Source organism: Rahnella sp. PAMC25617, from assembly GCF_050606005.1.
Lineage (GTDB): Bacteria > Pseudomonadota > Gammaproteobacteria > Enterobacterales > Enterobacteriaceae > Rahnella > Rahnella variigena.
Genome location: NZ_JBOCUM010000017.1, coordinates 115,344 through 230,686 on the forward strand (window position 1 = coordinate 115,344; position 115,343 = coordinate 230,686).

Here is a 115,343-nt window from a genome sequence, read left to right on the forward strand (position 1 = left end):
ACTCCTGTCAGCCTTCTGGCTTTGCTTATCGGCGCGGTTCTTGCGCCGGTCTCACAGGCTGCACTTCCCGGAAAGCCAAGTCTCGGCGCGGATGAGACGACGTTTTCTATTATTGATATTAACCAGTCAGCCACCGCCTATAACCAGCTGGTCACAGTGAAGAATGCGGCAGATGTCACCGTAACCTGGAATTTATGGACGGGCGACGCGGGCCAGACGGCCAAAGTGTTACTGAACGGTGCGCAGGTATGGAGCGGTCCGTCCGGGGCGACGGGGAGCGCCACTTTTGCTGTCAGTAAAGGCGGGCGTTATCAGTTACAGGTCGCGTTATGTAACAGCGAAGGTTGTACCACCAGTGACGCCAAACAAATTGTGGTGGCAGATACCGACGGCAGTCATCTGCTACCGTTAACCAGCACGCTGAAGGAAAATAACCAGCCTTATAACAACAAGTCTGGCAAGGTCGTTGGCGCATATTTTGTTGAGTGGGGCGTGTATGGTCGCGGATTCTCCGTGGATAAAATCCCTGCGCAGAACCTGACACATATCTTGTACGGCTTCACGCCGATTTGCGGCGGGGACGGGATTAACGACAGTTTAAAAAGCATTGAGGGCAGTTTTCAGGCCTTGCAACGCGCCTGTGCGGGGCGTCAGGATTTTAAAGTTGCGATACACGATCCCTGGGCTGCGGTGCAGATGCCTCAGCAAGGCGTCAGTGAATATTCAGCACCTTATAAAGGTAATTTTGGTCAGCTGATGGCGCTGAAAAAAGCCTATCCAAACCTGAAAATTGTCCCTTCCATCGGTGGCTGGACGTTGTCAGACCCGTTCTATTTCATGAAGGATAAGGCGAAGCGGGACGTCTTCGTGGCCTCGGTAAAAGAATTCCTGCAAACCTGGAAGTTCTTTGACGGTGTGGATATTGACTGGGAATTTCCGGGCGGTGGCGGTGAAAACCCGGCGCTGGGCAGCACGGCGGATGGTGATACCTATGTGCAGCTGATGAAAGATCTGCGGGCGATGCTTAATGAATTGTCAGCCCAGACAGGAAAAACCTACGAACTGAGTTCGGCGATCAGTGCAGGCAGGGACAAAATTGATAACGTGGATTACAGCGCCGTGCAGCAATATATGGATCACATATTCCTGATGAGCTACGACTTCTATGGGGCTTTCTCACTGACGACGCTGGGTCATCAAACCGCCTTATACGGTTCCGCCTCGAAGCCCGATACCGATTACACCACCGATCATGGCGTGCAGGCATTACTGTCACAGGGCGTGACGCCGGGCAAAATCGTGGTGGGTGCCGCTATGTACGGGCGCGGCTGGACAGGGGTGAAGAATTTCCAGAATAACGATCCTTTCACCGGCACCGCGACGGGCCCGACCGCAGGGACCTGGGAGAATGGCATTCTCGATTACCGTCAGGTGGCGAAGCTTAAAGCCAGCAGTGACTGGCAGTACAACTATGATCCGGCGGCTGAAGCCCCGTATTTGTGGAAGCCTTCCACCGGTGATTTGATCACTTACGATGACAACCGTTCAGTGATTGCCAAAGGTAAATACGTTCTGGCTAATCAGCTTGGCGGCCTGTTCGCATGGGAAATCGACGCAGATAACGGCGATATTTTGAATGCCATGCATGAAGGGTTAGGGGATGGCAGCGGCGGCGGCACTACAAATCTTGCGCCGCTGGCCAGTGCGGGAACGAATCAGAACGTGACCGGTCCGGTGACCGTGGTACTTGATGGTTCTGCCTCCCGTGACCCGGAAAATAGTGCGCTGACGTATCTGTGGACCAAAATCTCCGGCCCGGCAGTGACGCTGACCAATGCAGACAAAGCCAAAGCGCAGTTTAACGTACTGACTACCACACAAGATCAGGTGTGGGTATTCCAGCTCAAGGTGACCGACCCGCAAGGGCTGAGCACTACCGCGCAGGTTCAGGTGACAAACTCGGCGGTTCAGGCGAACCAGCCGCCGGTGGTGACGTTGCCTGCGACCATGACCGTGACGGCAGGTAATACCTTCGCGCTGGTGGCACAGGCGACGGATGCTAACAGCGATCCGCTAACCTATCAGTGGACGTTGCCCGCCGGTCTGAGCGCCAGCTCACTGACTACCAGCGCCATCAACGTTACCGCTCCGGCGGTCACCACCAGCACGGTTTATCAGGTCAGTGTTGTGGTCAGCGACGGAAAATCATCCGGCACGGCCAGCTTACAGCTGACAGTAAACCCGGCGACCTCGGGCGGATGTGGCGTGACAACGGATCCTGCAGCGGCACAAGTGCCAGCCTGGGACAGCAGTAAAATCTATAATACCGGTGATGCTGTAAGCTACAACCAGCTGATATGGAAGGCGAAATATTGGACTCAAAACAATCCGCCATTACGCAGCAGCGATCAGTGGCAACTCGTCAGCAATATCACTTTGCCTTACGACAATGCGGCCACCTATCTTCAGGGTGAAATGGCCACTTACGGCGGCCATAACTGGAAAGCGAAAGTCTGGACACAGGGTGTGACGCCGGTTGCAGGTGACAACTGGCTGGATCTCGGGGCAGTCAGTTGTCCGTAAATCCTTTCATCTAAAGCAACAGGGCCTGAGGGCCCTGTTTTTCATCGTATTTACGGCAGTTAATAAATGTTAAAAATACTTTATGATGAATGTATATTTTGTCGATATGAGTTCACTGATGATTTTAATAATTTACGCCCATCCTTATCCGCGCCATTCAAGAGCCAATCAGGGGTTGCTGTCAGCCGTCAGTGATTTGCCCAATGTTGAAGTGCGCTCGCTTTACGACCTCTATCCCGATTTTAATATCGACATCGCCGCTGAACAGAAAGCGGTTGAACGCGCGGATTTGGTGGTTTTTCAGCATCCCATCCAATGGTACAGCCTGCCGCCGCTGATGAAACTGTGGATCGACAAAGTGCTTGAGCACGGCTGGGCCTACGGTCATGAAGGCAATGCGCTGAACGGAAAACATTGCCTGTGGGCGGTGACGACCGGTGGCAACGAGCATCATTTCGAACTGGGTGATCACCCTGATTTCGACGTGCTGGCGCAGCCGTTACAGGCGACAGCCATTTATTGCGGCATGCACTGGCTGCCGTATTTTGCCGTCCACAACACCTTTATTTGTGACGAAGTGGCGCTGAAGGCGGCGGGCGAAGAATATCGCCGGCGTTTAACGGCTTGTCTGAGTCTGAAAGAAGGCTGTCCGCCGGAGGTGAGTCTTGGATAACCATAACCTGATGATCGAAGGCCTGATTTATCTCGGCTCGGCGGCGCTGTTTGTGCCGATTGCGGTACGCCTGGGGCTGGGTTCCGTGCTCGGTTATCTGATCGCCGGCTGCATTATCGGTCCGTGGGGGCTGAAGCTGGTGTCAGATGCGGAGTCAATTCTGACCTTTGCGGAAATCGGCGTGGTGCTGATGCTGTTTGTCATCGGTCTGGAGCTGGATCCCAAACGGTTATGGACCATGCGTGCCTCGGTATTCGGCGGCGGCAGTATTCAGATGGTCGGCTGCGGCGTGGTGCTCAGCGCGTTCTGTTACTTCCTCGGGCTGGACTGGAAAATTGCCCTGCTGATTGGCCTGACGCTGGCGCTGTCCTCAACGGCCATTGCCATGCAGGCGATGAGTGAGCGCAGCCTGACCGCTTCACCAATCGGGCGCAGCGCGTTTGCGGTATTGCTGTTTCAGGATATCGCGGCGATCCCGCTGGTGGCGATGATCCCGTTACTGGCAAGTACCGGCGAAGCTACCACGCTGATGAGTTTTGGTTTGTCCGCGGCAAAAGTGGCCGGTGCGCTGGTGCTGGTTATTCTGCTCGGACGCTATGTCACGCGGCCATTACTGCACTTCGTGGCACGTTCCGGCATGCGTGAAGTGTTCAGTGCCGTTGCGCTGTTTCTGGTCTTCGGTTTCGGCATTTTGCTGGAAATGGCCGGGATGTCGATGGCGATGGGCGCGTTTCTGGCAGGTGTATTGCTGGCGAGTTCTGAATACCGTCACGCGCTGGAAAGCGATATTCAGCCGTTCAAAGGCCTGTTGCTCGGCCTGTTTTTTATCGGCGTCGGGATGTCTATCGACTTCGGCACGCTGGTCCATCAGCCGTTGCTGATCGCCACATTGCTGGTTGGATTTATGGCGCTGAAAGCCGCTTTGCTGTGGCTGATTGCGCCGTGGCTGGGTGTGCCGAAAAAGCAGCGCGGCCTGTTTGCCATCTTAATCGGGCAGGGCAGTGAATTCGCATTCGTGATTTTCAGTACGGCGCAGATGGCTGGTGTGTTGCCGGTGGAATGGTCAAAGGCGCTGACGCTGGCCGTTGCACTTTCCATGGCGGTGACGCCATTACTGCTGGTATTGTCGGCGCGTCTTGAACGCAATGCGCCAAAAGATGACCGTCCGCAAGACACCATCGATGAAGAAAATGCGCAGGTCATTATCGCAGGGTTCGGTCGTTTTGGTCAGATTGCCGGTCGTCTGTTACTGGCCAATAACGTTCATACCGTGGTTCTTGACCACGATCCTGACCATATTGAAACGCTGCGCAAATTTGGTACCAAAGTATTTTACGGCGATGCCACGCGCGTGGATTTGCTGGAGTCGGCAGGCGCGGCGCAGGCTAAAGTCCTGATTAACGCCATTGATGATGTGGAGGCCAACCTTCAGCTGACCGCGCTGGCGAAAGAGCATTTCCCGAACCTGAAAGTGATTGCCCGTGCGCGTGACGTTGATCACTGGTATCAGCTGCGCCAGTTAGGTGTGGAAGCGCCGGAGCGTGAACTGTTTGAAGGTTCACTGCGCGTCGGTCGTGATGTGCTGGAAGCGCTGGGGCTGGATGCCTATGAAGCCCGCGAGAAAGCCGATTTGTTCCGCCGCTATAACCTGAAAATGCTGGAAGCGACTATCGAGAATTACGAAGATACCGAATTCCGCATCGCCAGTATGCAGCGTGCGAAAGATATGCTGACGGCAGCGATTGAACAGGATCAGGAGCGTCTGGCCTCCGGTCAGCAACAGGGCTGGCGCGGCAGTATTGACGGGAAAGCCCCGGAGAATGAGGTGATTGAAGCGAAGGGGTAAACAGATTCAAAACTGAAAACCGGTGCCTGATGCACCGGTTTTTTTTCTTTACTGATTCAGTACAAATCAGCTCAGTGCGACTTTGATACCTAAACCAATCAGCACGCCACCCAACAGCTTATCGATAATTTTTTGTGCTTTTGCCAGACCGCGACGTACCGGCGGGCTCTGGATCAGCAAGGCCAGTGACGGCCACCAGATAGCAGACAAACCCACGATTATCGAGGCGTACCACAGCTTTTCACCGACGGTGGAGTTGATCTGCAAAACCTGAGTAAACATCGCCAGGAAGAACAGCGTCGCTTTAGGATTCAGCAGATTACACAGATAACCCTGCACGAACGCCGTGCGTAATTTCACTTGCTGCGGCTCGAGCCCGTCGAGGTTCATTTTGCTGTTGCTGCGGGAGAATAACGCCTGAATACCCACCCAGATCAGATATGCGGCGCCGACGTATTTCAGCAAATTGAATAACCACGGCGTAGTGGTGATCACCACCGCCAGACCCGCCACACAGTAAGACATGTGCGTAATCACGCCACAAATCACACCCAGCGACGTCATGAGTGCAGCAATGCGCGGATAGCGGGCCGCATTTTTGATCACCAGAAAGAAATCAGGGCCGGGCGAAAGCATGCCGAGGAAGGCAATACTGGCAACAAAAAGGGTGGTTTCAAGCATGAAAATAACCGTCGTCAATGTTCAGAGCAAAAGAAGGCGGCATGATACGCCAATCCTCAGTAAGTTAAATCACTCTTATTGCTTTTTTGCGGACGGTGAATGGTATGCAGGATCCGGTCATAGAACACCCGGTGCGTGAAAGCCCCGAGGCGCATCATCAGCGTGAAATTACCCGGTTATGCATCGAATGTGCCCTGATGCTGTTGCAGCATGGCGCGGAAAGTATGCTGGTCGAACAGCTGTCGGCAAGACTCGGTGTCGCGCTGGGCATGGACCGGGTGGAAAGCTCAATCTCCGCCAATGCCATTGTGCTCAGCACGCTCAGCGGCGGTTACTGCCTGACCTCAACGCGTAAGAATGTCGATCGCGGGATCAACATGCAGGTGGTGACCGAAGTCCAGCATACGGTGATCCTGGCTGAGCATAAACTGCTCGACAGCGCGCTGGTGGCAAAACGTCTGCAAAAAATCAAACCGCTGCGCTATCCGCGCTGGCTGATGGTGCTGATGGTGGCGCTCTCCTGCGGGTGTTTCAGCAAACTTAACGGCGGCGGATGGGATGCGTTCACCGTCACTTTTTTAGCCAGTGGCGTCGCTATGGCCGTTCGCCAAAGTCTGACTGCACAGCACATGAATCCGCTGATCAACTTTTGCTGCACTGCATTTGTGGCGACGTCCATTTCAGGCCTGTTGTTGCGGCTGGGCATTTTTGATCAGTCGTCAAACGTCGCCATGGCCGCCAGCGTGTTATTGCTGGTGCCGGGTTTTCCGCTGATTAACGCTGTGGCGGATATGTTCAAGGGGCATGTGAATACCGGGCTGGCACGCTGGACGATGGCAAGTCTGCTGACGCTGGCAACCTGTATCGGTGTGGTCATGGCCATGGCGCTGTGGGATTTGCGGGGGTGGTCATGAGTCTTTTATGGGCGCTGATCGAGGACATGATTTTTGCTGCGGTGCCTGCCCTGGGCTTTGCGATGGTGTTTAATGTCCCACGCCGGGCATTACCCTATTGCGCACTGCTTGGCGGGCTCGGCCACGGCACCCGGATGTTACTTATTCATGGCGGGATCAACATTGAGTGGGCGTCCCTGCTGGCAGCTATACTGATTGGCATTATGGGCATTCGCTGGTCACGCTGGTTGCTGGCGCATCCTAAAGTTTTCACCGTTGCCGCCGTTATACCGATGTTCCCCGGTATATCAGCCTACACGGCGATGATTTCCGTGGTGGAGATTTCGCACCTTGGCTACAGCGAGGTATTGCTGTCGACGGCGCTTACCAATTTTCTAAAAGCCAGTTTTATCGTCGGGGCTTTATCTATCGGATTATCATTACCGGGATTGTGGCTGTACCGTAAACGCCCCGGTGTGTAAGGGTTGTTGTACAGCACGAATATACAGGACGAAATGCAGATCAACGGTTCAGCATTTTCGACTGAATTACGGCGAAAGCTTCCGGCTTTTGACCACACTTCAGGGGCTGAGATGGCACGTTTGACGGGGAATATCCCGGCAGGGGTAAAGCTCTCTTATATCTTTGTAAAGCGCAGGTCTTCCTATCGACGGCTGATAGGGCTTTCCGTATAGTGTCAGCTCTTTTTTCGGGTCACGCTCCAATTCCTTCTCTACACAGGGCTTCACAATGATTATTAGCCTGATCGCCGCACTGGCGACCGATCGCGTTATTGGCATGGAAAACGCTATGCCTTGGCATTTACCCGGTGATCTGGCCTGGTTTAAGCGTAATACGCTGAACAAACCTGTCATCATGGGACGCAAGACGTTTGAGTCAATCGGACACCCATTGCCTGGCAGGCTGAATATCGTCATCAGCTCTAAACCTGGCGAACATGAAGGCGTGACCTGGGTAACGTCCCTTGACGCTGCACTGGCGGCGGCCGGTGATGTGGAAGAAGTCATGGTGATGGGCGGAGGCCGCGTTTACGAACAGTTGCTGCCAAAAGCTAACCGTTTATACCTGACTCACATCGATGCAGAAGTGGAAGGCGACACGCATTTCCCTGATTACGAGCCGGATGACTGGGAAAGCACCTTCAGCGAATTCCATGATGCGGATGAGCAGAACTCTCACGGTTATTGCTTCGAAATTCTCGACCGCCGCGCCTGATACCTGATCAGTCTGAAATGAAAAAGGCACCTTTTGAAGGTGCCTTTTTGCTGTCTGAATGTCTGCGGTTTATTAAATCACTTTTGGGATCTCAGACTGCTCTTTTTCGCTGTGGCGGTTGGACGGCTGCGTGAAGTAGGTTTTATCTTCCCAACGTAGCATCGTCAGATCTCCGCCCCAGCAACACCCGGTATCGAGTGCGTAAATACCTTCCGGCGCGCCTTTTCCTTCCAGAGACGCCCAGTGACCAAACGCAATGCTGTAACCCGCTTCCCGGACAGGACCCGGAATATCAAACCAGGGTTTGAGCGGTTTTGGCGCGCTTTCCGGCACATCTTTGCAAATCATGTCCAGCTGACCGTTTGGGAAACAATAGCGCATACGGGTAAATGCGTTGGTACTGAAACGCAGGCGTGCCAGGCCCGAAAGCTCCGGGTGCCAGTTGTTTGGCATATCGCCATACATCGCATCCAGAAATAGCGGATAGGTGTCGCTGCTCAGCACGGATTCCACTTCACGGGCGCACATCTGCGCCGTTTCGAGATCCCACTGCGGCGTGATCCCGGCGTGTGCCATGACCAGCTTCAGCTCATCGTCTACCTGCAATACCGGCTGACGTCGCAGCCAGTTGATCAGCTCATCAGCATCTTCGGCTTCAAGCAGAGGCGTGATGCGATCTTTCGGTTTGTTAAAGCTGATACCGGCGTAAACCGCCAGCAGATGCAGATCATGGTTACCGAGTACCATGCGAACCGAATCGCCCAAACCGCTGACAAAACGCAGCACGTCGAGAGAGGACGGACCGCGGGCAACCAGATCACCGGTCAGCCACAGGACATCATTTTGCGGATCAAAATCCACCTGCGCCAATAGCGCCTTGAGTTCATCGATGCAGCCGTGAACATCACCAATAAGATATGTCGACATAAGGATTAATTTATCAGCGTAGGGATGGCGAGGCGGAAGACCGGAACAGGCACACGGAAGGCTTCACCGTCTTGTGCGACCATTTCATAATGGCCTTCCATCGTGCCCAGCGGCGTTTCTAAAATCGCGCCGCTGGTGTAGTGAAATTCATTGCCAGGCAGGATCAGCGGTTGTTCACCGATGACCCCTTCGCCCTGAACTTCTGTCTGGCGGCCATTACTGTTGGTAATCAGCCAGTAACGGCGAAGCAGTTGGACATTAAAACGCCCCAGGTTGCGGATGGTGATGGTGTAAGCGAAGACAAAACGTTCTTCTTCCGGTATCGACTGTGACTCAACGTAGATACTTTGCACCTGAACACAAACGCGGGGCGAATTAAGCATAACGCTACTCCTGAGGTTCCGGGGTTTTAGGTCGTGTGGACAACCAGTTAGCCAGTTTACAGAATTGCTCTACAGAAATATTTTCAGCACGCATGCTGAGATCTAAGCCCAGCTCGGTCATTTGTTCTGGTGTGAACAGATGGCCGAGGCTGTTGCGTATTGTTTTACGACGCTGGTTGAACGCATCGGTAGTCAGACGGCTCAGAATGCGAATATCCGGGACCGGATACGGGATCACTTCATGCGGCACTAAACGCACCACAGCGGATTCCACTTTCGGCGCCGGTGTGAAGGATTCTGGTGGAACTTCCAGAACCGGGATCACGTTGCAATAATATTGCGCCATCACCGTTAAACGACCATACGCTTTGCTGTTCGGACCTGCAACCAGACGGTTTACCACTTCCTTCTGCAACATAAAATGCATGTCTTTGATGGCGTTGGTATAGGTGAACAAATGAAACATCAGTGGCGTAGAAATGTTGTACGGCAGGTTACCAAAGACGCGCAGTGGCTGACCGAGTTCTTCAGACAGCTCGCCGAAATTGATTTTCATTGCGTCAGACTGGATGACCCGCAATTTGCCCTGAAACTTAGGGTTATTTTCCAGACGCGTCGCCAGATCACGGTCGAGTTCGATCACCGTCATGCTGTCCAGACGTGAAGCGACAGGCTCAGTTAATGCTGCCAGACCCGGACCGATTTCAACGACAGCTTCACCCGGCATAGGGTGAATGGCCGACACGATGCTATCGATAACAAACTGATCGGTTAAGAAGTTTTGCCCAAAACGTTTACGGGCAAAGTGACCTTGGTGGACTCTACTATTCATTGTTGTTATTTATCGTTGCTGTTATTTGCCATGTGAATGGCGAGATTTATTGCTGTCTTGAAACTGCCCGCATCGGCGGTGCCGGTGGCGGCGAGTTCAAGGGCGGTACCGTGATCAACGGAAGTCCGGATAAAAGGCAGGCCAAGCGTGATATTCACTGCGCGACCGAATCCCTGATATTTTAGCACCGGAAGGCCCTGATCGTGATACATCGATAAAACAGCATCGGCATGTTGCAGATATTTAGGCTGGAATAACGTATCAGCGGGCAGCGGGCCGATGAGATCCATCCCTTGCTGGCGCAGTTCGTCCAGTGCAGGAATGATAATGTCGATCTCTTCGTGCCCCATGTGGCCACCTTCGCCGGCATGTGGATTCAGACCACACACATAAATTTTCGGCGCGGTAATACCAAATTTGGTTTTCAGATCATGATGCAAAATGGTGATGACTTCATGCAGGCATTCACGGGTAATGGCTCCTGGCACCGCCAGCAAAGGCAAGTGCGTAGTCGCCAGCGCAACGCGCAATTCTTCAGTCGCCAGCATCATCACAACACGGTTGCAATGGCTGCGGTCGGCGAAGAATTCGGTATGACCGATGAAGGGGATACCGGCATCGTTGATAATGCTTTTCTGAACCGGACCGGTGATCAGTGCGGAAAATTCGCCGCTGATAGCACCGTCGCAGGCACGCGCCAGCGTTTCTACCACGTAAGGCGCATTAGCAACATCCAGTTTTCCGGCTGCCACAGGCGCGGCGAGGTTAACGGGTAAAACGGTCAGTGTGCCTGCCGCCTGAGGCTCAGGCGGACGGCCTTGCTGATAATCACGCAACTGAATACTCAGACCCAGTTTCTCAGCACGTTCAAGCAGTAAGGCCGGATCGGCACATGCCACTAACTCAACAGGCCATGCCTGCTGAGCCAGAGCGAGTACCAGATCCGGCCCAACCCCGGCTGGCTCGCCGGGGGTGATGACCACAGATTTTGTCACGGAAGTATTATTTTCCATTACCATCCATAATTTTCACATACGCTTCAGCACGTTGTTCCTGCATCCACGTCTGAGCTTCTTCCGCAAATTTGCGGTTGAACAGCATGCGGTAAGCACGTTCTTTCTGTGCTGCATCTGTTTTATCGACCTGACGGGTGTCGATCAGTTGGATCAAATGCCAGCCGAACGAGGAGTGAACCGGTGCGCTCATTTCACCTTTTTTCAGGTTCATCAGGGCATCACGGAACGCCGGATCGTACATGTCAGGTGAAGCCCAACCTAAATCGCCGCCCTGATTGGCAGAGCCCGGATCCTGAGAAAGCTGTTTAGCTTCATCAGCGAAGGTCGCTTTGCCACTCTTAATATCCGCAGCCACTTGTTCCAGTTTTGCACGCGCCTGCGCATCGGTCATCACCACTGAAGGTTTCAGCAGGATGTGGCGGGCGTGTACTTCGGTGACGGAAACGGTTTTGTTATCGCCACGGATATCGTTCACTTTCAGGATATGGAAGCCAACACCTGAACGAATCGGACCGATAACCTGACCTTTCTGCGCGGTGCTCAACGCCTGTGCAAACAGGGAAGGCAGTTCCTGCAATTTGCCCCAGCCCATGTTGCCGCCTTTCAGCGCCTGGGAGTCAGCAGAGTAGGTGATCGCCAGTTTGCCGAAATCCGCACCATTGTTCAGATCAGAGACGATTTTCTTCGCCAGCTGTTCTGCAGAATCAACCTGATCCTGCGTCGGGTTTTCCGGTAATGGCAACAGGATGTGGCTGAGGTTGAATTCAGCACCGCTGCCATTTTGCGCAGCGACCTGTTTAGCCAGCTGATCCACTTCCTGAGGCAGGATCGTAACGCGACGACGTACTTCGCTGTTACGCACTTCGGTGATGATCATTTCTTTGCGGATCTGGGCACGGTAGGTGCTGTAGTTCAGGCCGTCATACGCCAGACGGCTGCGAAGCTGATCAACGGAAATGTTGTTCTGCTGGGCAATACCGGCGATGGCTTTATCGACATCCTGATCGGTAGGCGTGATCCCCATGCGGGTCGCCATCTGCAACTGGATCTGATCCATGATCAGACGATCGAGGATCTGGTGACGTAACGTTGCGTCATCCGGCAGCTGTTGTTTAGCCTGCTGTGCCTGCTGTTTAACGGAATTAAACAAACCATCTACGTCACTTTGCAATACGACGCCGTTGTTCACGACGGCAGCAACTTTATCAACTTCCTGAGGGGCAGCAAACGCAGTGCTGGCACAAAGCGTCACGCCGAGGAGAAGTGTTCTCCAGTTCTTCATACTTTTTCCATTTGTCTAATCCGCAAGCGCGGGTTTCAAGTTCACTGAGTTTGTAGTGTCTTCACTAAATCAGCCCTGTCTGCACGAAATGACATGCAGACAGGAAATCAAGAGCGTCGTCGGGCTTAGAAAGCTCGCTGATATGGCAGTATGCCGGTGGCCAACATTTCTTTTGTTCCGAGGGTTTGATTGTTACCCAGGCCTCTAAGTTCAATATTGAAACCAATCTTATTGTCATACTTACTTTCGGACTTGGTCGTGTCGTAGTTGGTGATCTTACGTTCGTAACCGACATTGATTGCCCAGCAGCAGGTATTGTATTGCAGGCCGATTAACTGATCGGCGCTTTGCTGTGCTTTGGTATCGTAATAATACGCACCGACGATGGACCAGCGGTCGGCAATCGGCCAGCTGGCGATACCGCCGACCTGAGAAATACCGTCCTGATACCCCGGGTTGGTGACCTGAGGTAATGTCGCCTGAATATATTCCGGGCTGGCATAACGGTAGCTCAACTGAATCATTTTCTCTGAGTCAGCACGATACTCAAGCACTGCATCGCCCAGCGCCAGTGCATCAAGACGGGTGTCATATTGCACACCGCCGCGAACGCCCCAGAAGTTATTGATTTTGTAATAAGTGTCACCTGCCCACACCAGGCTGCCGGTATCATCATTTTTATCCAGCACGCTGTTCTGATCGCCAGTACGCGGTGGCTGGAAGTAATAAATCTGTCCGGCAGAGGCGTTAAAACGCTCTTCCAGATTTTCATCGTAAATACGGGTAGTTAAACCACTCGCCACCTGATTGGCAGAAGCGATGCGGTCAAGGCCACTGTAACTTTTATCGCGGAACAGACCGGTGTAGTCGGACTGCAACAACGTGGAGTCATAGGTATTGATCGAACTCTGGTTACGATACGGAATGTACAGGTACTGCACTCGCGGCTCGAGGGTCTGGGTGTAATCACTGTTCCAGTCCATCGTGCGGTCAAACACCATTTTGCCGTCGGTTTTAAATTCAGGCATAACGCGGTTCACGGATGAACGCAGTTTGGTGTCCGGGTTCGCATCATAATAGGCATCTGGAATATCCTGCTGATAGTGGGTAGCCATCAGCTTGATTTCGTTATCCAGACTGCCCCAGCCATTACTGAGCGGCAGGCTTAACGTAGGTTCGAAGTGCGTACGTATCGCTTCCGGGTTATCCGGGTTCACGCTGGTGAATTTCACCGCCTGACCGTACAGGTGCAGGTCGAACGGACCTACATCGTTTTTATAGTAGTTAATGTCCAGCTGTGGCTGGGCACGGTAAGCATTCTGGTTACCGTAATCACTGAAGACCTGGAACTGTTTACTCGCCAGCGTGACGTCCCAGTTCTGATTCGCATACCCTACACTGAATTTCTGCGTGGAATAGCCATCGGTACTGGAGCCGTATTTCGAATCGAAATCGGTGAAGTAGTAAGGGTCACTGACTTTGGTGTAATCGACGTTGAAACGCCACACCTGATCGTAAACACCTGAATGACGCCAGTAGTACATCCAGCGTTTGGTGGTGTTATCACTGGTACGGCCTTCGTCCTTCAGGAACTGATCGTCGATCTTCTTATCATTGCCAAGATAATCGAACTCCATCAGACCCGCACCGGCGACGGTAAGGTAACGGAATTCGTTCTGCAGCTGCAGACCACGATCGCTCATGTAATTTGGCGTGATCGTGGCGTCGTAGTTTGGCGCAATGTTCCAGTAATAAGGAACTGTCAGGCCGAAACCATTGTTGGTGCTGTATTTGGCGTTAGGAATAAGGAAACCGGAACGGCGCTTATCGCCAATCGGTAACTGCATATAAGGGCTGTAGAACACCGGAACCGGGCCGATATGGAAACGTGCGTTCCAGATCTCAGCGACTTCTTCCTGACGGTCCTGAATCACTTCTGAACCGACGACGCTCCAGCTGTTATCACCGGGCAGACAAGTGGTGAACGTGCCGTTATCCATGATGGTGTAGCGGTTATTGTCACGCTGCTTCATCTTATCAGCCTGGCCACGACCCTGACGGCCAACCATCTGATAATCACCATCCTGAACATCAGTGTCTTTCGTGGTCAGGTTTGCAAAGCCTTTCGGGCCTTTCAGCTTGATTTGATTATCGTTATAACGCACGTTGCCGGTCGCTGTAGCGGTTCGGGTCGGCGTTGGCTGATTAGGATTCGCGATTTGATTGAGCTGAACCTGATCAGCGTCCAGTGTGCTGTTTCCCTGAACAACGTTAACGTTGCCGCTAAACAACGCGCTGTCGGGATAATTGCCTGTCGCCTTATCGGCATTAATAGTGACAGGCAGTGAGTTAGGATCACCCTGCACCAAAGGTTTGTCATAGGTCGGAACGCCGAGCATACATTGTTCTGCGAGATCGGCCATTGCGCCGTGACTGTACAATACTGACCAGATTGTGGCGGCCAGCATTGTCGGTAAGCGTGTTTTCAGACGTCTGTTTTTCATACGTAAAATGGTGTTCCGTCATCAGAGGCATCATGCCGGCAAACGGTCAGAGACTATCTCACTCATCATGGTTGCGCTAGTGTTAAATCCCACCTGTTACGTTGCCGCCGTTAGGCACAACGATAAATGCCGGTTATGATAAAGCAATTTTTAAGCGACGGCATGGCGAATTGAGGAGTATATGCAGTATTGGGGAAAACTGCTCGGACTTATCCTTGGCTTATGGTCAGGTTTAGGCTTCTGGGGAATTGTTGCAGGGCTGGTGATAGGGCATATGTTTGATACCGCGCGTTCCGCGAAACGCCGGGGATATTTTGCCGATCAGCAGACACGTCAAACCATCTTTTTCCGCACCACCTTTGAGGTGATGGGGAATCTGACTAAATCAAAAGGCAGAGTTACCGAAGCAGATATTCAGATCGCCAGTCTTTACATGGAACGTATGCAACTGCATGGCGAGCAACGTGAAGCCGCGCAACGCGCCTTCCGCGATGGCAAAGAAGCCAATTATCCTTTGCGGGAAAAAATGCGTGAACTGCGCAGTGCGTGTTTTGGTCGTTTTGACCTGATACGGACTTTTCTGGAAATCCAGATCCAGGCGGCCTACGCCGACGGTTCATTGCATCCTAACGAACGCGAAGTGCTGTATGTGATTGCTGAAGAACTGGGTATTTCACGGATGCAGTTCGATCAGTTCCTGCGCATGATGGAAGGCGGCCAGCAGTTTGGCGGCCATCAGCAGGGCGGACGTTCCTATGGCGGCGGTTATCACCAGACGCAGCAAGGCCCGACGCTGGCGGATGCCTGTAAAGTGCTGGGCGTGAATGCCACCGATGACGCGACGACAATCAAGCGTGCCTACCGCAAACTGATGGGCGAGCATCATCCTGACAAACTGGTGGCGAAAGGTTTGCCACCTGAAATGATGGAAATGGCCAAGGAAAAAGCGCAGGCGATTCAGGCTGCGTATGACCTGATCAAACGCGAAAAAGGCTTTAAATAACGTCATCATAAAAAAGGCGTCCATTCCAGGACGCCTTTTGCTTTTCGTTTCATATGCGGTCAGGGATCAGAAACTCACCTTCACGCCTGCAATCGCCTGCCAGTAATCAACCCCTTCATCTTCAATTCTGTGCTGATACTGCACACCGGTGTTCAGTGACACATTCGGTGTCGGGTTACTGATAATCCCCAGATCGATCATACCAGAGCTACCTGTTGCCCCACTGCGGAAGCTGTTGCTGACGTCGCTGTAGGTGTCCCCGATGTCCATTGACGCATCGTCACTGAGATCTTTAATGAACAGGGTATTGGCGGTCACCGCCCATTTACCTGCATTCGCGGTATCCCAGTCGTAGCGGTAACGCATCCCTAAACGGGCAGTCGGACGGGTGATATCGTCATAATGCACCTTAGTGTTATCAACATCCGTAAAATCATCGACTTGCAGTCGCTGAATGCCAAATCCAACTAATGGCGTCAGCACATGATTGCCCGCCTGGATTTTATATCCCACATCGACAGAGCCGCCGAAGGATTTCGCACTGATATCCGCCACGTCACTGCCGCGCAGGTCAGTCGACACATTGCCATCATAGATGGCGACATCCGAAGCCACATCCACCGTTAATCCGCTGACATACTGATACGACAGCAGTGAAGAGAGTCCCCAGGTGGTGTATTGCGTTTTGCTGTTGCCATCAGCGGCATCCGGCGTGACATCCAGATTAGCGCTGGAAAGGCCAAGGCTCAGTCCCAGTGCGTGAGTATCATTACCCAGTTGCAGAACTTTACCGCCAAACAACCAGCCTTCTTCTTTCTGGGTGTAGTCATAGCCATAATTCATAAAGCCCAACGAAGAATGATATTTATCTTCCCCATTGAGGTACTGGAAGAACATGTGCAGTTTTTTATCATCCTGCGCCAGTGTCTGGTTACGGAATGTCTCATTCACCCGGCTGTTATAGCTCAGCAGGGCGGAAGGTAATGAAATATAGGAAGGCACCTGCGGTGTGACAGCCGGGCGTGTATTTTTCCCGTTGTCATCCTCATCGGGTGTCGGAGCAGGAGGAACAGGTATGTCGCCGTCATCCGGAGTTGGATCGGGAATCGGTGTCTCATCGCCGCCGTCATCCGGTGTCGGATCGGGAACCGGCGTATCGTCGCCGCCGTCATCCGGCGTGGGATCCGGAACCGGCGTGTTATCGACAGGCACCGTGTTATCGCCTTCAGTCAGCATATTGTTTTGCAGACGATAGTCCCAGAACTGATCGCCGCTTCCTTCAACATCACGCTGCTCCTCGGAGCTGCGTCCCGGCGCGAAAGCGTAAAGGTTGTAGGCATAAGCGCCACGCGCGACGTATTCCCCCGCCAGTTTGAAGCTGTTTTTTGTGGCGTTACCCGCTACCTGAATCAGAGAGATCCCTTCCTGATTATCCGCTGCACCGTCATTATCCGTGTCGGTGAAGAAGCCAGCACCCGAAGGCGTGACCTGAACGGTAACAGGTGCTGAAGAAACCACGTCGCCATTGATCAGTAACTTGTCGGTTTGCGCAAAACTCGGGTCGAAATGTGTGCGCAAGCTGAGCAGATTATTGTTACCTGCAGCGAGTGTGCCGTTAACGGTTTGTGTTGCCGGCATAAAGGCATCGCTTTCGCTCTCTGCTGGCCATTGAGGAAGAAGCTGAACATCATCTTTCAGAATAAGATCTGTGACGGTGCTGTTTCCCGCCAGCACGGTGTTTTGTTCCATCGTCACGGTCGAGGTAAGGGAACCGTTGAGGATCAATGCGCCGCTGTAAATATGGGTTGAGCCGGTGAAGGTATTATCGCTGTTGATATATAACGCACCGGGCGCCATTTTTTTCAGCGTCCCGTTACCGGAAATGGCGGCATCTATGATCACATCATTATTGCCGTCAGTGCTGGTGGTTTTACTGTCTGTCTGATCAACGGAAATCACACTGCCGGAGGCTAATTCAACCTGACCGCTCAGATGCGACTTGCTGTTCAGCATCATGTTTGCCTGCTCGTTGAGCTTAACGTTGGCATTCAGCGTGGCATGTTCATTCACCCGCAGGGTGGCATGGCTGGCGACATCAACCTGGTTAACATTATAGGTTTCATCAATCCAGTCATCACTGAAAACAGTGCCGCCGGCATGCGGTGTCGGGCGTCCGACAAGTCTTAGAATGCCGTTTTGCACGGAAAGCTGATTCAGATCGGCACCGCCCGCCAGGTCCCAGATGCCCGCAGAAGAATCAGGAGCATAATCGACGTTTAAATTTGATGCCGTTTCCTGACTGCCGAGATGGCCTACGAAGGTCTGGTTACTGCTGTTGTTCAGCGTCAGGGTGCTGATCTGGTCTGCATTGCTGTTAATAATCGCGGCACCGGAATCACTGTGATTGATGGTGCTGAAAGCCATGTCATAGCCATTCAGATCCAGGTTGCCGCCACGGTAACCAAAATAAATATCGCTGCTTTCAATCTGATTTTCACCGCCGATCTGCACCGTCGGACGGCCGCTGACAATGGTGACTTTGGAGAAGGCTTTTTGCTCACCCGCCTCATTGGCTTGCTGTGCCAGAACCACCAGACCGTCGCCAACATTCAGCGCGCCGCCATTATTGCCCACAGCATTGACGTACAGTGTGCCTTCACCGATTTTATGCAGTGTATCTCCATCTAAACCGTTCACTTCCCAGTCAACGGTTTTATCCGCATCCACTTCAATACCACCGCCTACCCAGGTACTGTCTGCACCTTCCGCCGACACGACCCGGTAATCGTTAGAGAACTGCAGCTTTGCAGCACCGTGATTGACGGCGCTGTCGAGTACGATCAGGCCGCCATCACCGGCAAAGCGCAGGTCTTTCGAGGCATTGAGTTCATCATTCGTGGCCTGCGAAGGCAGTGCCGTGTTAACACCGTGCCACTGCCAGCTGTTTTCGCCCTGGGTAATATTGGCCGCAGTCCAGTGAATGTCGCCATCGGCGGCGATATCAGTCACATCCGGATCGGTATTTTCAGCAATAACGCCATTGAGGAAATTCAACTGCATATCCAGGGTGTAACTTAAATAATCGTAACCCGTTTTTCCGGTACCTCCCCAGGGTGAAACACCATAGATTTTCCACTCTTTTTCAAGGTTATCATAAACGTAAAGTGGACTGCCGCTGTCGCCCGCTTGTATGGCAGAGCTGAATGGCTGAGCGCGTGAGTCTGGTGGCCCGTAGTTAACCCAGCGTAAACGTGAAGGTTCAAAAGTGGGATTAACCATCGTGCCGCCACTTTTCCAGTTGTAAGCACCGGTGAGATAAACGGGTTTCTTGGTGACCGGATCGACCTGATACTGTGTTCCTGAGCCAACCCGTGCATAGTAAACATAACGCTCAGGGTTATTACGTACTTGCTGCGTATCCACCATTGGCACGGGTGCGGCATCGGTCACGACTTTATTCAGGCGGGGAACATGAAAATCTTTCCCCCATGTTTCATAAGCTGGATGAATATTTCGGCTGATTAATTTATAGGTGGTTCTGTATTTTGCGTGATTCCCAAAGTCAACGGAAGTATACCCACCGTTATGGGCCACGCTGACAATATAAGAGGGAGAAATTAATGTCGCGATACCCAGACTGCTGACAGCGCCAAAATCAGGCATAGGAAAGTTCAGCACACCGGCTGATGTGCCATCCATTTTAAAGACTTCGATATTCTCTTCGCCAGCCTCGTATTTTCCCAGATTCTCGGCAAAGTCGCGATAGTCCTGCACAGAAACATCTTCACGCATTATCCCGGCATCGGCGTCAAACAGCGCCAATGCAATTAAGCTACTGAGCAGCTTAGGCTTCCATTTCATTATTATCTTCCCTGAGGATGAAATTATTAAAAAGGAGGGGATGTTAACAGTTGCAGGAAGAGTAATGACAGCTAAGGGAATAACAGGCTAAGGGGAGGTACTATTTTACGGGTAGTTAAAATCTAATAAATCAAGGTGATGGGAATATAATGCATATTGCTTAAAAATGACTTAAGAAATATGCATTATATGAATAATTAAAAATCCGGTTCGCAATTAAACACCAGTGGCGCATCCGTTATCGGATGGTAGAACGATAATTCCTGGGCGTGCAGTTGCAAACGATCTGCTGCCGCCAGTGCCTGCGGATGCGCATAGAATTTATCGCCCAGAATCGGATGACCAAGCGCCAGAAGGTGTACGCGCAACTGATGCGAACGTCCGGTGATTGGCCGCAGTTTCACCCGCGTGGTGCCGTCATCATCCCATGACATCACTTCGTATTGCGTCAGCGCCTTTTTGCCGGTTTCATGGCAGACCTTCTGTTTTGGCCGGTTGGGATAATCGCAAATTAGCGGTAAATCGATAATGCCGTAATCTTCTTCAACCCGTCCCCAGACCCGTGCGATATACACTTTCTTGGTTTCGCGCTCGCGGAACTGACGTTTCAGCTCACGCTCAGCCTCTTTGGTCAGCGCCACGACGATCACGCCGCTGGTCGACATATCCAGACGATGGACGGATTCAGCCTCGGGAAATTGCTGCTGAATACGCGTCATCAGGCTGTCCTGATGCTCCGCCAGTTTGCCGGGTACTGAAAGCAGCCCGCTGGGTTTATTGACCACCATGATGTGCTCATCCTGAAAAATCACCTGTAACCAGGGATCGGTCGGCGGATTGTAATTCTCCAGCGGCCGGGTTTTTGACGGTTCAGGGATTATGGGTTGATGTTCGCTCATAGCGGTTTCAGTCTGCATTCGGGGTGAAATAAAGAAGGGATGCAGACCGGCTGCATCCCGTCGGGCTTACTGGTGGCTGACCACCACCAGGCGGATCGCATCCAGACGCCAGCTGGCATCGTTCAGATTAGCCAGCACCTGCTTACGGTTAGAGTCTACTGATTCCAGTTCGTCATCGCGAATGTTCGGATTCACTTCCTTCAGTGCTTTCAGGCGATCCAGCTCTTGGGTCAGCTGCTCGTCGGCTTCTACTTTGGCCGCTTCAATCAGCGCGCGTGCCTGCTCAGCGATTTCCGCTTCTGCCTGTTGCAGCATCGCGTGAACGTCCTGCTGCACCGCATTCACCAGCTTGCTGGAGTTATGACGGTTGATGGCGTTCAGCTGGCGGTTAAAGCTCTCAAATTCGACCTGCGCCGCCAGATTGGTGCCTTTACGATCCATCAGCATACGCACCGGCGTCGGAGGCAGGAAACGGGTCAGTTGCAGATGTTTCGGCGCCTGACATTCCACCACGTAAACCAGCTCAGCCAGCAGGGTACCCACCGGCAGCGCTTTGTTTTTCAGGATCGATACCGCACAGCTGCCGGTATCGCCGGACAGGATCAGATCCAGCCCGTTACGCACGATCGGATGTTCCCAGCTGATGAACTGCGCATCTTCACGGGACAGCGCCTGTTCACGATCGAAGGTGACGGTACAACCGTCTTCCGGCAGCCCCGGGAAGTCCGGCACCAGCATGTGATCGGAAGGCGTCAGTACGATCAGATTGTCGCTGCGATCTTCCTGATTGATGCCGACGATATCGAACAGATTCAGCGCAAAGTTGACCAGGTTAACGTCGTTATCCTGCTCGCCGATTTCCTTCGCCAGTTGCTGCGCACGTTCGCCGCCGTTGGAATGCATCTCCAGCAGACGGTCGCGGCCATTTTCCAGCTTCTCTTTCAGCGCATCATGTTCGGCGCGACATGTGAGAATAAACTCGTCCAGACCAGCCTGCTCGGCAGGCGTGGCCAGGAAGGCAATCAGTTGCTCATATGCGCTGTCATAAATGGTACGGCCGGTCGGACAGGTATGTTCGAACGCATCCAGACCTTCATGGAACCAGCGAACCAGCACCGACTGCGCGGTCTGTTCGAGATAAGGCACCATGATGTCGATATTATTTTGCTGGCCGATACGATCCAGACGCCCGATACGCTGCTCCAGCAGATCCGGGTTAAACGGCAGATCGAACATCACCATTTTGCTGGCGAACTGGAAGTTACGGCCTTCGGAGCCGATTTCGGAACACAGCAGCACCTGTGCGCCTTCTTCCTGAGAAGCAAAGTAAGCGGCAGCGCGGTCACGTTCAATGATCGACAACCCTTCGTGGAACACCGCGGCACGGATTGCTTCACGTTCACGCAGAACCTGCTCCAGCTGCAATGCGGTGGCGGCTTTGGCGCAGATCACCAGCACTTTCTCGTCACGGTTAGCGGTCAGATAACCGAGCAGCCATTCGACGCGCGGATCAAAGTTCCACCAGGTGGCGTTCTCGCCTTCGAACTCCTGATAAATCTGCTCCGGGTACAGCATGTCGTGCGCACGGGCTTCGGCGGTTTTCTTCGCGCCCATAATGCCTGAGACTTTAATCGCGGTCTGATACTGCGTCGGCAGCGGCAGTTTCACCGCGTGCAGATGACGCTCAGGGAAACCTTTCACGCCGTTACGGGTGTTACGGAACAGCACGCGGCTGGTGCCGTGACGATCCATCAGCATGGAAACCAGCTGTTTCGCTGCCGTTTCATCGCCTTTGTTGGCGGCGGTCAGCAGGGCATCGGTATCGGCGTTGCCGACACTTTCGCCCAGCAATGTCAGCGCTTCCGGCGTCAGAGGTTCTTTGTTGAGTAACAGCGTGACGGCATCGGCCACCGGCTGATACTGCTGTTGTTCTTCAATGAATTCTTCGTAATCGTGGAAACGATCCGGATCCAGCAGGCGCAGACGCGCAAAGTGACTTTCCTGACCCAGTTGTTCCGGCGTCGCCGTCAGCAGCAGAACGCTCGGGATTTGCTGGGAAAGTTGCTCGATAACCTGATATTCGCGGCTTGGCGCGTCTTCGCTCCACACCAGATGGTGCGCTTCATCGACCACCAGCATGTCCCACGCTGCATCAGAAAGCTGCTCAAGGCGGGATTTATTGCGGCGCACGAAATCAAGAGAACAGATCACCAGCTGTTCAGTTTCAAACGGATTAGTCGCCTCATGTACGGATTCAGCGTAGCGGTCGTCATCAAACAGAGAGAAACGCAGGTTGAAGCGGCGCAGCATTTCTACCAGCCACTGGTGTTGCAGGGTTTCCGGCACCACGATCAATACGCGCTCAGCTCGGCCAGACAGCAGTTGCTGATGAATAATCATACCGGCTTCAATGGTTTTACCCAGACCCACTTCATCGGCCAGTAAAACGCGTGGCGCGTGACGCTGACCGACTTCGTAAGCAATGTGCAGCTGATGCGGGATCAGGCTGGCGCGCATACCGCGCAGGCCGCCGAATTCCAGACGGAACTGCTCGCGCTGATATTTACGGGCGCGGAAACGCAGGGCGAAGCGATCCATACGGTCAATCTGACCGGCAAACAGACGGTCCTGCGGCTTACTGAACGTCAGCTTGCTGTCGAGCAGCACTTCACGCATCGCGACGCCGGTTTCTTCGGTGTCCAGACGGGTGCCGATGTAAGTCAGCAGGCCTTTATCTTCCAGGACTTCTTCGACCTGTAACTGCCAGCCTTCATGACTGCTGATGGTGTCACCGGGATTGAACATCACGCGGGTGATCGGGGAATCATTTCGGGCATACAAACGGTTTTCACCGGTGGCGGGGAAAAGCAGAGTAACCATGCGCACGTCCAGCGCTACTACGGTCCCTAATCCTAATTCGCTTTCCGTATCGCTTATCCAGCGTTGACCCAATGTAAACGGCATAATCTCTCTCTGTGTTGTTTGCTCGGTATACGACGACTGCGCAATGCGTGTTCAGCCCGTGAACTTTCTCGGGCAATAGTTTTCTTTCCCCGCCATAAGGCGCGGAGTAGTTCGCTGTGTGAGGATGTTTCAGAAATGGGAAAGGGCGCTATGGTAATGGAAGGTAAGCCTTTCGTCACCTGCGAATCAAAGAGCAATCCTTTTTTTGCTCAGAATAATCCCATCTGACCTGTAATCAGTGTAGCAAAGTCGTCATGGAGGAAAGGTAAAATACCGTCGGCAACCGGCTCCAGCTGACGTTCGATGTAATGATCGTAATCGATGGGGGACTGGCGGTTCTCCAGAGGTTCAGGCCCGGACGTGGTCATCACGTAACTTATCCAGCCGCCGTTCTGATACTGTTTTGCGCGCCCGTGCTGAACGTTATAATCATCCGCCAGCCTTGCGGCGCGAACATGCGGCGGGACGTTTTTTTCGTAATCACTCAGCTTGCGGCGAAGACGTTTGCGGTACACCAGCTTGTCATCAAATTCGCCGTCGAGCGTGCGCGCCACATAATCGCGGACGTAATCCTGATAAGGCTGCCGGTGGAAAATACGCTGATACAGTTCCTGCTGAAACTCCTGCGCCAGTTTCGTCCAGTCGGTGCGCACGGTTTCCAGCCCTTTATAAACGATGTGCTCGCCGTCGGCGTCATTCACCAGGCCGGCATAGCGTTTTTTGCTGCCGGTTTCCGAACCGCGGATGGTCGGCATCAGGAAGCGCTGATAGTGCGTTTCGAATTCCAGTTCCAGCGCGCTTTCCAGCCCGTATTCCTGTTGCAGGTGCGCTTTCCACCAGACATTGACCTGTTCCACCAGATGACGACCTATGACGTTAGCGTCTTCCTGCGAATGGGCTTTATTGAGCCAGACAAAGGTGGAATCGGTGTCCCCGTAAATCACCTGATAGCCTTCGGCCTCAATCAGTTCACGGGTCTGGCGCATAATGTCGTGCCCGCGCAGCGTAATAGAAGATGCGAGGCGTGGATCAAAGAACCGGCAGCCGCTGGAGCCGAGCACGCCGTAAAAGGCGTTCATGATGATTTTCAGTGCCTGTGAGAGTGGTTTGTTTTTCTGCTTTTTAGCTTCCTCGCGGCCCATCCAGATCTGGCGGACGATCTCCGGCAAACAATGTTTTTCCCGCGAGAAGCGGGCGTTGCGGTAACCCGGCACCGAGTGTTCGTCGTCAGGCTGTTGCAGTCCGGCAACCAGCCCGACCGGGTCGATCAGAAAGGTGCGGATAATCGACGGATACAGGCTTTTATAATCGAGCACTAATACGGAATCGTACAAACCGGGGCGCGAATCCATTACAAAGCCACCAGGGCTCATTTCGCCCTCTAATTCGCCCAGATTTGGCGCGACATAACCGGCGCGGTGCATTCGCGGTAAATAAAGATGGGTGAACGCCGCCACCGAACCGCCGCTGCGATCTACCGTCAGACCAGTCACCGAAGCACGTTCCAGCAAAAACGGCATCAGCTCTGTTTTGGCGAAAATACGCGTCACCAGTTCGCAGTCTTTCAGGTTATAGCGTGCCAGCGCCGGTTTATCTTCGCGAAAACGCTGTTCGATTTCGGCCAGCCGCTGATAGGGATTGTCACTGGCTTTACCTTCGCCCAATAAACTTTGCGAGACGAATTCCAGACTGAACGAGTTGAAGTTCCAGAATGCGGATTTCAGTGCTTCAATGCCGTCGATAATCAGGCGGCCAGCGGCAGCAGCAAAAAAGTGCCCCTGTTTGAAGCCATGTTCACGCCATTCAAGATCACCGCCACCGCGCCCGAATTTCAGCGGGATTTTGTAGCGGTCTGCATGTTTCTGTAAAACCCGCAGGTCGAACTGCACAACGCTCCAGCCGATTATCGCGTCGGGATCGTAAGTCTCCAGCCACTCATTGAGTTTTTCCAGCAACTGCGGGCGGCTGTCGACGTAAACCATGTTGAAATCGAACTGAGCATCCGGATCGCCGTTGGGCGGACCGAGCATATAAACGTGGCGCTGCCCGCAGCCTTCCAGCCCGATGCAATACAACTCGCCGTTGCCGCTGGTTTCGATATCCAGCGAACACAGTTTCAGCGGCGGCCGGTAGTCCTCCGCCGGTTTCATTTTGGTGTCCAGCAACAGCTTGTCCGGCCCGGGTTTGCCGCTGAACCAGACCGGAGCGGTGATATAGCGTTCCATCAGGAAGCGTTCCGGCGGGCGGATATCCGCTTCGAAAACATTGACGCCATTTTCTTTCAGCAGTTTTTCAATCCGCATTAACTGCCGGTGTTGCGGGCAATAAAGCCCAAGAACGGCGCGGGAATGGAAATCCTGCAACGGCAACGGACGCAGACTGATATTTTTTTCATCAATGAGAATACGCTCCGCCGCCGCACGCTGTTCAGCGGGAATAAACGCCACCGATTCCTGCAAGGGCAGGCGCACTTTTTGCGGGCCGTCGTCTGTCGCCAGCCATAAATCCACCTCCGTACCCTGCGGCGTGTCGCGCCAGTGGCGGGTCAGCACAAATCCCTGACGCGGCGCCGTGTCAGGGTAACGGGCAGATGAGGGGACGGAATTTGCGTTAATAAGCGCCTCGGAACAGATGAAATAAAAGATGAACTGCAAAGACAGAGTATGGTTATTTATACAGTCTTTGTCTATGGCTCAGGTTTCTGCCAAATACGCATACAATTACGCGGTTGACTGTGATAGTTCATGCGCTGACAATTCAGCCGCTTGATGTATTTACTACAATGAGAATGCAGAAAACTCACACTTGTCTCATTTATCTGCGCAATTGGCGCAGACGTAACTGAATTCTGGGAATTTATGGAAGCCTATCTACAACATCTGGTCGCTCAGTCGGTGGGCTTCGCATTAATTATTGTCGCTGTGGTGGCTTTCTTCGAGTCGCTGGCGCTGGTCGGGCTGATTTTGCCCGGCACCGTGATGATGGCGACGCTCGGCACGCTGATCGGCAGCGGTCAGGTCGGGTTGTACGAAGCCTGGCTGGCGGCGGGTCTGGGCTGTTTCTTTGGCGACTGGGCCTCGTATTTCATTGGCCGCGGCTTCAAGGAACCGTTACACCGCTGGCGCTTCCTTAAGCGTTACCAGTCATTACTGGATAAAACCGGATATGCGCTGGATCGGCACAGTTTTGCCACCGTCATTATCGGGCGTTTCATCGGACCAACACGCCCGCTGGTGCCGATGGTGGCCGGTATGCTGAACCTGCCGCCTTATAAATTTGCACCGCCGAATATCATCGGCTGCATCACCTGGCCGCCGGTGTATTTCCTGCCGGGGATTCTGGCGGGCGTTGCGATTGATATTCCGGCCAGCCACAACAGTTCAGTGTTCAAATGGATGCTGTTTGCCGCCGTGGTGCTGATCTGGCTGAGTGCCTGGTTGCTGTGGCGCTGGTTCCGGTCGGGCAAAGCTTCACCTGATGCGATGACCAAATGGTTGCCCCTGCCGCGTCTGCGCGTCGTTTGTGTGCTGAGTCTGATCGCAACCGCAGTGAGTCTGGTGATGCTGAGCAAACAGCCGATGATGCCGGTCTACGGTCATCTGCTGTGGAAAGTGATCACCCGCTGATGTCAGGCGAATGTCCTAAACGTCCGCTCCTGAAACATCTATCCCCAATACTCTGGCTTCCGGCGCACTGCCGTCGGCCAGTGCCTGCGTCGGTCCGTCGTAGAAAATCCGGCCATCGACAACCAGCAGTGTGCGGGGGGCAATCCGCGCCGCGTCATCCAGATTATGCGACACCATCAGCAATGTGAGATGGCGTTGCCCGCACACTTTATCCAGCAAACTCAGCATCTCACTGCGCAGCGCCGGATCGAGTGCCGAAAACGGTTCGTCGAGCAATAAGATTGGCTGGCTGCGTAACAGGCAGCGCGCCAGTGCGACACGCTGACGCTGCCCGCCGGAAAGCTGCGACGGTAAGCGATCCAGGCACTCTTCCAGCCCGACCTGTCGGGCGATATCTTCCAGTTCGCGCTTCTGCTGTGCGGTGAGTTTCAGCCCCGGATGTAACCCCAGCCCCATGTTCTGACGCACCGTCAGATGCGAGAACAGATTGTTTTCCTGAAACAGCATCGACACCGGACGTTTTGCCGGTGGTGTCGCGCTGTGATCTGCACCGTTAAGCAGGATCTGCCCGCTGACCGGTGCCAGGAAACCAGCGACCAGGCTGAGCAGGGTACTTTTTCCCGCGCCGCTCGGCCCGAGAATGGCCACGCGCTCACCGGCCTCGATCTGTAAATCGAAGCGCATCGGCAGGTGTTCGTACAGGTACGTCAGTTTATTCAGCGTCAGCATGGCGGCCCGGTAATTTCTCAATCAGGGTGAATAACAGAAAACATAACAGCAGCAATAACAGTGCCGTCACCGCGCCGTCCTGGCTGCGATAGGCGCCGATCTGCTGATACAGATAAAACGGCAGGGTGCGGAAGTTCTCATTGCCGAATAAGGCGATCACGCCGAAATCCCCCAGCGACAGCACGCAGGCAAACGCCAGCGCCTGCGCAATCGGGCGCCTCAGCGCGCTCAGTTCCACCCAGCGCAGGCGCTGCCAGCCGTGCATATCCAGTGAAAGGCACAGCGGCGTGTAACGTTCGGCCACGTCGCGCATCGGGTTATCCAGCACTTTTAGCGCATAAGGCACCGCCATCAGCGCATTGGTCATGATCACCAGCGGCCACGGCGATTGCGGCAAACCTGTCGTATCGCCAAGCAGCAGGAAAAAGCCGGTTGCCAGCACAATGCCCGGCATCGCAAGGATCAGCATCCCGCTGAGATCCATCGCCTGCGCCCAGCCATTTCTCTGCCGTAATCGCAGTTCGCGACTGCTCCACAACAGCATCATAGTCAGCAGAACACACACTATTCCGCTGCCCAGCGCGATACGCACGGATGTCCATAATGCCAGCCACAGTGCAGGTTGTTGTAAAACACCGACTGCTGCACGGTTGATACCGTCGGTAATCACGGCGAGTAGCGGCGGCAGGATCAGCATTAACGCCAGGCCGATCAGCACGGCATCTGCGATGCGCCGCAGCCTGGAATCGTCCGGGTTACGCCAGCGCTGAGAATGCGTTTGTCCGACCGGCAACGCCTGACTGAGTTTCTGGCTGAGCAAGACCAGCGCCAGACAACAAAACAGCTGGATCAGCGCCAGCGTGGCCGCGCGGCTTAAATCGTAGTCGTAACTTAACGCCTGAAAAATCGCCAGTTCAATGGTGGTCGCCTGCGGACCGCCGCCCAGCGACAGCACCGTGGCGAAGCTGGCGAAGCACAACATAAAAATCAATGCAGCGGCGGGGAAAATCTGCCGACGAATGGCAGGCCATTCAACAAAGCGAAATTGCTGCCAGGCGTTCATCCCAAGCTGCGCAGCCAGCTGACGCTGTTCGACGGCGATATTCTCCAGCGCCTGCAATAAGAGTCGGGCTGCCAGTGGCAGATTGAAAAACACATGAGCCAGTAAAATGCCCTGTAAACCATAAGGCGAGAAACGGTAATCCACGCCCAGCCAGCCGCAAATCTGCGCCAGCCAGCCCTGTCGTCCGTAAACGCTGAGAATGCCGAAGACTGCCACCAAAACCGGTAATACCAGCGTCATCGCGCATAAACGTAGTAACAGCTGACGTCCGGGGAAGCGGCGGCGGAACAGCGCACGTGCCAGCAGAATGGCGGGCAGCACAGAACAGAGCGCCGAAAGCAGCGCCTGCCAGAAGGTAAAGCGGATCACATGCCAGAGATAAGGATCCTGCCACAGCGAGGCGCCGCTCATCTGTGGCGCATGACGCCACAGAGAGCCTAACGCCAGCATAGCCACCAGCAACATCAGCAGCGAGGCGATGGCGCCCGGCCACAACCAGCGCGGGATCAACGGCTGACGGCGTTCTGCCATGCCTGGATCCATTGTGAACGGTGAGTGGCGACATCCTGTGCGCTGTATTGCAGGGATTTAGCCGGGATCGTCAGCTGTTTAAAGGCGTCAGGCAGCGGGGTGTTGATCACCGGATACATCCAGTTGCCGGCCGGGATCACTTTCTGGAAATCTTCCGTAGTAACGAATTTCATGAACTCTTCAGCCAGTTTCGGTTGCTGGCTGTTCGCCAGCTGACCCGCCACTTCGACCTGCATATAATGGCCTTCGGTGAAATCTGCTGCCGCGTAGTTATCTTTCTTCTCTTCCACGATGTGGTAAGCCGGAGACGTGGTGTAGCTCAGCACCAGATCGCTTTCACCTTTGAGGAATAAACCGTAAGCCTCGCTCCAGCCTTTGGTGACGGTAACGGTTTTCTTCGCCAGTTTTTCCCACGCTTGCGGTGCTTTGTCGCCATAGACTTTTTGCATCCACAACATCAGGCCCAGACCCGGTGTACTGGTGCGCGGATCTTCGTAAATGACTTTCCATTTCTGGTCGCTGTTGATCAGCTCATCGAGGCTTTTTGGCGGGTTCTTCAGTTTGTTTTTGTCATAGACGAACGCGAAATAGCCGTAATCGTAAGGCACGAACGTGGTGTTGTCCCAGCCGCCTGGTACGGTCAGTCTGGCAGCGGTTTTCGGCGCTTTGGCAAATAATCCGGTTTGTTCAGCTGCCTGCAACAGGTTGTTATCCAGCCCGAGAACCACGTCGGCTTTGCTGTCTTTGCCTTCCATCCGCAGACGGTTAAGCAAAGAGACACCGTCTTCCAGCGCAACGTATTTCAGCTCGCAGCCGCATTGGGCTTCAAAGGCTTTTTTGATCGCCGGGCCCGGACCCCAGTCGGCAGAGAAAGAATCATAGGTATAAACCGTCAGGACAGGTTTTGCCGCGAAGACAGGTGCAGAAAGTAACAGCAGGCAGGACAATAATTTTTTCAACTTTGCGCTCCAAAAAAAATGAAAGGGCAAAGGATTTTGAGTAAGCATCACGCAGTCTCAAATCCCTCCGCCGGGGTTAACCGGATCAGGTTCGACGGGTATCAGGTCTCAGCCATATTTAAACTTGCTTTCACAAGTGCTGGCACCCCGTTGAGAACGGATGTCATTCTAGAGACTAACGGCGCGATGCGATAGTCCGATTAACTGTCCGGCGGCGCAAACCACGCGGATTTGAAGTCGAACCAGCCGAGGGTGTTCATACGCACGCCGCGCATACTGCGCTGCCCCTGCAACACCAGCCAGTGATGAAACAGAGGATGGATCTGATGGCTGACCGTTTGTTTCTGACTCCATTTGGCGATCGATAAATTCCCCGCATGCCACTGCGCGGCGTCATCTTCCATTTCTTCACTGAAGCAGTGTTTCGCCAGCGGTAATTCATAGAAATGCGCAAACAGTGAAAATTCCAGTGGCAGGGTAAAGTTGGCGCTGCCGAGCCACAGATCACTTTTGGCGTCACCGCGGTGCCAGACCGCGTAATCCACGACCTGAATAATCAGCTCAATGCCTTCGGACGCCAGCAGCGGCTGCAGCGCATTGCAGATCGCCTGATGCTCGGAATGCTCGCCGTAAAATGTCAGTGTCACCTGGGTCAGGTTTTGCGGTCTGGGCGGACGCGGTTGTGGCGCTTTATGGTGCCAGCGTGGCAGCAGGCCGTAAGCCGGCGACCAGTAGCGCTGATAAATCGGTTCGGCATTATTCAGTAAGGCGATGGGATTAAGTAAATCGCACAACCACTGACGGGTTTCCGCGGATTGTCCGACCGGCGAACGCTGGTCAAATAACAGGAAATAGCAGCCTTCTTCCAGGCGACTTTCCAGTTCGCTTTTGCCAGATTCATCGGCCTGTAGCTGTACACCGGAATGCACCAGTTCTTCACTCAGTTCCGGCAACACCCAGATATTTACTTCGTCAATCAGCGCCCGGAAGCCAAAATAATCATCAAAGGCGCGGATGCGCAGTTGGGTTTTCAGATTACGCACCACGGCGTAAGGGCCGGTACCGACCGGATGGCGGGCAAAATCGGGCAGCGACTGCCACTCCTGCGGGAGGATCATCGCGTGGATATTGCCGAACAGCCACGGCAGCCAGCGATCGGGTTCATTCAGGTGGATATCAATAACATTTGGCGTGGGCGTTGTGACTGATTTCAGATTACTGAACAGCGGATGCGTTTTCAGCCGGGTGAAGGTAGCAATGATATCCACCATCTCCAGTTCACGGCCGTGATGAAAATGAATGGCAGGGCGCAGATAAAAACGCCATTGCAACGGCGAAATTTCCTGCCAGTGATGGGCTAAATCGCCTTCGACTTCCCCTTTTTCCTCATTTATGCGTGTGAGGCCGCTGAAAATCTGCCGGGCAATATGGGTTTCAGAGCGGCGTAACATGGTGCCGGGCAGCAGATTAATCAGCGGACGGTAATACAACACACGCAGGATATGCTTACCCTGACGGAAACTGCGGCCGAGCTGGGAAAGCAGCATCTGGCGCACCAGGGTTTTGTCGCCGACCAGTTGTACCAGCTGATCAATACGATCCTGCTCCAGCAGCTCTTCGGCGCGCTGTTGCTGGAGTGCGAGGCCGGTATACAAAAATTTCAGCGTGGAACGTTTGCCGCGTCCGGCTTCTGCATCCCACGTCAGCCAGCCCTGTTCCTGCATGGTGCCGAGCAACGAGCGCATGTGTCTGCGTGAGCAACTCAGAACTTCCGACAGTGCCTGTAGCGTCGTTTCAGTGTCTTCACCGTGACAGCTTTGCCACAGGCGGATGAACTGTTGTTGCAAACGGGACGAGGGCATAAAAGAGGAGCTCCACGGGCAATTTTCATCAATTTATCTTTCCTCATATTACGCTGATACTGTTTCTCAACGAAAGCCTGTTTGAATCACCGGAGGTCAGCATGAAACGCAGTCTGAACGCCCGTTTCTATCAGCGTTATTTTGAAGCCATCAAAAAGAATGCCTCTAAAAATCATGCAGACTGGCTGTCCTGGGTTCCGGTGCAATACCGTCTGGATATTCTGTCCCGTCTCACGCAGTGGGATATGGAAACGCTGGACGACGAGCAATACCGCCGGCGACTGTGACTTCAGGTCTGACTAAATTCGATTTTCTGAGTAATGGTGTATTGTCACCAGCCAGTGAGGAAACTCACTGGTTTTTTTATTCTTATACCCTTCACATTTCGAGCCGCAGACGCGTTGACCGCTCTTACTCACCCGAATCACTGACCTGTGTCAGCTCATCGGGATTCGTGCCGCTTGCCGCCTTTCTGCAACTCGAACTGTTTTGGGTATACACTGTATATTGTGCTGTAAGACATTCATTTCTCAGGGACGACGTCATGCCAAAACCTCGTTTTAATCGTATTTATGTCACCTTTCTGGTGGTCTCCTTGCTGTGCGGCGTGGCGGGTGCATTACAGGCACCGACGCTGAGTCTGTTTCTGACTAACGAAGTGAAGGTCCGGCCACTGTGGGTGGGATTCTTTTATACCGTTAACGCCATCGCCGGGATCGCGATCAGCTTTCTGCTGGCTAACCGTTCCGATAACAAAGGCGACCGGCGGAAATTGCTGATGTTCTGCTGCCTGATGGCGCTGGGTAACAGCCTGGTATTTGCCTTTAGCCGCGATTATCTGGTGCTGATCACCGTCGGCGTATTGCTGGCGGCGATAGGCAATGCGTCGATGCCGCAGCTCTTTGCGCTGGCGCGTGAACATGCGGATCGCTCCGCCAGTGAAGTGGTGATGTTCAGTTCGATGATGCGTGCGATGCTCTCGCTGGCGTGGGTGCTGGGCCCGCCGCTCTCTTTTATGCTCGCGCTGAATTACGGCTTTACGCCGATGTACCTGAGTGCCGCCGCAGTGTTTGTCGGCAGCATATTAATGATCTTTTTCTTCCTGCCGTCAGTGCCGCGCCTTGAACAGCCGGTGGATGAAAAAGCGGTGCCGGTTAGCGCCTGGCGCAACAAAGATGTGCGGCTGTTGTTCTTTTCCTCCCTGCTGATGTGGACCTGCAATATCATGTATGTCATTGATATGCCGCTGTACATCACCAGTGATTTGGGTCTGCCGGAAGGGCTGGCGGGCTTGCTGATGGGAACCGCTGCCGGACTGGAGATTCCAGCGATGTTGCTGGCGGGTTATCTGGTCAAACGTACCGGCAAGCGCAAGCTGATGCTGTATGCCGTGGCGAGCGGTGTGATTTTCTATGCCGGACTGGTGGCGTTTCAGTTCAAAGCCGCGCTGATGATCCTGCAATTGTTCAACGCGATTTTCATCGGCATCGTCGCCGGGATCGGAATGTTATATTTTCAGGATCTGATGCCGGGAAGGGCGGGTTCAGCGACCACACTTTTCACCAACAGCATTTCTACCGGTGTAATTTGCGCGGGGTTGTTGCAGGGCTTTATCGTGGAAAACTTCGGCCACTATCCGGTCTACTGGGCGGCGACCGTGCTGGCGGTGGTGGCGCTCGGGCTGATGTATAAAGTCAAAGATGTGTGAATGACGTGGGGTTAAAGAGCGATTAATTCGCTCTTTAACCTATTCAACTGAATAATACATTTAGTTTTCCAAGCTTCTGCAATGACTTAGTTTTTATTAGTTATCTGGATTCTCCCTCAAGAATAAACATTCTTCTCCCCCTCTAATCCTCCTTACCGTCTGGATAATTAAAGGAGGGGGCTATATTATCGGCTTTCTAAAATACTGATAAAGGGGAAAAATATGATTCCGGTTGTACTTATAAGGAAAACATATAATTCATTTCTTGATGAGAAGAAATCTGAGGGCGTTTGTTTTGGTTTATGTCTGACCTGGCTTGGCGATATATTAAAAGAACGGCCAGCACAGAAAATGGGCAACTGGTTTCCAGGCTGGCTTTCCGGTTGGTTTTCCCCGCCACTGACAGCGGATAAGAAAGCCTTAATCCCCTCTGATACTGTGAAGCTAAGGCTATTACTGGAGCGGGCATACCGACGGCATGAGAGCTATCTGAAAAGCTGCAGGGAGAGTCAGCAGGATCCGAAACGTCAGACAGGACGCCATGAGGCCTTTGTTAATTATAAAAATTTCCGTCAGGCAGAAAAGGAAAAAATAACAGGGGTTCCCGGATTACAATATCGACTGATAGCACGTAATGATTTTATGTTGTTTAACGGGTTAAATCTTTCTGGTCATGCTCATCCTCTCACCGGGACGATCATTGCTTTCCGGTATTCTGAGATACCGGGCGAGGTCGGCTACCATTCCGTTGCAGCCTTTCGCTATAATGCCACGGAATGTTTTTTTCTCGATCCTAATTTAGGATTATTTAAAACATCCTCTTCTTATCCTATGAAGGATGTCACTCAATATATTAATAAGGTATACAAAGAGGCTGTGCCATTATTAGAATTTATAGTTTCCAGGGATAATTAAAAATAGCCTCTCATGGATATTGTATTTCGTTAGATGATAATGTTGGAGATGTTTTTAGTATGATTACGATTACTTCTATTGAAAAAAACTATGGTTCATTCACTGATGAACATAAATCGGAGGGTTATTGTTTTGGCTTTTGTCTTACCTGGTTAGGCGATATATTGAAAGACCGGTCTTCACAATATTCAGGGCGTTGGTTTTCAGGATGGTTTACACCCGTGAAATCTCCTGAAGAAAAAGCTTTATTGCCCACAGATTATGCAAGCCAGCGCCTGCTTTTTGACCGGGCACGCAGAAAGCAAGAAAATTCAGAAAGACGAGCTGACGAGGATAGTGCTCAAGGCTTCAGCCAGTTAGAGCATGAGGAAGTTACTGTAAATTATAAGAATAGACGTCAGCGTGAAAAAGAAATGATAACTGCCGTTCCCGGCTTAAAATATTCTTTGCATGAACGAAGTTCCTTTATGACAATGACCACGCTGAATACTCGCGAGAATAAGAATCCCTTATCCGGGATGATTATCAAGTTCCAGTTTACAGATGAGGGTGAAGAGGCATGCCATGCTGTCGCCGCCTTTCGTTACAATGAGTTTGAGTCTTTTTTCCTCGATCCAAACTATGGTCTGTTTAAAACGGTGTCAGCCTACCCGATGCTGGAAATAGCCGAATTTTTATCGAGTAAATACCACTATCCTCTTGCGCTAAGCGAAATAAGGGTGACAAAGAAGTTTACGACAGAGTGACTCTGTGAGGGAAGTTTGGCAGAGGTTCTGGTATGAGGTTAAGGCTGATTAAGAAAGCGGGACTGAGCCCGCCTTCTTAATCGCTAACTGACAATAATCACTGCATAAAGGCAGGCTGATTTTTCTCGTAGCTGGAAATGTTTGTTTCGTGCTGCAACGTCAGGCCGATGCTGTCCAGACCGTTGATCATGCAGTGACGGCGGAAGCTGTCGATGACGAACGGATAGGTTTTATCGCCTGCTTTCACGGTTTGCGCTTCCAGATCTACTTCGAACTGAATGCCTTCGTTGTTTTTTACCAGTTCAAACAACTCGTCGATTTCTGCTTCGCTCAGGGTGATCGGCAGCAACTGGTTGTTGAAAGAATTACCGTAGAAAATATCGGCAAAGCTTGGCGCGATCACCGCATGGAAGCCGTAATCAGTCAGCGCCCAGGGCGCATGTTCGCGGGAAGAACCGCAACCAAAGTTTTCGCGTGCCAGTAAAATGCTCGCGCCTTTGTAACGCGGCTTGTTCAGCACGAAATCAGGATTGGGCACCTGACCTGCATCGTCCAGAAAACGCCAGTCGTTAAACAGGTGCTGACCGAAACCGGTACGGGTCACTTTCTGCAAAAACTGTTTCGGAATAATGGCATCGGTATCGACGTTAGCTGCATCCAGCGGAACCACCAGACCGATGTGTTGGGTAAATTTAGCCATGGTGTTTTCCTCAGTTCAGTTCACGAATATCAGCGAAACGGCCGGTAACCGCCGCCGCCGCCGCCATTGCCGGGCTGACCAGATGCGTACGGCCCCCACGACCCTGACGGCCTTCGAAATTACGGTTACTGGTGGACGCGCAACGCTCGCCGGGTTCCAGACGGTCATTGTTCATCGCCAGACACATTGAGCAGCCTGGCAGACGCCATTCGAAACCCGCTTCAATAAAGATCTTATCCAGACCTTCTTCTTCCGCCTGCGCTTTTACCGGACCGGAGCCTGGTACCACAATCGCCTGTACGCCGCTCGCCACTTTACGGCCTTTGGCAATGGCTGCTGCCGCACGTAAATCTTCGATACGGGAGTTGGTGCAGGAACCGATAAACACTTTATCGATCGCCACATCGGTCAGTTTAATGCCCGGTTGCAGATCCATATACGCCAGCGCTTTTTCAGCAGAAGCACGTTCTACCGGATCAGCAAATGAGGCCGGATTCGGGATGGTCTGGTTTACCGCCATCACCTGACCCGGGTTAGTGCCCCAGGTGACCTGTGGTGCGATTTCAGATGCGTCCAGGGTGACAATGCTGTCAAACTTCGCACCGTCTTCCGTTTTCAGGGTCTTCCAGTACTCAACTGCCGCGTCCCAGTTCTGGTCTTTCGGCGCGAACTGACGGCCTTTCAGATAGGCAAACGTGGTTTCGTCCGGCGCAACCAGACCGGCTTTCGCACCCATTTCGATCGCCATGTTGCACAGGGTCATACGACCTTCCATGCTCAGCGCCTCAATGGCTTTACCGCAGAATTCTACAACGTGACCCGTACCGCCAGCGCTGCCGGTTTTACCGATGATCGCCAGAACGATATCTTTCGCCGTGATACCGACAGGTGCATCGCCAGTCACTTCGATTTTCATGGTTTTGGCGCGACCCTGTTTCAGGGTTTGCGTCGCCAGAACGTGTTCCACTTCTGATGTACCGATACCGAAGGCCAGCGAACCAAACGCACCGTGCGTGGCAGTATGGGAATCGCCACACACAATGGTCATGCCCGGCAAGGTCATGCCCTGCTCAGGACCGATAACATGAACGATGCCCTGATACGGATGGTTCAGGTCATACAACTGCACGCCGAATTCCGCACAGTTTTTAATTAATTCCTGCATCTGGATGCGCGCCATTTCGCCGCTTGCATTGATGTCTTTGGTTTGCGTGGACACGTTGTGGTCCATGGTCGCAAAGGTTTTACCCGGCTGGCGCACCTGACGACCCATCGCGCGCAGGCCGTCAAAAGCTTGCGGAGATGTCACTTCGTGAACCAGGTGGCGGTCGATGTATAACAATGGCGTTTCGTTTTGTGCTTCATAAACGACGTGCGCATCAAACAATTTCTGATACAGAGTTTTGGCCATGTTATGCCCCTTCTTTCACAAAGCGGGCAATGATATCGCCCATTTCACTGGTGCCCAGTGCCTGCTGACCGTTAGCTAAATCACCCGTACGGTGTCCGGCTTCCAGTGCTTTATTAACAGCCTGTTCGATGGCATTGGCCGCGTCATCCGCACCCAGGCTGTAGCGCAGTAACAGCGCGGCAGACAGGATTTGTGCAATCGGGTTAGCGATGTTTTTACCGGCGATATCCGGCGCTGAGCCACCCGCAGGCTCGAACAAACCAAATGCCTGCTCGTTCATGCTGGCAGAAGGCAACATGCCCATCGAGCCGGTGATCATCGCGCACTCGTCAGACAGGATGTCGCCGAACAGGTTGGAACACAGCAGCACGTCAAACTGTGACGGGTCTTTTATCAGCTGCATGGTCGCATTATCGATGTACATGTGGCTCAGGCTGACATCCGGATAATCTTTGGCGATTTCGTTAACCACTTCGCGCCACATAATGGAAGTCTGCAACACGTTCGCTTTATCGATGGAGGTCACTTTGCTGCGGCGTTTGCGCGCAGATTCAAAGGCAATACGGGCGATACGCTCAATCTCAAAGCGGTAATACACTTCGGTATCAAACGCTTTCTCATGCATACCCTGACCTTCGCGGCCTTTAGGCTGACCGAAGTAAATGCCACCCGTCAGTTCGCGCACACACAAGATATCGAAACCTTTTGCGGCGATGTCGGCACGCAGCGGGCAGAATTCTTCCAGACCCTGATACAGACGGGCAGGGCGCAGGTTGCTGAACAGTTTGAAATGTTTGCGCAGGGGCAATAATGCGCCACGCTCAGGCTGATCGTTTGGCGGCAAGTGTTCCCATTTCGGGCCACCAACGGAACCGAACAAAATTGCATCAGCTTGTTCGCAACCGGTAACGGTCGCTTCCGGCAACGGGCTGCCGTGTTTGTCGATGGCTGCGCCACCCACATCGTATTCGCTGGTGGTGATCTTCAGACCAAAACGCTGACGTACTGCTTCCAGAACTTTATATGCCTGGGCCATAACTTCCGGGCCAATTCCGTCTCCGGGTAAGACGGCAATATGATGGGTCTTGCTCATGTTCACACCGTTTCCTGATTATTTTGAATGTTGTTGTGTTGCTGACCTGACTGCTGCAAACGTTGTTTTTCAATCTCAACTTGTTTGCTGCGCCAGATGTTATTCAGTACGTGTACCATCGCTTTTGCAGAGGATTCGACAATGTCCGTTGCCAGGCCGACACCGTGGAAACGGCGGCCATTGAAAGAGACGACCACGTCAACCTGGCCCAGTGCATCTCGGCCCTGGCCTTTGGCGCTCAGCTGGTATTTCACCAGCTCAATCTGATAACCAGTGATGCGGTTGATGGCCTGATATACGGCATCAACTGGACCGTTGCCGGTGGCGGCTTCGGTGATAATTTCTTCGCCGCAGGACAAATTGACTGATGCCGTGGCGGTAATTTTGGAGCCGGACTGCACGCTGAAGTTATCCAGACGGTAGAACTCAGGCTCTTCTTGCTGCTTGTTAATGAAGACCAGTGCTTCTAAATCGTAGTCGAAAACCTGACCTTTTTTGTCGGCCAGCTTCAGGAACGCGGCATACAGATGATCCAGATTGTAATCGGCTTCTTTGTAGCCCATTTCTTCCATACGATGCTTAACGGCAGCACGACCGGAGCGGGAAGTCAGGTTCAGCTGAACCTGATTCAGACCGATGGATTCCGGAGTCATGATTTCGTAGTTTTCGCGGTTTTTCAGCACGCCGTCCTGATGGATACCGGAGGAATGCGCGAAGGCGTTAGAACCGACAATCGCTTTGTTGCCCGGGATCGGCATGTTGGTGATCTGGCTGACAATCTGGCTGGTGCGGTAGATTTCTTTGTGATTGATGTTGGTGTGAACGTTCATGTAGTCGCTGCGGGTGCGGATCGCCATGATCACTTCTTCCAGCGCAGTGTTACCGGCACGTTCGCCGATACCGTTCAGTGTGCCCTCAACCTGACGCGCGCCGGCCTGAATCGCCGCGATGGAGTTACCGACTGCCATGCCCAGATCGTCGTGGCAGTGAACGGAAATAATCGCTTTATCAATGTTAGGCACGCGTTCATACAGATTGGTGATAATGCCACCGAACTGAACCGGCGTGGTGTAACCCACGGTGTCAGGAATGTTGATGGTGGTCGCCCCGGCCTTGATGGCAGCTTCAACAACACGGCACAGGTTATCCAGCGGGGTACGACCAGCGTCTTCGCAGGAGAATTCGACGTCATCGGTGTAATTACGGGCGCGTTTCACGGAGTGAGTTGCCATCTCCAGCACCTGATCAAACGAACGCTTCAGCTTGGATTCAATGTGCAGGGTAGAGGTGGCCAGGAATACGTGGATGCGGAAAGCTTCTGCTACGCGCAATGCTTCGGCAGCGGCGTCGATATCACCGTCCACACAACGGGCCAGACCGCAAACCCGGCTGTTTTTGATCTGACGGGCAATGGTTTGTACAGACTCGAAATCGCCGGGAGAAGAGACCGGGAAGCCGACTTCCATTACGTCAACGCCCATCCTTTCCAGCGCCATTGCAATTTGAATCTTCTCTTTAACACTCAGGCTGGCTTGTAACGCCTGTTCACCGTCACGCAGCGTGGTATCGAAAATAATGACTTGCTCGCTCATGGGTTGTTCCTTGTCTGCTTTTATTTTCGCGCCCTGCGGAGAGATAAAAAAAAACCCGCGCATCGGCGCGGGTTTATTGTCTGTGGAAGTTGAAATCAGTTCTGATTTTCGCCCACTGGCTTACCGCGCAAATTTTCTGCGTTGAGTAGTAGGCCTAGGAGACGGGTGATCATGAACATATGTTTTCAGCTTCTCGTAATTGGGTGGTTAGAACGGGCATCGTTCAAACAGTGCTTAAAGTGATACGGGAATGTGTGCGGTATGTCAACCTTCACGGTGTGGAAATTTAATAATGATAATTCATCTCATTTAGCATTATAAACTAGTTTACCAAATGTATCTGGAACGAAGGTTTTTGTTCGTTCAGGCGGCAGTAAAGAAAAAAAACAGTCTCAAAATGGACATTAACTTTTCTGGCCAATAGTAATAAGCTAGATAATACAGTGGGTTGTAAATGATTTAGTGCAGCTTAACTTATTATTCATTTTCCGCATGTTGTTTCTATAAACATTTTATTGTTCTATATCATCAGTTTTGCCTAGATGAAATTAAGGTGGCATTTATCTTTCTGATTATTGGAAATAAGAGTCGATTTCTTTCTGAAAGTAGAATGCATTGAGTTACTGAATTCATTTACTGGTTTTTTGTATGCCCGAATTCATTTCGGTGACATTTTATTAGAAACGAATAATTAAGGGTGATCAGCCTTAAACAGGTTGAGGTATCTTGAATAGGAAATGTAATGTCCGATTTGACTACAGACAATCAAACTAAACCTCCTGAAACGGAAACACACCTCCGCAATGTAGATTTGAATTTGTTAACGGTATTTGATGCCGTGATGCAATTACAAAATATTACTCGCGCAGCCAATATGTTGGGGATGTCCCAACCGGCAGTGAGTAACGCTGTCGCCCGGTTAAAAATCATGTTTAATGATGATTTGTTTGTCCGCTTTGGCCGTGGGATCCAGCCAACAATGCGCGCGCGCCAGTTATTTGGCCCTATCCGTCAGGCTCTGCAACTGGTGATGAACGAACTCCCGGGAGCGGGTTTCGATCCTAACGTGAGTATTCGTGAATTCAATGTGGCGATTTGCAGTCCGCTGGACAAACGTCTGACTTCGCAGGTACTGAATTCGGTCGAAACTTTATCGACGGATGTCAGTATTAAATTGCAAACCATTGTGAACGACAATATTGAGCATCAGTTACGTTATCAGAATATTGAGTTCATGATCAGTTATCGTAAATTCGACCGCCCGGACTTTTGTAATCAGGCGTTATTTAATGATGAACTGGTTCTGGTTGCAGCACAAAAACATCCGCGGATCAGTCCGCATATGTCAGATGAGAAATATCTGAAAGAAAAACATGCGGTCATGATGCTTGATCGTTTTTATTCATTCAGTTCACCTTATTATGATGACCCCGAAATGCATTCGCTGATTGCTTATCAGGGAACAGATCTTTCCAGCGTAATGGAAATAGTGTCGAAAACAGATATGGTCGCGCTGGTACCGCGCTGGATGGCACAATCGAGTGCCGGAATATTAAATCTGTCCGTTATCCCGTTACCCTGGATGAAGAACAACCTGACTTGTTATCTGTCATGGCATGAATCTTCCAGTAAAGATAAAGGCAATATGTGGATGAAGTCGTTATTAAGCCAATGCATTATTTCTTTATAGCGAGTGACTCTGATACGTCCCATTTTTACTGTGTTTCCTTCCACAGTAAAAATGGCTGGTTATGGTTTTCTTTGTGGTTTTTTATCCTGCCTGGTTTTTGCGCCTCGTTAGAGCCACGCAGGTTTTTTTCATTTCTAAAAGTCCTTCCTGGTTTTCCAAAAGAGCACCTGTGCTTCTACAATTTGATTTCACCGTGCAATGTTTGCCGGTAGACTGCGTTAAATCTTTGTAACAGAGCAATGCAGTAAGCTCCCTCCTTTATCTGATTGCGCTGGACGCCGGTATAGACGCTCAATGAATCCAACCTTAAATGACTACCACCTGATCACCCGTTTTCGCCATCAAGTCATCAGTCGCGCTGAAAAAATTGCATTCCGTGAATGGTCGCCTGCGGCAGAAAGCACGCTAACCTGGCGTGAACTAGGTGAGAAAGTCGATGCGCTGTCCGACGTTTTGCTTCAGGAGAACGTGGGTATCCAGGAGCGGATCGCCATTTGCGGAAACAACTCGATGGCCTGGGCGATGACCGATCTGGCGATTTTGCAGTTACGGGCCGTCACCGTGCCCGTGTATGCGACCAATACCCCCGCGCAGTCTGCGTATGTGCTTAATGATGCCGATATCCGCATTTTGTTCGTTGTCGGGCAGAGTCAGTATGATGCGGCGGTGGCGTTGCGTGAACTGTGCCCGCAACTGAAACATATCTTTGTGCTCGATAACGACGTTGATTTGCGCGGTGTGCCCATTGCCCGGCATGTTTCAGGCATTGTTCCTCAGGACAGCGTTGTGGCGGCTGAACGTGAGGCGCGGGTTAACGCCTGTGATCTCAACGATCTCTTCACGCTGATTTATACCTCGGGAACAACGGGGGAGGCGAAAGGCGTCATGCTCGATTACGTCAGCATGGCGACGCAACTAAAGCAGCATGAAAAACGCCTGAGTATTTCTGACCGCGATGTCTCGTTATGCTTTCTGCCGCTGGCGCATGTTTTCGAGCGCGCCTGGAGTTTCTTCGTCATGCACAGTGGCGCGCAGAATGTTTTCCTGCGTGAAACTGATTTGGTGCGCGATGCGTTGCAGGCTGTTAAACCCACGGTAATGTGCGCGGTTCCGCGTTTCTATGAAAAAGTTTTCAGCGCCATACATGACAAAGTAGCCCGAGCCGGAACCGTAAAAAAACGACTTTTCCACTGGGCTGTCGCGCAGGGCAAAGAGAAGTTTCTGACTGAACGCCGTAAAGCGCGTTATCCCTTCTGGCTTTCTCCGGCGTATTTCATCGCCGATAAACTGGTACTGAAAAAGCTGCGCAATCTGCTGGGGGGAAATTTACGCTTTCTGCCGGCAGCGGGCGCCAGTCTTGACGATAACGTGATCTTGTTTTTCGAATCACTTGGTTTGAAAATAAAATACGGTTACGGTCTGACAGAAACCTGCGCCACCGTTACCTGCTGGGAAGAAAACGATTTCCGCTTCGGTTCGGTCGGTACAGCGTTACCCGAAATTGAAGTGCGCATTGGCGAAGAGAATGAAATCCAGGTTCGCGGCCCGACGCTTTTAAGAGGTTATTTTAATAAGCCGGAAGAAACGGCGGCCAGTTTTACGGCTGATGGCTGGTTTAAAACCGGCGATGCCGGAAAAATGGACGCAGAAGGCAATGTGTTCATCACCGAACGGCTGAAGGATCTGATGAAAACCTCGGGCGGCAAATACATTGCGCCGCAGCGTATAGAAGGCACGCTGGTGCAGGATCGTTACATTGAGCAGGCTGCGGTGATCGCCGATGAACGTCACTTTGTTTCCGCGCTGATTGTGCCTGATTTTGACGTGCTGAACGTTTACGCGCAAAACCATCATATCGATTATCTGAACCGCACCGGGCTGGTTAAAAACGAGCAAATCCTTTCACTGTTTGCGCATCAGTTGCGCGAGATCCAGCATGAGCTGGCCGGTTTTGAGCAGGTGAAAAAATTTGTACTGCTGACCAAGCCTTTCACGATGGAGGATGGTGAGCTGACCCCGACGCTTAAGTTGCGGCGCAAAATCATCTTCAGCCGTTATCAGAAAGAAATCGACCAGCTTTACCGCGAGTAATTCCTTCCGGATCTGTTTCCCCTTTTCCCTGCGCAATTACCGGCAAACATGCGTTTGCCGGTTTCATCCTCATTTGTATGTCCGTGACGGACATAATTTAATACTGTAATTTTTCGGGCCTTCCTGATATTTCTGACTGGTTGTTACTCTCAGGCAGTGTTTTGTGCCGGGCAGAAGAATGAAGGCAGTGCGAGCCGATATAACGATATTTCCTGACCCTTTTTGGCGTTTGCCTGACTCAGATTCTGACGCTAAGGTACTGAGTTAGGTTTGTGAACGCCAATAAGAACAGCAGGGTTTTTTAATCCCGATAGAAAGTCCTAAAATTCAGCGGTTTCCCAATAAATCGTTGCCTGATAGAACAGCTAGCTGAAATAAAAAGTCATCCTATAGAAGAAACAAAAAGCCTGGAGGCAAAACCATGGAGATGTTGTCAGGAGCCGAGATGGTCGTCCGGTCGTTAATCGACCAGGGCGTTAAGCACGTATTCGGTTATCCCGGCGGAGCGGTGTTGGATATCTATGATGCCCTGCATACGGTCGGTGGGATAGATCATGTGCTGGTGAGACATGAACAGGGTGCTGTTCATATGGCTGATGGTTATGCGCGCGCCACGGGTGACGTGGGCGTGGTGCTGGTGACTTCCGGTCCCGGCGCAACCAATGCGATCACCGGTATTGCCACGGCTTATATGGATTCCATTCCACTGGTGGTGCTATCAGGTCAGGTCCACAGTTCACTCATTGGTTATGACGCGTTCCAGGAATGCGACATGGTGGGCATTTCCCGCCCGGTGGTGAAACACAGTTTTCTGGTAAAGCGCGCGGAAGATATTCCGACTGTGCTGAAAAAAGCGTTTTATCTGGCGTCTACCGGACGTCCTGGCCCGGTCGTCGTCGACCTGCCAAAAGATGTGGTGAATCCGCAGATCAAACTGCCTTACGCCTATCCTGAGCAGGTAACAATGCGCTCCTACAACCCGACGGTGCAGGGCCATCGCGGGCAAATCAAACGTGCCGTCCAAACCTTGCTGGCGGCTAAAAAACCGGTGCTGTACGTCGGCGGCGGTGCGATCAACTCTGAGTGTGATGCTGAGTTGCTGCAGCTGGCAGAGAAACTGAATCTGCCGGTAACCAGTTCTCTGATGGGGCTGGGCGCTTTCCCTGGCACGCATCGTCAGAGCCTTGGCATGCTCGGTATGCACGGCACTTACGAAGCCAATATGGCGATGCACAGTGCGGATCTGATTTTCGGCGTAGGTGTGCGTTTCGACGACCGTACTACTAATAATCTGGCGAAATATTGCCCGAATGCGACAGTCATGCATATCGATATCGACCCGACGTCCATTTCTAAAACCGTGAATGCGGATATTCCCATTGTCGGCGATGCAAAACAGACACTGGTTCAGATGCTCGAATTGCTGGCACAAAGCGACGAAAAGCAGGAATTCGATGCGCTGCGCGACTGGTGGCAAAACATTGAAAACTGGCGCGGCCGCGAATGCCTGAGCTACGACAAAAATACCGGCACCATCAAGCCGCAGGCGGTTATCGAAACGCTGCACCGTCTGACTAAAGGCGATGCCTACGTGACGTCGGATGTCGGCCAGCATCAGATGTTTGCTGCGCTGTATTATAAATTCGACAAGCCGCGACACTGGATCAACTCCGGTGGCCTCGGCACAATGGGCTTTGGCCTGCCAGCCGCGCTGGGTGTAAAACTCGGTTTGCCGGATGAAACGGTGATTTGCGTGACCGGTGACGGCAGTATTCAGATGAACATTCAGGAACTGTCGACTGCGCTGCAATACGATTTGCCGGTGATCGTTGTGAACCTGAACAACGGTTATCTCGGCATGGTGAAGCAGTGGCAGGACATGATTTACTCCGGCCGTCATTCCCAATCCTATATGCAATCTCTGCCTGATTTCGTGAAACTGGCGGAAGCTTACGGGCACGTGGGTATCGCAATCCGCACGCCGGATGAACTGGAAAGCAAACTGGCGCTGGCGCTGGAACAGAAAAATCGTCTGGTATTTGTGGATATCAGCATAGATGAAACAGAACACGTTTACCCGATGCACATCCGTGGCGGTGCGATGGACGAAATGTGGTTAAGCAAAACGGAGAGGACCTGATCATGCGCCGGATTTTATCAGTTTTACTGGAAAACGAATCGGGCGCGTTGTCCCGTGTAGTCGGCCTGTTCTCTCAGCGTGGCTACAACATTGAAAGCCTGACCGTGGCACCCACTGACGATCCAACCCTGTCACGCATGACCATTCAGACCGTCGGCGATGCCAAAGTGCTTGAGCAAATCGAAAAGCAACTGCATAAGCTGGTCGACGTACTGCGCGTGACCGAGCTGGTGCAGGGTGCTCATGTTGAGCGTGAAATCATGCTGGTGAAGGTGCAGGCTTCCGGCTATGGCCGTGAAGAAGTTAAACGTTCAACTGAGATTTTCCGCGGTCAGATCGTGGACGTCACCGCCACGCTTTACACCGTTCAGTTGGCGGGAACCAGCGACAAGCTTGACGCATTTTTAGCCAGTATCCGTGATGTGGCTGAAATTGTGGAAGTTGCACGCTCCGGGGTGGTCGGTGTTTCGCGTGGCGACAAGATTATGCGTTAAAGCTCAAATAATCAGCAAGATGTGAAGTCTTGCTGATAGTTAAAAGCCCGGCTCATGAGCCGGGCTTTCTTTTTTGCGAGTCAGGTGAAGCGATTCGGTAAAACACCTTGCCCGGCAGGGGCTTCTGCGGTTAGATAAAGTATTATCTTTATTAAGGGGTTTGCTCAGTGAAGCTGGATGAGATCGCGAGGTTAGCGGGCGTTTCGCGTACCACGGCCAGTTATGTGATTAATGGCAAGGCGAAACAGTATCGTGTCAGCGATAAGACAGTCGAGAAAGTCATGGCTGTCGTGAAGGAACATAACTATCACCCGAACGCGGTGGCAGCAGGTCTGCGCGCCGGTCGAACCCGTTCTATTGGTCTGGTGATCCCTGACCTGGAAAACACCAGCTACACCAAAATTGCCAATTTCCTTGAGCGGCAGGCCCGTCAGCGTGGCTATCAGCTGCTGATCGCCTGCTCTGAAGATCAGCCTGATAATGAAATGCGTTGCATCGAACATCTTCTGCAACGTCAGGTTGATGCCATCATCATTTCCACGTCTTTACCGCCGGAACACCCTTTCTATCAGCGCTGGGCTAACGATGATTTCCCGATCATTGCGCTCGACCGTGCCCTTGACCCTGAGCACTTCATCAGCGTGGTCGGGGCCGATCAGGAAGACGCACTGATGCTGGCGCAGGAACTGCGCACGTTCCCGGCTGAATCGGTACTCTATCTCGGCGCACTGCCGGAGCTTTCCGTGAGCTTCCTGCGTGAACAGGGATTTCGTCAGGCCTGGGCTGATGATCCCCGTCAGCCGAAATACCTTTACGCCAATGCCTACGATCGCGAATCGGCTGCCGTCGTCTTTGCTGAATGGCTGAAAACCAACCCGATGCCACAGGCGTTATTTACCACTTCATTCCAGTTGTTGCAGGGTGTCATGGACGTGACGCTGAAAACGGAAGGGCGGCTGCCGGTCGATCTGGCGATTGCCACATTCGGCGATAACGAGTTGCTCGATTTTCTGGAGTGTCCGGTTCTCGCTGTGGCGCAGCGTCACCGTGATGTGGCTGAACGCGTGCTGGAACTGGTGTTGGCCTGTCTCGATGAGCCGAAAAAACCGAAAGCCGGGCTGACCCGTATCCGGCGTAATTTGTTCCGCCGTGGCCGTCTGAGCCGCAAATAAACCTCCTGCGGGCATTCATCCTGACTGCCCGTTCTTTTCCCGTCTCAGCAACACGTTTCATAAGTAACAATGAATAAAGCATCTTGCCGGTTGTGATAATCGAATACGAAAATTCCCATATAAGCAGAATGGGTAAATTAAGAACATTCCCAGACTACTGAATTATTAACAAATGTTTTTGTCTTTCCTGCACTGATATAAACCTGCCAATCAATTTCTAAAATACGTTAATGCTCCCTGCAAAAGTGCTGTAGAATTCCCCGCTTAATTTCCCGCAGTTATGGTCTGACGCGTTGCTGATGAGTTTTGAATCAGCCGGAAGACTGATGTCCTGCGGGTTGGCAGGCAAAATGATGATGATGTAGACGTGGCAGTCATAAAAAAACTGAAAATGATTTTTGTTATGGCAAAACAGTCAGGAAATGAGAGTTAGCTAGCAGAAGAATATAAATAGTTAAATAATGTTCAGTTTGGCTTTTTTTTAAACGAAATTATTAACCCTCCGAAATTTCTTCAACTAATCATGACGTTATTTTCTCTCCCCTTCTAAAAAACATCATCACCTTGCGCTAAGTAATTGCCTGGCTGCGTAAATAATGCCAAACCTTCTCTGCTCTGGCTTGACAAGGTTTTAAAACCATCCGTAAACTCTTTTCTGTGGGAATTTGTGGGGGAAAGTGGTGAAAAAGGTCACAGAGGGGTAGATCGGTCATGTTTCGTGGCGCGACGATGGTTAACCTCGACAGCAAAGGGCGACTTGCCGTACCCACCCGTTATCGGGATTTGCTGAGCGAAGAATCGCAAGGTCAAATGGTTTGCACCATAGACCTCCATCACCCATGTCTCCTCCTTTACACCCTCCCTGAGTGGGAAGTTATCGAACAAAAATTGTCCCGTCTGTCGAGCATGAACCCTGTTGAGCGCCGTATTCAGCGCCTTTTACTCGGGCATGCGAGTGAATGTCAGATGGATAACGCCGGGCGCCTGCTGATTGCAACGACATTGCGACAGCACGCCGGGCTTGAAAAAGAAGTGATGCTGGTTGGGCAGTTCAATAAGTTTGAACTGTGGGATGAACAGACCTGGTATCAACAAGTTAAGGAAGACATCGACGCTGAACAATCGTCTCAGGAACCCCTTTCTGACCGATTACAGGACTTGTCATTATAAGCATGGTTGAAAACTACAAACATACCTCCGTTTTGCTGGATGAAGCCGTTAACGGCCTTAACATTCGTCAGGACGGCATTTACATAGACGGAACTTTTGGCCGCGGTGGCCACTCACGTTTGATATTGTCCCAGCTGGGGCCGGACGGACGCTTGCTGGCGATTGACCGTGATCCACAAGCGATCAAAGCCGCAGAATCCATTGATGATCCTCGTTTTTCGATTGTTCACGGACCTTTCTCTGATCTCGCTGACTATGTGCGTGATCGCGGCCTAGAAGGCAAGATCGACGGCGTATTACTGGACTTAGGTGTTTCTTCTCCGCAGCTTGACGATCCTGAACGCGGATTCTCATTTATGCGCGACGGGCCTCTGGATATGCGTATGGATCCAACCCGCGGTTATTCAGCAGCTGAATGGCTGATGAAAGCGGAAGCCGAAGACATTGCCTGGGTGCTGAAAACGTTCGGCGAAGAACGTTTTGCCAAGCGGATTGCCCGCGCGATCGTTGAGCGTAACCGTGAGCTGCCGATGACCCGAACCAAAGAGCTGGCGGATTTGATTGCCAACGCTTCGCCGGTTCGTGAAAAACACAAACACCCGGCCACGCGCAGCTTCCAGGCTATCCGTATTTACATCAACAGCGAGCTGGAAGAAATCGAACGCGCGCTGGATGGCGCTCTGGAAATTCTGGCACCTGAAGGTCGTTTATCGGTGATCAGTTTCCACTCTCTGGAAGACCGCATTGTGAAGCGTTTTATTCGCCAGCACAGTCGTGGTGCGCAAGTGCCAGCGGGTATTCCGATGACAGAAGCGCAAATCGCGGAGCTCGGCGGACGTTCCCTGAAGTCAGTCGGGAAGATGATGCCTTCAGACGCTGAAGTTGCTGAAAATCCTCGCGCACGCAGTTCAGTTCTGCGTTTTGCTGAGAGAACGACAGCGTGATCGGCAACGAACGCCACGGTTTAGTGGGGGTTATTGCCAGCGATATTCTGCGCAATGGCAAGATCCCGCTGATTTTGCTGATTGCCGTTCTGGTCAGCGCAATCTTAGTGGTCACAACCGCTCACCGTACGCGTTTGCTGACGGCTCAGCGCGAACAATTAGTACTGGAACGGGACGCGCTGGATATCGAATGGCGCAACCTGATCCTTGAAGAGAATGCTCTCGGCGATCACAGCCGGGTAGAACGCATCGCAACGGAGAAATTGCAGATGCAGCACGTTGATCCATCTCAAGAAATCATTGTGGTTCAGCCTTAAAATGCGCACGGAGAATACAGGCAGCTAATGAAAGCAACACGCACCGCGAAGTTAAAGCGTCCAGAAGATCAAGCCAGCTTTATCAGCTGGCGTTTTGCGTTGTTGTGCGCCTGTATCCTGCTGGCATTGGTTGGCCTGATGTTGCGTGTGGCATACCTGCAGGTCATTAACCCGGATAAGCTGGTGAGAGAAGGGGATCTGCGTTCCCTGCGCGTGCAAACCATTCCTACCTCACGTGGCATGATTACCGATCGTTCCGGTCGCCCTCTGGCGGTCAGCGTTCCGGTCAATGCTATCTGGGCAGACCCGAAAGAAATTAACGATCGCGGCGGCATTACCGTCGATACCAAATGGAAGGCACTGGCTGACGCGCTGAACATGCCGCTTGCCCAGCTTTCCGCCCGCATTAATGCTAATCCAAACGGCCGCTTCGTCTACCTTGCCCGTCAGGTTAACCCTGCCGTTGGCGAATATGTCCATAAACTCAAACTGCCGGGGATTTCCCTGCGTCAGGAATCGCGCCGTTATTATCCGGCCGGTCAGGTGACGTCGCATGTTATCGGCGTGACCAACATTGATGGCGAAGGCATTGAAGGCGTTGAGAAGAGTTTTGACCGCTGGCTGACCGGTAAACCCGGTGAACGTACCATTCGTAAAGACCGCTTTGGTCGCGTTATCGAAGATATTTCTACCGTCGACAGTCAGGCCGCCCACAACCTCGCACTGAGTATCGACGAGCGTTTACAGGCGCTGGTTTACCGCGAACTGAATAATGCGGTGGCGTTTAACAAAGCCGAATCAGGTACCGCCGTGCTGGTTGATGTCCAGACCGGTGAAGTGCTGGCGATGGCGAACAGCCCGTCATATAACCCAAACAACATGCCGGATACCCCGAAAGATGTGATGCGTAACCGTGCCATCACCGACATTTTTGAGCCGGGTTCTACAGTGAAACCGATGGTGGTGATGACGGCACTGAAAAACGGTGTGGTCCGCGAAAACAGCGTGCTGAACACCCTGCCGTATCGGATCAATGGCCATGAGATTAAAGATGTTGCGCGTTACGGTGAGCTTTCCGTCACGGGCATCTTGCAGAAGTCGAGTAACGTCGGTGTTTCACGACTGGCGTTATCGATGCCCTCCGCTGAGCTGGTAGATACTTACTCGCGATTCGGATTGGGAAAACCAACCAATTTGGGGCTGGTTGGAGAAAGCAGTGGCATATACCCTAAAAAACAACGGTGGTCTGACATAGAGAGGGCCACCTTCTCTTTCGGCTACGGGCTAATGGTGACACCTCTCCAGTTAGCGCGAGTCTACGCAACGATCGGCAGCATGGGCATTTATCGCCCATTGTCGATCACGAAAGTTGATCCGCCGGTATCCGGCGAACGTGTCTTCCCTGAACCGCTGGTGCGTACCGTCGTACATATGATGGAAAGCGTCGCATTGCCTGGCGGCGGTGGCGTGAAGGCCGCGATCAAGGGTTACCGTATTGCGATAAAAACGGGTACCGCGAAGAAAGTCGGTCCGGACGGTAAATACGTTAACAAATATATTGCCTATACCGCCGGCGTTGCGCCAGCAAGCAATCCAAGATTTGCGCTTGTGGTGGTCATTAACGATCCACAAGCAGGGAAATATTACGGTGGGGCCGTTTCCGCACCAGTGTTTGGCGCCATCATGGGCGGCGTATTGCGTACCATGAACGTTGAACCGGATGCGCTGACTGCCGATGAAAACGCAGACATAGTGAATAATCAAAAAGAGGCTTCAGGTGGCAGATCGTAATTTGCGCGACATCTTAGCGCCCTGGGTGAGTGATGCCCCGGCAGCAGCGCTAAAAGACATGATTCTGGACAGCCGCGTTGCGGCTGCCGGCGATCTGTTTGTCGCGGTTTCAGGCCATACCAGTGACGGGCGTCGTTTTATTCCCCAGGCAATTGCCCAGGGCGTCGCTGCCGTCGTGGCCGAGGCAAAGGGTGAACAAGAACACGGAACGGTTTGCCAGATGCATGGTGTACCGGTCATTTATCTCGAAGATCTCAACGTCCTGCTGTCAGAACTGGCGGGACGTTTTTACCAGCAACCGGGCAAAGCGTTACGTCTGGTTGGCGTAACCGGTACCAACGGTAAAACCACCACCACGCAGTTGCTGGCGCAGTGGAGCCAGTTACTGGGCGAAACCAGCGCCGTGATGGGCACCGTCGGCAATGGTTTGCTGGATAACGTGGTACCCGCAGAAAACACCACCGGTTCTGCCGTGCAGGTTCAGCACATTCTGGCCGATCTGGTGAAACAGGGCGCAACCTTTGCCGCAATGGAAGTTTCTTCCCACGGACTGGTTCAGCACCGTGTTGCCGCATTGCCCTTTGCCGCGGCCGCCTTTACCAACCTGAGCCGTGATCATCTTGATTATCACGGTGATATGCAGAGTTACGAAGACGCCAAATGGCAGCTTTTCTCCTCGCATCAGGTGGGGCAGAAAATCATTAATGCTGACGATGAAGTCGGGGCGCGCTGGTTAGTGAAAACGCCTGATGCTGTCGCCGTCAGTATTGAAGACAAAATCCCGGCAGGCTGGAAAGGCCGCTGGCTGGTGGCGCGCAGCGTGAATTATCACGATAATGGCGCTACCGTAAATATCGATTCAAGCTGGGGCGAAGGTAAGTTTGATAGTCGCCTTATGGGCGCATTTAACGTCAGCAACCTGCTGGTTGCGCTGGCAACGCTGCTTTCCCTGGATTATCCGCTGGCGCAATTACTGGCTACGGCTTCTCAGCTACAACCGGTTTGCGGCCGCATGGAAGTCTTCAATGCACCGGGCAAACCTACCGCTGTCGTTGATTACGCTCATACGCCTGACGCGCTGGAAAAAGCACTGGCGGCTGCCCGTCTGCATTGTCGCGGTACGCTGTGGTGTGTGTTTGGTTGCGGCGGTGACCGTGATAAAGGCAAGCGCCCGCTGATGGGCGGCATTGCGGAGCAATACGCTGACCGTGTGATCGTCACCGATGACAATCCACGCAGTGAAGATCCGCGTGCTATCGTCGCCGATATCCTTGCTGGCCTGCTTGATGCAGGACGTGCGCAGGAAATTCATGGTCGCGCAGAAGCCGTCACCAGCGCAATTATGCAGGCGAAAGAAGAAGACGTCGTGCTGATTGCCGGTAAAGGGCATGAAGACTACCAGCTGGTCGGTAACCAACGCCTCGATTATTCCGACCGCGTCACGGTTGCACGTTTGCTGGGGGTGATCGCATGATCCGCGTTTCCCTGCAAACTCTGGCAGATGTGCTCAACGCTGAGCTCATCGGCACAGATACTCAAATCGACAGCGTGACCACGGATACCCGTCTGGTCACCCAGGGCGCTTTGTTTATCGCGCTGAAAGGCGAAAAATTTGATGCCCATGACTTTGCTGCTGATGCCGTAAAAGCCGGCGCAAGGGCTTTGCTGGTGAGTAAGCACTTACCGGTGGAGGTTCCTCAGTTAGTGGTTGCCGACACCCGCATTGCTCTCGGGCAACTGGGTGGCTGGGTGCGTCAGCAGGTTCCGGCCCGTGTCGTCGGCCTGACCGGTTCATCCGGCAAGACATCTGTAAAAGAGATGACTGCGGCTATTTTGCGTGAGCGCGGCAACGTGCTGTACACCGCTGGAAACTTCAATAACGACATCGGTGTTCCACTCACCTTGCTGCGCCTGACCGCAGAACATGATTTTGCCGTCATCGAAATGGGTGCAAATCATCTTGGTGAAATCGCCTATACCACTGCGCTGGCACGGCCTGAAACGGCACTGGTGAATAACCTGTCAGCTGCGCATCTCGAAGGTTTCGGTTCCCTGGCGGGTGTCGCACGGGCGAAAGGCGAGATTTTCGATGGCCTGCCGGAAAAAGGCATTGGCGTGATTAATGCCGACAACAACGACTGGGCGAACTGGCAGCATAAGCTGGACAGTAAAACCGTCTGGCGTTTCTCCCCGACTTTCGGTGAAGGCATCGATTTCAGTGCGACTGATGTAGAAATCAGTCCGCTGAATACCGCGTTCACTCTGCATTCTCCTCAGGGCAGCATTAATGTCTCGCTGCCGGTCCCCGGTCGTCACAACATCGCTAACGCACTGGCTGCGGCTGCGCTGGCAATGTCCGTCGGTGCATCGACGGAGAACGTGCGCGCGGGTCTGGCGACCCTGCAATCTGTCAAAGGGCGTTTATTCCCAATCGCACTTAGCGAAGGTAAAACCCTGCTTGATGACAGCTACAACGCCAACGTGGGTTCCATGACAGCCGCGGCGCAGGTGCTTTCTGAAATGCCTGGCTACCGCGTGATGGCGGTGGGCGATATGGCGGAACTGGGCGCAGAAAGCGAAAGCTGCCACCGTCAGGTCGGCGAAGCCATCCGCGACGCCGGTATCGACAAAGTATTCAGTATTGGTCATGACAGCCGCATCATCAGTGATGTCAGCGGATGTGGTGAGCATTTAGAGGATAAGGCAGCCCTGACGGCCCGTTTAACGAGCTTACTGTCTGAACACGCGGTAATTACCGTTTTAATTAAAGGTTCACGTAGTGCCGCAATGGAGCAGGTAGTACGCGCGTTACAGGAGAATGCAACATGTTAGTTTGGCTGGCCGAACACTTGGTCAAATATTATTCCGGCTTCAACGTCTTTTCCTATCTGACGTTTCGCGCCATTGTCAGCCTGCTGACCGCGTTGTTCCTGTCGCTGTGGATCGGGCCGCGCATGATTGCCCGTCTGCAAAAAATGTCTTTCGGTCAGGTTGTCCGTAACGACGGTCCTGAGTCGCATTTCAGTAAACGCGGTACGCCAACGATGGGCGGCCTGATGATTCTGGCGTCGATCACAATTTCTGTACTGATGTGGGCGTATCCGTCCAATCCGTATGTGTGGTGCGTGCTGTTTGTTCTGATTGGTTACGGCATCGTGGGCTTTATCGATGACTACCGCAAAGTCGTGCGCAAAGACACCAAGGGCCTGATTGCACGCTGGAAATACTTCTGGCAGTCAGTCATCGCGCTGGCGGCGGCATTCACCATGTATGCCATTGGTAAAGATACGCCTGCGACTGAACTGGTGGTGCCGTTCTTTAAAGACATCATGCCGCAGCTCGGTCTGATGTACATCCTGCTGAGCTACTTCGTGATCGTGGGAACCAGTAACGCCGTCAACCTGACCGATGGTCTGGACGGTCTGGCGATTATGCCAACGGTCTTCGTCGCAGCAGGTTTTGCGCTGGTGGCATGGGCAACCGGTAACATGAACTTCGCCAGCTATCTGCACATCCCTTATCTGCGTCATGCCGGTGAACTGGTGATCGTGTGTACGGCGATCGTCGGTGCCGGGCTTGGATTCCTCTGGTTCAACACCTATCCGGCACAAGTATTCATGGGCGATGTCGGCTCTCTGGCTCTGGGCGGTGCGCTGGGTACCATCGCCGTATTGCTGCGTCAGGAATTCTTACTGGTGATTATGGGCGGTGTGTTCGTGGTCGAAACACTGTCGGTGATCCTGCAGGTTGGGTCCTTCAAGTTACGTGGACAGCGCATTTTCCGTATGGCGCCTATCCATCATCACTACGAACTTAAAGGCTGGCCGGAACCGCGCGTCATCGTGCGCTTCTGGATTATTTCGCTGATGCTGGTGCTGATTGGCCTGGCGACGCTGAAGGTACGGTAATTATGGCTGACTATCAGGGTAAAAAAGTGGTCATCATCGGGCTGGGTCTTACCGGCCTGTCCTGTGTTGATTTCTTTGTAGCACGTGGCGTGATGCCGCGTGTCATTGATACCCGCGTCAGCCCGCCAGGACTCGATAAACTGGCGGATAACATTGAGCGTCACCTGGGTTCGCTCAACGAAGACTGGCTGCTGGATGCAGATTTAATTATTTCCAGTCCGGGCGTTGCGCTGGCGACGCCGGCACTGATCGCTGCTGCTGATGCAGGCGTGGAAATTGTGGGTGATATCGAACTGTTTTGCCGTGAAACGACGACACCTATTGTCGCCATCACCGGTTCTAACGGTAAGAGCACCGTCACCATGCTGGTGGGCGAAATGGCGAAAGCCGCGGGCTGGCGCGTCGGCGTGGGCGGCAATATCGGCCTGCCGGTGCTGACCATGCTGGATCATGAATACGATCTGTTCGTGCTTGAGCTTTCCAGCTTCCAGCTTGAAACCACGCACAGCCTTCACGCGGCGGCGGCGACCATTCTGAACGTGACTGAAGATCATATGGATCGCTATCCGTTTGGTTTGCAGCAATACCGTGCGGCAAAACTGAAAGTGTATGAAAACGCTGCGTTGTGTGTTGTTAACGCGGACGATGCGCTGACCATGCCGGTGCGTGGCGCGGATAAACGTTGTGTGAGTTTTGGTGTCGATGTGGGTGATTACCATCTGACCCGTCAGCAGGATGATATCTGGCTGCGTGTTCATGGCGAAAAAGTGCTGAATACCCGTGAAATGCCGCTGACCGGACGCCACAACTACACTAATGCGCTGGCTGCTCTGGCGCTGGCAGATGCGGTGAATATTCCTCATGCGTCCAGCCTGAAAGCGCTGACCACTTTTACCGGTCTGGCTCACCGTTTTCAGATAGCCTGGCACCACAACGGCGTGCGCTGGATTAATGATTCCAAAGCCACCAATGTGGGCAGCACTGAAGCGGCGCTGAACGGTTTGCAGGTTGAAGGGACGTTACATCTGCTGCTGGGCGGAGACGGAAAATCTGCTGATTTCGCACCGCTGACGCGTTATCTGCAGGGCGATAATTTGCGTATTTATTGCTTTGGCCGTGATGGCGCGGAGCTTGCTGAGTTGCGACCTGATGTTTCCTCCCTGTTTGAAACAATGGAACAGGCGATGCGGGAAATCAGTCAGCACGTGACTTCCGGCGATATGGTTCTCCTGTCTCCGGCTTGCGCGAGTCTGGATCAGTTTCGCAGTTTTGAACAACGTGGTGATGCCTTCACCGCGCTGGCGAAGGAGCTGGGCTGATGCGGTTGCGTATTCCGGGGCTGAGCCTCATCGCAAAATTTAATGACTGGGTGATGGGCGCCAAGGAAAGCGACTCGGTCACGCTGGTACTTTACGACCGGACGTTACTGTGGCTGACCTTTGGTCTGGCGATCGTGGGTTTTGTGATGGTGACGTCGGCTTCCATGCCTATCGGTCAGCGTCTGGCAGACGATCCGTTCTTGTTTGCTAAACGTGATGCCATTTATCTCGGTCTGGCTTTTGGTTTATCGCTGGTGACGCTTCGGGTGCCGATGGCCGTCTGGCAGAAGTACAGCAACGTGCTGTTGCTGCTGTCTGTAGTGATGCTGCTGGTGGTTCTGGTGGTCGGTAGCTCCGTCAACGGGGCCTCGCGCTGGATTTCACTCGGACCATTGCGTATTCAGCCTGCTGAGTTCTCAAAGCTGTCGCTGTTTTGCTATCTCGCCAGTTATCTGGTGCGCAAGGTAGATGAAGTACGCAGCAACTTCTGGGGCTTTTGCAAACCGATGGGCGTGATGGTCGTGCTGGCCGTTTTACTGCTGGCTCAGCCTGACCTGGGTACCGTAGTCGTATTGTTTATCACCACGCTGGCGATGTTATTCCTGGCGGGGGCGAAAATGTGGCAGTTCCTGGCGATTATCGGTTCCGGTGCGTTTGCGGTTGTGCTGCTGGTTCTTGCCGAACCGTACCGTATGCGCCGTGTTACCTCTTTCTGGAATCCGTGGGCCGACCCGTTTGGTAGCGGCTACCAGTTAACCCAGTCGCTGATGGCATTTGGCCGTGGTGAATTCTGGGGACAGGGCTTAGGGAATTCAGTACAGAAACTGGAGTATTTACCGGAAGCGCATACCGACTTTATCTTCTCCATTTTGGGTGAAGAACTGGGGTATTTCGGTGTGGTTTTGGCCCTGTTGATGGTATTCTTCGTCGCTTTTCGCGCGATGTCCATCGGGCGCCGTGCATTAGAGATTGATCAGCGTTTTTCCGGATTTTTGGCCTGTTCTATCGGCGTGTGGTTTAGCTTCCAGGCGCTGGTCAATGTGGGTGCAGCGGCGGGGATGTTGCCGACCAAAGGTCTGACGCTGCCGCTGATCAGTTACGGTGGTTCGAGCTTAATCATTATGTCGACGGCAATCGTGTTATTGCTGCGAGTGGATTTTGAAACGCGGCTGGCAAAAGCCCAGGCGTTTGTAAGGAGTGCCCGATGAGTGGCAATACCCGGCGTTTAATGGTGATGGCCGGCGGTACCGGTGGACATGTGTTTCCGGGGCTGGCTGTGGCGCATCACCTTATCGCGCAAGGTTGGGAAGTTCGCTGGCTCGGTACAGCAGACCGGATGGAAGCGGATCTTGTGCCGAAACACGGCATTGATATTGATTTCATTAAAATCTCTGGATTACGTGGGAAAGGTCTGAAAGCGCAACTCACCGCCCCGATTCGCATATATCATGCGTGGCGTCAGGCGAAGGCCATCATGAAACGCTTTCAGCCAGATGTGGTGTTAGGCATGGGCGGATACGTTTCCGGCCCCGGCGGTCTGGCGGCATGGTCACTGGGTATTCCGGTGGTGCTGCACGAACAAAACGGCATTGCGGGCATGACCAACAAAGGGTTGTCGCACATTGCTACCAAAGTATTGCAGGCGTTCCCCGGTGCTTTTCCGAAAGCGGATGTCGTGGGAAATCCGGTACGCACGGATGTGCTGGCACTGGAATTGCCGGAAACGCGCTTAGCCGGACGCGAAGGCCCGATCAGAGTCTTAGTGATTGGCGGCAGTCAGGGTGCGCGGGTGCTTAATCAAAGCATGCCGGAAGTCGCGGCGCTGATGGGCGATAAAATTACGTTGTGGCATCAGGTCGGTAAAGGTGCGCTGGAGTCAGTGAATCAGGCTTACGAAAAAGTCGGTCAGACTCAGCACAAAGTCACCGAATTCATTGATGACATGGCAGCAGCTTATGCCTGGGCAGATGTGGTTGTTTGTCGCTCCGGCGCGTTAACGGTCAGTGAAATTGCTGCCGCAGGTTTACCGGCTATTTTTGTGCCATTCCAGCACAAAGACCGCCAGCAGTACTGGAACGCATTGCCGCTGGAAAAAGCGGGTGCTGCAAAAATTATTGAACAGAAAGACTTTAGTGCCGCAGCCGTCGCTGATCTGATGGCCGGATGGGACAGAACCCATCTGATGCAAATGGCAAAAGCTGCGCGTGCAGCCGCTATTCCTGATGCGACAGAGCGTGTAGCCGCAGAAGTGGTTGCCGCCAGTAAAAAATGAAATTGAACGGGCCATGCAGTGTGTGGTCCCAGCCGTAAGAAACGGATTAATCAGTAACCTGAAATAGTGAATAAAAACGTGAATACACAACAATTGGCGAAACTGCGTACCTTCGTGCCCGAGATGCATCGTGTCCGGCACATTCACTTTGTTGGCATCGGTGGTGCCGGCATGGGTGGTATCGCCGAAGTGTTGGCAAATGAAGGCTATCAGATCAGTGGTTCCGATCTGGCGCCGAACGCAGTAACACAGCAACTGACCGCTCTGGGCGCGACGATTTATTTTAATCACCGTCCTGAGAACGTGCTGGATGCCAGCGTAGTCGTGGTATCCACGGCAATCTCTTCCGATAACCCGGAAATCGTTGCCGCACGTGAAGCGCGAATACCTGTGATCCGCCGCGCGGAAATGCTCGCTGAGCTGATGCGTTTTCGTCACGGTATCGCCGTGGCAGGTACGCACGGCAAAACGACGACCACAGCGATGGTCACCAGTATTTATGCTGAAGCCGGTCTGGATCCGACATTCGTTAACGGCGGACTGGTCAAAGCGGCGGGTACCCATGCGCGTCTGGGATCAAGCCGTTTCCTGATTGCTGAAGCAGATGAAAGTGATGCGTCATTCCTTCATCTGCAACCGATGGTGGCAATTGTGACCAACATCGAAGCGGATCATATGGATACGTATCAGGGTGACTTTGAAATCCTGAAGCAGACGTTCATTAATTTCCTGCACAACCTGCCATTCTACGGACGTGCAGTGATGTGCATTGATGATCCGGTGATCCGCGAGCTGGTCCCACGCGTGGGCCGTCATATGACGACGTACGGTTTCAGCGAAGACGCAGATGTGATTATTGAAAATTACCGCCAGGTCGGCGCGCAAGGACACTTTACGCTGCGCCGTCAGGACTTGCCGCTGATAAGCGTGACGCTGAATGCGCCGGGTCGTCATAACGCCCTGAACGCCGCGGCCGCAGTAGCCGTTGCGTCAGATGAAGGGATCAGTGATGACGCCATTCTTCGCGCACTGGCAGGTTTTCAGGGTACAGGCCGTCGTTTCGATTTCCTGGGCGAATATGCGCTGGAAAATGTGAACGGCAAAACCGGCAGCGCGATGCTGGTTGATGACTACGGTCACCATCCGACGGAAGTCGATGCGACGATCAAAGCCGCACGGGCAGGTTGGGCGAATAAGCGCCTGGTGATGATTTTCCAGCCGCACCGTTACACGCGTACCCGTGATTTGTACGACGATTTTGCGAATGTGCTGTCTCAGGTTGATGTGCTGATCATGCTGGATGTTTATCCGGCTGGTGAAGCGCCCATCCCTGGCGCTGACAGCCGCTCGCTTTGCCGCACCATCCGTGCGCGCGGAAAATTGGATCCTATTTTGGTTTCTGATATTGAAGCCGTGCCGGAAAGTCTGGCGCAGATCCTCGAAGGTGACGATTTAGTTCTGGTTCAGGGCGCCGGTAATGTCGGCAGAGTGGCCCGTAAATTGGCTGATCAAAAGCTGCAACCAGTGAAGAAAGGTGAAGAACATCATGTCTGAGAAAGTAGCAGTATTGTTGGGTGGTACTTCCGCAGAACGCGATGTGTCATTACAGTCCGGCGCCGCAGTGCTGGCTGGCTTACGTGAATCAGGCATTGATGCTCACGGCATCGATACCAAAACGTTTAATGTGGCGCTTCTTAAAGAAGAAGGCTTCAGCAAAGTCTTTATCGCACTGCACGGTCGCGGCGGTGAAGACGGTACGTTGCAGGGCTTGCTGGAACAAATCGGTTTGCCTTATACCGGCAGCGGTGTAATGGCGTCTGCGCTGACTATGGATAAATTCCGCACCAAACTGGTGTGGCAGGCGTTAGGTTTACCAGTCGCACCGTTTGTTGTACTGCATCGTTCACAAATTGAAGAAGCAGGGCAGGGCGCTCTGGCGGCAAAAATCGCCGAACTGGGTCTGCCGGTAATCGTCAAACCCAGCCGCGAAGGTTCCAGCGTTGGCATGAGCAAAGTGACTACGGAAAAAGAGTTGCTGCCAGCCCTGCAGGAAGGCTTCCGCCATGACGATAACGTACTGATTGAAAAATGGCTGAGCGGCCCGGAATACACGGTCGCCATCGTGGGTGACGACGTGATGCCCTCCATTCGCATCCAGCCAGCCGGAACATTTTATGACTATCAGGCAAAATATTTGTCTGATGAAACACAGTACTTCTGTCCGAGCGGTTTAAGCGAAGCACAGGAACAACAGCTTTCTGCGCTGGCATTGCAGGCGTATCAGGCGCTCGATTGCAGCGGCTGGGGGCGTGTTGACGTGATGCAAGACAGCGACGGCAGCTTTAACCTGCTGGAAGTAAATACGTCGCCGGGCATGACCAGCCACAGTCTGGTGCCAATGGCAGCCAAACACGCCGGGTTAAGTTTCCCGCGGCTCGTTTCCCGTATTCTGGCACTGGCGGACTGATATGTCTCAAGCCGCCCTGAATACCCGAGAGCGTGAGACGGTCGAAAACAACGGCCGTCGCAGTAACGGTGGCCAGCTGGCTGGGATCGTGTTTCTGTTGTTGGTTGTAGGAACGATTTTATGGAGTGCGTGGGCCGTTGTTGGCTGGATGCAGGATGCGAACCGACTGCCGTTATCCCAGTTAGTGGTTACCGGGGAACGTCATTACACGACCAATGATGATATTCGTCAGGCGATCCTGTCCTTAGGGGCTCCGGGAACGTTCATGACGCAGGATGTAAACGTCATTCAGCAGCAGATTGAGCGTTTACCCTGGATAAAACAGGTCAGCGTTCGTAAGCAATGGCCGAATGAATTGAAGATACACCTGGTGGAGTATGTGCCGGTCGCACACTGGAATGATTTGCATATGGTAGATGCCGAGGGCAAATCTTTCAGCATACCCGCTGAACGTGTGGTCAAACAGAAAATGCCGTTGCTTTACGGTCCGGAAGGCAGCGAACAGGATGTTTTGCAGGGCTTTCAAACAATGAGCCAGGCGCTGGCCGCCGGTAAGTTCCAGTTGAAAGCAGTGGCAATGAGTGCGCGTCACTCGTGGCAGTTAACTCTGGATAATGACGTCCGGCTGGAATTGGGGAGAGATGACCGGATGGGGCGTTTACAACGTTTTATCGAGCTCTACCCGCGATTCCAGCAACAGGCAGAGGCCGATAAGAAACGCATCACTTATGTCGATTTACGTTATGACAGCGGTGCGTCGGTAGGTTGGGCGCCAGAGTTTATTGACCAGCAAAACAGTAATCAGCAACAGAATCAGGCACAGGCTAAACAACAATGATCAAGTCGACGGACAGAAAACTGGTAGTTGGGCTGGAGATCGGTACGGCAAAGGTCGCCGCATTGGTGGGGGAAGTTCTGCCCGATGGCATGGTCAATATTATCGGCGTGGGCAGTTGCCCATCCCGTGGCATGGACAAGGGTGGCGTGAATGATCTGGAATCGGTGGTGAAATGCGTACAGCGCGCCATCGATCAGGCTGAACTGATGGCGGATTGCCAGATTTCCTCTGTTTACCTTGCTTTGTCTGGTAAACATATCAGTTGTCAGAATGAAATAGGGATGGTTCCTATTTCAGAAGAGGAAGTCACACAGGAAGATGTAGAGAACGTCGTGCATACCGCAAAATCTGTGCGTGTGCGTGATGAACATCGGGTTCTGCATGTGATCCCTCAGGAATATGCCATTGATTATCAGGAAGGGATCAAAAACCCGGTCGGACTTTCCGGCGTGCGTATGCAGGCTAAAGTTCACCTGATTACCTGCCATAACGATATGGCGAAGAACATTGTTAAAGCGGTAGAACGCTGCGGCTTAAAAGTTGACCAGCTCATTTTTGCCGGTCTGGCCGCCAGTTATGCCGTTCTGACCGAAGATGAGCGTGAATTAGGTGTGTGTGTGGTCGATATTGGTGGCGGAACCATGGATATCGCGGTTTATACCGGCGGCGCACTACGTCATACTAAGGTTATCCCTTATGCAGGGAACGTGGTCACCAGCGACATCGCTTATGCGTTTGGTACACCACCGACCGATGCCGAAGCGATCAAAGTTCGCCACGGTTGTGCATTAGGTTCGATTGTCGGCAAAGACGAAAACGTCGAAGTGCCGAGCGTAGGTGGACGTCCACCACGCAGTCTGCAACGTCAGACACTGGCTGAAGTTATCGAGCCACGTTACACAGAATTGCTGAATTTAGTGAACGACGAAATTTTGCAATTGCAGGAGCAGTTACGCCAGCAAGGCGTAAAACATCATCTGGCCGCCGGTATTGTTCTGACAGGCGGTGCAGCACAAATTGATGGTCTGGCAGCCTGTGCGCAGCGGGTATTCCATACCCAGGTGCGTATCGGGCAACCCCTGAACATCACCGGGCTGACAGATTATGCGCAGGAACCTTACTACTCAACGGCTGTAGGGCTGCTGCACTACGGGAAGGAGTCTCACCTGAGCGGTGAGGCCGAAGTGGAAAAACGCGCCTCAGTGGGCAACTGGTTCAAACGAATCAACAGCTGGCTGAGAAAAGAGTTTTAATGGTTTAACAACGGGATCATGCTGTTAAGGTTTTTGATCCCGACGCGACAGGCACAAAACGGAGAGAAACTATGTTTGAACCTATGGAACTGACCAATGACGCGGTGATTAAAGTCATCGGCGTCGGCGGTGGCGGTGGCAACGCTGTCGAACACATGGTGCGCGAGCGCATCGAAGGTGTTGAATTCTTCGCCGTTAACACCGACGCACAGGCGTTACGTAAAACGGCAGTAGGCCAGACTATTCAGATCGGTAGCGGTATTACCAAAGGTCTGGGTGCTGGTGCGAACCCGGAAGTGGGTCGCAATTCTGCAGAAGAAGACCGTGAAGCCCTGCGCGCTGCGCTTGAAGGTGCTGATATGGTCTTTATCGCAGCGGGCATGGGCGGCGGTACCGGTACCGGTGCAGCGCCAGTGGTTGCTGAAGTAGCTAAAGATTTAGGTATTCTGACCGTTGCTGTCGTGACTAAGCCTTTCAATTTCGAAGGCAAAAAGCGTATGGCATTCGCGGAGCAGGGTATCGCTGAATTGTCCAAACATGTGGACTCCCTGATTACTATCCCGAACGACAAGCTGTTAAAAGTTTTGGGTCGCGGTATCTCTCTGCTGGACGCCTTCGGTGCGGCCAACGACGTGCTGAAAGGCGCGGTGCAGGGTATCGCAGAGCTGATCACCCGTCCGGGTCTGATGAACGTCGACTTCGCTGACGTGCGCACCGTTATGTCTGAAATGGGTTATGCCATGATGGGCTCCGGCGTGGCATGTGGTGAAGACCGTGCTGAAGAAGCGGCTGAAATGGCGATCTCCAGCCCGCTGCTGGAAGATATCGACCTGTCAGGCGCTCGCGGCGTTCTGGTCAACATCACCGCTGGCTTCGACCTGCGTCTGGATGAGTTTGAAACTGTGGGTAACACTATCCGTGCTTTCGCCTCTGACAACGCTACCGTGGTTATCGGTACTTCCCTTGACCCGGAAATGAATGACGAATTGCGCGTCACCGTGGTTGCGACCGGTATTGGCATGGACAAACGTCCTGAAATCACTTTGGTGACCAATAAGCCAGCCGCGCAGCCAGTGATGGATCATCGTTATCAGCAGCACGGGATGTCTCCGCTGCCGCAGGAAACGAAACCCGCTGCTAAAGTGGTCAATGATCAAAGCGCGCAATCTAATAAAGAGCCCGACTATCTGGACATCCCTGCCTTCCTGCGTAAGCAGGCAGACTAGTCCGAATTGTAGGATCTCCGCTCTTTGTGCTAAACTGTCCCGCCGACCTTAAGGTATGCTTAGGTCGGTTGGATGGATAAACATTGCGAGATAAAAACGATGATCAAACAACGTACATTAAAACGTATCGTTCAGGCGACGGGCGTCGGTTTACATACCGGCAAGAAAGTCACCCTGACTCTGCGTCCTGCACCGGCAAATACCGGGGTCATCTATCGTCGCACTGACTTGAATCCACCGGTTGATTTCCCGGCAGATGCAAAATCCGTGCGTGATACCATGCTCTGTACTTGCCTGGTTAATGAGCATGACGTACGTATTTCTACGGTTGAACACCTTAATGCGGCATTAGCTGGCCTGGGCATTGATAACATTGTTATCGAAGTCGATGCGCCTGAAGTGCCGATTATGGACGGTAGTGCTGCACCTTTCGTCTATCTGCTGATGGATGCAGGGATTGAAGAGCTGAACAGCGCCAAGAAATTCTTGCGCATCAAAGAAACCGTGCGTGTTGAAGACGGTGATAAGTGGGCTGAGTTCAAACCATTCAATGGTTTCTCTCTGGACTTCACTATCGACTTCAACCACCCGGCGATCGATTCCAGCTCTCAGCGCTACAAAATGAACTTCTCCGCAGAAGCATTTGTTCGCCAAATTAGCCGCGCACGTACTTTTGGTTTCATGCGTGATATCGAGTACCTGCAGTCACGTGGTTTGTGCCTGGGTGGCAGCTTTGATTGCGCTATCGTTGTGGATGATTATCGCGTGCTTAACGAAGATGGCCTGCGTTTTGAAGATGAATTCGTTCGTCACAAAATGCTGGATGCTATCGGTGACTTGTTCATGTGTGGGCATAACATCATTGGTGCGTTTACCGCATTCAAGTCTGGCCACGCGTTGAACAACAAGTTATTGCAAGCGGTATTGGCTAAGCAGGAAGCCTGGGAATTAGTCACCTTCCAGGATGAAGCTGAATTGCCGCTGGCTTTTAAAGCGCCTTCCACAGTAATGGCGTAATCGATACTCGTATTACTTATTACGACTGGTTGTTTTGGCACTCTCTCCGGCCAATTCAGCCAGTCGTTCTAATGCCTTCCTCAGTTTTTCCGGGCTACGGCTCGCCAGTCCTCTTAATTCCTCAGCACTTTGCGCACTCAAATGTCTGACAGGCATGGACTCTGAAGCGATTGCTTTATTTTTAATCGCAATCTGCGAAGCATTTTCCATTTTCGACATGAGCGAAGGATTAATCCTGATGTCGATTGATGACAAAGATGGTAGAATTTGCGCTCGAAGTGCAGAGAGTAATGCAGGTTGTTCATAGCGTAATCGCATCATCCAGCTGGCATTAGCAATCTCGAGTACTAAAACACCCTGTCGATAATTACCGACACGACACCATGGTTGCATGGGCGCCGGTAACAGACCTTTGACTGCGCGGTTGAGTTTTAATAACGCCGCAGCACGCTGTTGAACAATACGCAGCGGGCTTTGCTCTGTGGAAGAAGCGTCATCGAACAGGATATCTAATAATTGTGGGCGACTATCGCGCATGACGGGCTCCGGCGGATTGTAAACTTGTGATTGGCATTCTAAATCGTTGGCGACAATTTGGCAGAAGGTATTTTTGGCCGCATCTCCTTTTGGGGATGGTCGCGGCCAGCCTTGGCGTGTCAACGAACCTGTCGCAAACGGAACTGCCTGCTGTTCCCAATACGTCCTCAAGTCTAAACCGTCTTAACATCAGTAGTACAGGGCTGAGTAATCTTGCATTGCTCCAGGCGAACCGCCGCCCGTCTTTTGGTGTGGATTACTGGCAGCAACATGCGTTGCGCACAGTTATCCGTCATCTCTCTTTTGCTCTGGCTCCGCAGGTGGTTTATACCGTTGCCGCGCCGGAAGTGGTCGCTGAAGAAGCCGGACCATTACACGTTCAGCAACTGGCCCTGCTGGTCACTCTGAATGCTTTACTGACCCATGAATCCAAGCCACCGGTTATCATCCGTCAGACGCAACAACCTTTCCTTACCTTCTCTTTACCGCACCAGACCGGCCTGTGGTTAGCACAGGTACAAGGTATTCGTGCTGGGCCAACCTTCCTGATTTAACAGACTGTAATTTCAAACTCTATCTATAAATCAATAAATTAGTGGCCATTTTTAGATGGCCTCCAAGAGATATTAAGCATAATGTTAATCAAATTATTGACCAAAGTTTTTGGTAGCCGTAACGATCGTACACTGCGTCGCATGCGTAAAGTTGTTGATCTGATCAACCGCATGGAACCTGAAATTCAAAAGTTGACCGACGAGCAACTGCAGGCGAAAACCAATGAGTTCCGTGAGCGTCTGGCAAAAGGTGAAGTGCTGGAAAACCTGATCCCGGAAGCTTTTGCTGTGGTGCGTGAATCCAGTAAACGTGTGTTCGGGATGCGTCACTTTGACGTGCAGTTACTCGGCGGTATGGTTCTGAACGAGCGTTGCATCGCGGAAATGCGTACCGGTGAAGGTAAAACGCTGACTGCAACGCTGCCAGCTTACCTGAACGCACTGAGCGGAAAGGGCGTTCACGTCGTGACCGTCAATGACTATTTAGCCCAGCGTGACGCCGAAAATAACCGTCCGTTGTTTGAATTCCTCGGTCTGAGCATCGGCATCAACTTGCCGGGTATGCCTTCACCGGCTAAGCGTGCTGCTTACGCTGCTGACATCACATACGGTACAAACAACGAATACGGCTTTGACTACCTGCGCGACAACATGGCATTCAGCCCGGAAGAACGTGTACAGCGTAAACTGCACTACGCGCTGGTGGATGAGGTTGACTCCATCCTGATCGATGAAGCACGTACTCCGCTGATCATCTCCGGTCCTGCTGAAGATAGCTCAGAAATGTACACCCGCGTGGACAAACTGATCCCTAAACTGATCCGTCAGGAAAAAGAGGATTCCGACACCTTCCAGGGTGAAGGCCACTTCTCTGTGGATGAGAAAGCGCGTCAGGTTCACCTGACCGAACGTGGTCTGGTGCTGATCGAAGAAATGCTGGTAGAAGCAGGCATCATGGAAGAAGGTGAATCTCTGTATTCCCCGACTAACATCATGCTGATGCACCACGTGACTGCAGCACTGCGCGCGCACGTACTGTTCACCCGCGATGTCGATTACATCGTGAAAGACGGTGAAGTCATTATTGTCGATGAACACACCGGCCGTACCATGCAAGGTCGTCGCTGGTCCGACGGTCTGCATCAGGCAGTAGAAGCTAAAGAAGGCGTTGAGATTCAGAACGAAAACCAGACGCTGGCTTCTATCACCTTCCAGAACTACTTCCGTCTGTACGAAAAACTGGCCGGTATGACCGGTACTGCGGATACCGAAGCATTCGAATTCAGCTCTATCTACAAACTGGATACCATTGTTGTGCCAACTAACCGCCCTATGGTGCGTAAAGACATGGCCGACCTGGTGTACATGACTGAGATGGAAAAAATTGGCGCGATTATCGAAGATATCCGTCAGTGTACCGCTAAGGGCCAGCCGGTTCTGGTCGGTACCATTTCGATTGAAAAGTCAGAAGTGGTTTCTAACGAGCTGACGAAAGCGGGCATCGCTCACAGCGTTCTGAACGCCAAATTCCACGCCAAAGAAGCAGACATCGTTGCTCAGGCGGGTCAGCCAAGCGCAGTAACCATCGCTACCAACATGGCGGGTCGTGGTACCGATATCGTGCTGGGCGGCAGCTGGCAGGTTGAAGTTGAAAACCTGGGCGAAGAAGTGACCGACGAGAAAATTGCTGAAATTAAAGCCGCATGGCAGATTCGCCATGACGCGGTTCTGGCTTCTGGTGGTTTGCACATCATTGGTACCGAGCGTCATGAATCACGTCGTATCGATAACCAGTTGCGCGGTCGTGCGGGTCGTCAGGGTGATGCCGGTTCATCACGCTTCTACCTGTCTATGGAAGATGCCCTGATGCGTATCTTCGCGTCTGACCGTGTATCAAGCATGATGCGTAAACTGGGTATGAAACCAGGCGAAGCGATTGAGCACCCATGGGTGACCAAAGCGATTGCCAACGCTCAGCGTAAAGTTGAAAGCCGTAACTTCGATATTCGTAAGCAATTGCTGGAATACGATGATGTGGCGAGCGATCAGCGTCGTGCGATCTACAGCCAGCGTAACGAACTGCTGGACGTGTCTGATGTGAGCGAAACCATTGCCAGCATCCGTGAAGATGTGTTCAAAGCGACTATCGACAGCTACATTCCACCACAGTCTCTGGAGGAAATGTGGGATGTGAAAGGTCTGGAAGAGCGCCTGAAAAACGATTTCGAGCTGGAAATGCCGATTTCTGAGTGGCTGGATAAAGAGCCGGAACTGCATGAAGAAACCCTTCGCGAACGTATCATGGAACTCGCGAAAGAGTCTTACGCCCGTAAAGAAGAAGTGGTTGGCGCTGAAATGATGCGTAACTTCGAGAAAGGCGTAATGTTGCAGACCCTCGATTCCCTCTGGAAAGAGCATCTGGCAGCGATGGATTATCTGCGTCAGGGCATCCACTTACGCGGTTACGCGCAAAAGGATCCTAAGCAGGAATACAAACGTGAGTCCTTCGCGATGTTTGCTGCGATGCTGGAATCCCTGAAATATGAAGTGGTCAGCGTGCTGAGCAAAGTTCAGGTGCGTATGCCTGAAGAAATTGAAGCGATGGAAATCCAGCGCCGTGAAGAAGCGGAACATCTGGCCCGTCAGCAGCAGCTGAGTCATCAGGATCAGCAGGAAATCGAAGTGGCGGAAGCCGCACGTCTGGCTGCCTCCGGTGAACGCAAAGTGGGACGTAACGATCTGTGCCCATGCGGTTCCGGTAAAAAATACAAACAATGCCATGGCCGCCTGCAAAAGTAACATATCAGGCTAAGTCATCGTGTTAATCTTAAAGGCGGCTAATCACCGCCTTTAATTTTGTCTAAAAGTTCGTACAGGACAGTCTTTGCAGTCAGCGAATAGGTGGATACTGTGACGCTTAAACAACTGAATATCTCAGTCGGCATTATTCGTAATGCTCAGAAAGAAATCTTTATTACTCAGCGCGATGTGTCATCGCATATGGCAGGTTTCTGGGAGTTTCCCGGCGGGAAAATTGAAGCAGGTGAAACGCCGGATCAGGCAGTGATCCGCGAATTGCAGGAAGAAGTTGGAATCGATGCGCAATCACCGGTACTGCTGAAAACGCTGGAGCATCGTTTCCCGGACCGCATCATCACGTTGCATTTCTTCCTGGTGGAAGAGTGGCAAGGTGAACCTTATGGCAAAGAAGGGCAGCCTAAACGCTGGGTTGCACAGTCTGATTTGAAAGAGGAAGAGTTTCCTCCGGCTAACGAAGCCATCGTAACGGCCCTTAAAAACAATAAGTACTGATGACGCACTTGTTGTGGATGACATGATCAAAAAAGGGGCCAAAGCCCCTTTTTGCGTACTCATGATCTGACTTAAATCTCTTCTTCACTCCAGTCGTCCAGGTCATTCACATCGCCTTTACTCGGGATGCGTTTCTCTTCATCGGCCCATTCACCGAGATCAATCAACTGGCAGCGCTTGGAACAAAAAGGGCGGAAAGGGCTTTGTTCGCCCCAAACCACCGTTTTGCCACACGTCGGGCAATTTACTTCAATAATTTCAGGATCCATGTGCAACTCCTAGCAGCAGGCAAGTTCGAAATTCAGTCGTGCGGGAACCACGCCATGTTCGCTGTCCAGGGGTAAAAAGCGAATGGCATAACGGGTTTTATGCCCGGATACTTGCGGATAAAGTTGGTTTTCCATCGAGAGGCGCAATCGTAACAGATCTGCGCCTTCTGCGTTGTCCTGGAAAAAACCATTCAGGCTGATCTGATTACGAAACGCGCCAGACTGGCGGATCAGCCCCAAAACCATAGTGAGTGAGTTATTCAGCGGGGCGAGCGTTTCGAGCCAGTTTTTCACTTCGCTGTCACGCTGGGACTGAGCCAGATGCAGCCATATGTGCAGCGTCGGGAGATCAAAACTACAGCAGCCACCTGGAATACTCAGACGCTGGCGGACCAGAGCAATCAGGCGATCTTCCTTCAGCGCCTGTCCGATGCGTGGGGCTTTCATCAGCACGGAGGCGCACTGTTTGAGCTCGCTACGCAGGCCGTCAACTCTTGAAAGATCCACGCCCGGAACGTCTTTCCACTGGGATAATTTTTGTTGCTGGCGTTCCAGTTCTTTCAGTAAATCAGTACGGACTTCTCCGCGCTCCAGTACGTCGAGCAAATCAGATGCGGTACGGAAAAATAACAGGGCAGAAGCAATGGAAGTGATTTGTGCATTAGAGTGCATCTGTTGCAACAAAAACTCGATACGCAGCCAGGTGCGCATTTTCTCATTCAGGGGATGTTCAAAAAGAACGGTTGCAGCTACATCAGTCATGCTTGGCAATATCCTGTCTGTTTACTGATGCCGCAAATTCCAGATAGCGGCAATGTAATAGGGCAACACGCGGTTCAATGGATTTCGGGTCACCGCTGTTATCAATGATGTCATCCGCACAGGCCAGCCGCTTTTCACGACTTACCTGCGCAGCAATAATATTTTCTGCCTGCTGACGACTAATTCTGTCGCGAAGTAGGGTGCGTGAAAGCTGAATCTGAGGCTCAACATCCACTACCAGTACGCGATTTGCCCGCGTCTGTAATCCATTTTCAATCAGCAATGGCACTACCCAGAGCACATAGGGCGTATCGGCCTGTGCAAAAAGCTGCTGTGTTCTGGCATGAATGATGGGGTGCAGTAACTGGTTAACCCATTCTTTATCAGGCGGATAGCTGAATATCTTTTCCCGCAGAGCCGGGCGGTTCAGTGAGCCATCGGCAAGAATAATTTCGTTACCAAATCGCTGATGGAGCTGATCCAGCGCAGGTTCTCCCGGCGCTACTACCTGACGGGCGATAATATCGGCATCGACAATGTTTACACCGTGGCGGGCGAAACTTTCGGCAACTGTACTTTTGCCACTCCCGATACCTCCGGTCAATGCAACGATATAGCTCATGCGGATGCTCTGATAAAATTAGACAGGTAAATGATAAAGAGATTGTGATTAAGTGCAAGCCGTCGTCGTCCCGCTTTTCATGCGAAAACTATTCAGCAGCACAATCAAAAGTCTGTGATGTGAGTTGCAAAAGCCATCTTGCCGTTGTCATTTTCCTGTGTATGATAAAACCACTGGAAAGGGTGTCTAAAAATTTGCTGTACACCCTAGCGACCCGTCGCCAAACCAGGACAAACCCGTCATGCGTATTGAAGAAGATTTGAAGTTAGGTTTTAAAGACGTACTTATCCGCCCTAAACGCTCCACTCTCAAAAGTCGTTCCGAAGTCGAACTGGAACGCACATTCACATTCAAACACTCTGGTATCAGCTGGTCTGGCACACCGATCATTGCCGCGAACATGGACACCGTCGGAACATTCCGTATGGCGACCGTTCTGGCTTCTTTCGGTCTTTTGACCGCGGTACATAAGCATTATACCGTAGAACAGTGGCAGGCATTTATCACGTCTTCGGATGAATCCGTCCTGCGCAATGTGATGGTGTCGACCGGAACATCAGAAGCGGATTTCGTTAAAACTCTGCAAATTCTGGCTCTTTCCCCACTGTTGCAATTTGTTTGTCTGGATGTAGCGAACGGGTACTCCGAGCATTTTGTCGGTTTCCTGCAACGTGTTCGTGAAGCCTGTCCGGATAAAGTGATCTGTGCCGGTAATGTGGTCACCGGCGAAATGGTTGAAGAGCTGATTCTTTCAGGTGCAGATATCGTTAAAGTCGGTATCGGTCCAGGGTCTGTCTGTACCACTCGCGTGAAAACCGGTGTGGGTTATCCGCAGCTTTCTGCGGTTATCGAATGTGCAGATGCGGCGCACGGGCTGGGCGGACAGATTGTCAGTGATGGCGGCTGTGCGGTTCCTGGCGATGTAGCGAAAGCCTTCGGCGGCGGTGCTGATTTCGTCATGCTTGGCGGTATGCTGGCTGCGCATGACGAATGTGAAGGTACAGTCGTTGAAGAAAATGGCGAAAAATTCATGCTTTTCTATGGCATGAGTTCAGAATCTGCGATGAAACGTCACGTCGGTGGTGTTGCAGAATACCGTGCGGCAGAAGGTAAAACGGTGAAATTACCTCTGCGTGGTCCGGTTGAAAACACTGTGCGCGATGTCCTCGGTGGCCTGCGTTCTGCCTGTACTTATGTGGGTGCTGAGCGTCTTAAAGAACTGACCAAACGCACGACCTTTATCCGCGTCGCGGAACAAGAAAACCGTCTGTTCGGCAGTAAATAAGCCGGCAATGGCTGATGCGGCGAGACTCGTTTTCGCCGCTTTCTGCTCTTTCTGCTTTATCCTCTTCCTATCCCATCACTGACCCCAGCTGGAATATCGGCAGATACATTGCAATCACCAACCCGCCCACAATGACGCCCATTACCGCCATCAGTACCGGCTCAATGGTTTGCGATAACGTATCCGCCAGTGAATTCGCTTTATGATTATGCAGTTGCGCGAGCTTTTGCAGTAACTCATCGAGAGAACCTGACTCCTCACCGATTTTAATTAGCTGATGGCATAAGGTCGGAAACAGTGGTGACTGAACAAAAGCTTTGTGTAACGGAACCCCTTGTATGATCTGCTCACGTATCTGGCTCAGCGCGGCCTGAAAATGCAAATTGGATACAGACGCAGAAGCCGCCGCCAGCCCCGCAATTAACGTCATTCCGGCCTGTTGTGTCATGGCCAGTGTCTGAAAAATCTGTCCGAGGCTGCTGTCGGTGACCAGCCGTGAAGTCAGGGGCAACCGCAGCAGAAGCATCTGTTCACGGCGTTTCCAGCGTACGTGCGGATGCATTTTTTGCAGATACCCAAAACAGCAAAACAATAATCCTCCTGCTATCCACGGGCCTGCTGTGATTAATGCTTCTGATGTGTTGATTAACATCTGAGTAAACCACGGTAACTTAGCATCAAAGGATGCATAGATTTTCGCAAACTCAGGCAACACCAGGGTCAGCATCAGCAGGGTAACAATCGTGGCGATCGCGCTGACAATCAGCGGATAACGCAGAGCCTTTTTCACCTTATTTCTTAACTCCGCCTGTTGTTCCTGCTGACTCGCCAGTTGCAGGCAGCATTTGTCGAGTTGTCCCGTCAGTTCTCCAATCGAAATAATTTGCCGGTAAATATCAGGGAACGTGTCGGGATAATGCCCCAGCATCTCTGAAAGAGGCTTTCCTTCACGAACTCCTTTGGCGATATTTAACAGCACGCAGTTCCATGCCGGTTTCGTATGCTCATTGCCCAGCAGCGTCAGGCTATTAATCAGGGGTAGTCCGGCCTGCAGAAGTGTCGCCAGCTGTCTGACAAAGGCGACGCGATCCTGATTTTTCCAACAATTTCCTCTCAGGCGTTGCCTCATCCTGACACTGACCGGCTGTAAGCCAGCAGCAAAAAGCTGCTGGTAGATGATGTCTTTATTTATCTCAATGCTGTTGCCTTGCTGAATGCTTCCCTGGGTATCAACTGCCTGCCATTGATAAAGCCTCCATTTTTTAGAAATAGCCCCGATTTCGCTCATAAGCCAGTGTCTTCGCCGGTGACTCTGTAAAGCTCCTCAAGCGAGGTAATGCCTTGCTCGACCAGCAACATTCCCGCTTCCTGCAAGGTTTTCTGCCCCTGCTCACGGGCGATTTTACTCAGCTCAGTGACGCCCGCTCCGGCGACCAATGCCTGCTGTAACCTGGGCGTGATATTGAGTATTTCGTAAATTCCCGTACGCCCGTAGTAGCCGGAAAAACATTGATGGCAACCCGCGGCCAACCAAAGTGGCAACGTACCGCTGCGGCCATCCGGGCCTTTTTCGACCAGTGACATATGTGCTTTTCGGCAATGCGGGCAGAGCTTTCGAACCAGCCGCTGTGCAATGACCAGACGTAAACTGGCTGCAATATGAAAAGTCTCGATCCCCATTTGTCTCAGACGGGTCAGGGTCTCGCAGGTGGAATTGGTATGCAGGGTGGAAAGCACCATATGCCCGGTCTGCGCCGCTTTTACGGCAATCTCGGCTGTTTCTTTATCCCGGATTTCACCGACCATAATCACGTCAGGATCCTGACGTAATAATGCCCGCAGGACACCGGCAAAACTCAGATCTGTTTTGCTGTTGATCTGCGTCTGATTAATGCCGCTGACCGGGATCTCAATCGGGTCTTCGACGCTGCAGATATTGCGGGTAATGGCATTCAGATGTCGCAGACCTGTGTAGAGCGTGACTGTTTTTCCGCTCCCTGTCGGACCTGTGACCAGAATCAATCCTTGCGGATGTTTAAGCGCGGCCTTGAAATAATCGAGATCACGCGGCGTGAATCCCAGCTGTGACATCGACAGATCCTGCTGCGTCATATGGAGTATCCGCAGCACAATTTTTTCGCCGTGCAGCGTTGGCAGGGACGAGACCCGCATGGAATATCGCTGATTTTGTAACATCACCGAAAGCTGCCCGTCCTGCGGCAGTCTGCGTTCTGCCACGTTGAGCTCTCCCATGATTTTCAGACGTGCACAGATACCGGCGGCCATTGCAAATTCAGGGCCGGGGATTTCTTGTAGTACGCCATCAATCCGGACGCGAACCCGGAAACTGTGCTCAAAAGGTTCAAAGTGAATATCCGATGCGCGGCGGGTGATAGCGTGCCTGAGGATCTGATTAAGTACATTGATCACTGGCGCATCGCTTTGGGCATCCAGTTCATTCTCATCACGAGGTACAGAAGGGGTGAGCTCTTCCTGCGCGACAAGTTGTGGCGATCCTGAATGGCCTTTTTCCATCACCTGTTCCAGCCGCGCCTGTGGCCAGCGTTCAAGCTGGACTTTTAATCCGGTGGCGAAACGCAGCACGTTGCTCAGGGATTCCGTGTCCGCCTCACTTTCATGGCAGGCAACGCGAATTATCTGCGGGTCACGATGTAAAATGACGGCTTTATATCGCTGACACAGGGCTTCAAGCGATGCTTCGCTTTGCTGCCTTTCGCTGTGTACCCGCGAAACAGGAACCAGTGGAGTATCGGTCATTGTGTTGCTCCCTGACTGTCAAAGCGGAATACGCTTTCGCAGGCCTCAACCATCGACGTGTTAGCGGCATTCGTACAACTGCGATTCCAGACAATCCCTCCGGCCACATTATCGACAACCGGCGTCATGACGACGCTGAGCCCTTCCAGCGCCTGTTGTCCGGTGAGCGAGATGACGCCTGTGCTGACTTGCACCTGGCTGACGTAACGGCTGCTGGCTGCTGCGGGTATTCCCTGAGTGCCTGCATCGCAACCCGTCAGAGTGCCGGAATCAATCACACACAATTCGACGCCGGTTTTATACGGCACCATGGTTTGCAGCATGTCGGTCATGGCGGCCTTCTGGATATAACTCTGGTAAGCGGGTATACCGATGGCACTGAGGATCGCAATAATCGCGATCACTACCATCAGTTCAATGAGGGTAAATCCTTGTTGCCGGTGCATGGCGTTCTCCGTTTTGTAAAACTGCGTGGGTAAAGCTCGTGCAGCAAACTAAACGCAGAAATAACCAGACTCCAGCCCCATTGTTGGCTTCTCCAGGATGTCTTCCAGGATAAATATGTATGTCAGTCAGGTTGGCAAAACTTTTGCGCGATGCGCCGCAACAATGAAGATGAAATGAAAAAGGGGATGGCAGTCAGACCGGGAGAATGAGAGGGTAATGCGGCAAGATGAAATAGACCGAAAGAAGTCGTGTTGCCCCTGAAAAGGAAGTCAGGGGCAACAGCGTTGCGATTAGCTAAAGCGCATGGAGAGATCCATGGCTCTGACATGTTTGGTGAGCGCGCCGACGGAAATGTAATCCACGCCGGTCTCTGCGAATTCACGCAGTGTTTTTTCCGTGACGTTACCGGAGACTTCCAGCAGTGCTTGGCCGGCAGTCAGCGCAACGGCATCACGCATCATCGGCACGGTAAAGTTATCGAGCATGATAATGTCAGCTTTGGCATCCAGCGCCTGCTGAAGTTCATCAATGGATTCGACCTCCACTTCTACAGGAACGTCGGCATGGATCCACAACGCGCGCTCCACGGCCGCTTTGATTGAGCCACAGGCGATGATGTGGTTTTCTTTAATAAGAAATGCATCAGCCAGACCCAGACGGTGATTGCTTCCGCCACCGCAGAGCACGGCATATTTCAGTGCAGTACGCAGACCCGGCAAGGTTTTGCGGGTGTCCAGCAACTGAGTTTTGGTGCCCTGCAGAATTTTCACATAGTGATTCACTTCGGTTGCCACACCCGAGAGGGTTTGCACAAAATTCAGGGCGGTGCGTTCGCCGGTCAGCAACATCCGGGCAGAGCCGGAAAGTTCGCATAAGGTCTGGTTTTCAGAAACTGTATCACCGTCTTTTACATGCCATTTAACGGTGATTTTATCCCCGGCCAGTTGCTTAAAGACTTCATCCAGCCAGCGTTGCCCGCAAAAAATACCGGGTTCACGGGTGATGATGGTGGCGGTCGCGTTTTTATCCTGTGGCAATAATTGTGCCGTTAAGTCATTGTTAGCATTAGCTTCTCCGCCGAGGTCTTCGCCCAGGGCTTGAGTGACAAGAGCAGGAATATCATTCTGGATACGTTCGAGTAACTGTGCGCGGCGACTTTCAGGGCTGTAGCTGCGGGTAGACATACAAATACTCCGAAATGGCGGATAAGAAGGACAAAAAAACATGCTACCCTGTTGCTGTGATAAGTACCACACAAGCACATCATTGAGGTCTTTGATGCACTTAGAAGAAGGCTGGATAGCTGAAGCCCGGCGGGTTGTTTCTCCCCATTTTGATCTCCGTCCTGACGATGAAATCCCCTCGTTGCTGGTTATCCACAACATCAGTTTGCCGCCCGGGAAATTCGGTGGTCCCTATATTGATCAACTCTTTACCGGTACGCTGAATCCGCAGGACGATCCTTATTTTGAAGGTATCCACCAGTTGCGTGTGGCGGCACATTGCCTGATCCGCCGCGATGGCGAAATTGTTCAATATGTTCCTTTTGATAAACGCGCCTGGCATGCGGGTGTTTCCAGCTGGCAGGGTCGCGAGCGCTGTAATGATTTCTCAATCGGCATCGAGCTGGAAGGCACGGATTTTGAGCCGTTTACTGACGCGCAATATCGCAGCCTGGCCGCTGTTACTGAGCTGTTAATTAAGCACTATCCCATTAATCTTGATGCCATTACCGGACACAGTGATATTGCTCCGGGGCGTAAGACCGATCCCGGCCCTGAATTTGACTGGGCATTTTATCGCAAGCTGATAGCCCTGCCGGTAGGGCAGAATAGCGCTTCTGACCAGTGAGTTAACGCGGTCTCTGGTGCGTGTTTAAGCATGTGATGTGTTGAGAGAGAGTGACAATCGATGACGTTATTTACTTTGCTGCTGGTGCTGGCTTGGGAACGGCTGTTCAAACTGGGTGAACACTGGCAGCTGGACCATCGGTTCGAAGTGATATTCCGCCGAGGGCGGCAGACTTCCTTAGTGAAAACGCTGGCTATCATGGTCATCTGGATGGCGGTGATCTGGGTCGTCCTGCGAGCGCTACAGGGGATATTCTTTGGCGTACCGACACTGATTTTATGGGTGATTTTGTGTCTGCTGTGCATTGGCGCGGGGATTAAACGTAAGCATTATCGCGCTTATCTTAAGTCAGCCCGTCAGGGGGATGCCGACGCTTGTAAGGAAATGGCCGAAGAGCTGGCGCTGATCCACGGTCTGCCAACGGATTGCACAGAAGAAGCCCGTTTGCGGGAACTGCAAAATGCGCTGCTATGGATTAACTATCGCTACTATCTTGGCCCTTTATTCTGGTTTGTGGTGTGTGGTCCCTGCGGACCGATAGCATTAGGCGGATACGCGGCTTTACGCGGTTATCAGACCTGGCTGGCGCGCCACATGACGCCTTTGAAACGTGCTCAGTCCGGCGTTGATTCCCTGTTACATATTCTGGACTGGATCCCGGTTCGTCTGGCCGGTGTGGCTTATGCCTTGCTGGGGCACGGCGAGAAGGCTCTGCCGGCCTGGTTTGCTTCGCTGGGTGATATTCACTCGTCGCAGTATCAGGTATTAACCCGTCTGGCACAGTTCTCGCTGGCGCGTGATCCGCACACCGATCCGGTACAAACGCCTCGTGCGGCCGTCGGTCTGGCGCGTAAAGTGACGATGATTATTCTGGTGGTTGTGGCGCTGCTGACGATTTACGGCACGCTGATTTAACGAGACTTTTGTTGCTGAGACCGCCAATTAAAAAAGCCCGGTACATTTACATGTCCGGGCTTTTTGCTTTCTATCCGCGCTGCTTTTGTAAGGTCAGCGGACGGTTATCGGCGGCGGGTTCACCGAAGTCAGGCAGGCCATTTTCATCCCAGCGAAAGGTTTTGATGCGCGTATGCCGGTTCGGGTCATACAGCGGATCGCCTTCAATTTCTGTGTAATTTCTGGCGTGGTATACCAGCACATCTTCGCCTTGTTCGTTGCGGGTAAAGCTGTTGTGGCCGGGGCCGAACTGTTTGTTCTGCGCCTGGGTAGTGAACACCGGATGCGGAGATTTATGCCAGCTCGCCGGATCCATCAGGTTGCTGCTGAGATCTGCCCAAAGCAAGCCGATACAGTAATTTTCATCGGTGGCGCTGGCGGAATAAGTGATGAAAATCTTATCGCCATGCGTGATCACGGCCGGGCCTTCGTTAACCCAAAAACCGATGATTTCCCAGTCCAGCTCCGGCTTGCTGAGCATGACCGGCGGAGATTTCAGTGTCCACGGGTTTTCCATTTCAGCCAGATACAGATTCGAGTTTCCGCGAATTGCCGGATCTTTCTGCGCCCACAGATAATAGTTTTTGCCCTGATGCTCAAAGTGCGTGGCATCCAGCGAGAAGCTGTCGATCGGGGTCTGGATCCGGCCTTTCTCCTGCCATTTCCCCGTGAGCGGATCTGCTTCTTCGCACACCAGCGCATACATCCGGTGCTGGAATAATCCGTCCACAATCTCCTGCGATGGTGCAGCGGCGTAATAGATAACCCATTTCCCGTCGATAAAATGCAGTTCCGGCGCCCAGATCAGTGCGCTCATCGGGCCGGTTTCAGGTTTATGCCAGACGATGGTGGCTGGCGCATTGGCAAGTCCGCTCAGCGTTGGCGAGCGGCGGATCTCCAGCCGGTCGTATTCAGGAACCGACGCGATAAAGTAATAATTTCCGTCGCTGTGCAGCCAGATATGCGGGTCTGCCCGTTGCTCAATCAGCGGATTAGGGTAATTACTCATGTTTCAGCTCCTTGCTGTTCAGTGGGACGCTGGCGATATCCGCGCCCTGTGTATTTTTTGCACCGTGATATTCATTCAGTTCGCGGTAATTACGGCGGCGAATTTCGAGATCAGCCTGAATGGTACGCATGGTTTCGCGATCCACTTTCAGTAAACGCACCACACCGGCAGTAATCAGATATCCCACGCCCGGAATGATGGTGAACAGCAGCATAATTCCGTTGATTGCGTGATCACTTTGCTGCGCTGCTCCGGCGTTGTAGCCATAAGCTGACAACAGGAATCCGACCATTGCACCGGCTACCGCCAGTCCGCATTTAAGGAAGAACAGGTTGCCGGAGAAGCTGATGCCGGTCACGCGTTTACCGGTTTTCCATTCGCCGTAATCATCCACATCGGCCATCAGCGACCAGTGCAGCGGGGAAGGGAGCTGATGCATGATGTTCAGGATGAAGTACGCTACCAGGATCAGCGTTGTCGCATGCGGATCGAGGAAATAGAAGCCGCAAGAGAAAATGGTCAGGATAATGTTGGCCCAGAAGAACACTTTCAGTTTGCAGTATTTATCGGTCAGCGGTTTTGCCAGCGCGCTGCCGATCATCATGCCGACCACACCGAGGCTGATAAACATACTGGCAAATGACGTAGATTTTTCCATGACCCAGGTGACGTAATACATGGTGGCTGCCATACGGATAAAGCCCGGACATACGTTACAGAACGTCAGCAGCAGGATGCGCACCCACTGGTCATTTTTCCAGACATCTTTCAGATCAGATTTCAGGGCGTGTTTAGACGGCACCGCTGGCTGGATACGTTCTTTCACTGAGCTGAAGCAGAACAGGAACATAAACAGCGCAATGATCGCCATTACGCCCATCGACATCTGGTAGCCCTTGGCTTTGTCCGCGCCACCGAAAAAATCTGCCATTGGCAGCAGGGTGGAAGACAGGATAAGTGTTGCGATCCCCACCATAAAGAAGCGGTAAGACTGGCAGGCAACACGTTCGTGCGGATCGGCAGTAATGACGCCACCGAGCGAGCAATAAGGAATGTTAATGGCTGTGTAAGTCAGAGACATCAGGAAGTAAGTCACAAAAGCATAGATAACCTTGCTGTTGTAGCTCCATTCCGGCGTGGTGAACATCAGTACGCTGAACAGAACATACGGCACCGAAACCCATAACAAATACGGGCGGAACCGTCCCCAGCGGGTGCTCGTACGGTCGGCAATCGCGCCCATAATCGGGTCGGTGACGGCGTCGATAACGCGCACGGAGAGCAGCAATACACCAACCAGCGCCGGGGCTAAACCGAAAACGTCCGTATAAAAATAATTAAGAAACAGCATGATGGCGCCGCCAATCATATTGCAGCCTGCATCCCCCATGCCGTACGCCACTTTCTCTTTGAACGACAGCGCGCCTTCCTTCATGGATGTTCTCTCCGCATAGATGTCAAAAGGACAGTTGTTAAAAAACTGTTTGATAGCTCAGAGTATTGGCTCAGGAAGGGAATAAGAGTCAGGAGGTAAGAGTCATGAAGATGGACGATTTGGTCATCTCAGAAAAAGTGTGACCTGTATAACAGGACGCCCCGGCAAGTGACTTAACCGGGGCGTCTGAGGATTTTAAATTATTACTCTTGCTTAAGCGTTAACGGATTTCCCGCTTTGCTGATTCTTGATCCAGTAACCAATGCCCAGAACTACCAGCCAGACAGGGATCAGCCATACGGAGATCGCCATGCCCGGAGTGATCGCCATGATCACCAGAATTGCCGCCATAAACAGCAGGCAGATGTAGTTACCCATCGGATACAGCAGCGCTTTAAACTTAGGTTCCACGCCTTCACGACGCTTCGCCTGACGGAATTTAATGTGTGCCAGGCTGATCATCGCCCAGTTGATCACCAGTGCAGAAACCACCAGCGCCATCAGCAGACCAAACGCTTCGGCTGGCATCAGGTAGTTAATCAGAACACATAGGGCAGTAGTGGCCGCAGAGACAAGGATAGACGTCACCGGCACGCCGCGTTTGTCCACTTTCATCAGGGATTTCGGTGCGTTGCCTTGCTGCGCCAGACCAAACAACATGCGGCTGTTGCAGTAAACACAGCTGTTGTAGACCGACAGCGCGGCAGTCAGGATCACCACGTTCAGTGCGTTGGCAACCAGTGCATCACCCAGTTCATGGAAGATAAGGACGAACGGGCTGGTGTCCGGCCCGACGCGGGTCCACGGCATCAGGGAAAGCAGCACGGCCAGTGAGCCCACATAGAAAATCAGGATGCGGTAGATAACCTGGTTGGTCGCTTTAGGAATGCTGACTTCAGGATTATCGGCTTCTGCCGCTGTAATCCCCACCAGCTCCAGGCCACCGAACGAGAACATAATGATGGCCATCATCATCACCAGCCCGGTCATACCATGCGGCAGGAATCCGCCTTGCTCCCACAGGTTACGTACTGTCGCCTGCGGACCGGCTGTGTCGCTGAACAGCAACCAGCCGCCGAACAGGATCATCGCCACAACCGCAACCACTTTGATGATCGCAAACCAGAATTCCATCTCACCGAAGACTTTAACGTTAGTCAGGTTGATGGCGTTGATCAGCACGAAGAAGGCCGCCGCAGAAACCCAGGTAGGAATTTCCGGCCACCAGAATTGAATGTATTTACCGACTGCGGTCAGTTCTGCCATCGCCACCAGCACGTACAGAACCCAGTAGTTCCAGCCAGAAGCAAAGCCTGCGAACCCACCCCAGTATTTGTAAGCAAAGTGGCTGAATGAGCCCGCAACCGGCTCCTCAACAACCATTTCACCTAACTGGCGCATGATTAAAAAGGCAATAAAACCTGCAATTGCGTAGCCAAGAATAATCCCCGGCCCCGCAGACTGAATGACGGAAGCGCTGCCCAGAAACAGCCCTGTACCGACGGCCCCACCTAGTGCAATCAGCTGAATATGGCGGTTTTTGAGACCACGCTTCAGCTCATCGCCTTGTTGTTGTTCAACCATTTACCTGTCCTCTGTCATTGGGGCAAAACCCATAACATTCTGTGTGTTAGAGAGAATGTAAGGCGATAATTACACTTTTTGTATCTAATTATTTACGGCTGGATTGTACCTAAAAAGCAGGATCATCTACCGTTCGCGCAAGAATAATGTTATGCGCAAAAGTTTGCACGGGGTTTATGCATCATCTGCATAACAAATAGCCAAATTGACTGTAAATTTGTTCAGGATCTAAAAAATGTGATCCGCGACTGGGTAAAAACCATAAATGATAAAAATTTGTTAAATTGTGCGGGGTCGACGCATTTACTGGGTAGCCATATGGACACAAGGTGAATACTTTGTTACTTTACGGCCACGTTTTTTAAATTGGTATTACCAATTGACTCCGGCAACTTACAGAGTCGCTACTCGCAGAGAACAGCACATATATGGCTTACAGCAAAATCCGACAGCCTAAGTTATCCGATGTGATCGAGCAGCAACTTGAGTTCCTGATCCTCGAAGGCACTTTGAGGCCCGGGGAAAAGCTTCCGCCAGAGCGCGAGCTGGCCAAACAGTTTGATGTATCGCGACCTTCTCTCAGAGAGGCAATCCAAAGCCTGGAAGGGAAGGGGCTACTCCTGCGCCGTCAGGGTGGTGGCACTTTCGTACAAAGTAACTTGTGGCAAAGCGTGAGTGACCCGCTGGCTGAGTTACTGGCCGACCATCCTGAATCACAATTCGATCTCCTTGAAACACGCCATGCCCTTGAAGGGATCGCTGCCTATTACGCGGCGCTTCGTGGCACAGAGGAAGATTTGCAGCGCATTCGTGATTGTCACGTGGTCATACAGACCGCACAAGACAGCGGGGACCTGGACGCAGAAGCCGACGCGGTAATGCAGTATCAGGTTGCTGTAACAGAAGCAGCGCATAATGTGGTGCTGCTGCATCTGGTTCGCTGTATGGGACCGATGCTCGAGAAAAATGTTCGACAGAACTTTGAATTGCTTTACTCCCGCCGCGAAATGCTGGCGATGGTAAGCAACCACCGCGCCAGTATTTTCGAGGCGATTGTTGCACGGGAACCAGAAAAAGCGCGTGCCGCATCTCACCGTCACCTGGCGTTCATTGAAGAAGTTTTGCTGGATCTCAGCAGGGAACACACCCGGCGGGATCGGTCTTTACGACGGCTCCAGCAACGAAAAGATGAAAGTTAGCCCACGAGGTTAATTTTTAGAGTCTTCATTTGAGGGCTCACGGCAACTACATGACGGGCCTGTCTTCGTGCGCTTTCTCATCACGAAGACCGTTTTAAAAGAGCGCAGGAAGACAGGCTCCAGATAAACCAACGTATTAGATACAGATAAGGAAAAGCACCATGTCAGAACGTGTAAATAATGACGTGGATCCGATCGAAACTCGCGACTGGCTACAAGCGATCGAATCGGTCATCCGTGAAGAAGGTGTTGAGCGTGCACAGTTCCTGATCGACCAGGTTCTCAGTGAAGCGCGTAAGGGCGGCGTGAGCGTCGCTGCTGGTGCAGCCAGCCGTAACTACGTCAATACCATCGCTGTTGAAGACGAACCTGAATACCCGGGTAACCTGGAGCTGGAACGTAACATTCGTACCGCTATCCGCTGGAACGCCATCATGACCGTTCTGCGTGCGTCCAAGAAAGACCTGGAACTCGGCGGCCACATGGCGTCCTTCCAGTCTTCTGCGACCGTGTACGAAGTGTGCTTCAACCACTTCTTCCGTGCGCGCAACGAGAAAGACGGCGGCGATCTGGTGTACTTCCAGGGCCACATCTCTCCGGGCGTGTATGCGCGTGCTTTCCTTGAAGGCCGCCTGACTGAAGACCAGATGAACAATTTCCGTCAGGAAGTTCACGGTAAAGGTCTGTCGTCTTATCCGCACCCTAAACTGATGCCTGAATTCTGGCAGTTCCCGACCGTATCCATGGGTCTGGGCCCGATCGGTGCAATCTACCAGGCTAAGTTCCTGAAATATCTGGAACACCGTGGTCTGAAAGACACTTCCGCACAGCGCGTTTACGCATTCCTGGGCGACGGTGAAATGGACGAACCAGAATCCAAAGGTGCGATCACCATCGCGACCCGTGAGAAACTGGACAACCTGTGCTTCATCATCAACTGTAACCTGCAGCGTCTTGATGGCCCTGTCACCGGTAACGGCAAAATCATCAACGAACTGGACGGCATCTTTGCAGGCGCTGGCTGGAACGTGATCAAAGTCATCTGGGGCAACCGTTGGGATGAACTGCTGCGTAAAGACACCAGCGGTAAACTGATCCAGCTGATGAACGAAACCGTGGATGGCGACTACCAGACCTTCAAGTCCCGTGACGGCAAATACGTTCGTGAGCACTTCTTCGGCAAATATCCTGAAACCGCTGCGCTGGTCAAAGATATGACCGACGACGAAATCTGGGCGCTGAACCGTGGTGGTCATGATCCGAAGAAAGTCTTCGCTGCACTGAACAAAGCACAGAACACCAAAGGCCAGCCGACCGTTATCCTTGCGCATACCATTAAAGGTTATGGCATGGGCGACGCTGCCGAAGGTAAAAACATTGCTCACCAGGTGAAGAAAATGAACATGGATGGCGTTCGCTACATCCGTGATCGCTTCAGCGTGCCAGTTACCGATGAAAATCTGGAAAAACTGCCGTACATCACTCTGGAAAAAGACTCTGCAGAATACAAATACCTGCATGAGCGTCGTGCTGCGCTGAAAGGCTACCTGCCGACTCGTCTGCCAAACTTCACTCAGAAGCTGGAAATGCCGAAACTGGAAGACTTCTCACAACTGCTGGAAGAGCAGAAGAAAGAGATCTCTACCACTATCGCTTTCGTCCGTGCCCTGAACGTGATGCTGAAAAACGACTCCATTAAAGACCGTCTGGTCCCGATCATCGCCGACGAAGCGCGTACATTCGGTATGGAAGGTCTGTTCCGTCAGATTGGTATTTACAGCCCGAACGGCCAGCAGTACACCCCGCAGGACCGTGAGCAGGTTGCTTACTATAAAGAAGACGAGAAAGGTCAGATCCTACAGGAAGGTATCAACGAACTGGGTGCCGCGTCTTCATGGCTGGCCGCAGCGACGTCTTACAGCACCAACGATCTGCCAATGATCCCGTTCTACATCTACTACTCCATGTTCGGTTTCCAGCGTATCGGCGACCTGTGCTGGGCAGCGGGTGACCAGCAGGCGCGTGGCTTCCTGATCGGCGGTACTTCAGGTCGTACTACCCTGAACGGTGAAGGTCTGCAGCACGAAGATGGTCACAGCCATATTCAGTCTCTGACTATCCCTAACTGTATTTCTTACGATCCGTCTTACGCTTACGAAGTTGCTGTCATCATGCATGACGGTCTGGTGCGTATGTACGGTGAAGCGCAGGAAAACATTTATTACTACATCACCACGCTGAACGAAAACTACCACATGCCAGCCATGCCGGAAGGCGCGGAAGAAGGCATCCGTAAGGGTATCTACAAGCTGGATACGCTGGAAGGCAGCAAAGGTAAAGTGCAGCTTCTGGGCTCCGGTTCTATTCTGCGTCACGTACGTGAAGCGGCTGAGATCCTGTCCAAAGACTACGGTGTGGGTTCTGACGTTTATAGCGTTACTTCCTTCACTGAACTGGCCCGTGACGGTCAGGACTGTGAGCGCTGGAACATGCTGCACCCGACTGAAACCCCACGCGTTCCGTACATCGCCCAGGTGATGAGCGACGCGCCAGCAGTTGCTTCCACCGACTATATGAAACTGTTTGCTGAACAGGTTCGTACTTACGTTCCGGCCAGCGATTATCGCGTACTGGGTACTGACGGCTTTGGTCGTTCAGACAGCCGCGAAAACCTGCGTCACCACTTCGAAGTGGATGCGTCCTACGTTGTGGTTGCTGCGCTGGGTGAATTGGCTAAACGCGGTGAAATCGAAACGTCTGTAGTGGCTGAAGCCATTAAGAAATTCGATATCAACCCAGAAAAAGTTAACCCGCGTCTGGCATAAGAGGTAAAGACAGATGGCTATTGAAATTAACGTACCGGACATCGGTGCAGATGCAGTGGAAGTCACCGAAATTATGGTGAAGGTGGGCGATAAGGTTGAAGTTGAACAATCGCTGATCACCGTTGAAGGCGACAAAGCTTCTATGGAAGTGCCTTCTCCACAAGCTGGCGTGGTCAAGGAAATTAAAGTTGCGGTCGGCGATACCGTCGAAACCGGCAAACTGATCATGATCTTTGAAGCCGCTGACGGTGCTGCTGATGCAGCACCTGCGAAACAGGAAGCCAAAGCAGAAGCTAATGTTCAAGAGAGCGCTGCTGCTGCCCCTGCTTCCAGCGAAAGCAAAGAAGTGAACGTACCAGACATCGGTGGCGACGAAGTTGAAGTCACTGAAATCATGGTTAAAGTAGGCGACACCGTGACAGCTGAACAATCGCTGATCACCGTAGAAGGCGACAAAGCCTCTATGGAAGTCCCTGCGCCGTTCGCGGGCAAAGTTAAAGAAATCAAAATCGCTGCGGGCGACAAAGTCAGCACCGGTTCTCTGATCATGGTCTTCGAAGTGGCTGGTTCTGGTGCAGCCGCACCTGCCGCTGCTGCAGAAACCCAATCAGATGCGGCCCCTGCGGCTCCGGCTCAGTCCGGCAGCAAAGAAGTGAACGTACCTGATATCGGTGGCGACGAAGTTGAAGTCACTGAAATCATGGTTAAAGTTGGCGACAAAATCAGTGCAGAACAGTCACTGATCACCGTTGAAGGCGACAAAGCCTCAATGGAAGTCCCGGCGCCGTTCGCGGGTACTGTGAAAGAAATCAAAATCGCTGCGGGCGACAAAGTCAGCACCGGCTCTCTGATCATGGTCTTCGAAGTAGAAGGCGCTGCGCCTGCTGCTCCGGCTGCTAAGAAAGAAGAAGCGGCTGCTCCTGCGAAACAGGAACAGAAAGCGGCGGCTCCGGCAGCAGCTAAAGCTGAAAGCAAAGGCGAATTCACTGAGAACGACGCTTACGTTCACGCCACGCCGGTTATCCGTCGTCTGGCCCGTGAATTCGGCGTTAACCTGGCGAAAGTGAAAGGGACTGGCCGTAAAGGTCGTATCCTGCGCGAAGACGTTCAGACTTACGTGAAAGACGCGGTCAAACGTGCTGAAGCCGCGCCGGCAGCAGCAACGGGTGGCGGTCTGCCAGGCATGCTGCCTTGGCCGAAAGTGGACTTCAGCAAGTTCGGTGAGATTGAAGAAGTCGAACTGGGCCGTATCCAGAAAATCTCTGGTGCGAACCTGAGCCGTAACTGGGTGATGATCCCGCACGTTACGCACTTCGACAAAACCGATATCACTGAGCTGGAAGCGTTCCGTAAACAGCAGAACGATGAAGCCGCTAAACGCAAACTGGACGTGAAATTCACCCCGGTGGTCTTCATCATGAAAGCCGTTGCCGCTGCCCTTGAGCAGATGCCACGCTTCAACAGTTCCCTGTCCGAAGATGGTCAGAAACTGACGCTGAAAAAATACATCAACATCGGTGTGGCGGTTGATACGCCAAACGGTCTGGTTGTTCCGGTCTTCAAAGACGTGAACAAGAAAGGCATCGCCGAGTTGTCCCGTGAGCTGATGGCTATCTCCAAGAAAGCCCGTGACGGTAAGCTGACTGCTGGCGAAATGCAGGGCGGTTGCTTCACTATCTCCAGCCTCGGTGGTATCGGGACGACCCACTTCGCGCCAATCGTCAACGCGCCGGAAGTGGCTATCCTCGGTGTTTCCAAGTCTGCTATCGAGCCAGTCTGGAACGGTAAAGAGTTCACACCGCGTCTGATGATGCCAATGTCGCTCTCCTTCGACCACCGTGTTATTGACGGTGCCGATGGTGCGCGCTTCATCACCATCATCAACAACGTGTTGTCTGACATTCGCCGTCTGGTGATGTAAGTGAAAAGCCGGCCAATCGGCCGGCTTTTTTCTGATAATCTCTTCATGCTGTTTGGGATTTTCGGGCGCTAAGCACAAATCGTATGCCGTTTGTTGTTTCAAATTTGTTAACATTTTTGTAAACTGCGGGCGGATAGAACGACCCGGTGGATGATGGGCGTTGCGACATAAAAATGACGTCAGACCCGCCGGACATAAATTAAGAGGTCATGATGAGTACTGAAATTAAAACTCAGGTCGTGGTACTTGGGGCTGGCCCTGCGGGCTATTCTGCTGCTTTCCGTTGCGCTGATTTAGGTCTTGAAACCGTACTGGTTGAGCGTTATTCCACTCTCGGTGGCGTGTGCCTGAACGTTGGCTGTATCCCTTCTAAAGCTCTGCTGCACGTCGCGAAAGTGATCTCTGAAGCAAAAGCACTGGCAGAACACGGTATTGTTTTCGGTGAGCCGAAAACTGACATCGACAAAGTGCGTGTCTGGAAAGAAAAAGTCATCAACCAGCTGACCGGTGGTCTGGCAGGTATGGCGAAAGGCCGTAAAGTCAAAGTCGTGAACGGCTTGGGCAAATTTACTGGCGCAAATACTCTGGTTGTTGAAGGCGAAAACGGTCCTACGACCATCACTTTCGATAATGCCATCATTGCGGCGGGTTCCCGTCCAATCAAACTGCCATTCATTCCACATGATGACCCGCGTGTCTGGGATTCTACCGATGCACTGGAACTGAAAACCGTCCCTGAGCGTCTGCTCGTGATGGGTGGCGGCATCATCGGTCTGGAAATGGGCACCGTTTACCACGCGCTGGGTTCGCAGATTGACGTGGTAGAAATGTTCGATCAGGTGATTCCTGCGGCTGATAAAGACGTGGTGAAAGTCTTCACCAAGAAAATCAGCAAGCAATTCAACCTGATGCTCGAAACCAAAGTGACCGCGGTAGAAGCCAAAGAAGACGGCATCTACGTCACGATGGAAGGCAAGAAAGCCCCTGCAGAACCACAGCGTTACGACGCGGTGCTGGTGGCTATCGGCCGTGTTCCTAACGGTAAACTGCTGGAAGCGGGCGCTGCAGGCATTGAAGTTGACGACCGTGGTTTCATCCACGTCGACAAACAAATGCGCACCAACGTGCCACACATCTTTGCCATCGGCGACATCGTCGGTCAGCCAATGCTGGCGCACAAAGGTGTTCACGAAGGCCACGTGGCTGCCGAAGTTATCTCCGGCAAGAAACACTACTTCGATCCGAAAGTCATTCCATCCATTGCCTACACTGAGCCAGAAGTTGCCTGGGTTGGCCTGACTGAGAAAGAAGCGAAAGAAAAAGGCATCAGCTACGAAACCGCCACCTTCCCGTGGGCAGCTTCAGGCCGTGCCATCGCTTCCGACTGTGCAGACGGCATGACCAAACTGATCTTCGATAAAGAATCTCACCGTGTTATCGGTGGTGCGATTGTCGGTACTAACGGCGGCGAGCTGCTGGGCGAAATCGGTCTGGCAATCGAAATGGGTTGTGATGCAGAAGATATCGCGCTGACCATCCATGCTCACCCGACTCTGCATGAGTCCGTGGGTCTGGCAGCAGAAATCTACGAAGGCAGCATTACCGACCTGCCAAACCCGAAAGCGAAGAAAAAGTAATTTTCTCCTTTGCTGATAAACGCCTCTCCGGAGGCGTTTTTTTTTGCCCGGCGGACTATGCCTGATTAATCACCTGATACAACGGGATCATCGCCGCGCCCCACGAGGCGCTTTCGGCACCCATCGGGGAGTTCACCAGCCTCACTTTCGGGCGGTCTGGATCAAGCCTGGCATCGAGTTTTTGCGTTAAAACCTCAGCCAGCCTTTCGGTGATGGTTTTCGGCATGGCCCCGCCTAAAATAATCAACTGTGGATCCAGCCATTGCAGACACCCCATGATGCTCTGCTCGACCTGATCGCAACAGCGTGAAAACCAGACTTCCAGCAAGGGATGCTGTTCTGCGGTGAGTGCCATTAGTTGCGCTTCGCTTAACCCTGCCTGAGTGAGCGTCGCGACCAAATCTTTATAGGATGGACGCGGTTTATCGCCGGGAAATGCCATACCGGCTTCACCGGCATTCAGAAACCCGCCGCGCAGGAGTTTGCCATCGGCGATAATCCCGGCACCAATCCCGTAACCGAGATCGATAAACGTTATGTCACGATAGGAATTCCACGTACCAGAATACAGCTCGCCAATCGCCGAGGCATTGGCGTTGTTTTCAACCCATGTCGGCCACGGCAAATTGTCCTCAAACGCCTGTTGCAGGTCGACATCGCGCCAGCTTGAAAGCCAGGCCACACAGTGGCGCTTTTTGCCATCGGGCTTTAGAAAACCCGGCACGGCATAACCCATGCCGAGGATGCGCGCATGTTGAAGCTGGCGTTTTTTTAGCGTCTGCTCTACCAGGTTTTTAATCTGTTTTAGTGTGGTGGCAAGCGGCTGATTTTCCTGATGAGGCTCAGAAATACTCAACAGTTTGCGGCCACTGAGATCGACCAGCGTCATGTCGATAAAGCCAGGGCTGAAAGCCAGCCCGACCGCACATGCGCCGCCAGGATTAAGCCGCAGGGGCAGCGACGGTTGTCCGCGCTGTCCCATATTGCGTTCGCCTTCGATAACCAGACCCGAAAATAAAAGCTCCCGGCATTGTTGGGTGATTGCCCCCGCAGTGAGATTTGAATAGCGCGCCAGTTCGGCGCGTGTCACCGGTGCATGGCGACGAATCAGCTCCAGCAGCAAACGTTGGGTAGGGCGCAGTTCCAGACGGTCAGGTTTTACATTCATAATATGGCTATCATTTTTGTTATCAGGCCCAGCGCAGTCCCGCTTCTTCAATCAGCGCCTGCAGGTACGGAAGATCATCATGGCTGAGCATATCGATCAGACCTTCACGCAGCCAGCCCATGATCTCGGGGCGACTATCATACCCGAATTTGTGCTGGTACTGCTCCAGTGGCGTCATGCCATTTTTCACTTCATGCAGGTACATGCGTACCCCCAGTCCCGCCTGTTTATAGGCACGAAGATCGTCAACATGGGCGAACTCATATTCAAAACAGACGCAACTGGCATGGGAATGCTGCACGGCGGCCAGTTGATTGTTGTAACGCTCCAGCGTCACGACCTGCAATGCTAAATCTGGGATCAGGGCTTTGACGCGGTTAATCAACACATGATTAAACCCCAGTAACTGAATATGTGACAGCGCCTCTGGCATTGACTGCAACAAGGCAACCAGATGATACACAAATTCGTCATGTCGGCGACATTGCTTCACTTCCACGATCAGGCCCATGCCATTCTCTGCCGCCCAACGCAGAATATCCTGCAATAAAGGGATCGGCGTGCCAGCAAATTGTGCATGGTACTTAACGCCGAAATCAAATTGCTGTAACTGCGCGAGCGTCATTTGCTCGACAAAACCGGTGCCGGTCGAAACGCGATCAATGCGGTGATCGTGTGTGACCACCAGATGATTATCTGCGGTCAGATGAATATCTAACTCAATGCAATGCGTCCCTGATTCTTTTGCTCCGATAAACGCGGGCAGAGTGTTTTCAGGATAACGGCTGGAGTAGCCGCGGTGACTGTTTGCCAGCACGATGCCTTGTGCGGCCTGATGAAAGTTAAACGCCATGGTTGTTCCTCATGCGATTCCAAAGTTTGAGTATTAAATTTACTCTTTAAACTTAATTAGAGAAGAGAAATTTATACCCTGGCAATATTTACGTGTTAATAAGTTGATATTAATCGTATTTATCTTTACATCTTGTGTTGTTTTTGGTTTTGAGGATCTTTGTCACATAAATTTTATGTTTAGTGTGTAAATTTAATCGACGAGTTTTAACACAGGATTTGTACACTATGTCGACGCTTTCACTGGAACAGGTTACAAAGCAATTTGGCGCATTTTACGCCGCCCGCGAGATCTCCTTTACCGCCGAGGAAGGTGAATTTGTCACCCTGCTTGGCCCGAGCGGATGTGGTAAAACCACGCTACTCAAAATGATTGGCGGGTTTCATCAGCCAGACAGCGGACGCATTCTGATTAACGGGCAATCCGTTAATAATTTGCCGCCGGAAAAGCGCAACACCGCAATGTGTTTTCAGTCGTACGCGCTGTTTCCGCACCTGAATGTGGCGCACAACATCTGCTTTGGTTTGAAGCAAAAACGCCTCCCTCTTGCCGAGCAGCAACTGCGGCTGGCAGAGGTTTTGAAGCAGGTTGGCTTGCAGGATCAGCACCTGAAAATGCCGGTGCAGCTTTCTGGCGGGCAGCAGCAACGCGTGGCGCTGGCCAGAGCGATGGTTACGCGCCCGGATGTGGTGCTGTTTGACGAGCCGTTGTCCAATCTGGATGCGAAACTGCGTGAAAGTGTGCGTTTTGAAATCAAAGAGTTACAGCGGCAATATCAACTCACGTCCATTTATGTCACCCATGATCAGGCCGAAGCGTTGACCATGTCCGATAAGATCGTGGTGCTCAATGCGGGCAATGTGGAGCAAATAGGGCCGCCAGAAGAGATTTATTACCGTCCTGCTAACCGTTTCGTCGCCGATTTTATTGGCGCGGCCAATATCGATATCGCCCACATCACGCCTGCGGAACAGCCTGGTTTTTATCGGGTTCGCTGCCAGTTAGGTGAGTTTTACGTACGTTCTCCGCGTCCCCCGCTTGCTGAGCATTGCTATATCTGCTGGCGGCCTGAAGATGCGCGCTTTGTGCCGCAGCCACAAACCGGCGATAACCATTTCTTCCTCACGCTGCGCAAAATGGCGTTTATGGGCAACCTGACCGAAGCATGGGGCGATAACGATGACGGTAAATTGTCGGTGCGTCTGCAACTGATCAAAAAACCGCAGGCCGAAAGCGGGGCGCGGGTTTGCTTCCGTTTACCCGAGGATGCGATTCACTTCCTCGAGCCGGTAGCGGAGGGGCACGATGAAATGGCGTAATGAGCTGACCGCCTGGCTGATGATGATCAGTGGATTGGGCACCATTGTGTTGCTGATGGGATCGACCTTTTACGTGGTGCTGGTACAAAGCATCGGCTATTTCAATCTTTCCGGCGACAGCCAGTTTTCGCTCGAATACTGGCAAAACGTATTACAGGATCCGGTGCTGCACAGCGCGCTGATCTATTCGGTTAAAGTCTCAATATTGGGGGCTTTCGGTGCCGTACTGCTCTCTTACCCGCTGGCGTTATGGCTCCGTCAGCCGCTGGTGGCGAAAGAAGGTATTGTTGCTGTTTTGCGTGCGCCGATGTTTATTCCCGGCCTTGTGGCGGCATTTCTGTTCATCAATATCATTGCTTATCACGGCGTGATCAATGAGCTGTTGCTGGCGCTGGCCGTTATCGATCAACCGTTGCGTATGCAGAACGATGACTTTGGCTGGGGCGTCGTTATCTTACAAATCTGGAAGAATCTGCCGTTCGCGCTGATTCTGGTCGGTGGCTCAGTTAACGCAATCCGTACCGATATACTGGACGCGGCGAGTAACCTGGGTGCCAGCCGCTGGCGCTGTTTTCGGGACGTTATCTTTCCCCTGACGTTACCCGCAGTGCAAGTGTCCCTGATCCTTATTTTTATCGGTGCCCTGGGCGACTTTGCCTTCTTCTCCGTCGCTGGCCCGCGCAATACCTACTCGCTGGCTCGCCTGATGCAGGCCACGGCCATGGAATACGGGGAATGGAATAACTCTGCGGTTATTGCTGTGATTATCATGCTGACGGCAGCATTGGGTACCTTGCTTATCGCCGTCCTCCTGACACCCCTCGCCACCCGTAAAGGAGAGGTCAAATGAACCGTACGGCGAATGGACGTCTGATCGTCAGGATTTCACTGTTGTTCTTTATTCTGGCCAATCTGGTCTGGCTTGGACTGCCATTTTCAATGGCTATCTTATGGTCGCTGGTTGACCCGCAACACCCGTGGAGCTATCCGGACTTATTCCCGCAAGTGTTGTCGATTAACCGCTGGATACAGGTGTGGCAGCAAACTTCGCTGTCAGAAGCCCTCTTTAACAGCTACACCATTGCGCCCGCCGTGGCGATGCTGAGTTTACTGTTGTCGCTACCCACCGCTTATGCGTTTGGGCGCATGACTTTTCGTGGCAAAGCCGTTGCGGAAATGCTCACGCTGATCCCACTGGTCATGCCAGGTATGATCATCGGGATCTTCTTCAGCGCCATGCTGATGAATCTGAATATCAGCAACCCGTTTATCAGCATCGTGTTAGGGCACACTGTGCTGACGCTGCCTTACTCGATCCGCATTATGTCCGCAGGGTTTAAAGCGGTGCCGCAGGATTTGATTGATGCCAGTCGCGATCTCGGTGCCAGCCATTGGGGAACGTTCTGCAATGCTTTTTTACCGATGCTCAAGCCCAGTTTCCTGGCCGCGTTGATTTTTTGTCTGGTGCGCAGTTTAGAAGAGTTCAGCATTTCATACGTCCTGGGCGCGCCAGATTTTATTACCGTGCCGACCATTCTTTATTCCTTTCTCGGCTATTCCTTTGTGCGCCCGGATGCGGCGGTAGTCTCAATGATCCTGGTGATCCCGAATGTCGTCCTGATGGTCATTATTGAGAAGCTGTTGAAAGGGAATTATCTGTCACAGTCAACCGGCAAGGCGTGATCCTTGATAAGGGAGTCATTCAACATGAAAACAGGCACGGTTTTATTTCTCAGTGGCATGTTATTCAGCGGGGTAGCGACCGCCACGCCACTGGCACAACAAGATTGGGATCTTGTCGTCGCACAGGCCAAAAAAGAAGGTTCAGTCACCTTCAACGTCTGGTATTTACAACCGCAATGGCGGAGTTTCGTGGCTGATTTTGAGAAACAGTACGGAATTAAAGTGCGTATTCCGGAAGGGTCGATTGATGGCAACATGAATAAACTGCTGGCGGAAGCTCGCCGCGATAAAGGCAAAATGGACGTGGTGGCCTTGTCGGTGGCGCAGTTACCGATCATCCGTAAAGCAAATGCCCTGGCGCAGGTAGACTGGCTGCCGGGTTACGGGGATGCGGTGCATCAGTTGCAAAGTGTGAATACCGAAGGATATGCAGTTGCCTTTTGGGGCAACCAAACCGGTATGGCCTACGATCCGCAACAGATGGGCAATCAACCTTTGCCGCAATCACTCGATGATTTACAACACTTTATCGATGCGAATCCGAAGAAGTTTGGTTACAACGATCCGAATAACGGCGGGGCTGGCGAAGCCTTTATTCAGCGCGTGGTCACCCTCTCCTCAGGCACATTTGATGCCGATGCTACGCAAGTTGATCCTGCCATTATTAAAAACTGGAAAAAAGGTTGGGAATGGTTTGTCGGTAATAAAGAAAAAATCACTCAGACAGCATCGGGTGCAGATAGCCTGACCCGTCTGAATGATGGCGAATTATTGCTGGTACCCGCCTGGGAAGATCATCTGGCGGGTTTGCAAAAATCCGGGGCGATTACCGGTCGCCTGAAATTTTATATTCCGGCTTTTGGTATGCCTGGCGGGGGCAATATTGCGGCCATTGCCGCAAACAGCACACATCCGGCGGCGTCGGCGGTGTTCCTGAACTGGTTAACGCAAGCTGAAACCCAGCGGGCGTTGAATGTCGCTTTCGGCGCGGTGCCGATGAACAAACAAGTGAAAACAGACGTGGTGCAGCCAGACATTGCCACGCAGTTTTACGGCAAGGATTACAGCATGCAGCTCAGAAAGGAGTTTGTGCGCCAGGTTTCTATGCAATAAGTCGTGAATGTCTAAAACCGGGAATATTTCTCATTTCCGGTTTTTTTTACCTTTTTTCCTCGGTGGCACCCTCCGTGCCGGTTCTCATTTATCTCATTACATCCTCATTCATTTATTTTCTTCCGCTTAATATTATCGATAAAATAATGTGAGGGGATGTGATTACCTCAAATGTACCTGCTTGTTTAAAGTGAATGTATATCGCCAGCTTTGATAAATAAATCTGGTGGGGTTTATTCAATTTTAATCTCAGGTATTATTTCATGAAGAAGCGTAATTCTTTTATTTTACTTCTCGGCACTGTGTTGTGTTTCAGTCAGACCGTCGTACACGCAGCCGATGGCACCATTAATTTCACCGGACAAATTGTTGCGACGACGTGTGATGTGAATGGAGGAAGTACCGCATCCATTAATGTGGATTTAGGCACTGTCGCCGCGACCTCATTTACGGCAGCCGGTGATACCTCTTCGCCGACCGCGTTTACGATTTCACTCACCAACTGCCCGACAACCTTCACGGCTGCTGCGGTTAAATTCGATGGTACCGCCGATGCAGTGGATAACCAGCTACTGGAAGTGACCGGTGGCGCAACCGGCGTAGGCATTGAAATTGCAGACAATCAGGGGACGCCAATTCCGCTTTATACGGCCTCACGCTTTTATCCCATTGATGCGACCGCTGAAGGGGTGGATATGAACTTTATCGCCCGCTATAAAAGTACCGAGGCAACCGTAGGCGAAGGCGAAGCAAACGGGACCTCTCAGTTCACTATTAATTATCAATAATAAGAATCAAAAATAATCTCTTTAAACTGGCAAGGATGCCAGAATTTCAGACGTGGACGTCTTTTGTTTTTATTGACGGAAATATGAGAGGAACCTATGCAGCGTCTTTTTATTATTTTATCAGGGATGTTATTTATTCTCTTCTCTGTGCCCACGGTTTATGCGGGTGTGATTACAGAAGCCACGCGGGTGATATATCAGGGCAATAAAAAAGAAGCCTCTCTGACCGTCAGTAATCAGGGAGCACAAGCAGAGCCTTTTCTGATCCAGTCATGGGTAGATAATAACGGACCTGACGGGACGCAAAAATCCTCCGTGCCCGTACCTTTTGTCGTCACTCCCCCTTTATTCCGGCTGAATGCCGGGGAAGATAACAGTCTGCGGATTATCCGCACCGGCGGCCTGCTGCCTGAAGATCGCGAATCCCTGTTCTGGCTAAATATCAAATCTATCCCTCGTCTGCCTGAAAACGCTCCCGCCGGTTTATTGCAAATCGTGGTGAAGACGCGCCTGAAGCTTTTTTACCGGCCCGCCGCATTGCTCACACCCGCAGGGCAAAGCGCCTGGCGGCAGTTGCAGTTTTCCCGTCAGGGCTCAGACCTGCGGGTGACCAATCCGACACCTTATTACTTCACCTTTTTCAGGCTGAACCTCGGCAGCAATCATGTGGCGACAGGCAACACAATGGTTCCGCCCTTTGGGGAAGCCCGTTATCCCTGGCCTCAGGAGGCGGTTGCTGGCGAGGTCAGCTGGCAGGTCGTCAATGATTATGGCGGTGCCAGTTCAGTGGAAAAAACCCGGCTGCGCTGAGGCATGTTATGAATAAAAATCATGTCGTTACGCATCTTTCGTCTTTCACTTTGCGGTCATGGCTTCTGGCCGGGATTGTTTTGGGAACCTCTGAAACACGCGCGGATGACCGTTTCAACGTGCAGGCGCTGGAAATAGAACATCCGGGGGCACCGGTGGATTTATCGCAATTTTCCCGGGCAGGCGGGCAGACACCCGGTGTCTACCGTGTGGATGTGCTGGTGAACAATGTGCCGAAAGGGCGGCAGGATGTGACGTTTATTGCCCTGCATGACCAGACGCTTTCCCCACTTTTCACCCCGACGCAGTGGCAAAATCTGGGGCTCAGAACCCGCAGCATTCCGGCATTACGGGACTGGCCCGCACAAAAGCCGGTTGAGGATTTCACGCCGCTGATGCCCGGTGTGGTGAGCCAGTTTGACTTTTCGCGTCAGAAGCTGCTGATCACCATCCCTCAGGGATTGCTCGACACGCTGGCAAGGGGCGCGGTCAGCCCGGAGTTATGGGATGAGGGAACGCCAGCCTTGCTGCTTAATTACAACCTCAGTGGTGCCCGTACCTGGCAAAATTCAGGCGGCAGCGATCAGAGCCAGTTTCTGAGCCTGAGAAGCGGTGCCAACTGGGGCGGCTGGCGGCTGCGCAACTACAGCACGTGGCGTTACAGCCGCAACATTGACGGGCAATCGCAGCAAGACTGGGATTCGGCATACAGCTTTCTCCAGCGCGATGTGCCGGTGCTTAAAGGGCAATTTATCGCCGGAGAAAGCACCACACCTGCGGATATCTTTGACAGCTTTTCGTTTCGCGGCGTACAGCTCTCCTCGGATGACAACATGTTGCCGGACAGCCTCCGCGGCTTCGCGCCGGTGATCCGCGGCATTGCCAGAAGCAACGCACAGGTGACGATCAGGCAAAACGGCATGGTCATCTACCAGACCTATGTACCGCCCGGCGCTTTCAGCATTAACGATTTATACCCGACTTCAGCCTCCGGAGATCTGGATGTGACGGTCAGGGAAAGTAATGGCGAAGAGCGCCATTTTACTCAGGCATTTTCCGCTATTCCGATCATGCAGCGCGAAGGCCGGTTGAAATACGCCATGACGCTGGGGAAGTACCGTACTTATCAGTCCGGGGGGGACGAGCCTGAATTTCTTCAGGGGGCACTGATTTACGGACTGGGTTATGGCGTGACGCTGTTTGGCGGCAGTCAGCTGGCGCAGAACTATAAAGCGGCGAATGCCGGTGTCGGTACGATGGTCGGGGATTTTGGATCTCTGTCGTTTGATACCACGCTGGCCAACAGTGAGCTGACTGACAGTCAGCGGGAAAAGGGCGTGGCGTACCGGCTGCAATATGCCAAAAGCGTTGCTGCTACCGGCTCCACGCTGTCGCTGGCCGGGATCCGCTTTGCCGGGGATTTTTATCATTTCAGTGATGCCAGTAACTGGCGTCAGGACGAAAGCAACGGGACTTATTATGGTCAGCCACGGGAACAGTATCGTCTTAACCTGACCCAGATGATTAACAACGGGCAGTGGGGATCACTTTCTCTTTCCTGGTACCAGCAAAACTACCGACAGTCGCAAATTAACCAGCGCAGTCTCGGGATCAGTTACAACGTCAATATTGCCAGTATCGATTACGCCTTATCGGTATCGGATAACCGGACTTACGGTACTGAGAGCGATAAACAGATCGCGTTTAATGTCAGTATTCCCCTGGCGCGCTGGCTGCCCAACGCCTGGGCCACGGCTAACGTGAACAGCGCGAGCCATGGGCGGACGCTTTATCAGACCGGCATCAACGGCATGCTGCTTGAGGATAACAACCTCTCTTATGCTGTCAGTGAAGGCTATGGCACTCACGGGCAGGGAAACAGCGGCAGTGCCAGCCTGAATTATCTCGGCAGCGCCGCTCAGCTTAGCGGAGGCTACAACTACAATCAGGACACGCATCAGGTCAATTACGGCTGGCAGGGCGCGATTGTGGGCCATCCCTTTGGCGTCACTTTTGCGCAGCCTCTTGCCAGCGATCTCTCCGCCATTGCCATTGTCCGCGCACCGGGAGCGGCGGGAGTGAAATTGCAAAATAACACCGGCGTGTATACCGACTGGCGCGGCTACGCCGTGGTGAACTATCTCAGCCCTTATAAGCGAACCCGCGTGGCGCTGGATACCACATCACTGGATGAGAACGTTGATATTGACGACAACATCCTTTCCGTTGTTCCCACTGCCGGTGCTGTCGTCATGGCCTCTTTTACTACGCGCTCAGGCAGCCGGTTATTACTCAATCTGACCTATCACGGTCAGCCTGTGCCTTTCGGTGCAGAAGCCTTTGTGGCGGGCGATGAGCAGAACCACGCCATTGTCGGAGACAAGGGGCAACTTTATCTCAGCGGCTTGCCGGAGGAGGGCGCAGTCCGGGTGACGTGGCAAGGGGGGCAGTGCGAAGCACCGTTCACATTATCCGGTACACAGAAAGCGGCGGTCTCACAGGCCACCAGCGTATGTCGATGAGGTATTTATGAAAATGATGATACTGCTGGTCTGTCTGGTCCTGTTTTCCGGCAAATTATGGGCGGCCTGCTCTACTTCTCCGGCCATGCCACAGTCCTGGGATTTAAGTTCGGTTGCGGTGACCTCTTCACTGCCTGTTGGCGCGGATATTCCCGGAAGTCAGCATACTTTCAATGTGAGCGGTACCTGCGGTACCAGCGGCAGTAACGAACTTGCCGGTGACCCGATCATCGCCTGTTACTACGGAACCGGTTCTGAAATAGCCGGTTTCCCAGGCGTTTACTCCACCGGCGTCGAGGGCATCGGTATAGCCCTGACCAACTCCAGCGGGCAACGTGTGGTCGGAGGCGGGATAGGCTGCGATACGCGTAATACCTCGCTGGGTAGCCTGGACAGCAGTCTCAGCTATCAGATAGCGGTGACATTATCGTTAGTCAAAACCGCCAACGATATTTCGGATACGGCACTGCAGCAAAGTCAGACCCGTTTCGGATTGGGGGTGTATGGCAAATCAGGCATCGGAGGCGGGGGCAACAACACGCTTTCCTACACCGGCAATATCAATATCAGAACGGAAAGCTGCGATGTGCTGAATAACACAATAAATGTGCCACTGGGCACGGTGACTCGGGGACAATTTTCCAGTACATCCCCGGGCGGTGTTTCACCGGATGTCCCTTTCAGCATTGAACTCAATTGTGATGCCGGGGCGAATGTGAATATCCGTATCGACGGCACTGCCGATGATTCGCTGGCCGCTGGCGTAATCAAAATCAGCAGTGGCGCAGAGGGGCAGGCGACCGGGGTGGGGATTCAGATACTCAAAGGCGATACGTCACCCGTGGGCATCGGACAGGAATGGGCAATCACGCCCTCGGCCAGTGAAGGAAGCCTGAGTATTCCCTTTTTTGCCCGCTACTATCTCAACGGACAAACACTCAGCAGCGGAAGTGCGAACGGCACAGCGACGTTTACGATGATCTATTATTGAAAAAGGTCGCCCTGACAGACGACCTCAATTGAGATTTTTCAAAAAACGGTCTGATGCAGACGACGACGTCTTAGTCCGATCACACATTAAGCGCCGTTATTAAGCCGTTATTAACTTATTGGTCATCAAAATCATACTGTGGGGCGCTTTGGAATGAGGGATAGGATCTGAGATTTTTATTTTTTAAGCGAGCTTCCAGCTCAGTTCTGATTTTTAAGGGAAAGCTCTCATATTCCCTTTCTAATCTTATATTTCCCGCTGGTAAAAGAGCAAAAATATTATCCTGAAGTGTTTTAATTTGTTGGCTGTAGATGCTGACTTCTGTTAGTGCATCGTAGTAATCGAATGCCCTGATCATATACTGATGATGCTCATTCCCGGTGCATTGATCGATTTGAACTGTGCCAAGGTATACAACGGCAATGTTAACCGTTCGTTTATCAAAACCCTCAATATCAGATGAAGTAATAAATGGCCTGGATTTCATTTCTGATAAGCATTTCTCAAGTTTAGTGTTGAGATTATTGTAAGCTAAAAGATATTTTTCACGGCTGTATTCGATATCTTCATTTATATGCGCAAGGCAAGGGAATGTCAGCGCGAGGATAAGTACCAGGAGGATTTTCTTCATACGGAACGTTCCTTGTTATTTAAAGGTTTTTTCCATGCATTTCCAGAACTCATGTTCTGTACCATGCGTGGCCGAAAATATCATTTGTCTGTTTATTGAAAGGTAAATTTGGTTTTTGGCGTACTGGTCAAATGCTTCGGCTGAATGAAAGAAAGTGCTGAAATCTGTCTGATTTATAAAATAACTGCTTGCTAACGCTCCATTTTTGGCAAAAATGGAATACATGACGCCAGATGTAAGTAAATATCTTCCTAGGTTGTAGAGCTCAAATTGCTTTCTGATAATCTGAATGGTTTTCTGACTTTCATAACCAAAAGTTACATTACCATTGCATCCCAACATTTTAACTCTCCTTAATATTCATATTAAATATCGATAATTTAATTTATTTCATAGTTTCCGTGAATTAAGTAAGCCTGTAATTAGTAAATAAATTAATGCGCGAAAAAAATATAGCGAAGTTTTATTTTTTAAGCAATGCCTGTTACCTGTCAGTATTCGTCTGGAAAACGCTTATTGATGGTGATCAGTTTCCCGTTCTGAATATCGATATAATCTCCTGTCCGTAAATCCGCCAGAATCTTCATGACGCCGCTGCGCGCTAAATTCGAACGCTCCAGAATAAAGTTTACCACGCTGCTTTTGCTGCGGACTTCTTGTGGTAACCGTTCTATTTCGAGTAACAGACCGCAAATAATGTCATATGCGGTGCGGTTGATCATCAGGTCGGAATGATAGTTGCGGTAATCGGTAAAGCGGGTGGTACAGGCGATAACTTCTCTTACCAGTCCATGTTCGGCAATCAGGTCGATGGCCTTATCGCGCGGCAGCACGCTGATCTTACTATCCTTATTTCCTTTAAAGATAAAAGAGGCGCTGCTGTATTCTGAGGTCATTAACCCCAGCATCGTGGGCGATTCAGCAATGCCATACAGCAAGTTGTCAGAAGCGCGATAGCCTTTTATCTCGCCTTCCAGCAGCAAAATGATTTGCTGCTTACCGTCTTCGGCGCGCAGGGTGATGGGGATATTGGGGGTGTCTGTAGCCACCGGCGTGGCGTGGGGTAAGCAGACTTCAATCAGACGTGTGATGGCTTCCAAAGGCTTCTGTCCCAGCGGCGAGTTTTTGCCATGGCTTGAGAGATTATTGTTTGTCTTCATAGGCGATCAGTTTCTCTTCAGAGGGGCAGAACTTCGCTTCATGCGACCAGGTTTAACAGCAGCTTGCAGATGAATTATAAACAGTAAATTTTTACTCCACACGCTTGTCTTTGCTGGCTTCACAAGGCAGTAAGCAGATGTCTGAACGCCATATCGGAAAGGATTATTTTGCCCTTAACGATTCAGCAAGAATTTAATGTTGCTTTTTTGTAAACAGATTAACACCCCCCAAAAATCCTGCTATGCTGCTTCGGCGCTAAAGGACACTGTGCTCCGGTTCAGGAAGTGTCGTAAACCGACAAAGAAACAATCATACCCGCAGTGTCCCCGACTCATCAGACAATCCGATATTCCGCTGTCCCTGCAGGATTACTAGCGGTCTGATGAGGGAAGCCAGGCATAATAAATGACAATGAGAGCGAGGAGAATGTCGTGCTAGAAGAATACCGTAAGCACGTAGCCGAGCGTGCTGCAGAGGGCATCGTCCCTAAGCCACTTGATGCTTCACAGATGGCAGCGTTGGTTGAGTCCCTGAAGAATCCGCCACAAGGCGAAGAAGATACTCTGTTAGACCTGCTGATTAATCGTGTTCCACCGGGCGTCGACGAAGCCGCCTACGTTAAAGCCGGATTCCTGGCTGCAGTCGCCAAAGGCGAAACTACCTCTCCGTTGGTCACTCCTGAAAAAGCCGTTGAACTGCTCGGTACCATGCAGGGCGGTTATAACATTCACCCGCTGATCGACGCGCTGGATAGCGAAACGCTGGCGCCCATCGCCGCCAAAGCGCTGTCTCATACGCTGCTGATGTTTGATAACTTCTACGATGTGGAAGAAAAAGCACACGCCGGCAACGAACACGCGAAAAAAATCCTGCAGTCGTGGGCGGATGCCGAATGGTATTTGTCACGTCCGCAACTGGCTGAAAAAATCACCGTCACTGTGTTTAAAGTGACGGGTGAAACCAACACCGATGATTTGTCACCGGCCCCGGATGCCTGGTCCCGTCCAGATATTCCGTTGCACGCGCTGGCGATGCTGAAAAACGAACGCGAAGGTATCCACCCGGATCAACCTGGCAGCGTCGGTCCGATTAAGCAAATCGAAGAACTGAACAAAAAAGGTTTCCCGCTGGCTTACGTAGGTGACGTAGTCGGTACCGGATCCTCACGTAAATCAGCCACCAACTCCGTGCTGTGGTTCATGGGCGATGATATTCCTCATGTCCCGAACAAACGCGGCGGCGGTGTGGTTCTCGGCGGTAAAATCGCGCCAATCTTCTTCAACACCATGGAAGATGCCGGTGCGTTGCCGATCGAAGTGGACGTTTCTGACCTGAACATGGGCGATGTCATCGATATCTACCCGTACAAAGGCGAAGTGCGTAACCACGAAACCAACGAAGTGATTGCGACTTTCGAACTGAAAACCGACGTACTGCTCGACGAAGTGCGCGCCGGTGGCCGTATTCCGCTGATCATCGGCCGTGGTTTAACCACCAAAGCCCGTGAGTCACTGAAACTGCCTCAGAGCGAAGTGTTCCGTATCGCGAAGCCAGTTGCTGCAAGCAACAAAGGTTTCTCGCTGGCGCAGAAAATGGTGGGTCGCGCCTGTGGCGTTGCCGGTGTTCGTCCGAACGAATATTGCGAACCAAAAATGACGTCCGTGGGTTCTCAGGACACCACCGGCCCGATGACCCGTGATGAACTGAAAGACCTGGCGTGTCTGGGCTTCTCCGCCGATTTAGTGATGCAGTCATTCTGTCATACCGCCGCGTATCCTAAGCCGGTTGACGTGACCACGCACCACACGCTGCCTGATTTCATCATGAACCGCGGCGGTGTTTCACTGCGCCCTGGCGATGGCATCATTCACTCATGGCTGAACCGTATGCTGCTGCCGGACACTGTCGGCACCGGCGGTGACTCCCATACCCGTTTCCCGATCGGGATTTCCTTCCCGGCAGGTTCCGGTCTGGTGGCCTTTGCTGCGGCGACCGGCGTGATGCCTCTTGATATGCCGGAATCCGTTCTGGTGCGCTTCAAAGGCAAAATGCAACCGGGCATCACCCTGCGTGATCTGGTGCATGCGATCCCTTACTACGCGATCAAAGAAGGTCATCTGACCGTTGAGAAGAAGGGTAAGAAAAACCTCTTCTCTGGCCGTATTCTGGAAATCGAAGGCTTGCCGGAACTGAAAGTAGAACAGGCATTTGAACTGGCGGATGCGTCCGCAGAACGTTCAGCGGCAGGTTGTACGATCAAACTGGATCAGGCGCCGATCAAAGAATACCTGAGCTCTAACATCGTGCTGCTGAAGTGGATGATCTCTGAAGGTTACGGCGATCGTCGTACCATCGAGCGTCGCATCAAAGGTATGGAAGAGTGGCTGGCGAACCCGAACCTGCTCGAAGCCGATGCCGACGCGGAATACGCGGCGATCATCGAAATCGATCTGGCGGACATCAAAGAGCCAATTCTTTGTGCGCCAAACGATCCGGATGATGCACGTCTGCTGTCTTCCGTGCAGAACAGCAAAATCGACGAAGTGTTTATCGGTTCGTGCATGACCAACATCGGTCACTTCCGTGCGGCAGGTAAACTGCTCGACAGCCATAAAGGCGCGTTGCCAACCCGTTTGTGGGTTGCGCCACCGACTAAAATGGATGCGGCTCAGCTGACGGAAGAGGGCTATTACAGCGTCTTTGGTAAGAGCGGTGCGCGTGTAGAAATTCCAGGCTGTTCACTGTGCATGGGTAACCAGGCGCGTGTGGCCGACGGTTCTACCGTGGTGTCTACCTCTACCCGTAACTTCCCGAACCGTCTGGGTAACGGTGCCAATGTCTATCTGGCTTCCGCAGAACTGGCGGCGATTGCGTCCCTGCTGGGACGCCTGCCAACGCCGGAAGAATACCTCGGCTACATGGCTGAAGTGGATAAAACAGCGGTGGATACTTACCGTTATCTGAACTTCGACAAGCTGAGTGAATATACGGATAAAGCTGACGGCGTGATCTTCCAAACCGCAGTCTAAATCGTTATATTTGCGCCAGTGTTGAAAAGGGAGCTTCGGCTCCCTTTTTTATATCAATTTTTTATAATCAAACCAGTACAGCGATGCTGTTAATCCAACGGGGCGTCAGTATTTTCCCCGGGGATTTATTTACATGTCAACTCAGAATATCTTCTGATGGATTTTTATATTTTTGACCATTTGAATTATTAATTACGAAAAAGGTCACTTTTATTTATTTCTGCGTATCATGCCCTCCCGGTTTCTTTCCTGTTTTGATGACGTCCATCACACTTCATATTTAGATTTTCTCCTGGAAATAAAATAGCACTCAACATGATGGTTCTGTTTATGACGTTATCTAACGAATAAAAAGGCCACTTATGACGAGAAGCACATTAGCCGAAAACATTATTCATGCCTGTCTGGAAATGAGCCGTCTGGGGTTAAATCAGGGAACTGCCGGAAATATCAGCGTGCGTTATCAGGAAGGTATGCTAATTACTCCCTCCGGAATTGCCTATGAAAAGATGAATGCCGGACAAATTGTGTATGTGAGCGCCAGCGGAGAATCTGAAGAAGGTAAAATTCCCTCCAGCGAGTGGCGTTTTCATCAGGCAGCCTATCAGGTCAGGCCAGACGTTAACGCTGTTGTCCATAACCACGCGCCGCACTGCACTGCCGTCGCCATTCTCAATCTGCCGATCCCGGCCATTCATTACATGATTGCCGCCGCCGGTGGGAACACCATCCCCTGTGCTCCTTATGCCACCTTTGGCTCCGTTGAACTGTCCGCGAATGTCGCGGCTGCATTACGCGATCGCAAAGCCACTTTATTACAACACCACGGCATGATTGCCTGTGAAGTGGATCTGGAGAAAGCCCTTTGGCTGGCTCAGGAAGTCGAAGTTCTGGCGCGCTTGTATCTGGCCGTATCAGGACGAGTTAATCCTGTTCCAGTCCTGTCAGAGGAGGAGATTAACGTGGTATTGGAGCGATTTAAGCATTACGGGCTGAGAGTTGAATAATAAAAATAACAAGGAGTGATGTCATGAATGAAATTGAGCACTGCTTTGAATATCCTCACGATCGTACTTCAGACGGCTCGCTGAAATGGGCTTTTCCCTCACCCTGGCTACCTGAGAATGTGACCAAAAGACCGGTACCGCTATGGATCGCTGACATGGATTTTATCAGTCCTCCGGCAGTGAATCAGGCACTGGGCCGGATGGCAGAACACGGGATTTACGGTTACACCGACGCGCCTGAAAGCCTGCGTGAAGCACTGGCTGGCTGGCAATATACTCACCATCAATGGGCAGTAAAAACGCAATGGATGTTGCATAGCCCGGGCATTGTCAGCGCACTGAATCTGACGATCCAAACCTTTTCTGCGCCGGGTGATGGCGTCATGATGCTGATGCCGGTATACGGCCCTTTTCATGACAGCGTCGGTCTGAATCAGCGGCGGGTTGTGCCCGTGGAGCTGGAGCTTGTGGGGCAGGATTACGTGCTGGATATAGAAAAGTTCGAGGCAGCGATTACCCCTGATGTGAAAATTTTCATTCTCAGTAACCCGCACAATCCGATAGGCAAAGTCTGGAGTCGCGAAGAATTATTGCTGCTTGGTGAGTGTTGTCTGCGCCATCATATTTTGGTGATAGCAGATGAAATTCATCAGGATTTAGTGATCAATTCACAGGTGAAATACCTGCCTTTTGCCAGCCTCTGCGCGGAATTTTCCGACATCAGCATTACCTGCACTGCACCCAGCAAAACTTTCAATCTGGCCGGGTTACAGACCTCTACGCTGATTATTTCTAATCCGCAATTGCGCCAGCGTTTACATCAACACTATGTGGCCTGCGGGCTTGAGCGCCCGAATATCGCCGGGATTATCGCCTGTGAAGCGGCTTACAGAAACGGTGAGCCTTGGCTGAACGCGTTGCTTAGTACGTTGCGCGATAACCTCAGACAACTGGATCTGATACTCAAAGATTCGGGTATGCAGCGATGTGGTGGCGACGCACTTTATCTGGCGTGGATCGACTGTCGTCGTTTGCAGCAGGTCGATCTGCAACATTTTTTCCTTGAAAAAAGTGATGTGTGGATTGAACCCGGCACACATTTTGGCAGGGGCGGTAACGGATTTATTCGCCTGAACTATGCCACTTCACGCACGTTATTAACGTCCGCGCTCAGACAAATGGTCACTGCGACCTGATAATTTTTTGCTGCGCTAATTCGATCTTCTGCTGCGTTATTTCATTCAATTAAGGAATGATCATGAGCGAACCTTCGGTTTCCCATAATGCGGATAAACTGGTTAAAACACTCAGCACGCCGGTAATTTTTTTCGCTGCAATTAAAGCCATTATTGGCGGCGGCGTAATTGCACTGACTGGCGTTATTATTGCCAATACTGGCGGTGGAACACCCCTGGCATACTTAGTGGCATCATTAATTACCGTTCTTGCCGGTATTCCCTATGCAGTATTAGCGGCAACCTTGCCGGTGACCGGCGGAATATACAGCTGGCCTTCACGTTTAATCAGCCCGACATGTGGTTTTTTGGTGTTCTGGTTTTTCTCACTGACTCACGTTTCACTGTCGTTATATGCGCTGACCTGCTCTGATTATCTGATGGCCTTTTTTCCCAACCTGCCAAAAACAGCGGTCAGTTTCGTCATATTAACGGTCATTTATCTGGCAAATTTGCTTGGCGCGGCCCTCAGCGCCCGCCTGAGTATGATCCTCACGATTATCATGTTATGTGGCATGTTGCTGTTTGTCGGTGAAGGTATCGGGGAAGTGCAGATAGACAACTTCACCACCCTTTTGCCGAACGGCTTCGCGGCCTTTGCAACCTCGGTGGCCTTGCTGCTGTTTGTTACCAACGGTGCCTGTACGGTGGCAGAACTGGCCGGTGAAATGAAAAACCCGGCACGCGCAATTCCGGTGGCGATCATGGGTTCCACGGCGTTTGCTGCGCTGATTTATATGCTGGTTTCTGTCACCGCAACCGGAATTTTACCGCTATCAGAAGTGGCACATCAGCCGCTGACTGTGGTCGCAAAATCCTTCATGTCACCGGGATCTTTCCTGTTCTTCAGTATCGGCGCGGGGATTATCAGCATGCTGGGGATAACCAATGTGCAGATGTTGTGGGGCAGTAAAAGTTTGCTGGTGGCCTGCGATGACGGCTGGCTGCCGCGCAGCCTCGGGCGTGTAAGTCTTAAAACCCGCGTGCCGTATTTACTGCTGACCCTGCTGTATCTGATCGGGGTGATACCAATCCTGTGCGGTATTTCGGTGTCCAATATTGCCAGTGCCGCTGCAATCACCTTTCTGGCGGCACAAATCGTCTGCATTATCTGCTCGTGGCGGGTGCGCAAAACGCCCGTCTATCAGATGTCTTCTTTCCGTATATCACCTGCGTTACACATCATTACCGCTACGTTAAGTATCGCCATTCTGGGCTGCATGATTGTGATGTTACTTCGCGATACCGACAGTAAAACACTCAGCGTTATGGGTGTCTGGCTGCTTCTGGGTATCACTCTGATCTTTGTCCGCCGTAAGAATGTGATCACCAACCGCGTATTAGCCAGTGAGGGCGCAAAATGAAAACATTGACTGAATCCTGGATTTCTCAACCGATTACACTTGGTATTCGCCCGGTTATCGACGGACGAAGAATGGGCGTGCGTGAATCACTGGAAGCGCAAACTATGGCGATGGCCGAATCTGCCGCTGAGCTTATCTCATCGTGTATCCGTCATCCCGATGGCTCATCGCTGCGCTGCGTGATTGCCGAGACTACGATTGCCGGGCGCGCAGAATCGGCGCGTTGCGACGCGCTGTTTCGTCGTGAAAATGTCGGTCTGACCCTCACCGTCACGCCTTGCTGGTGTTATGGCGACGAAACGATTGACAACGATCCGCTGCGGCCAAAAGCCATTTGGGGATTTAACGGCACTGAACGTCCGGGCGTGGTCTATCTGGCGGCGGCGCTGGCCGCGCATAATCAGCAGGGGTTACCTGCGTTCGGCATCTCCGGACGGGATGTACAGGATGCCGATGACACCCATATTCCTGCGGATGTAGAGGAAAAACTGCTGCGTTTCGTTCGGGCAGGGGTGGTCGTCGCCAGTCTGCGTGGCAAAAGTTATTTGTCAGTGGGCAGTGTCTCAATGGGGATCGCCGGATCGATTGTTGATCATCACTTTTTTGCTGAAACATTAGGCATGCAGGTGCAAAGCGTTGATATGACGGAACTTCGCCGCCGCATAGACTGCGGTATTTATGACGAAAAGGAACTGGCACTGGCGATAAGTTGGGCAGAGGCTGGGTTTGTGTACGGCGAAGAGGTTAATCCGCCAGAATTTCAGCGTTCTGACAGCGATAAACGGCGGATTTTGCAAGAGTCACTGACGATGGCGTTGTGCTTACGCGACATGATGCAGGGTAACCCGCAACTGGCGGTGCGCGGCTTTAATGAAGAGGCGACAGGCTATAACGCCATTGCCGGTGGGTTTCAGGGGCAAAGGCACTGGACCGATCATTATCCGAATGCAGATATCGCAGAAGCCTTGCTCAACAGCAGCTTCGACTGGAATGGCCCCCGTCAGCCGATATTGATGGCGACAGAAAACGATAGCCTGAATGCGGTCTCAATGTTGTTTGGTCACTACCTGACCGGCAAGGCGCAAATCTTTGCCGATATGCGAACCTGTTGGTCGCCGCAGGCCGTTTTTCGCGTGACGGGACATCAGCTGGCGGGCAGGGCAGCTCAGGGAATTATCCATCTGATCAACTCCGGTTCTGCCGCGCTTGATGGCAGCGGTGCACAGCGCGATGAGCAGGGGCTGCCGACCATTAAACCACACTGGCAAGTGACGCCTGAAGACGCACAACGTTGTCTGGCGCAAACCCTCTGGTGCCCGGCAGTGCATGAATATTTTCGCGGAGGCGGTTTCTCATCGAACTTTCTTACGCCTGGCGATATGCCTTTCACCCTCAGCCGGATCAATCTTATCAAGGGCATTGGCCCCGTATTGCAATTGGCAGAAGGCTGGAGTGTGGAATTGCCGGAGGATGTACATCAGCAGCTGGATCAGCGTACTAATTCCACCTGGCCCACAACGTGGTTTACGCCGAGACTGACCGGACATGAACCCTTTAACGATGCCAGTACGATGATGAATTGCTGGGGAGCCAATCATGGGGTGCTAACGCCGGGTCATGTAGGTGCGGATCTGATCACTCTGGCTGCCATGTTGCGTATTCCTGTCTGTCTGCACAATTTGCCGGATGTACAACTCTTCCGTCCTTCTGCGTGGTCAGCGTTTGGGATGGACAAAGCAGGCCAGGATTACCGCGCCTGTCAGCACTATGGCCCGTTATACAAATAAATGACGAACGCGGTGCTGACCGGGAATCAATGATGCACCGCGGTATTCATTGTCTAAACGCTTTACGCTGGCCTTCTTCTTTCAGGTTTATGGAACCGTTTATGAAGATAAAGCAGGCACGCCATCTCTGCATTCTTGAACTCCTGGCACAGCAGGATGCGCTCAGCGTGAGTCAGCTCGCCCGCAGTTTACACGTCAGTCATGAAACCATCCGCCGCGATCTCGGGCAGCTACAAATTCAGGGGGAGATAATTCGCCGGCATGGTTGTGCAAAAAGCATCAATCAGACCCAGGATGTGGGGATCACTTTCGCGCAGCGAGCGAAAAGTCATATTTCACCGAAGGATCAGTTGGCTCAGCAAGCGTTATCCTATATTGAAAACGATATGACGCTGGCTCTGGATGCCAGCTCCACCTGCTGGTATTTAGCCAGAAAACTGCCCAATATCCCTCTGACGGTCTACACCAACAGCGTGCGTATCATGGAGACGCTGGTGCGACGTGAGAATATCCGGGTGATTGCGACGGGCGGGGTGCTTTCCCGTAAATATCAGGCGTACCTCAGTGATATCCCGCATCTGTTGGCTTTACTGCGATCACTGGAGATTGATCTGTTTATTTTCTCCTGTGAGGGATTAGACGGCGAAGGCGTGCTTTGGGACAGTAATGACAAAAATGCCCGCTTTAAAGCGCTATTGATCAAATACGCCGCACAATCACTGTTACTGATGGACAAGAGTAAGATCCTGCGTAAAGCCGGTGCGCCGATTTGCAACATAGAAGAGGTGGACATACGGCTGTTTGAACGCCAAAATGCGGCCGGTTGACTATTCCCCTTTTCATCCTCCTGCGGAGTAACCCATGGATTACGATTTTTTGCGCGACATCACCGGTGAGGTCAAAGTGCGTTTTTCAATGGGCCACGAAGTGCTCGGTCACTGGCTGAATGAAGAAGTGAAGGGCGACCTGAGCGTGCTGGATACCGTTGAAGCCGCACTGGCTGAGCTGAAGGGCAGCGAGCGCCAGACGCAAATGGTCGGCCACGAATACACGCTGCTGTTAGCCGACGATGAAGTGATGATCCGCGCCAATCAGCTGGATTTCGACGGCGATGAGATTGAAGAAGGCATGAGTTATTACGACGAAGAGAGTCTGGCGTTTTGCGGCGTCGAGGACTTTTTGCAAGTCCTCGCCAAATACCGTTCTTTCGTGACGACTTATCGATAAGGTCACGACTTATCGCTAAACCTTACTTGCTCCGCGAGGCGGTCCAGCACAGCAGCGAACCGCCGACCACCATTAGCACGCCCGGCCAGAAACTGGCGCCCGGCAACGTGTGCAGCCACAACCCGGCAATCAGAATCGATGACAGCGGCGTGAAATACGACAGCGCAGCCACCAGTGTGGCATTGCCTTTTTTCATCGCAATATCCCAGCACTGATACGAAATGGCCGTCACTGCGCCCATCGCCAGCAGTTCGAGAATAGCCGGCAGCGTCAGGCTGATGCGGTTCGATGAATAGGTAAAATACAACACCCACAGCACGGCACCCGTCGCCAGCAGAAACAACGGCAGCACGCCTTTGCCTTTACATAACACACGAACCAGATTGGAATACAGCGCCCATGAAACGGCTGCGCCCAGCGCCAGACTGTAGGCCACCGGATTGCCACGCACATTATGCAGCAACTGATGGATATCCAGTCCGTGCCCGCCGCTGATTGCCCACAGCACACCGGCAAACGCCAGCACCACGCCCGGCCAGATCCACCAGCGTACGCGTAATTTCAGCAGCGGAACCGCAAAAATCAGCGTCAGGCTCGGCCACAAATAATTGATAAGTCCCAGTTCCAGCGTTTGCTGACGGGTATGCGCCAGACCAATCGCCAGCGAAAACGCCACCATATAAAAGATAAACAGCAGACCGCAGACGATCAGATAAGCGGGCGATTCCCCGCGCAGGGAAGGCTTTCCGCCGACCATCCAGACCATAATTCCACTGACTGTATAAATCGATGCGGCGGCGCCAAAAGGCCCCAGAGATTCAGATAAACTGCGGGTGAGCGCCACGCTCATGCTCCACAATAAAATGGCGAGAACGCCAGCCAGCGTTGCGAAACGATCCATATGAAAGGTAAGCCTCGGGAAAAGGAGGCTTTTAAGATAAGCGATTGTCCCGGTGATTTACACCGGAACAATCCGCTTGAGGGCGCTTATTCGCTGGCATCATCAGAAGTAGAAACCGACTTCTAATCCCAGCGTGGAGGTGGTGG

At 52.3% G+C, this 115,343-nt stretch carries 95 protein-coding genes and 1 riboswitch (2 of these 96 cut by a window edge); of the genes, 58 read left to right on the forward strand and 37 right to left on the reverse strand.

Features of this window, described 5'->3' with window-relative positions; all coding sequences use genetic code 11:
• From ACM615_RS19700 to kefC, 3 genes are all read left to right on the forward strand, one after another.
• Positions 1–2,583 carry the 3' portion of a glycosyl hydrolase family 18 protein gene (locus tag ACM615_RS19700; RefSeq protein ID WP_431012375.1) on the forward strand. Its footprint begins 9 nt before the window's first position, so only the last 2,583 of its 2,592 coding nucleotides appear in the window; its start codon lies off the left edge, out of view; it ends in the stop codon at positions 2,581–2,583.
• Between the two features lie 118 nt (positions 2,584–2,701).
• A complete protein-coding gene (gene kefF / locus ACM615_RS19705; protein WP_037033576.1) occupies positions 2,702–3,256 on the forward strand; it encodes a glutathione-regulated potassium-efflux system oxidoreductase KefF in 555 nt (184 codons plus the stop codon).
• Entirely contained in the window at positions 3,249–5,102 is a 1,854-nt protein-coding gene (gene kefC / locus ACM615_RS19710; RefSeq protein WP_112286984.1) for a glutathione-regulated potassium-efflux system protein KefC, read from the forward strand. Before kefF ends, kefC begins: the two co-directional genes overlap by 8 nt.
• 66 nt (positions 5,103–5,168) lie before the next feature.
• Here the strand turns inward: kefC and ACM615_RS19715 are convergent, their stop codons facing one another.
• Positions 5,169–5,783 (reverse strand): LysE family translocator, encoded by a 615-nt coding sequence (locus tag ACM615_RS19715; RefSeq protein WP_113876324.1) that lies wholly within the window; start codon positions 5,781–5,783, stop codon positions 5,169–5,171.
• A gap of 104 nt (positions 5,784–5,887) precedes the next feature.
• Between ACM615_RS19715 and ACM615_RS19720 the strand changes: the two genes are divergently transcribed.
• From ACM615_RS19720 to folA, 3 genes are all read left to right on the forward strand, one after another.
• A complete protein-coding gene (locus tag ACM615_RS19720; protein ID WP_113876325.1) occupies positions 5,888–6,697 on the forward strand; it encodes a threonine/serine ThrE exporter family protein in 810 nt (269 codons plus the stop codon).
• The gene (locus ACM615_RS19725; RefSeq protein ID WP_165929049.1) at positions 6,694–7,158 is read left to right on the forward strand and encodes a threonine/serine exporter; all 465 of its coding nucleotides are present in this window, start codon (positions 6,694–6,696) and stop codon (positions 7,156–7,158) included. The genes ACM615_RS19720 and ACM615_RS19725 overlap by 4 nt, the downstream gene beginning before the upstream one ends.
• Positions 7,159–7,426: 268 nt before the next feature.
• Complete coding sequence (folA, locus tag ACM615_RS19730) at positions 7,427–7,912, forward strand: type 3 dihydrofolate reductase (protein ID WP_431012376.1); 486 nt, start codon at positions 7,427–7,429, stop codon at positions 7,910–7,912.
• Positions 7,913–7,984: 72 nt separating this feature from the next.
• Here the strand turns inward: folA and apaH are convergent, their stop codons facing one another.
• From apaH to lptD, 6 genes are all read right to left on the reverse strand, one after another.
• The gene (gene apaH, locus ACM615_RS19735) at positions 7,985–8,839 is read right to left on the reverse strand and encodes a bis(5'-nucleosyl)-tetraphosphatase (symmetrical) ApaH (protein ID WP_132966663.1); all 855 of its coding nucleotides are present in this window, start codon (positions 8,837–8,839) and stop codon (positions 7,985–7,987) included.
• A gap of 5 nt (positions 8,840–8,844) precedes the next feature.
• Positions 8,845–9,222, reverse strand: a complete 378-nt coding sequence (gene apaG / locus ACM615_RS19740) for a Co2+/Mg2+ efflux protein ApaG (protein WP_112286979.1) — start codon at positions 9,220–9,222, stop codon at positions 8,845–8,847.
• Between the two features lie 4 nt (positions 9,223–9,226).
• Positions 9,227–10,054, reverse strand: coding sequence for a 16S rRNA (adenine(1518)-N(6)/adenine(1519)-N(6))-dimethyltransferase RsmA (rsmA, locus tag ACM615_RS19745; RefSeq protein ID WP_113876327.1), 828 nt, complete (start codon positions 10,052–10,054; stop codon positions 9,227–9,229).
• 5 nt (positions 10,055–10,059) lie between these two features.
• Positions 10,060–11,067 (reverse strand): 4-hydroxythreonine-4-phosphate dehydrogenase PdxA, encoded by a 1,008-nt coding sequence (gene pdxA, locus ACM615_RS19750; protein ID WP_431012377.1) that lies wholly within the window; start codon positions 11,065–11,067, stop codon positions 10,060–10,062.
• Complete coding sequence (gene surA, locus ACM615_RS19755) at positions 11,057–12,352, reverse strand: peptidylprolyl isomerase SurA (protein WP_113876328.1); 1,296 nt, start codon at positions 12,350–12,352, stop codon at positions 11,057–11,059. The genes pdxA and surA overlap by 11 nt, the downstream gene beginning before the upstream one ends.
• Positions 12,353–12,477: 125 nt before the next feature.
• Entirely contained in the window at positions 12,478–14,856 is a 2,379-nt protein-coding gene (gene lptD / locus ACM615_RS19760) for an LPS assembly protein LptD (protein WP_113876329.1), read from the reverse strand.
• A 181-nt stretch (positions 14,857–15,037) separates the two neighbouring features.
• On the opposite strand from lptD, the gene djlA reads away from it, so the two are divergent.
• A complete protein-coding gene (gene djlA, locus ACM615_RS19765; RefSeq protein ID WP_112286975.1) occupies positions 15,038–15,859 on the forward strand; it encodes a co-chaperone DjlA in 822 nt (273 codons plus the stop codon).
• A 66-nt stretch (positions 15,860–15,925) separates the two neighbouring features.
• Here the strand turns inward: djlA and ACM615_RS19770 are convergent, their stop codons facing one another.
• The 4 genes from ACM615_RS19770 to ACM615_RS19785 all read right to left on the reverse strand — a co-directional run bounded on the left by ACM615_RS19770 (position 15,926) and on the right by ACM615_RS19785 (position 26,198).
• Positions 15,926–19,720 (reverse strand): S6 family peptidase, encoded by a 3,795-nt coding sequence (locus tag ACM615_RS19770; protein ID WP_431012378.1) that lies wholly within the window; start codon positions 19,718–19,720, stop codon positions 15,926–15,928.
• A gap of 197 nt (positions 19,721–19,917) precedes the next feature.
• Positions 19,918–20,619 carry a bifunctional tRNA pseudouridine(32) synthase/23S rRNA pseudouridine(746) synthase RluA gene (gene rluA / locus ACM615_RS19775; RefSeq protein ID WP_113876330.1) on the reverse strand — a complete coding sequence of 234 codons (702 nt, stop codon included), beginning with the start codon at positions 20,617–20,619 and terminating at the stop codon, positions 19,918–19,920.
• 66 nt (positions 20,620–20,685) lie between these two features.
• Positions 20,686–23,583: an RNA polymerase-associated protein RapA gene (gene rapA / locus ACM615_RS19780; RefSeq protein WP_129639711.1), complete on the reverse strand. Its 2,898-nt coding sequence runs from the start codon at positions 23,581–23,583 to the stop codon at positions 20,686–20,688.
• A gap of 209 nt (positions 23,584–23,792) precedes the next feature.
• Positions 23,793–26,198: a DNA polymerase II gene (locus tag ACM615_RS19785; protein ID WP_431012470.1), complete on the reverse strand. Its 2,406-nt coding sequence runs from the start codon at positions 26,196–26,198 to the stop codon at positions 23,793–23,795.
• 243 nt (positions 26,199–26,441) lie between these two features.
• Here ACM615_RS19785 and ACM615_RS19790 point away from each other — a divergent pair, with 243 nt between their 5' ends.
• On the forward strand, positions 26,442–27,209 hold the full coding sequence (locus ACM615_RS19790) for a DedA family protein (RefSeq protein ID WP_112286972.1): 768 nt from the start codon (positions 26,442–26,444) through the stop codon (positions 27,207–27,209).
• 15 nt (positions 27,210–27,224) lie between these two features.
• Here the strand turns inward: ACM615_RS19790 and thiQ are convergent, their stop codons facing one another.
• The 4 genes from thiQ to sgrR all read right to left on the reverse strand — a co-directional run bounded on the left by thiQ (position 27,225) and on the right by sgrR (position 32,353).
• The gene (gene thiQ / locus ACM615_RS19795; RefSeq protein ID WP_112286971.1) at positions 27,225–27,938 is read right to left on the reverse strand and encodes a thiamine ABC transporter ATP-binding protein ThiQ; all 714 of its coding nucleotides are present in this window, start codon (positions 27,936–27,938) and stop codon (positions 27,225–27,227) included.
• Positions 27,922–29,532 carry a thiamine/thiamine pyrophosphate ABC transporter permease ThiP gene (thiP, locus tag ACM615_RS19800; protein WP_129639712.1) on the reverse strand — a complete coding sequence of 537 codons (1,611 nt, stop codon included), beginning with the start codon at positions 29,530–29,532 and terminating at the stop codon, positions 27,922–27,924. The genes thiQ and thiP overlap by 17 nt, the downstream gene beginning before the upstream one ends.
• Positions 29,508–30,539 (reverse strand): thiamine ABC transporter substrate binding subunit, encoded by a 1,032-nt coding sequence (gene thiB, locus ACM615_RS19805; RefSeq protein WP_165929050.1) that lies wholly within the window; start codon positions 30,537–30,539, stop codon positions 29,508–29,510. Before thiB ends, thiP begins: the two co-directional genes overlap by 25 nt.
• A riboswitch (TPP riboswitch) is annotated at positions 30,536–30,651 on the reverse strand. It overlaps the preceding gene by 4 nt.
• 40 nt (positions 30,652–30,691) lie before the next feature.
• Positions 30,692–32,353: an HTH-type transcriptional regulator SgrR gene (gene sgrR, locus ACM615_RS19810; RefSeq protein WP_129639713.1), complete on the reverse strand. Its 1,662-nt coding sequence runs from the start codon at positions 32,351–32,353 to the stop codon at positions 30,692–30,694.
• A 101-nt stretch (positions 32,354–32,454) separates the two neighbouring features.
• Between sgrR and sgrT the strand changes: the two genes are divergently transcribed.
• From sgrT to ACM615_RS19830, 4 genes are all read left to right on the forward strand, one after another.
• Positions 32,455–32,640, forward strand: coding sequence for a glucose uptake inhibitor SgrT (gene sgrT / locus ACM615_RS19815; RefSeq protein WP_112286968.1), 186 nt, complete (start codon positions 32,455–32,457; stop codon positions 32,638–32,640).
• A gap of 257 nt (positions 32,641–32,897) precedes the next feature.
• Positions 32,898–34,061, forward strand: a complete 1,164-nt coding sequence (locus ACM615_RS19820) for an MFS transporter (RefSeq protein ID WP_431012379.1) — start codon at positions 32,898–32,900, stop codon at positions 34,059–34,061.
• A 222-nt stretch (positions 34,062–34,283) separates the two neighbouring features.
• Entirely contained in the window at positions 34,284–34,976 is a 693-nt protein-coding gene (locus tag ACM615_RS19825) for a hypothetical protein (RefSeq protein ID WP_431012380.1), read from the forward strand.
• Between the two features lie 59 nt (positions 34,977–35,035).
• Positions 35,036–35,722 carry a hypothetical protein gene (locus tag ACM615_RS19830; protein WP_181955504.1) on the forward strand — a complete coding sequence of 229 codons (687 nt, stop codon included), beginning with the start codon at positions 35,036–35,038 and terminating at the stop codon, positions 35,720–35,722.
• Between the two features lie 97 nt (positions 35,723–35,819).
• Here ACM615_RS19830 and leuD read toward each other — a convergent pair whose 3' ends face one another.
• The 4 genes from leuD to leuA are packed head-to-tail and all read right to left on the reverse strand — an operon-like array spanning position 35,820 to position 40,518.
• On the reverse strand, positions 35,820–36,422 hold the full coding sequence (gene leuD, locus ACM615_RS19835) for a 3-isopropylmalate dehydratase small subunit (protein ID WP_113876337.1): 603 nt from the start codon (positions 36,420–36,422) through the stop codon (positions 35,820–35,822).
• Positions 36,423–36,432: 10 nt separating this feature from the next.
• The gene (gene leuC, locus ACM615_RS19840; RefSeq protein ID WP_112286963.1) at positions 36,433–37,833 is read right to left on the reverse strand and encodes a 3-isopropylmalate dehydratase large subunit; all 1,401 of its coding nucleotides are present in this window, start codon (positions 37,831–37,833) and stop codon (positions 36,433–36,435) included.
• A gap of 1 nt (position 37,834) precedes the next feature.
• Positions 37,835–38,926, reverse strand: coding sequence for a 3-isopropylmalate dehydrogenase (leuB, locus tag ACM615_RS19845; protein ID WP_113876339.1), 1,092 nt, complete (start codon positions 38,924–38,926; stop codon positions 37,835–37,837).
• Between the two features lie 2 nt (positions 38,927–38,928).
• Complete coding sequence (gene leuA, locus ACM615_RS19850) at positions 38,929–40,518, reverse strand: 2-isopropylmalate synthase (protein ID WP_112286961.1); 1,590 nt, start codon at positions 40,516–40,518, stop codon at positions 38,929–38,931.
• A gap of 742 nt (positions 40,519–41,260) precedes the next feature.
• Here leuA and leuO point away from each other — a divergent pair.
• The 21 genes from leuO to lpxC all read left to right on the forward strand — a co-directional run bounded on the left by leuO (position 41,261) and on the right by lpxC (position 66,627).
• Entirely contained in the window at positions 41,261–42,208 is a 948-nt protein-coding gene (gene leuO, locus ACM615_RS19855) for a transcriptional regulator LeuO (protein WP_431012381.1), read from the forward strand.
• 294 nt (positions 42,209–42,502) lie between these two features.
• Positions 42,503–44,299 carry an AMP-dependent synthetase/ligase gene (locus ACM615_RS19860; protein ID WP_113876340.1) on the forward strand — a complete coding sequence of 599 codons (1,797 nt, stop codon included), beginning with the start codon at positions 42,503–42,505 and terminating at the stop codon, positions 44,297–44,299.
• A gap of 421 nt (positions 44,300–44,720) precedes the next feature.
• Positions 44,721–46,439 (forward strand): acetolactate synthase 3 large subunit, encoded by a 1,719-nt coding sequence (gene ilvI / locus ACM615_RS19865; RefSeq protein WP_113876341.1) that lies wholly within the window; start codon positions 44,721–44,723, stop codon positions 46,437–46,439.
• A gap of 2 nt (positions 46,440–46,441) precedes the next feature.
• Positions 46,442–46,933, forward strand: coding sequence for an acetolactate synthase small subunit (ilvN, locus tag ACM615_RS19870; protein WP_013577020.1), 492 nt, complete (start codon positions 46,442–46,444; stop codon positions 46,931–46,933).
• 167 nt (positions 46,934–47,100) lie between these two features.
• Entirely contained in the window at positions 47,101–48,105 is a 1,005-nt protein-coding gene (cra, locus tag ACM615_RS19875) for a catabolite repressor/activator (RefSeq protein ID WP_113876342.1), read from the forward strand.
• Between the two features lie 711 nt (positions 48,106–48,816).
• A complete protein-coding gene (gene mraZ / locus ACM615_RS19880) occupies positions 48,817–49,275 on the forward strand; it encodes a division/cell wall cluster transcriptional repressor MraZ (protein WP_112286955.1) in 459 nt (152 codons plus the stop codon).
• Positions 49,276–49,277: 2 nt separating this feature from the next.
• Positions 49,278–50,219: a 16S rRNA (cytosine(1402)-N(4))-methyltransferase RsmH gene (gene rsmH, locus ACM615_RS19885; protein WP_112286954.1), complete on the forward strand. Its 942-nt coding sequence runs from the start codon at positions 49,278–49,280 to the stop codon at positions 50,217–50,219.
• Positions 50,216–50,536: a cell division protein FtsL gene (gene ftsL, locus ACM615_RS19890; protein ID WP_112286953.1), complete on the forward strand. Its 321-nt coding sequence runs from the start codon at positions 50,216–50,218 to the stop codon at positions 50,534–50,536. Before rsmH ends, ftsL begins: the two co-directional genes overlap by 4 nt.
• A 27-nt stretch (positions 50,537–50,563) precedes the next feature.
• Positions 50,564–52,327 (forward strand): peptidoglycan glycosyltransferase FtsI, encoded by a 1,764-nt coding sequence (locus ACM615_RS19895; RefSeq protein WP_112286952.1) that lies wholly within the window; start codon positions 50,564–50,566, stop codon positions 52,325–52,327.
• Positions 52,314–53,801: a UDP-N-acetylmuramoyl-L-alanyl-D-glutamate--2,6-diaminopimelate ligase gene (gene murE, locus ACM615_RS19900; RefSeq protein ID WP_431012382.1), complete on the forward strand. Its 1,488-nt coding sequence runs from the start codon at positions 52,314–52,316 to the stop codon at positions 53,799–53,801. Before ACM615_RS19895 ends, murE begins: the two co-directional genes overlap by 14 nt.
• A complete protein-coding gene (gene murF / locus ACM615_RS19905) occupies positions 53,798–55,159 on the forward strand; it encodes a UDP-N-acetylmuramoyl-tripeptide--D-alanyl-D-alanine ligase (RefSeq protein ID WP_431012383.1) in 1,362 nt (453 codons plus the stop codon). The genes murE and murF overlap by 4 nt, the downstream gene beginning before the upstream one ends.
• Entirely contained in the window at positions 55,153–56,235 is a 1,083-nt protein-coding gene (gene mraY, locus ACM615_RS19910) for a phospho-N-acetylmuramoyl-pentapeptide-transferase (RefSeq protein ID WP_112286949.1), read from the forward strand. The genes murF and mraY overlap by 7 nt, the downstream gene beginning before the upstream one ends.
• 2 nt (positions 56,236–56,237) lie before the next feature.
• A complete protein-coding gene (murD, locus tag ACM615_RS19915; protein ID WP_431012384.1) occupies positions 56,238–57,554 on the forward strand; it encodes a UDP-N-acetylmuramoyl-L-alanine--D-glutamate ligase in 1,317 nt (438 codons plus the stop codon).
• A gap of 5 nt (positions 57,555–57,559) precedes the next feature.
• A complete protein-coding gene (ftsW, locus tag ACM615_RS19920) occupies positions 57,560–58,762 on the forward strand; it encodes a cell division protein FtsW (RefSeq protein ID WP_369920229.1) in 1,203 nt (400 codons plus the stop codon).
• Positions 58,759–59,826, forward strand: coding sequence for an undecaprenyldiphospho-muramoylpentapeptide beta-N-acetylglucosaminyltransferase (murG, locus tag ACM615_RS19925; protein WP_120161922.1), 1,068 nt, complete (start codon positions 58,759–58,761; stop codon positions 59,824–59,826). Before ftsW ends, murG begins: the two co-directional genes overlap by 4 nt.
• Positions 59,827–59,904: 78 nt before the next feature.
• Complete coding sequence (gene murC / locus ACM615_RS19930; RefSeq protein ID WP_431012385.1) at positions 59,905–61,380, forward strand: UDP-N-acetylmuramate--L-alanine ligase; 1,476 nt, start codon at positions 59,905–59,907, stop codon at positions 61,378–61,380.
• Complete coding sequence (locus tag ACM615_RS19935; protein ID WP_431012386.1) at positions 61,373–62,293, forward strand: D-alanine--D-alanine ligase; 921 nt, start codon at positions 61,373–61,375, stop codon at positions 62,291–62,293. Before murC ends, ACM615_RS19935 begins: the two co-directional genes overlap by 8 nt.
• A 1-nt stretch (position 62,294) precedes the next feature.
• Positions 62,295–63,131, forward strand: a complete 837-nt coding sequence (gene ftsQ, locus ACM615_RS19940) for a cell division protein FtsQ (protein ID WP_112286944.1) — start codon at positions 62,295–62,297, stop codon at positions 63,129–63,131.
• The gene (gene ftsA, locus ACM615_RS19945) at positions 63,128–64,384 is read left to right on the forward strand and encodes a cell division protein FtsA (protein WP_009634688.1); all 1,257 of its coding nucleotides are present in this window, start codon (positions 63,128–63,130) and stop codon (positions 64,382–64,384) included. The genes ftsQ and ftsA overlap by 4 nt, the downstream gene beginning before the upstream one ends.
• Before the next feature lie 71 nt (positions 64,385–64,455).
• A complete protein-coding gene (gene ftsZ, locus ACM615_RS19950; RefSeq protein ID WP_112286943.1) occupies positions 64,456–65,610 on the forward strand; it encodes a cell division protein FtsZ in 1,155 nt (384 codons plus the stop codon).
• A gap of 99 nt (positions 65,611–65,709) precedes the next feature.
• Positions 65,710–66,627, forward strand: coding sequence for a UDP-3-O-acyl-N-acetylglucosamine deacetylase (gene lpxC / locus ACM615_RS19955; RefSeq protein WP_112286942.1), 918 nt, complete (start codon positions 65,710–65,712; stop codon positions 66,625–66,627).
• A gap of 12 nt (positions 66,628–66,639) precedes the next feature.
• On the opposite strand, the gene ACM615_RS19960 is transcribed toward lpxC, so the two are convergent.
• Positions 66,640–67,164 (reverse strand): DUF721 domain-containing protein, encoded by a 525-nt coding sequence (locus ACM615_RS19960; protein ID WP_431012387.1) that lies wholly within the window; start codon positions 67,162–67,164, stop codon positions 66,640–66,642.
• 26 nt (positions 67,165–67,190) lie between these two features.
• Between ACM615_RS19960 and secM the strand changes: the two genes are divergently transcribed.
• The 3 genes from secM to mutT all read left to right on the forward strand — a co-directional run bounded on the left by secM (position 67,191) and on the right by mutT (position 71,030).
• Positions 67,191–67,718, forward strand: coding sequence for a secA translation cis-regulator SecM (gene secM / locus ACM615_RS19965; RefSeq protein ID WP_112286940.1), 528 nt, complete (start codon positions 67,191–67,193; stop codon positions 67,716–67,718).
• 81 nt (positions 67,719–67,799) lie between these two features.
• Positions 67,800–70,517, forward strand: a complete 2,718-nt coding sequence (secA, locus tag ACM615_RS19970) for a preprotein translocase subunit SecA (protein ID WP_112286939.1) — start codon at positions 67,800–67,802, stop codon at positions 70,515–70,517.
• Between the two features lie 111 nt (positions 70,518–70,628).
• Entirely contained in the window at positions 70,629–71,030 is a 402-nt protein-coding gene (mutT, locus tag ACM615_RS19975; protein WP_112287009.1) for an 8-oxo-dGTP diphosphatase MutT, read from the forward strand.
• A gap of 71 nt (positions 71,031–71,101) precedes the next feature.
• On the opposite strand, the gene yacG is transcribed toward mutT, so the two are convergent.
• Genes yacG through coaE form a run of 3 tightly spaced genes read right to left on the reverse strand, consistent with a single transcriptional unit; the run spans position 71,102 to position 72,683 of the window.
• A complete protein-coding gene (gene yacG, locus ACM615_RS19980) occupies positions 71,102–71,299 on the reverse strand; it encodes a DNA gyrase inhibitor YacG (RefSeq protein ID WP_112286938.1) in 198 nt (65 codons plus the stop codon).
• Positions 71,300–71,308: 9 nt separating this feature from the next.
• Positions 71,309–72,061 carry a cell division protein ZapD gene (gene zapD / locus ACM615_RS19985; protein WP_113876347.1) on the reverse strand — a complete coding sequence of 251 codons (753 nt, stop codon included), beginning with the start codon at positions 72,059–72,061 and terminating at the stop codon, positions 71,309–71,311.
• The gene (coaE, locus tag ACM615_RS19990; RefSeq protein ID WP_113876348.1) at positions 72,054–72,683 is read right to left on the reverse strand and encodes a dephospho-CoA kinase; all 630 of its coding nucleotides are present in this window, start codon (positions 72,681–72,683) and stop codon (positions 72,054–72,056) included. The genes zapD and coaE overlap by 8 nt, the downstream gene beginning before the upstream one ends.
• Positions 72,684–72,924: 241 nt before the next feature.
• Between coaE and ACM615_RS19995 the strand changes: the two genes are divergently transcribed.
• Entirely contained in the window at positions 72,925–73,968 is a 1,044-nt protein-coding gene (locus ACM615_RS19995) for a GMP reductase (RefSeq protein ID WP_132966691.1), read from the forward strand.
• A 67-nt stretch (positions 73,969–74,035) separates the two neighbouring features.
• On the opposite strand, the gene hofC is transcribed toward ACM615_RS19995, so the two are convergent.
• The 4 genes from hofC to nadC form a co-directional block, all read right to left on the reverse strand.
• The gene (gene hofC, locus ACM615_RS20000) at positions 74,036–75,256 is read right to left on the reverse strand and encodes a protein transport protein HofC (RefSeq protein ID WP_431012388.1); all 1,221 of its coding nucleotides are present in this window, start codon (positions 75,254–75,256) and stop codon (positions 74,036–74,038) included.
• The gene (gspE, locus tag ACM615_RS20005; RefSeq protein ID WP_431012389.1) at positions 75,253–76,746 is read right to left on the reverse strand and encodes a type II secretion system protein GspE; all 1,494 of its coding nucleotides are present in this window, start codon (positions 76,744–76,746) and stop codon (positions 75,253–75,255) included. Before gspE ends, hofC begins: the two co-directional genes overlap by 4 nt.
• Positions 76,743–77,192, reverse strand: a complete 450-nt coding sequence (gene ppdD / locus ACM615_RS20010) for a prepilin peptidase-dependent pilin (protein ID WP_112286932.1) — start codon at positions 77,190–77,192, stop codon at positions 76,743–76,745. Before ppdD ends, gspE begins: the two co-directional genes overlap by 4 nt.
• 291 nt (positions 77,193–77,483) lie before the next feature.
• Positions 77,484–78,377, reverse strand: coding sequence for a carboxylating nicotinate-nucleotide diphosphorylase (gene nadC, locus ACM615_RS20015; RefSeq protein ID WP_132966697.1), 894 nt, complete (start codon positions 78,375–78,377; stop codon positions 77,484–77,486).
• 94 nt (positions 78,378–78,471) lie between these two features.
• Here nadC and ampD point away from each other — a divergent pair, with 94 nt between their 5' ends.
• The gene (ampD, locus tag ACM615_RS20020; RefSeq protein ID WP_129639729.1) at positions 78,472–79,044 is read left to right on the forward strand and encodes a 1,6-anhydro-N-acetylmuramyl-L-alanine amidase AmpD; all 573 of its coding nucleotides are present in this window, start codon (positions 78,472–78,474) and stop codon (positions 79,042–79,044) included.
• 60 nt (positions 79,045–79,104) lie between these two features.
• Positions 79,105–79,959, forward strand: a complete 855-nt coding sequence (ampE, locus tag ACM615_RS20025) for a beta-lactamase regulator AmpE (protein ID WP_113876353.1) — start codon at positions 79,105–79,107, stop codon at positions 79,957–79,959.
• 70 nt (positions 79,960–80,029) lie between these two features.
• Here ampE and ACM615_RS20030 read toward each other — a convergent pair whose 3' ends face one another.
• The 3 genes from ACM615_RS20030 to aroP all read right to left on the reverse strand — a co-directional run bounded on the left by ACM615_RS20030 (position 80,030) and on the right by aroP (position 84,026).
• Positions 80,030–81,007, reverse strand: coding sequence for a glycoside hydrolase family 43 protein (locus ACM615_RS20030; RefSeq protein ID WP_431012390.1), 978 nt, complete (start codon positions 81,005–81,007; stop codon positions 80,030–80,032).
• Entirely contained in the window at positions 81,000–82,442 is a 1,443-nt protein-coding gene (locus ACM615_RS20035; RefSeq protein ID WP_431012391.1) for a glycoside-pentoside-hexuronide (GPH):cation symporter, read from the reverse strand. Before ACM615_RS20035 ends, ACM615_RS20030 begins: the two co-directional genes overlap by 8 nt.
• A 213-nt stretch (positions 82,443–82,655) precedes the next feature.
• Positions 82,656–84,026, reverse strand: a complete 1,371-nt coding sequence (gene aroP, locus ACM615_RS20040) for an aromatic amino acid transporter AroP (protein WP_431012392.1) — start codon at positions 84,024–84,026, stop codon at positions 82,656–82,658.
• A gap of 428 nt (positions 84,027–84,454) precedes the next feature.
• Here aroP and pdhR point away from each other — a divergent pair, with 428 nt between their 5' ends.
• The 4 genes from pdhR (at position 84,455) to lpdA (ending at position 91,608) form a co-directional block, all read left to right on the forward strand.
• The gene (pdhR, locus tag ACM615_RS20045) at positions 84,455–85,225 is read left to right on the forward strand and encodes a pyruvate dehydrogenase complex transcriptional repressor PdhR (RefSeq protein WP_112286925.1); all 771 of its coding nucleotides are present in this window, start codon (positions 84,455–84,457) and stop codon (positions 85,223–85,225) included.
• A 161-nt stretch (positions 85,226–85,386) separates the two neighbouring features.
• Positions 85,387–88,050, forward strand: a complete 2,664-nt coding sequence (gene aceE, locus ACM615_RS20050) for a pyruvate dehydrogenase (acetyl-transferring), homodimeric type (protein WP_112286924.1) — start codon at positions 85,387–85,389, stop codon at positions 88,048–88,050.
• A gap of 13 nt (positions 88,051–88,063) precedes the next feature.
• Positions 88,064–89,971: a pyruvate dehydrogenase complex dihydrolipoyllysine-residue acetyltransferase gene (gene aceF / locus ACM615_RS20055; protein ID WP_113876357.1), complete on the forward strand. Its 1,908-nt coding sequence runs from the start codon at positions 88,064–88,066 to the stop codon at positions 89,969–89,971.
• A 212-nt stretch (positions 89,972–90,183) separates the two neighbouring features.
• Entirely contained in the window at positions 90,184–91,608 is a 1,425-nt protein-coding gene (gene lpdA / locus ACM615_RS20060; protein WP_165353190.1) for a dihydrolipoyl dehydrogenase, read from the forward strand.
• 55 nt (positions 91,609–91,663) lie between these two features.
• On the opposite strand, the gene ACM615_RS20065 is transcribed toward lpdA, so the two are convergent.
• Positions 91,664–92,776 (reverse strand): ROK family protein, encoded by a 1,113-nt coding sequence (locus tag ACM615_RS20065; protein ID WP_431012393.1) that lies wholly within the window; start codon positions 92,774–92,776, stop codon positions 91,664–91,666.
• A gap of 22 nt (positions 92,777–92,798) precedes the next feature.
• Entirely contained in the window at positions 92,799–93,629 is an 831-nt protein-coding gene (locus ACM615_RS20070; protein WP_431012394.1) for a glycerophosphodiester phosphodiesterase, read from the reverse strand.
• 227 nt (positions 93,630–93,856) lie between these two features.
• On the opposite strand from ACM615_RS20070, the gene ACM615_RS20075 reads away from it, so the two are divergent.
• From ACM615_RS20075 to ACM615_RS20110, 8 genes are all read left to right on the forward strand, one after another.
• The gene (locus tag ACM615_RS20075; RefSeq protein ID WP_112286919.1) at positions 93,857–94,948 is read left to right on the forward strand and encodes an ABC transporter ATP-binding protein; all 1,092 of its coding nucleotides are present in this window, start codon (positions 93,857–93,859) and stop codon (positions 94,946–94,948) included.
• Positions 94,935–95,798 (forward strand): ABC transporter permease, encoded by an 864-nt coding sequence (locus ACM615_RS20080; RefSeq protein ID WP_431012395.1) that lies wholly within the window; start codon positions 94,935–94,937, stop codon positions 95,796–95,798. Before ACM615_RS20075 ends, ACM615_RS20080 begins: the two co-directional genes overlap by 14 nt.
• Positions 95,795–96,631 (forward strand): ABC transporter permease, encoded by an 837-nt coding sequence (locus tag ACM615_RS20085; RefSeq protein WP_113876361.1) that lies wholly within the window; start codon positions 95,795–95,797, stop codon positions 96,629–96,631. Before ACM615_RS20080 ends, ACM615_RS20085 begins: the two co-directional genes overlap by 4 nt.
• 24 nt (positions 96,632–96,655) lie before the next feature.
• The gene (locus tag ACM615_RS20090; protein WP_129639734.1) at positions 96,656–97,744 is read left to right on the forward strand and encodes an extracellular solute-binding protein; all 1,089 of its coding nucleotides are present in this window, start codon (positions 96,656–96,658) and stop codon (positions 97,742–97,744) included.
• A gap of 263 nt (positions 97,745–98,007) precedes the next feature.
• Positions 98,008–98,532 carry a fimbrial protein gene (locus ACM615_RS20095; protein WP_113876363.1) on the forward strand — a complete coding sequence of 175 codons (525 nt, stop codon included), beginning with the start codon at positions 98,008–98,010 and terminating at the stop codon, positions 98,530–98,532.
• Between the two features lie 96 nt (positions 98,533–98,628).
• Positions 98,629–99,342, forward strand: coding sequence for a fimbrial biogenesis chaperone (locus ACM615_RS20100; RefSeq protein WP_132966708.1), 714 nt, complete (start codon positions 98,629–98,631; stop codon positions 99,340–99,342).
• A gap of 8 nt (positions 99,343–99,350) precedes the next feature.
• On the forward strand, positions 99,351–101,864 hold the full coding sequence (locus ACM615_RS20105) for a fimbria/pilus outer membrane usher protein (RefSeq protein ID WP_431012396.1): 2,514 nt from the start codon (positions 99,351–99,353) through the stop codon (positions 101,862–101,864).
• A 7-nt stretch (positions 101,865–101,871) separates the two neighbouring features.
• Positions 101,872–102,855 (forward strand): fimbrial protein, encoded by a 984-nt coding sequence (locus ACM615_RS20110; protein ID WP_431012397.1) that lies wholly within the window; start codon positions 101,872–101,874, stop codon positions 102,853–102,855.
• A 115-nt stretch (positions 102,856–102,970) separates the two neighbouring features.
• On the opposite strand, the gene ACM615_RS20115 is transcribed toward ACM615_RS20110, so the two are convergent.
• From ACM615_RS20115 to ACM615_RS20125, 3 genes are all read right to left on the reverse strand, one after another.
• Positions 102,971–103,486, reverse strand: coding sequence for a hypothetical protein (locus tag ACM615_RS20115; protein WP_113876366.1), 516 nt, complete (start codon positions 103,484–103,486; stop codon positions 102,971–102,973).
• Positions 103,487–103,501: 15 nt separating this feature from the next.
• On the reverse strand, positions 103,502–103,828 hold the full coding sequence (locus ACM615_RS20120) for a hypothetical protein (protein WP_284003565.1): 327 nt from the start codon (positions 103,826–103,828) through the stop codon (positions 103,502–103,504).
• 149 nt (positions 103,829–103,977) lie between these two features.
• A complete protein-coding gene (locus tag ACM615_RS20125; RefSeq protein WP_132966712.1) occupies positions 103,978–104,646 on the reverse strand; it encodes a helix-turn-helix domain-containing protein in 669 nt (222 codons plus the stop codon).
• A 432-nt stretch (positions 104,647–105,078) separates the two neighbouring features.
• Between ACM615_RS20125 and acnB the strand changes: the two genes are divergently transcribed.
• From acnB to yacL, 7 genes are all read left to right on the forward strand, one after another.
• The gene (gene acnB, locus ACM615_RS20130; RefSeq protein WP_112286910.1) at positions 105,079–107,676 is read left to right on the forward strand and encodes a bifunctional aconitate hydratase 2/2-methylisocitrate dehydratase; all 2,598 of its coding nucleotides are present in this window, start codon (positions 105,079–105,081) and stop codon (positions 107,674–107,676) included.
• A 362-nt stretch (positions 107,677–108,038) separates the two neighbouring features.
• Complete coding sequence (locus tag ACM615_RS20135) at positions 108,039–108,683, forward strand: L-fuculose-phosphate aldolase (RefSeq protein ID WP_431012398.1); 645 nt, start codon at positions 108,039–108,041, stop codon at positions 108,681–108,683.
• A gap of 23 nt (positions 108,684–108,706) precedes the next feature.
• Positions 108,707–109,879: a MalY/PatB family protein gene (locus ACM615_RS20140; protein ID WP_431012399.1), complete on the forward strand. Its 1,173-nt coding sequence runs from the start codon at positions 108,707–108,709 to the stop codon at positions 109,877–109,879.
• Between the two features lie 62 nt (positions 109,880–109,941).
• Positions 109,942–111,282 (forward strand): APC family permease, encoded by a 1,341-nt coding sequence (locus tag ACM615_RS20145; protein ID WP_431012400.1) that lies wholly within the window; start codon positions 109,942–109,944, stop codon positions 111,280–111,282.
• Positions 111,279–113,069 (forward strand): L-fucose isomerase, encoded by a 1,791-nt coding sequence (locus tag ACM615_RS20150; protein WP_431012401.1) that lies wholly within the window; start codon positions 111,279–111,281, stop codon positions 113,067–113,069. The genes ACM615_RS20145 and ACM615_RS20150 overlap by 4 nt, the downstream gene beginning before the upstream one ends.
• Positions 113,070–113,176: 107 nt before the next feature.
• Positions 113,177–113,896 carry an L-fucose operon activator gene (fucR, locus tag ACM615_RS20155; RefSeq protein ID WP_369920231.1) on the forward strand — a complete coding sequence of 240 codons (720 nt, stop codon included), beginning with the start codon at positions 113,177–113,179 and terminating at the stop codon, positions 113,894–113,896.
• Positions 113,897–113,930: 34 nt separating this feature from the next.
• Positions 113,931–114,296 (forward strand): protein YacL, encoded by a 366-nt coding sequence (yacL, locus tag ACM615_RS20160; protein WP_112286909.1) that lies wholly within the window; start codon positions 113,931–113,933, stop codon positions 114,294–114,296.
• Between the two features lie 22 nt (positions 114,297–114,318).
• On the opposite strand, the gene yddG is transcribed toward yacL, so the two are convergent.
• Both yddG and ACM615_RS20170 read right to left on the reverse strand, forming a co-directional pair.
• Positions 114,319–115,197, reverse strand: a complete 879-nt coding sequence (gene yddG / locus ACM615_RS20165; RefSeq protein ID WP_431012402.1) for an aromatic amino acid DMT transporter YddG — start codon at positions 115,195–115,197, stop codon at positions 114,319–114,321.
• 102 nt (positions 115,198–115,299) lie between these two features.
• Positions 115,300–115,343, reverse strand: partial view of a hypothetical protein gene (locus ACM615_RS20170; RefSeq protein ID WP_243701097.1) — the end only. The gene runs 826 nt beyond the window's last position; 44 of the gene's 870 nt are visible here — the last part of the coding sequence; its start codon lies beyond the right edge, outside the window; it ends in the stop codon at positions 115,300–115,302.

What these genes read in the sequence shown, in the direction of transcription:
- kefF (WP_037033576.1), top strand. Translation starts at nt 2,702, where the DNA reads ATGATTTTAATAATTTACGCCCATCCTTATCCGCGCCATTCAAGAGCC.
- ACM615_RS19715 (WP_113876324.1), bottom strand. Translation starts at nt 5,783, where the DNA reads ATGCTTGAAACCACCCTTTTTGTTGCCAGTATTGCCTTCCTCGGCATG.
- ACM615_RS19720 (WP_113876325.1), top strand. Translation starts at nt 5,888, where the DNA reads ATGCAGGATCCGGTCATAGAACACCCGGTGCGTGAAAGCCCCGAGGCG.
- ACM615_RS19725 (WP_165929049.1), top strand. Translation starts at nt 6,694, where the DNA reads ATGAGTCTTTTATGGGCGCTGATCGAGGACATGATTTTTGCTGCGGTG.
- folA (WP_431012376.1), top strand. Translation starts at nt 7,427, where the DNA reads ATGATTATTAGCCTGATCGCCGCACTGGCGACCGATCGCGTTATTGGC.
- apaH (WP_132966663.1), bottom strand. Translation starts at nt 8,839, where the DNA reads ATGTCGACATATCTTATTGGTGATGTTCACGGCTGCATCGATGAACTC.
- apaG (WP_112286979.1), bottom strand. Translation starts at nt 9,222, where the DNA reads ATGCTTAATTCGCCCCGCGTTTGTGTTCAGGTGCAAAGTATCTACGTT.
- rsmA (WP_113876327.1), bottom strand. Translation starts at nt 10,054, where the DNA reads ATGAATAGTAGAGTCCACCAAGGTCACTTTGCCCGTAAACGTTTTGGG.
- pdxA (WP_431012377.1), bottom strand. Translation starts at nt 11,067, where the DNA reads ATGGAAAATAATACTTCCGTGACAAAATCTGTGGTCATCACCCCCGGC.
- surA (WP_113876328.1), bottom strand. Translation starts at nt 12,352, where the DNA reads ATGAAGAACTGGAGAACACTTCTCCTCGGCGTGACGCTTTGTGCCAGC.
- lptD (WP_113876329.1), bottom strand. Translation starts at nt 14,856, where the DNA reads ATGAAAAACAGACGTCTGAAAACACGCTTACCGACAATGCTGGCCGCC.
- djlA (WP_112286975.1), top strand. Translation starts at nt 15,038, where the DNA reads ATGCAGTATTGGGGAAAACTGCTCGGACTTATCCTTGGCTTATGGTCA.
- ACM615_RS19770 (WP_431012378.1), bottom strand. Translation starts at nt 19,720, where the DNA reads ATGAAATGGAAGCCTAAGCTGCTCAGTAGCTTAATTGCATTGGCGCTG.
- rluA (WP_113876330.1), bottom strand. Translation starts at nt 20,619, where the DNA reads ATGAGCGAACATCAACCCATAATCCCTGAACCGTCAAAAACCCGGCCG.
- rapA (WP_129639711.1), bottom strand. Translation starts at nt 23,583, where the DNA reads ATGCCGTTTACATTGGGTCAACGCTGGATAAGCGATACGGAAAGCGAA.
- ACM615_RS19790 (WP_112286972.1), top strand. Translation starts at nt 26,442, where the DNA reads ATGGAAGCCTATCTACAACATCTGGTCGCTCAGTCGGTGGGCTTCGCA.
- thiQ (WP_112286971.1), bottom strand. Translation starts at nt 27,938, where the DNA reads ATGCTGACGCTGAATAAACTGACGTACCTGTACGAACACCTGCCGATG.
- thiP (WP_129639712.1), bottom strand. Translation starts at nt 29,532, where the DNA reads ATGGCAGAACGCCGTCAGCCGTTGATCCCGCGCTGGTTGTGGCCGGGC.
- thiB (WP_165929050.1), bottom strand. Translation starts at nt 30,539, where the DNA reads ATGCTTACTCAAAATCCTTTGCCCTTTCATTTTTTTTGGAGCGCAAAG.
- sgrR (WP_129639713.1), bottom strand. Translation starts at nt 32,353, where the DNA reads ATGCCCTCGTCCCGTTTGCAACAACAGTTCATCCGCCTGTGGCAAAGC.
- sgrT (WP_112286968.1), top strand. Translation starts at nt 32,455, where the DNA reads ATGAAACGCAGTCTGAACGCCCGTTTCTATCAGCGTTATTTTGAAGCC.
- ACM615_RS19820 (WP_431012379.1), top strand. Translation starts at nt 32,898, where the DNA reads ATGCCAAAACCTCGTTTTAATCGTATTTATGTCACCTTTCTGGTGGTC.
- ACM615_RS19825 (WP_431012380.1), top strand. Translation starts at nt 34,284, where the DNA reads ATGATTCCGGTTGTACTTATAAGGAAAACATATAATTCATTTCTTGAT.
- ACM615_RS19830 (WP_181955504.1), top strand. Translation starts at nt 35,036, where the DNA reads ATGATTACGATTACTTCTATTGAAAAAAACTATGGTTCATTCACTGAT.
- leuD (WP_113876337.1), bottom strand. Translation starts at nt 36,422, where the DNA reads ATGGCTAAATTTACCCAACACATCGGTCTGGTGGTTCCGCTGGATGCA.
- leuC (WP_112286963.1), bottom strand. Translation starts at nt 37,833, where the DNA reads ATGGCCAAAACTCTGTATCAGAAATTGTTTGATGCGCACGTCGTTTAT.
- leuB (WP_113876339.1), bottom strand. Translation starts at nt 38,926, where the DNA reads ATGAGCAAGACCCATCATATTGCCGTCTTACCCGGAGACGGAATTGGC.
- leuA (WP_112286961.1), bottom strand. Translation starts at nt 40,518, where the DNA reads ATGAGCGAGCAAGTCATTATTTTCGATACCACGCTGCGTGACGGTGAA.
- leuO (WP_431012381.1), top strand. Translation starts at nt 41,261, where the DNA reads ATGTCCGATTTGACTACAGACAATCAAACTAAACCTCCTGAAACGGAA.
- ACM615_RS19860 (WP_113876340.1), top strand. Translation starts at nt 42,503, where the DNA reads ATGAATCCAACCTTAAATGACTACCACCTGATCACCCGTTTTCGCCAT.
- ilvI (WP_113876341.1), top strand. Translation starts at nt 44,721, where the DNA reads ATGGAGATGTTGTCAGGAGCCGAGATGGTCGTCCGGTCGTTAATCGAC.
- ilvN (WP_013577020.1), top strand. Translation starts at nt 46,442, where the DNA reads ATGCGCCGGATTTTATCAGTTTTACTGGAAAACGAATCGGGCGCGTTG.
- mraZ (WP_112286955.1), top strand. Translation starts at nt 48,817, where the DNA reads ATGTTTCGTGGCGCGACGATGGTTAACCTCGACAGCAAAGGGCGACTT.
- rsmH (WP_112286954.1), top strand. Translation starts at nt 49,278, where the DNA reads ATGGTTGAAAACTACAAACATACCTCCGTTTTGCTGGATGAAGCCGTT.
- ACM615_RS19895 (WP_112286952.1), top strand. Translation starts at nt 50,564, where the DNA reads ATGAAAGCAACACGCACCGCGAAGTTAAAGCGTCCAGAAGATCAAGCC.
- murF (WP_431012383.1), top strand. Translation starts at nt 53,798, where the DNA reads ATGATCCGCGTTTCCCTGCAAACTCTGGCAGATGTGCTCAACGCTGAG.
- mraY (WP_112286949.1), top strand. Translation starts at nt 55,153, where the DNA reads ATGTTAGTTTGGCTGGCCGAACACTTGGTCAAATATTATTCCGGCTTC.
- murD (WP_431012384.1), top strand. Translation starts at nt 56,238, where the DNA reads ATGGCTGACTATCAGGGTAAAAAAGTGGTCATCATCGGGCTGGGTCTT.
- murG (WP_120161922.1), top strand. Translation starts at nt 58,759, where the DNA reads ATGAGTGGCAATACCCGGCGTTTAATGGTGATGGCCGGCGGTACCGGT.
- ACM615_RS19935 (WP_431012386.1), top strand. Translation starts at nt 61,373, where the DNA reads ATGTCTGAGAAAGTAGCAGTATTGTTGGGTGGTACTTCCGCAGAACGC.
- ftsQ (WP_112286944.1), top strand. Translation starts at nt 62,295, where the DNA reads ATGTCTCAAGCCGCCCTGAATACCCGAGAGCGTGAGACGGTCGAAAAC.
- ftsA (WP_009634688.1), top strand. Translation starts at nt 63,128, where the DNA reads ATGATCAAGTCGACGGACAGAAAACTGGTAGTTGGGCTGGAGATCGGT.
- ftsZ (WP_112286943.1), top strand. Translation starts at nt 64,456, where the DNA reads ATGTTTGAACCTATGGAACTGACCAATGACGCGGTGATTAAAGTCATC.
- lpxC (WP_112286942.1), top strand. Translation starts at nt 65,710, where the DNA reads ATGATCAAACAACGTACATTAAAACGTATCGTTCAGGCGACGGGCGTC.
- ACM615_RS19960 (WP_431012387.1), bottom strand. Translation starts at nt 67,164, where the DNA reads ATGCGCGATAGTCGCCCACAATTATTAGATATCCTGTTCGATGACGCT.
- secA (WP_112286939.1), top strand. Translation starts at nt 67,800, where the DNA reads ATGTTAATCAAATTATTGACCAAAGTTTTTGGTAGCCGTAACGATCGT.
- yacG (WP_112286938.1), bottom strand. Translation starts at nt 71,299, where the DNA reads ATGGATCCTGAAATTATTGAAGTAAATTGCCCGACGTGTGGCAAAACG.
- zapD (WP_113876347.1), bottom strand. Translation starts at nt 72,061, where the DNA reads ATGACTGATGTAGCTGCAACCGTTCTTTTTGAACATCCCCTGAATGAG.
- coaE (WP_113876348.1), bottom strand. Translation starts at nt 72,683, where the DNA reads ATGAGCTATATCGTTGCATTGACCGGAGGTATCGGGAGTGGCAAAAGT.
- ACM615_RS19995 (WP_132966691.1), top strand. Translation starts at nt 72,925, where the DNA reads ATGCGTATTGAAGAAGATTTGAAGTTAGGTTTTAAAGACGTACTTATC.
- hofC (WP_431012388.1), bottom strand. Translation starts at nt 75,256, where the DNA reads ATGAGCGAAATCGGGGCTATTTCTAAAAAATGGAGGCTTTATCAATGG.
- gspE (WP_431012389.1), bottom strand. Translation starts at nt 76,746, where the DNA reads ATGACCGATACTCCACTGGTTCCTGTTTCGCGGGTACACAGCGAAAGG.
- ppdD (WP_112286932.1), bottom strand. Translation starts at nt 77,192, where the DNA reads ATGCACCGGCAACAAGGATTTACCCTCATTGAACTGATGGTAGTGATC.
- nadC (WP_132966697.1), bottom strand. Translation starts at nt 78,377, where the DNA reads ATGTCTACCCGCAGCTACAGCCCTGAAAGTCGCCGCGCACAGTTACTC.
- ampD (WP_129639729.1), top strand. Translation starts at nt 78,472, where the DNA reads ATGCACTTAGAAGAAGGCTGGATAGCTGAAGCCCGGCGGGTTGTTTCT.
- ampE (WP_113876353.1), top strand. Translation starts at nt 79,105, where the DNA reads ATGACGTTATTTACTTTGCTGCTGGTGCTGGCTTGGGAACGGCTGTTC.
- ACM615_RS20030 (WP_431012390.1), bottom strand. Translation starts at nt 81,007, where the DNA reads ATGAGTAATTACCCTAATCCGCTGATTGAGCAACGGGCAGACCCGCAT.
- ACM615_RS20035 (WP_431012391.1), bottom strand. Translation starts at nt 82,442, where the DNA reads ATGAAGGAAGGCGCGCTGTCGTTCAAAGAGAAAGTGGCGTACGGCATG.
- aroP (WP_431012392.1), bottom strand. Translation starts at nt 84,026, where the DNA reads ATGGTTGAACAACAACAAGGCGATGAGCTGAAGCGTGGTCTCAAAAAC.
- pdhR (WP_112286925.1), top strand. Translation starts at nt 84,455, where the DNA reads ATGGCTTACAGCAAAATCCGACAGCCTAAGTTATCCGATGTGATCGAG.
- aceE (WP_112286924.1), top strand. Translation starts at nt 85,387, where the DNA reads ATGTCAGAACGTGTAAATAATGACGTGGATCCGATCGAAACTCGCGAC.
- aceF (WP_113876357.1), top strand. Translation starts at nt 88,064, where the DNA reads ATGGCTATTGAAATTAACGTACCGGACATCGGTGCAGATGCAGTGGAA.
- lpdA (WP_165353190.1), top strand. Translation starts at nt 90,184, where the DNA reads ATGAGTACTGAAATTAAAACTCAGGTCGTGGTACTTGGGGCTGGCCCT.
- ACM615_RS20065 (WP_431012393.1), bottom strand. Translation starts at nt 92,776, where the DNA reads ATGAATGTAAAACCTGACCGTCTGGAACTGCGCCCTACCCAACGTTTG.
- ACM615_RS20070 (WP_431012394.1), bottom strand. Translation starts at nt 93,629, where the DNA reads ATGGCGTTTAACTTTCATCAGGCCGCACAAGGCATCGTGCTGGCAAAC.
- ACM615_RS20075 (WP_112286919.1), top strand. Translation starts at nt 93,857, where the DNA reads ATGTCGACGCTTTCACTGGAACAGGTTACAAAGCAATTTGGCGCATTT.
- ACM615_RS20080 (WP_431012395.1), top strand. Translation starts at nt 94,935, where the DNA reads ATGAAATGGCGTAATGAGCTGACCGCCTGGCTGATGATGATCAGTGGA.
- ACM615_RS20085 (WP_113876361.1), top strand. Translation starts at nt 95,795, where the DNA reads ATGAACCGTACGGCGAATGGACGTCTGATCGTCAGGATTTCACTGTTG.
- ACM615_RS20090 (WP_129639734.1), top strand. Translation starts at nt 96,656, where the DNA reads ATGAAAACAGGCACGGTTTTATTTCTCAGTGGCATGTTATTCAGCGGG.
- ACM615_RS20095 (WP_113876363.1), top strand. Translation starts at nt 98,008, where the DNA reads ATGAAGAAGCGTAATTCTTTTATTTTACTTCTCGGCACTGTGTTGTGT.
- ACM615_RS20100 (WP_132966708.1), top strand. Translation starts at nt 98,629, where the DNA reads ATGCAGCGTCTTTTTATTATTTTATCAGGGATGTTATTTATTCTCTTC.
- ACM615_RS20105 (WP_431012396.1), top strand. Translation starts at nt 99,351, where the DNA reads ATGAATAAAAATCATGTCGTTACGCATCTTTCGTCTTTCACTTTGCGG.
- ACM615_RS20110 (WP_431012397.1), top strand. Translation starts at nt 101,872, where the DNA reads ATGAAAATGATGATACTGCTGGTCTGTCTGGTCCTGTTTTCCGGCAAA.
- ACM615_RS20115 (WP_113876366.1), bottom strand. Translation starts at nt 103,486, where the DNA reads ATGAAGAAAATCCTCCTGGTACTTATCCTCGCGCTGACATTCCCTTGC.
- ACM615_RS20120 (WP_284003565.1), bottom strand. Translation starts at nt 103,828, where the DNA reads ATGTTGGGATGCAATGGTAATGTAACTTTTGGTTATGAAAGTCAGAAA.
- ACM615_RS20125 (WP_132966712.1), bottom strand. Translation starts at nt 104,646, where the DNA reads ATGAAGACAAACAATAATCTCTCAAGCCATGGCAAAAACTCGCCGCTG.
- ACM615_RS20135 (WP_431012398.1), top strand. Translation starts at nt 108,039, where the DNA reads ATGACGAGAAGCACATTAGCCGAAAACATTATTCATGCCTGTCTGGAA.
- ACM615_RS20140 (WP_431012399.1), top strand. Translation starts at nt 108,707, where the DNA reads ATGAATGAAATTGAGCACTGCTTTGAATATCCTCACGATCGTACTTCA.
- ACM615_RS20145 (WP_431012400.1), top strand. Translation starts at nt 109,942, where the DNA reads ATGAGCGAACCTTCGGTTTCCCATAATGCGGATAAACTGGTTAAAACA.
- ACM615_RS20150 (WP_431012401.1), top strand. Translation starts at nt 111,279, where the DNA reads ATGAAAACATTGACTGAATCCTGGATTTCTCAACCGATTACACTTGGT.
- yacL (WP_112286909.1), top strand. Translation starts at nt 113,931, where the DNA reads ATGGATTACGATTTTTTGCGCGACATCACCGGTGAGGTCAAAGTGCGT.
- yddG (WP_431012402.1), bottom strand. Translation starts at nt 115,197, where the DNA reads ATGGATCGTTTCGCAACGCTGGCTGGCGTTCTCGCCATTTTATTGTGG.